The sequence below is a fragment of the Nostoc sp. DSM 114160 genome (assembly GCF_053470305.1).
The window spans coordinates 807501-922843 of sequence record NZ_JBPFGO010000004.1; the positions used below are offsets into that span (position 1 = coordinate 807501).

Consider the following 115343-nt stretch of genomic DNA (forward strand, 5'->3'; position numbering starts at 1 on the left):
CAATTTTCAATCCTGAAGGCAAATAATAAGTTTGATATTTGATGTATGGCTTCTGAAACAAATCTTTCTTCTTTGGCAACTCTGGAATATATACCTTATATAGACGATCGCGGCCAATTACCCGAACAATTTCAGGGTAAAATCGGTGTATATGCGATCTTTGACCAAGAAAAAGTGCTGCAATTTGTAGGATACTCTCGTGATGTTTACCTCAGCCTCAAACAGCATTTAGTTCGTCAGCCACAGCAATGCTATTGGGTCAAAGTTCAAACTATTGAACGCCCTAGTCGCACAATTTTAGAAAATACTGAAAATGCTTGGATTGCTGAAAATGGCAGTGTGCCTTGGGGTAATGGGGATCAAAAGGAAAAATGGACTCATCCCATTGATGTCAAAGTTGCAATGACAGTTGAAGAACAGGCAAAATATGAAAATCCAGCTAATGATGAATTAGCACAAATAAAAGTTCTTAAAAATGTGGCACGCAGAGTAGAAGCAGAAATTTCAACGCAATTGTTAGAAGTGCGCGGTTTGCAAATGCAAATTCGCTTCAATCCTAAATTGAAAGAAGAAGGTTTACTAGATTTGAAATGAAGGTAGTTTTGGGGAAAACTATCTTATGAATATCGCTTGTAATCTCCCATGACAATACAGCTGCTAAACGATCGCTATCAAGTTATCCGCACACTGGGTGCTGGTGGGTTTGGTGAAACCTATCTAGCTGAAGACACCTATATGCCTTCAAAGCGCCATTGTGTGGTTAAACAGCTAAGACCGATTCACAACAATCCCCAAATTTACCAGTTAGTACAAGAGAGGTTTCAACGCGAAGCAGCTATTTTAGAAGAACTCGGTGGCACAAATGACCAAATTCCGGCATTATATGCTTACTTCTCTTCTGGTGGACAATTTTACTTAGTTCAAGAATGGGTTGAAGGGGATACCTTAACCGCAAAAGTCCAGAAGCAGGGGCTATTTAGTGAAGGCGGTGTCCAGGAATTGTTTATGAATTTATTACCTGTCCTGGATTACGTTCACTCTAAGCATATCGTTCACCGCGATATTAAGCCAGATAACATTATTGTGCGTCATCGGGATGCTAAACCAGTGCTGATTGATTTTGGTGCTGTGCGGGAGTCAATGGGAACAGTAGTAAATTCTCAAGGTAATCCTACTAGTTCCATTGTGATTGGTACACCTGGCTATATGCCGAGCGAACAAGCCGCAGGTAGACCAGTTTATTCTAGTGATTTATACAGTTTAGGAATGACGGTAATTTATTTGCTGACTGGTAAACAGGCGCAACAACTAGAAACCGATTCTCAAACGGGTGAAATTGTCTGGCGGCAATATGCCAGTCATGTTAGCCCAATTATGGCAAGAGTAATCGATCGGGCGATCGCTTATCATCCACGCGATCGCTATCCCACAGCTAGAGCAATGCTGGATTCTTTGCAGAGCATAGCAAATCCAATTCCACCGACGCAACCCCTGTTGACTCAACCAACTGTAGTCTCTGCACCGCCACCTCAGACAGTACCTGTCAAACCACAGCCTAGCCCTCAAAGTAGTCATAGTCAGAATAATATTCTCATCGGCAGTTTGATTGCAGGTGGGTTAATTGGTGCATCTGTGATTATTAGTCAAGTGTTATCCAAATCTTCTCAACCTACAGCAGACAAAACGGTATTACCTTCAGAAACACCGTCAAATATTACAAGTCCAGTGATAGAAACTCCCACATTGACACCAACGACCCCATCTGTTCCAACTCAATCATCTTCCTCAACTACATCAATACCACCTGTTGATAGCACGACTATCAACAATTATTTCTGGCTTTCTCAAAGACTTGTAACTGATGCAGATTTGGATGGTAAAAGCGGTTTTGAACTCGATATTATGCGAAATTCGATTTTTGCCAGTCATGGTCGCCGTTTTGAGAATATTGAATTGCAAAATTACTTTAATAAGCAACTTTGGTATCGTCCTATATATTCACCAAAAACATTTCCAGTTAAATTGCTGACAAAATTAGAGCAACAGAATGTAGAATATATCAACAAATATCAGGTTAATACCGGGTTAAGATATTTTAAATAATTAAGTTTTTCATCATCAGAGAGTGAGGACTGAGGAGAATAACCAATACTTTTCTACCAAGGCTGTGCTAACGGCTAAATCTCACTGTGAGTAGTTGGACAAAGTGGATTATAAAAACTGGAGAATTATTCAGTACGAATGCTCTTTAATTTTGTATAAATAGTTGCATTAATTTTCGCTTATCAATCGATTTATCATTACTTATTAGATAATATTTAGGTTAACTGGTGTAGCATATCAGACAAAATGAAGGATATTCAATACCCTAAAATCGAAAGATATTAGGGGCTAATCCTAGCGAAATGTATGTGGGGTCAGAACAAAACTGTGTTTGTGTGCCATAAACTACATCTTTAGATACTAGTCAGTTTCCGAACCAGGCATTTATATTTGATATATAAAATTGCTATTTTTAAGATTAGAAATCCATAAGTTAAAGAAATGCCATTTTTATATTTTCTTTGTTATTTTGTATTTAACGGGACAGTTCTTCATGATTTGGTGGGCTTAAATAACAATTAGTTAAACCATTTCTCTTCCCAAAGATGCATGTAAATTGTTTGCATTATGCTGACTTTGCTTCTTAATCTACAAGCACAGTGCAAATTGACTAAACATATTACATGGTGATATTGTCAATCGGCAAATAGTTCATATTCACAACGATTAACCTTGCCTAAAACTATGCTTAAAACACAGAATAAACGTATTTTTCTGTCTGCTTTTATTAAACCTTTAGAAGAAAAGAATCAAACGGTTAGTAAAAAGCAATTTGTTCAACCAAAATTAGATTTACTGCAACCATTACGTCAATGGCTTGACAAAATTGAGATTCAGAATCAGAAATTAGCTAAATTTATTGCTAAACTAATTCCCGCCCAGTGTCCATTCGAGCGTGATGTCATGCTTTTTGGTCGCAAAATAGGACACATTCCGCCAATGTGCAAACTGAATCCGCTTTATAACGAGCTTGTGTACTTGCGTTTTCGCGCTTTGTGTTATTTAGTAGATCAGTGTGGAGAGGATATTCAATCTTACTGCTGAATATAACGAGAAAAAACCAATATGGAAATTAAAATTGAGCAGCAACTTAAGACTTGAATATCTCAATAAATTAGGTGTATTTAAATGGGAAATTTGGAAAAAAGAAGTTTCCAAATTCCCTTGGACTTATGATTCTCAAGAAACTTGCTGTTTTTTGGAAGGTGACGTAGTTGTTACTCCTGATGGCGGAGAACCAGTGCAAATGGGTAAAGGCGATTTAGTGATTTTTCCTGCTGGTATGTCCTGTACATGGGAAATTACAAGGGACGTAAAAAAGCATTATTACTTCGAGTAGTCAAAAATAAAAATTGAGCGACTTTTTTCTTGATTATCCAGAAAAGCAAAATTTCATAAATCAATTTTGATTTCTATTATGGAAGCTTACCGACGAGTATCGTAGGATAAATGGCAGAATCGGCAAATTGTTTATATCTATCTCTGTCAAAACTCGTTGCGACTCCATTATCTAAATAATATTCGTAGAAATAGATCGTCTAATTCTCTCCAAATTTGGCAGTAAACAAAGATCCCCGATTTTGCAAAAGTTGTCGGGGATTTTGTGCGATCGCCAGCAGATAAAATCTAGAGAGTTCATAATCGTGTTAGTGGGAGTTGAGTTACAGAAGATGCTATTTAGCAGCAAAAAGTTTGATCCCACCGCAATTTTATTGAGGAAAATCATTAAATGTTACTGCATTTAAGTACTTGGCAAGAAGTTGAAGCTTATTTACAGCATTCAAAGGGAATTATTTTCCCTATTGGTTCCACAGAACAACACGGACCAACGGGGTTAATTGGTACAGATGCTATTTGTGCAGAAGCGATCGCTCGTGGTGTGGGTGATGCAACCCAAGCGATTGTTGGCCCTACAATCAACGTGGGGATGGCACTACACCATACTGCTTTTCCTGGCACAATCAGTCTGCGTCCCAGCACTTTAATTCAAGTAGTGCGAGATTATGTAACTTGTTTAGCCAAAGCTGGTTTTAGCAAATTCTACTTTATTAACGGACACGGCGGTAATATTGCTACCCTGAAAGCTGCTTTCTCAGAAACTTATGCTCATTTAGAAGATTTGCAGATTGCCAATGCTCAACAGGTGCAATGTCAAGTGGCAAACTGGTTTATGTGCGGTTCTGTATATAAGCTAGCTAAAGAATTATATGGGGATCGAGAAGGTTCTCATGCAACGCCAAGTGAAGTAGCCCTCACCCAGTACGTTTATCCAGAGGCGATTAAGCAAGCACCCCTTTCACCAGAAGTTGCAAGCGGACATCGGATTTATAGCGCTGCTGACTTTCGAGTACGTTATCCAGATGGACGTATGGGATCAAATCCGGCTTTAGCAACGCCAGAACATGGTAAGCAATTTTATGATTTGGCAGTTAAAGAACTTAGCAATGGATATTTGGAATTTGTGAACGCAGAATAAAACTCATCAAAAGACATTGTAGAGATGCGAGTAAAATCGTGTCTCTGCATCAAATATCTTGAGAAAGGTTATTACAGCAGATTTGATGTTTATGAGGTACAGCAATTGAATCAAATTCAAAGTTTAAAAAGCATCCCTAAAATTGGTGTACCTCACTTATCTCAAAAGTGCTGTAAATATCTGGTGAAATTAAATATGCGTTATCCAGAATCTTTGTAAAGATGTGTTAACGTAGCGGGGCGTTCGCAATAGTGTCTTGTAGAGAAACTCAGTCCAATTTCATGTCTTTATATTCTTGTGGGGAAATTATCTTAGCTGTTAATAATTTGTTCCACTGCAACAGAAACATCTGGGAATGCAAGCGGTTGAATTATTCCCCCAGTCAATGTCAGTTTTGTCACATACTCTCCATCTAAGATTTCTCGATACACCACCAAGTGTAACTTTTTTAGATTGACAACCCAATATTCTAAGATACCTGCTTCTGCATAGATTTTGCTTTTTGTCTCTAAATCTTTTTCTAAACTAGAGTTAGCGTACTCAATCAACCAGAAAATATTTTCTGCATAAGGATGATGCTGTCGATACTCGCGTCCTAAAGGTTGGACAATGGCAATATCTGGTTCTGGTTCCGAGTTGTTGGGTAGAGTAATTGGTTTAGCTTGACGAATTTTAGCGCGTCCAGCTAATAACTTTGCTAGATAGTCACCAGCTTCACCACTACTATAAGCGTGAGGTTCTCCTTCCGGCGACATTTCGACAATTTCTCCTTTGAGTAGTTCAACTTTGCGATCGCTCAAAATGCCAGCATCAATCATGCGGTGATATTCATCAATCGTCCACTTCGCAACTATCACAGTCATAACGATTGATTCCTCCCAATAATTCTTAATATTCTCCCATTTTAAAGGCACTTCAGGTGTAATTCAGAATAAGTCGATTGATTAAAGAGAAAAATATGCCAGAAAGCATGTGATAATACTGATACACAGGCTGAGGTAACAGCTTGGTAACTATAAAATAGTCAAGTATCCAATTATGTTAAGAGAAATTTCGTTAGTGTTGGCGCAGTCCGCCGTAGGCATCGCTACTTTTGTTATTCCCTTGACTAGCTACACCCATAGTCAAGTAACTGCTACCACCACTAATTATCAAATTTCTCAGAATCCTAACAATCAATCAATAGGAATAACTATTGAACGTCTAGGAATAGGTGGCGTAAAACTTTCTATGTCCGAAGCACAAGTCAGAAAAATTTTAGGTAAACCTGTAAAAGTAGAAAATGGCTTTATAGCTGCTATTGGTAAAGTTCGTACTCTAAAATATGCAGGCATCACAGTTGATTTAGATGAAGGTGCTAAACCAGGTAATTTTACCGTTTATCAAATCAAAGCAACTCGTTCTAAATATTCCACCATAGATGGAGTAAAAGTAGGTGACAAACAATCAAAAGTGATTAGAACCTATGGAAAAACTGAAATTTCCCAAAATGGTAAAGTTACTAATTTAAATTATATAGTTGAAAAACCCAGCCCTGGAGGTTTAAATTTTACTGTTGAAAAAGGCAAAATAACAGAAATTTTCTGTTTTTACGTGATGAATTAAGCAATTTTTACAAGAGAATGCTTTGCAATATCCAGGTCAATAGTAACGGCTTCTATTTATTTTATAGAGTTATCTTACCCCTGTATTTGAGCAACGTAGTAGATTGACCAATTTCTAAACTTGGTTCGCTGATGCGTATTTGCACTAATTACCTATAAAAGGCGATCGCTCAAAATGCCAGCGTCAATCATGCGGTAATATTCGTCAATCGTCCACTTAGCAACTATCACAGTCATGACGATTGATTTCTCTTAATAATTATTTATTTTCTCCCATTTTAAATGACGGCAATGTATTGACCTCGATCAACAAGATACTTTGCCAGTACATTCTCTAGGTCGTCGTAAAATCGCACCTCAATACCAGTAGCGTGAGAAATCCACTGAGCGTTATCAAAATATTGTTGTATTGAGAAATCTTGTACAGGATAGTTACAACACCAAGCTGACCATTCAATTGTCCTCCAGGTATAGCCTTCAGCGTTAAGTAAATGTTTGATCGCGTAAGTGCCGTTTCCATTTTTTTCAGCCTGATTACCCACTTTAACAGTAATCCGCTGTATGGTTCCAACAAAAGGCGGATAATCTAACCAATCAAGTAAGCTAATTCTTTTCCTACTTTTTAATTCTTCAAGGAAAGGAGAAAAGTTTTTGGTTTCTGTGAGAATAAATAAATGCTCTACTGCACGAGTTAAGGCAACATAAAAAAGACGACGCTCCTCATCAACTACTTGCTCAATGCTATCACCGAAAACACTGCTAAACATCAAATCAGGGTGTATTAATGGGTAACAACGAGAGACAGCATCAAGTATTATAACTACATCATTCTGAAGACCTTTATACTTGTGAGCGGTTGATATGCTTACAGCCTTTCTTGATTCTTCAGGAAGATATGAGCGTACCAAGTTTAAAAAGTTGTCGAGTCCGCCATCTTTTGATTTACCTTTACCATAATTTACATACCAAGGTAAACTATTCTTTCGGCTGAGTAAAACCACATTTTTACCATCTTTGATAGTCTTGTTTACTAAGCGTAATATAGCAGGTGTTATGTTGTCTCCCGGATGATCTTTTTGCTCATTTAGATTTGGATTAAATTGTCCTATATCAGCAATTTCAACCATTCCACACATAGTTTTATGGGCGCGTGCAGGAGTACCCAATCCATACATTAATGTATTACCAATATCGACAATTGAAGTAGCTGAACGGTAATTAGTAGCTATATTTAATTTTTGCGAAGGTTGGAAAAACTGCGCGAAATTTTGGTAAAAGCGAAGATCAGAACCAGCAAAACCATTAATTGCTTGCCAGTCATCACCAACACAGAAAAACTGTGCTTGAGGATTTTGTTGTCGAATTGCTTCTATCAAATGGTGGAAGAGTTCTGAGAAATCTTGATATTCATCAATGAGTATGTATCGAAGACACTTTAAATCGCCAATACCAGATTTGCGACGAAATACAGTTTGTCCCTGATGCGATCGCTGCGGCAGCTTTCTGCATCAGTCCATCAAAATCATCCTCGCCTGTTGCCTGAAGATGTTGTAAATAGGACTGATAAAACTTTTGTGCAAGCTCCAAAAAACGCTGCTCGACATCACTAGCACACTTATGATTATCAACGAGAGAGGCTAATTCTTTTGAAGTGAGGGAGAGTTTGCGACAACGCTGGATAAATCCTTCTACTACTTTGGTAAAACGGTCTATAGCTCTAAGTCTAATTTTTGTCCAAATCTCGTCTTCAGTCAAGCGATCGCACTTTATACCATAACTTTCAAGGCATCGTTTAAGTAAAGCACAAAAATCTTCTACTCCCTCAAATCTGAGGGTTGTGGGGGATAATTCCACAAAATGCCAGTTAGGACGATTTCGCCAATATTCTCGCTTCTGTTCTGACATGATATCGTAATCTGGATCGCCTTCTAATCCAAAATATTCAATCACTATTCCCTGATTTTCTCCAGTAATAATCGTGAAATCAGGGCGATAATTAATTTCATTCCACCAAAAATTACGCTCGTATTTGTATGTAATGTCGTGTTCCAATAAAAAATTTGCAATTGCTTTCTCACCAAAAGACTTGTAGTGCTTTCCATCAAGCCCTTCTCTTGGCAATGAGCGGCGGTAACGCAACATTTCTTCTGGACTTTTATCATAACCACCCCAAACAATGCGCTCCCAGTCTTCACGAAAGTGCGCCATCATCAAAACGCGAATTTTTTCAGAAACATCTGGCTTGCAGCGATACTCATCAATTACAGTCTGTAAAGCTTTGGCTTTGTTCTGTTGTCCATCTGGTTCATTGAAAAGAATACCTTCTTCTGGATGAACTAAAGCATAAGCTAATGCATGGAAAGTCATTACATGAGGAATAGAGCTTTGTAATTGTAGAGTAAGGCGCTCTCGTATTTCTTCCGCAGCCTTGCGATTGAAAGCTAAAAGTAATATTTCATTGGGTGCAACACCACAATGTTTTTGTAAAAATAAAGCTCGATTTACCAAAGTTGAAGTTTTGCCACTTCCAGCCCGTGCTACTACTTGTATATGGGCTTCCACAGCACCAATTGCTGCTGCTTGCTCAAGATCAGGTGAGGTATTTAAGTTGGTTTTTACCCAAGATTGTACATAGCTTAACTTTTCAGATTGGTACTCTTGAAATGATATGTGTTCAGTACATTGGGCTTGATATAAGTTATCAGCATTGAGAAAATCTTGCTCAAACTGTTTTTTTACTTTTTCAAGTAAAACCTGTTTTTCTGCTTTCCGTTTTTGTGCATCCTTTGCTTCTTGCTCACTTCGGACTAATTCAAAAATTTCTTGACGGGAAATAGGTGGTGATATATTGCTAAATTTCCTAATAAATTGTTCTTTTTTATATCTAAAAATTAATCCATCTCTGTATTCTATCTCAATTGACATTTCTGATGTTTCTAGTTCATGTACTGCGCAAACTTTTCCTTGGGTATAATATTTCACTCCTGCTATGTTTCGTTTTTGATCTTTATATTTAACTTCTTCCTTAAGGCGACTAACTTCTTTTTTATGCAGCAGTCTCCAAAATCTATCGTTATCGCCAATTGCTTTGACAAAGCTTTGAACATTGTCAATCTGTAAATTATTATCCATACTCTGCTTGACTCTTACTCAACTGCTTGCAGCGACTTAAGCATCTATTCTTAGTTTTCCCGCAGACAGAGCATAATTAACAGTGAAGCAGAAATTATAGAAAGGATAAGGTTAGATTTATCTGCTATTTGTGTTTTTGCCATATTGGTAGACAACAAAAAAACGGTAGTTAGTTTTTTCTTCTACCGTTTTTTGAATATTGATTTTTATCTGCTCATTTAAATGAAGAACTGAAACTTACTTTTATCATCACTCTTCTATCAGTTGTCTCAGTTCATCCATATTCGAGGAAAACTTTAGTTCACTATTTTGCTGTTCTACTTGCGCTGCCTGAAAATTGTGATAAATCTCTTCACGCCTTTCTTCTCGTAGATATTGCTGCAATAACAGTTGAATTTCTAACTTTTCTTCACTGGAAAGACTTTTAATTGCTTCAACTACATCACTGAAGGTCATAATTTAAAACACCTTTTAGTGCTTATCAGATCAATCTAACATGGTAACGATAAAGCTAAAATTTTAAATCCTATTCAAATCCTTGGCGTAATAATTCTCATTGCTGTTGATAGAAACTCAATATATCCAAAAACCAACTACAATTCATCAATTGTTACTAAACCGCCCTCGATAAACTGTATGACAAGTTCATACCCGTCAAGTAAAGCAGTTCCTAATAAAGGTCGCTTTCCTGTCGCAAGTACATTAACTACCCTTTCTTCGCCATTCCAAATAATAATAGCTTCATGTACTGGTATATCTACCCAACTGTTATCAGCTAAATTTGCAGGTAGCTCATAACGGAAAGATAAATTCAATAAAGCAACTGCTTCTGGTGGTAAACAAAGGTAATCTGTAAAACCTGTGTCTATAACAAATTCAATCGTAAAATCTGGTAAATTTGGCAGTCGAAATTCTACATTAACAGTTGGGTGTGCATCCTTGACAATCCCAGAAATCATTATGAATCACGCTCTAGAAAACCAGAGAATGAAACAGCAACTTTGTAACCAATACGAATACCATATAGTCGAGCAAATGGGTTCTTATTACGTAAATATCGTGCCGATTCTAAGCCTGTTTTATCAATTGCATATTCACCTGTTTCTATATCGATAATCACCATTTTACCGATATTTTCTTCTCGTTCCACTTGTTGACGAATGCAATTTTCATATAATTCTTTCGCACGTCGTCCAACTTCTTCGCGGCTTAAAAGTATGGCTTGCACGTCCTTGCTCCTTTGTTCATGTTGTATCCTAATTCTACTACCAAGCTATAATACAAGGCGGTTTAGTGAACGATATACTAACGCAGACCGAAAAAAACGGTAGAGCAATAAATACTCTACCGATTTCTAATTTTTTATTTGAGATTTAAATCCCAAACCTTAAATCTTACTCAACACCTTGAGGTAACAATTCCCGACGCTGTTGAGAACTAACTTGTACAACGCCATTTTCATCGACATCAACAAGGGCTGTATCGCCATCTTTGATGCGACCAGACAGAATTTCTTCTGCTAGGCTATCTTCTAACAGGCGCATAATTGCCCGACGTAATGGTCTTGCGCCGTAGCTGGGACTGTAACCTTCTTGGATCAAACGATCCTTGAAGCGATCGCTAACTTCTAAAGTGATACCCTTTTCAGTGAGACGACCAAATACTTCCTTGAGCATAATTTCGGCGATTTGGGTCACTTCTGGCTTGCTCAACTGACGGAAGACGATAATTTCATCGAGTCGGTTGAGGAACTCTGGACGGAAGTATTGCTTCAATTCTTCGTTCACCAAGGAGCGAATCCGGTTGTAAGCTGACTCGGTGACATCTTCAGCAAATTCAAAGCCGATACCGCTGCCACCTTTTTCAATTACCTTAGAACCAATATTGGAAGTTAAAATCAGCAAGGTGTTCTTGAAGTCCACCGTGCGACCTTTAGCATCAGTTAACCGACCGTCTTCCAAAATTTGCAGCAGCATGTTGAATACATCGGGGTGGGCTTTTTCGATTTCGTCGAACAACACCACGGTGTAAGGACGCCGCCGCACGGCTTCGGTCAGCTGACCACCTTCGTTATAACCAACATAACCTGGAGGCGAACCAATCAGCTTGCTGACGGTGTGACGCTCCATGTATTCCGACATATCTAAGCGGATCATCGCTTCTTCCGAACCGAAGAAGTAAGCAGCTAAAGACTTCGCCAACTCGGTTTTACCTACACCAGTAGGCCCAGAGAAGACAAAGCTAGCTATGGGGTCGGTTGGGATTCTTCAAACCGACACGAGCGCGACGAATTGCTCGTGAAACTGCTTTCACAGCTTCGTCTTGACCAATTAAACGCTGATGCAAGGTGTCTTCCATGTGCAGCAGCTTTTCTGATTCAGATTCGGTGAGTTTGTTCACCGGTACCCCAGTCCAAGAAGCGACAATGTGGGCAATGTCTTCTTCTGTAACTACGGGTTCTTCATGTTCAGAGCCAGTTGCATTGGTCTTGCTTTGAGCGATCGCCCGGATTTCGGCTTTGATTTCCATTTCGCGATCGCGCAATTCCCCAGCTTTGTCAAAGTCTTGAGAGCGCACCGCGTCATCTTTTTCTTTTAATATCTGACGCAGTTCTTTGTCTAACTCTTTGGCTGCGGGTGGCAATTGGGAGTTAATCAAGCGCACTCTAGAACCAGCTTCATCAACTAAGTCGATGGCTTTATCTGGAAGGTAGCGATCGCTAATGTAACGATCTGACAATTTCGCCGCCGCCACCAATGCTTCGTCGGAGATTTTCAGTTTATGGTGTTGCTCGTAGCGTTCGCGCAAACCATATAAAATTTCAATTGTTTCATCAACTGTAGGTTCGCCAACCATTACTGGTTGGAAACGTCGCTCTAGCGCTGCATCTCGCTCGATGTGCTTCCGGTATTCATCTAGGGTTGTAGCACCGATGCACTGCAACTCACCTCTAGCCAAAGCTGGCTTGAGGATATTTGCTGCGTCAATCGCACCTTCTGCTGCACCCGCACCAATTAAAGTGTGTACCTCATCAATCACGAGAATGACATTACCCGCCGAGCGGATTTCATCCATGATTTTTTTCAAGCGTTCTTCAAATTCACCCCGGTACTTGGTTCCTGCTACGAGCAAACCAATATCCAAGGTGACGACGCGTTTATCTTCAAGGATGTCAGGGACATCTTTAGTGGCAATGCGTGAAGCTAAACCTTCAGCGATCGCAGTTTTACCAACCCCTGGTTCCCCAATCAGCACTGGGTTATTTTTGGTTCGGCGACCCAATATCTGGATCACTCGCTCAATTTCCTTGGCGCGTCCTACCACCGGATCGAGCTTATTGTCTATTGCCATTTGGGTCAGGTTTGAACCAAATTCATCCAGAGTCGGAGTTTTTGTGCGCCCGGATGAACCGCCTGGTGAAACTTCAGCAGTTTCTCCCAACATCCGAATGACTTGGGTTCTTACCTTAGATAGATCCACACCGAGGTTTTCTAGCACCCTGGCTGCGACGCCTTCCCCTTCGCGGATTAGGCCCAACAGCAGATGCTCGGTGCCAATGTAGTTATGCCCCAGTTGGCGTGCTTCTTCTAGGGAAAGTTCTAAAACTCGCTTCGCCCGTGGCGTAAACGGAATTTCCACGGCAACAAAGCCCGATCCCCGTCCTATAATTTTTTCAACTTCAATTCGGGCATCTTTGAGATTGACGCCCATTGATTTCAGCACCTTAGCAGCCACTCCAGTGCCTTCGCCAATCAGACCCAGGAGGATCTGTTCGGTTCCGACAAAGTTGTGACCTAAACGGCGGGCCTCTTCTTGGGCCAGCATGATTACCTTAATGGCTTTTTCTGTGAAGCGCTCAAACATGGCTTTATCCCATCATCTGCGGTCGTGCCGGTATGCTGATTTTAGCACAGGCAAAGCTTTTGGATGCCTGTATAACAGATTATAGACATCCTGAACCTATGACTTGGGTTGATGGGCTAATTGTTAACTATTGACTACTCTTATTTGGCTAGTGTACTGAGGAGCTTTAGTTCACCAGCCTTTTTGGGATTTATTACAAACAGTTCACTGCTTAGATTAAGGGTTTTTAGACTTAATCCCAAACATTTATATTTAACATATATATTTATTAATATCAAGCAAAAATAATTAATATAATATTTATTTATCTAATTTAACTTTTTTGATAGAAAATTTAAATATAAAGAGGTGCGACAAAGTTACATTTTTTTGCTGAAGCCGATCGCAAGCCCTAATAATTCAAAATTACTCATACCCAACTAAATAGGTAGGTACAAATAAAGCTAACTATATAACAAAATGTAAAACCTTCAAAACCCATGTAATTGCTTGACTTTGCTTTGCTCCGTACCCTTCAAGAACGCTAGGGGCGAACGCAATAATATAGTTATAAATCCTCTCGCGGACTTACTTAAAAAGCAAGTGCCAAGAAGATTTTTCGAGGCGATCGCTGACAATGGAATACCACTGGTCTAAAGTTGCTTGAAATTTCGGGTGTTGTAAATCTGGAAGCCAAAGGATTAAAGCGTCCTCATCGTTATCTTGGTAGTAACGCCGCCGCCGCCCAGCTGTTTTGAAGCCAAATTTTTGATATAAAGATATAGCCCCCAGGTTGGAAGCTCGCACTTCGAGGGTAGCTCGCTCCATTTTGCAATCGCAAGCTGTCTTAATAAGTGAATATAATAAAGCCGCACCCATTCCTTGACGGTGATATTGAGGATGAACCGCCAAAATTGTAATGTGAGCTTCCTCTAAAATTGACCAAAAACAACCCATTCCTAGCAAACTTGTGCTGGAGGAGGGAGAAAATAAACCGAGTAAATCGCTGTTGGGACTATCCAATTCTCGTTTGTAGCCCTCCATTGTCCAAAGTCCACCAAAACAAGCTCGATCGAGTTCCAGAATAGCACTGAGATTTTCTAGTGTCAGTAATTTAATTTCTAAGTCTAATGCGATCACATTTATTGAATAACGTTACAAACCCTTTGTACACTGGGAATCGGGAAACAAACTCAAAGCCCGTAATTTGAACAAGGAAAACTTTTATAGTTATGGTATCGACTCACCCCACTGGGGTTCAACATTCTGGAAGTCAATATTTACCTCAAAGTTGGGACACCAACACAAATCCATCGCCTAATCAAGAACTTTTACCCTTGACTGCCAGAGTTCATCATCATGACCTCTTAGAAATTGGTGGGTGTGATGTCACAACCCTAGTTGAGCAGTTTGGTTCACCTTTATATATTTTAGATGAAGAAACCCTACGTTCGGCTTGTCAGCAATACCGAGATGCTTTCAAGCAATACTATAAGGGCGAATCTCAAGTATTGTATGCTTCAAAAGCTTGGAATTGTTTAGCCGTTTGTGCGATCGCTGCGTCTGTTGGTTTAGGAATCGATGTAGTTTCTGGGGGCGAACTTTACACCGCCCTACAAGCAGGTGTTAGTCCCGAGAAAATTTATCTTCATGGAAATAATAAATCTCGTGAAGAATTAATTTTAGCGATCGAGTCTGGTGTTACCGTTGTGGCGGATAACTGGTATGAGTTTGCATACCCTTGTGGAAATCGCCCAACCCGATCGAGCAATCCGCATTATGCTACGGTTAACTCCCGGTATTGAGTGCCACACTCACGAATATATTCGCACGGGACACTTAGATAGCAAATTCGGCTTCGATCCCAACGATTTAGATGAAGTTTTTACCTTTGTCAGTCAACAACCTGCGCTTAATTGCGTAGGAGTACACGCTCATATTGGTTCCCAAATTTTTGAGCGTCAACCGCATCAAGATTTGGCGGCTGTTATGGTTCAGTGGCTCCGAGATGCCAGTAAGTATGGTTTAAATATTACAGAGTTAAATGTTGGTGGCGGTTTAGGGATTAAATATATAGAATCAGACGATCCCCCCAGCATTGAAGAGTGGGTGAAGGCGATTTGTGAAGTAATTCAAGCAGCTTGTGCAGCCGAAAATCTGCCTTTGCCGAAATTACTTAGCGAGCCGGGGCGATCGCTAATTGCCACGGCTTGCGTCACTGCTTATACTATTGGTTCATCCAAAGTTATCCCAGAAATTCGTACCTATGTAGCGATCGATGGGGGAATGTCTGATAATCCCCGACCGATTACTTACCAATCAGTTTATCGGGCTGTAGTTGCCAATAAAATGTCTTCACCTTTAACCCAAACAGTCACAATTGCTGGTAAACATTGTGAATCAGGAGATATTCTGATTAAAAATGCTCTACTTCCAAAGACTGAACCAGGGGATATTCTCGTAGTTATGGGAACTGGTGCGTACAATTACAGTATGGCATCTAACTACAACCGCTTGCCTCGACCGGCAGCAGTCGTAGTGGCAAATGGCGAAGCAAATTTAATTTTGCAACGTGAAACTTATGAAGATTTAATTCGACAAGATCGCCTACCAGAAAGACTAAAGAAATAGTCATTTGTCCTTGGTCATTAGTCATTAGTCATTGGTCATTTGCAAATGACAAAGGACAAATGACAAAGCGCAAAGTCTGAGCGCCGGCTTCCGGCGAGCAGAACTTTGTAAGAGAGGACAAATGACAAATGACCAACTGTAAATTAGAGGCAAAAGTTTAATCCAGATGTCATGAGAGATTGGTGGAAGCAATGGCTGACAAACCTGGGGTGGTCACAGTCCTTGCTACTTGGGACTCTGGATATTGTGTTAGTGCTGGCGCTGACGTACATGATACTAGTTATTATTAGTGAGCGCCGGACACTATGGATGGTGCGGGGATTCATTATCTTAATGCTAGCCTCAGCACTCAGTGGCAGATTCGGACTACCTCTGCTAAGTTTTGTACTAGAAAAGTTGGTGATTGGTTGTGCTGTGGCGATGGCAGTTGCTCTACAGTCAGAGTTTCGGCGGTTTTTGGAGCAATTGGGGCGTGGCGAATTCCGCCAGCTGTTTCAACCTGACCGTCTGGCAATCCCCAAATCTGATAGCGTAATTGATGAAATTGTTGAGGCTGTTAAAGAATTGTCAAAAAACCGCATTGGAGCTTTACTAATTGTGGAAACCACAGGGCCAATTGATGAGCGAGATTTTTCTGTGCCAGGAGTAAAGCTAAATGCGGAAGTTTCTAAAGAACTAATCCAGACAATTTTTCAGCCGAAAACTTTGTTACACGATGGAGCGACATTGATTCGTGGCTCACGGATCGTGTCATCAGGTATAATTTTACCACTTTCGGGACGCACAGCCTCGCGCCAGCTGGGAACACGCCACCGAGCAGCAATGGGAATTACTGAGCGGGTCGAAAATTGCATTTGTGTTGTTGTCTCTGAAGAAACGGGTTCTATTTCCTTAGCGGAACGGGGAACCCTAAATAGACCGCTGACGATTAGGAAACTGAAAGAGTCATTAGAGGCTGTTTTGTCCCCAACCGTGGATAGGGAAGCAGTTGCTCCTGGTCTGTTGAGTTTTGTTCGTCGGATAGGTGGGAAGACACTAGCACTAGTTTCACGTTTACTCAGATTACCATCGACTGCTTCTCGAGATAAAAAATGACACTACAACAAACTAAACTGCAAGATTTACCTACTGATTTAAAACGAGAATTATTGCCGCAGCACGTTGCGGTGATTATGGATGGTAATGGTCGATGGGCTAAACGTCAGGGTCTACCCCGAATTATGGGTCATAAGCGAGGAGTAGATGCTCTCAAGGATTTACTTCGCTGTTGTCAGGATTGGGGAATTCAAGCGTTGACAGCTTATGCTTTTTCAACAGAGAACTGGAAAAGACCGCAGGAAGAAGTAGATTTTTTGATGACTCTGTTTCAAAGAGTTTTGCGTCAAGAACTGCGGGAAATGGTTGAAGAAAATGTTCAAATTAAGTTTGTAGGGAATTTGCAAGACCTGCCACGATCGCTCCAACAAGAAATTTCCCGTTCAATGGAAGAAACCAAAAACAATCGTGGTATCCGATTTTCAGTAGCAACTAATTATGGCGGACGGCAAGAAATTTTACAAGCTTGTCAGGCGATCGCTAAACTTGTCCAGCAAGGTATGCTACAACCCGATGAAATTAATGAACAGGTGTTTGAAAGCCACTTATACACAGCCGGAATTACTGACCCAGATTTGTTAATTCGCACCAGTGGAGAAATCCGCCTCTCAAATTTTCTTCTCTGGCAAATGGCTTATGGAGAAATTTATATTACCGATGCTCTCTGGCCCGATTTTGACCGTGCCGAATTTCATCGTGCCTTGTGTGCCTACCAACAACGGGAGCGGCGATTTGGGAAAGTCTAAATCTGTTTACGCAATTAGACTAAGTAGGTCGGTGTAAAAATTTGCCGTTGGCATCAGGCAGGAGGAAAAAGGGTTTTAGTCTAGTTTATCTTTCTTCACATAGTTTGGTTTTATTGTGCCAACTTATACCAATTTTTAAAATGGTTGCGGCAGATGGAAAACTGAAACATTTATCCAATGGATGTTTCACAATCCAAAATCTAAAACTTGTACTGAGCGAAGTCGAAGTATCTAAAATCCAAAATGGTATTACTTATACAAACAATACCTAAATTAATAAAAAAGTAATTAAATAAAATCAAATATTTTTCGGTCGTCGCAGTTTCTTAGAATTCATTGGGCCGAGAATTTGATTTAGGCTGCGCAACTGCTCTGCTGTACCCATACCAATTAGCCGATCTCCCGGCATTAAAATCGTATCGCCAGTGGGGCCACCGATTAAAGTGCCATCAATGCGGTGAATTGCCAGAACCAATGCCCCAGATTGCGATCGCAATCTCGCCTTTTGCAAACTTTGACCCACAACAGGACAGAAAGCGGGGTCGAGTAAAAATTCTTCCATATATAACTGGCGGTCTGCACCAGTCAAAATCCCATCTACAAAGTCCAATACTTGGGGCCTGAGAGCCGCAGCAGCCATACGCTTCCCACCAGTAATATAGGGGGATATTACTTCATCTGCACCACCGCGTCGTAACTTCTGCAAAGCTTCTTCTGTACTTGCCCGTGCGATCACCCGAATTCCTGAATTCAGCGTTTTTGCTGATAACACAATGTATAAATTTTCAGCATCAGAGGGAAGGGCTGCAACAATACACATCGCCCGTTCAATACCAACTTTTAGGAGTGTGTCATCTAGGGTAGCGTCACCTTGGTATGCTGTATAACCTTCAGCTTGCGCCCTTTGGATTGATTCCGTCTCCGAATCAATTACTACAAAAGCTACACCTTCTGTCCGAAATTCCTTGGCAATTTGCCGACCAGTCCGGCTAAATCCACAAATGATGTAGTGTTCTGTTAAGGATTCCATTAACCGCCTCTGTTGCTGTAACCGAATTCCTTGTTGAAAGTACCCTTGAATAATCGCTTCTGTAAATCTATTGACAATGTAACCGATATTGACTACACCCAACAAAATCAGGGCAATTGTAAATAATCGTCCTCGACTACCGAGTGGGTGCGTCTCTCCGTATCCCACAGTGGCTAAGGTAATAACTGTCATGTAAGCTGCATCTTCCCATGACCAGCCCTCCACTAACCAGTACCACAAAGTGCCAATCAAGAAAACACCACCAAGAGCGATCGCCCCCGCCATCAACTCTTTTTGGATACGTTGATATTTTTGCTCAAGTGTTGAGAATGACGTAAAAATAGTACTTTTAGCCTACTTTTTCTAGTTTTCTACTAACTTTAAAGTTATCTATACTAATAGTCCAATAACTCAGAACTACTTACCTTTTTTCTTATCTAGTGCTTCTTGGATAGCGCGTCTACAGAATTCTGGAGGGTCTTCTTGTGCTTTCACCTCTTCCTTCATTTCCTTAGTAACCCGGAAACTGAGATTATCGGTTAACTCTCTACTTGGTTGAGAGGATTCAAAATTTTGAGGGTTACCCTTGGGGTTAGGCATTGTTGAGAGATATAAATAAGGCTTGATTTGATGTATACAAGGAAATAAAGGTTAAATCGGTAGGTATCATCCCTGGAAAAGTTGTTACCTACCGATACCACTTTTACAAGAGGTAACTCTATTTTATGTTCACGCGTTCCGAGTTAGAAATCAAAACCATCCCAGAATTACGTGACTTATGCCGTCGATACGGTGTTAAACCTACAGGGAGTGCGGCATACAAAGTCAGCTACCTTACTTCTCTGATGGCATTCCCTCAGCTAGCACTTGGGCAGCTAAGAGAAGGAAGGGGATTAAAATCTCCTGGACTTAGCGTCATTCAATTTTTTGAAGGGGTGATAGATGAAATGAATTCACCCACAGATGAGCAAGCAGCACTCATCAAAATAACCTTGGAAGGTAGGAGAATGGCTTACCCCGATAGGTTTGACCAAGAGAACCTGCTGATGCACAAAGCTAAGATGCACCTTGAAATGGTTGTTGGGCTACTCAGTCAATCGCGATAGAGAAGATCCCCGACTTTTTAAAGAAGTCGGGGATCTGTGGCTTTAACTTGCTCAAGTGTTGAGTACAAAGTTTTTTTCATCACCACCAGGCCTTTGAGGTCATATAAACGTTAGCCTAAGAAGAAGTACGAGTTGTGCTAAATAAAAAGTATTTTTTAGGGATTTCTAGGAAACTAGTAAATAACTATATAATGAAAAACTTTCAGGAGGAGCGGTAGTGAGCCTACAAACTCTCGTTGACCAAGCCACCATCCCCCCATCAGGGTCTGTAGCATCTAGTCCCTTTGATACAGATAGCTTTAATGAAGCTGTCATGTCTACCTACGCTCGGTTTCCCTTAGCCCTAGAACGGGGTGCTGGATGCCGGGTTTGGGATACGCAGGGGCGGGAATATCTGGACTTTGTAGCGGGAATTGCTACTTGTACTTTAGGACATGCCCACCCAGCGATGGTAGAAGCGGTAACACGCCAAATCCAAAAGCTGCACCATGTCTCTAATTTGTATTACATTCCTGAGCAAGGTGAATTGGCAAAATGGCTTGTCGATCGTTCCTGTGCCGATCGCGTATTTTTCTGCAACTCTGGTGCTGAAGCTAACGAAGCCGCAATTAAACTGGCGCGGAAATACGCCCACACAGTATTAGACATTGAAAAACCGATTATTTTAACCGCCAATGCCAGTTTCCACGGGCGGACTTTGGCAACCATTACCGCCACTGCCCAACCGAAGTATCAAAAGTATTTTGATCCTTTGGTTCCTGGGTTCCACTATGTAAATTACAACGATATTAACGCTGTGGAAGTAGCGATTAGCGAGTTGGATGAAGGCGATTATCGGGTAGCAGCAATTCTGATCGAGCCATTGCAGGGAGAAGGGGGTGTACGTCCAGGAGATGTTGCCTATTTCAAAAAGCTCCGGCAAATTTGCGATGAAACTGGCGTTTTGTTGATTTTCGACGAAGTGCAAGTTGGTATGGGGCGTAGCGGCAAATTATGGGCTTACGAACATCTCGGCGTTGAACCGGATATTTTCACCAGTGCTAAAGGCTTAGGTGGAGGTGTCCCCATCGGTGCAATGATGAGCAAGAAATTTTGCGATGTTTTTCAACCAGGAGAACACGCTAGCACCTTTGGCGGAAATCCTTTTGTGTGTGGTGTAGCACTCAGTGTTTGCCAGACATTGGAACGGGAAAATATTTTGCAGAATGTGCAAGACAGGGGCGAACAATTGCGATCTGGATTGAAGGCGATCGCCGCGAAATATCCTCAGCACATTGGCGAAGTTCGGGGTTGGGGCTTAATCAACGGTTTGGAGTTACGAGCCGACATCGAGATAACCGCAGCCGATGTCGTCAATGCTGCTATCAAGGAAGGTGTATTGTTAGTACCAGCCGGGCCAAAAGTAGTCCGGTTTGTGCCACCGTTAATTGTTACAGAGGCAGAAGTCAATGCTGCCTTGCAAGCTGTGGACAAGGCGATCGCAATTCTCGACAAATAGAATATTGTTTGTTTTGTGTAGAGACGTTGCAATGCAACGTCTCTTTTTCATTCCGGGGAAATTTCTCGATAAGCTTGCCGACACTGCTCATAATTGTCTGGCAAAATCTCAGCATTATTAAAACATAATTGCTCGTGAGTAGTAATTAAAGTTTCATAAGGCTGTATGGGAGTCACAGACGATCGCAGCAATTGCAAATATTCTCCATCAGTACGGCTGAGTTTGTGGGGTGCGATCGCACTTTTATCCAACTGCTGCAACATCGCTAAATAAACACAACGGCAAGCCTCACGGTAGTTACCTTGACGGTAAAATTCTTGCGATCGCTCCAACAAAAGGGCTATGGATGACTCATTGGAGCGAGTTTTGACACGAAAATCAGTGAGATTGCCACTTCTATTTAGCCAAGAATATATATAAGGACTGAATTCTCGCCATAATCGCCAACCCACCCACGCTACAAATAATCCCAGTACCAGCCAAAACAAGAATTTCAGCAATTCACCAAGCCAAGGACTAATTGACCATCCAGTAGGCAATTCTGGTAAAGCCCGTTCAAAGCGGTAAAACTGGTATTCCCACCATTCACCCGCTTGTTGTTGGAATTGAGACAAATGCCAACTCCAGCTAGTTTTTTCAAAAGTATCTGTCATAGAGGAGAGTGGGGAGCAGGGGAGCGGAGGAGCAGGGGAGCAGGGGAGCGGGGGAGTGAGGGAGTGAGGGAGTGAGGGAGTGAGGGAGTTAGGAGACAAGGGGACAAGGAGATAAGCAAAACTCCTAACTCTTGTAGAGACGCGATTAATCGCGTCTCTACTTTTAACTCTTAACTCCTAACTCAGCACGGGCTAAACGCCGAGCTATCGCTAACAGCACTCCTAACGCCCAATGACTAATGACTAATGACTCTTGACTCTTTTTTTATCATTAGCCAGCCGATAAGAACAAGTAGCGCACCGAATGCCAGAAATCCTAGATCCCAAGCTAACTCATTTGGGCCTGGTTTAACATGATGGACACCGAGAATTTGGTGGTCAATTAAACCTTCAACCAAGTCGAACAATCCACCACCAATCAGTATCGATCCAATAAAGGTCTGTGATGACCAAGGAACATCATCACGTCTTCCAGCACGCCATAGTAACACAAGTCCAGCCGCGGTGAATACCCAATCTAAGGTATGAAATAATCCATCCCACACCATGTTCAAATCTATATTCGCCCTGTTTGTCAGAGGTCTAATGTTACTCAGCATATGATGCCACTGGAGGATTTGATGTAGTAATATTCCATCAATAAACCCTCCAAGACCCACACCAAGAAAAATTCCAGCAGTGATTAGTGGTGCGCGTCGGTTGAGGATTTCACTTTTCGCCTCCATTGTCAACCTCATAGATAGGCTTTTTTACCAAAATACAACTCTTGTGAGAGAAATATCTTCTATCTTGAGGCAAGTGCGATCGCTTAACTTAAATTAATCAATCTTCAAATTTAATCTGCATACCCGCTTTCACCGGGTCGAAATCTTGGGGAAAATGGGTGTTGCGATCGCAATCTGCTTTTTCCAGGTTCGCTCCTTTAAGAGCGGCTTGGCGGAGATTTGCTGACATCAATAATGCTCCCCTAAGATCGGCATCCTTCAGATTAGCTTGACTAAGATCGGCAAAGCTCAAATCAGTTCCCCTCAAATTAGCGCTACTAAGGTTAGCTTCACTCAAGTCAGCATAACTCAGGTCAGATCCTTTCAAGTTAATGCCTTGCAAATCAGCATTACCCAGTTCTGCTTTACTAAAGTTCCGTTTTCCTGCTGCATAACTCTCCACAAGAGTAGCAGCACTATTTATCGGCTGTTGAAAATTGACTTCAGGCATATAACAGCGTCACAGATTGCTCGTTCTTACTTTCATCTTCCCTTTTTAATTACGAATTACGTAGCTTGCTTCTGGCATGAAGGCGAGTATTCCGAATTACGAATTAGTAATTATACTTCCTAAATGTAATACATTAGTTCCTTCTGTTGTCGGCTCGATCTTCGGTCACAAAGGTCTTGGAGTGTATATTTTTCCAAAACAGAGTTAGCAGCCTGACGTGCTTCTTGCCAAACTTCCTGAATTAGCTCACCTTCTACCGTGTTGGGAGTCGGTTCACAGGGAGATACAACAATATCTGACCCTTCCATGCAGCTAAAAGCATCCAACACTGTAATCTTTCCGGGATCTCGTGCCAGAACATAGCCACCTTTGGCTCCGCGTATACTCTTAATTAAACCTCCACGTCTTAAGGTTGCTAGGAGTTGTTCCAAATAGCGGTTCGGGATGTCTTGCAATGCCGCTATCTCTCGAATTTGTAGGGCTTCACCCTTAGGGTAGCAGGTTGCTAACTCTAACAGGGCTAGAAGTGCGTATTCTGATTTGTTAGAGATTACCACAGGCGTAATATTTTAAGCTCATATTTAAAGATACAAAGTCTTTGAGTTTGTTTCCCTAAGCTACTGCGAAGAAAAACTTTACAATCAACCTATTGTTGACCGGCTTACTCCACTTTAAAGACCTTCTAGCATACAAGCAATTACTTTTGTTTTTAAATTCGATAAATAAAAGTGATTAGACTTCTTGCAAAAATATATTTTTGCACTCTTAGGGTAAAGGGAAAGGATTTTGAGTTTCTTTACCCTTTTCCCCTTCACCTTTACCCCGACTTTTGCAAAAAGTCTATTAATTAGCTATACATGGAAATTTCTTGAAAATGGCAGAATGACTGTAAAGGTAGTTCCCGCATCGATCGCACTTTCAACTGTAATCTCGCCGCCGTGTAAATCTACAGCCTGCTTGACAATGGACATCCCTAATCCCATTCCTGGGATATTGGCTGTATTACTAGCGCGATGGAAGGGTTCAAAGATATGTTCAATGTCAGCGGAGGGAATGCCAATACCAGAGTCTTGAGTCTGAAATATAACTTGCTCGTTGGCAGTGGTTACAGAAAACCTAACTGTACTGCCAATGGGAGAGTATTTTAGACAATTTGAGAGTAAATTACTCAAGATTTGGCGCAGTAGTTTCGCGTCTAAATTAGCAGATGTGCATTGGCATTCACTGCTAAAAACGATCGCATGTTGGGAGCGATCGCTCTGTTGTAATTCTTCTAATAAATCGCGGCAAAATTCCACTAAATTTATCGGTGTTGGATTAAACTCTAACTTGCCTGTTTCATCCTGACTCACCACCAATACATCATTTAATAAGTGGGTTATATGCATAACTGATTTTTGAATGCGACGCAGGTGGGTCTGTTGTCGCTGTTCGCTCCAAAGGTGGCGATAATGTTCTAGTAGTTCCGCAGAAGAGTGGATAGTAGCCAAAGGGGTGCGAAACTCATGGGAAGTGATGGTGAGCAAGCGGGATTTAAGTTCGCTAAACTCCCTTTCTTTGGCAAGCGCTTGTCGCATCGCCTCTTCTGCCCATTGCAGCTTGGCTTGGGTTCGCTTGCTTTCGCTAATGTCGTGCAATAACCAGCGCAGACTAACTAACTCACCAGATTGATTACGGATAGCAACCACCTTAACCGCAGCCATAATAGGTGTTTTGTCACGCGGTCGCAGGGTTACTTCCCACTCTTGCATTTTCCAGTCTGGGAATTGAGCGCGATCGCGCAGATGATTTAGTTTTAAATGAAAAGCAATTATTTCTTTCTCAACTACAAAAATCCCTATGGATGTGCCCAACAACGAACTTTTAGAAATGTTAAGTAGAGCGGTGGCGGCTGAGTTAGCTTCCTGAATTATTCCTTTTGTATCAGTCACAAAATAAGCGTCTGGTACTTCCTCAAATAATTCTTGGTAGCGTTGACTTTCTGCTACCAAAGCCTGTTGAGTTTTAGATAATTCTTCATTCTGCTGCTTTAAATCTTCATTTACTAGTTGCAGTTCTTCCAAAGCCAGGTAAACTTCTTTAAATACTGCGGTAACTAGTTCAATATCTGCTTGTGCTTTTTGCTGTTCGCTCTGGCGTTGCAAGAGGGCGACGCGCTTACGCATGTTCTCTATCTGCAAAGCTAAATCGTCCAAATTCACGCTCTTGCTCCTAATTTCTAAAGTTGGGTTTTGTTTTAGATTCCCTACTTAGACGATATTAGCTTTTGGAGTTTAGTAGTTATCAGTAATTTCAGTATAGTTTTAGGTAGTTTTAGTTCTTCGGGCTGATTATGACTTAATACAGCAGAATTTAGAAGTAAAACCAATTCTCTAAAATGAGACAACACATTCAAACTCTGAAAGCCATGCCATATCTGACTTTCTTAATTACGAATTACAAATTTGTACTGAGCTTGTCCTGAGTTTCGACACTTCGACTGCGCCCTTCGGCTACGCTCAGGACAGGCTCAGTGCATCGCTGCGCGGTAATCGAGCGACTTGTACTGAGCGTAGTCGAAGTAAGTCGAGATTCAACTACCGCGTAGTCGTTGGCGTGGTAACAGAGCGTTGGTCATTGAATTTCGACTACGCTCAATTACCGCGTAGCCGAAATGAGTCGAAGTGCAGCCTCTCCAAGAGTTGGGCGTAGCCGAAGTATTACGAATTGGTATAAAATATACTTTATACCTGGCTTTAAGACGAATCGTTGTATACTTCACCTTTCTTCAAATCTGCTGTAAGTAATCAAGCGGTTCTCATTTGTTCACTGTTTTTGTCTAGAAATGTTACTCAATTGCTCTCGAAGGTCAGCCCATCTAATACCTTCTAGGCTGGGTAAAACAATATGAGCGGCTCCAACTCGCTCAACAGGGCCGAGTCCTATTGCCCACATCCCAGCAGCGAGAGCGGCTTCAACACCTGCTGCGGCATCTTCTACAACCACAGATTGCGCTGGTTCGATTCCTAGTTGCTTGGCTGCGTACAGAAATAGGTCGGGTGCTGGCTTGGGTTCTTGTACGCTGTAACCGTCTGCGATCGCATCTACTTTATCAGCAATGCCCAATCGCTCGATCACAGTCTGGGCATTTTTGCTCGCTGAACCAATACCGATCTTAATACCAGCTTGCCGCAGTTCATCCAACAGAGCGATCGCACCTGGTAACAAATCGTGGGATGTCATGTTTTGGATCAATTCCACATAGTAGCGATTTTTGCGCTCCATCATCTCTTCAATTTGTGCTTCCGAATACGCTCTATTCCCAAGAATCACCATCAGAGAAGCACGACGGGATACACCCCGCAGGGCTTCGTTAGCTTCTCGATTAAACGGTATACCTTCTTCATCAGCTAGCTTCTGCCAAGCGAGATAGTGAAGTTCTGCTGTATCTGTTAGCACACCATCTAAATCGAAGATGAATCCTTGGATGTTGGGGTTGTGGGGAGCAGCACTTCGGCTCCTTTCGACTTCGCTCAAGGCAAGTCGCTCAGTGACCGGGGAGGCAGGGGAAGCAGGGGAAGAAGTCTGGTGTTCAGAAGCTTGTGAGTGGGAATTTGGGGGATCGGGGGAGAGGGAAAGTTGGAGAAATTCTAGTTGACGAGTTATCTCTTGGGCGACTTTTCCCTGATGTAGATCGAAGTCGTGCCATTTCCCGCGCCAGTGCAGTTTAAACTTTAGACGCGTCCAGCCAGGGGGTAGGTGGGGGTTGGCTACAGGACCATTTTCAGTTAATTGGATGCCGCCGAATCCAAAAATTACAGCTTGCCAAATCCCACCTGCACTAGCACCGTGAATTCCATCGTTGGTGTTACCTCGGTTATCTTCAAGATCCACCATTAACGCCCGCATAAATTGTTCGTAAGCTTCAGCTGATTTGCCCAAATCGGAAGCTAAGATGGCTTGAACTGCTGGGCCAAGGGACGAACCATAAGTAATATCAGTGCGGGGTGCGTAGTAGTCCCAGTTTGTCTGCAATGCTTTTTCGTTGTAGGGAAAATCTGCTGATTCTCGCATTAAATATAGGAGCATTAATACGTCTGGCTGTTTAAGTACTTGAGATTTGTTGGTTTTATCAATACCTAAGATCGGTTGCATAGAGCGATCTCGTGGTTCATAATCTGCTAAGTTGATATCTTCCAATTGGAAAAATCCCTCGAACTGCTCGATTAGTCCTGTTGATGGATCATAGAAAAACAACATTTTGGCGATGATATCTTGCCAATGCGATCGCTCTTCTGGGGTCAGCTTTAGTTTCTGTTCTAGTTCGGTGGCTCGTTCGGGAAATTTGTCAGCCAACCAATTATAGACGGCGATCGCTTTCTCTAGATGCCATTGCGCCATCCGGTTTGTAAAGGCGTTGTTGTGGACTAATTCATGGTATTCATCCGCTCCGATTACTCCCCGGATTTCATACCATGAGCGCTCAGGATTGAATTCGACTCGACTACCCCAAAAGATCGCGGCATCTAAGATAATCTCTGCGCCGTACTTTTGCATCCAGTCATCATCACCAGTCGCTTGCCAGTAGTTCCAGACTGCGTAGGGGATATCTGCATTGATATGAATTTCGCGATCGCGACACCAAATCCGCACGTCTTCACCATAAAAATCACTGCCGATAGACCAACGTGGTGTTACTTCATCTCCGGTATCAGCACTTTCCCAAGCAAACATTGCCCCTTTATATCCGTAATGGCCTGCCTTGCGTCTAGCTCCTGGTAAGGTGTGCCAACGGTAACTGAGTAAGTTGCGGGCGATCGCTGGTTGGGTAAACAGAAACAAGGGCTGCATAAAAATTTCCGTATCCCAAAAGACATGACCGCGATAGCCAAACCCCGAAAGGGTTTTAGCAGGAATGCTCACCCTATCATCATGACGTGGGGCAGCAATCAGCAGTTGAAACAGATTGTAGCGAACAGCAAAAGTAGCTGTGCTATCTCCCTCAATCATGATGTCACTTTGCTGCCAAACCTCATCCCATGCCTGTTCATGAGCTTTTAGTAATGTTGCGTAATCTGGAAGGTGTGTGAGTTTTTCTCGAGCTGCTGGAACTGGTGTTTCAATCTCCCGCGAAGTAAAAACTGTCACGAGTTTTTCCACAGTTACGGTCTGCTGCGTTTTAGCCAAGAAGGTTGTACTCAAGGTAGGATAACCAGGTGCAGTATTGACTTGCAAAGATGCTTCAGTGCCTAAGATTGTCAACTTAGTTGCCATACCGAGTTCAATTCGAGAGTTGCGCGTGCGGCGTTGCAACCAAATTCCTTGGTTAATCTTGCCCTGGTCTAATTCTTCCCAATGATTGAACCCCTGATTTTCTGGATAGCCATTGATGCTAGCTTGAACTTCGATTAACCCATCAAAATCTATTGGTGTTAAATAGCAGCGTAGCGCTAAAACGTGAGGATCTGCAAGACTAGCAAAGCGTTCAAAACTGATGTCTATAGTGTGCCCACTGGGAGAGCGCCAACGCACGGCACGGATCAGTAGTCCATGACGCAGATCGAGTTGCCGATCATAGCGCAATATCTCACCTTGATCGAGACGGAAGCGATCGCCATTTACAATCACTATCAAGGGTAGCCAGTCAGGGCAATTTACCAGTTCGGTGTATACCACAGGCACATCATCATAGACACCGTGAATAAAAGTAGCTGGCAATGCATGAGGATAACCTTCCTCAAAACTGCCTCTTGTTCCCAGGTATCCATTGCCGATTGTAAAGACGGTTTCTTTAGAGTGCAATTGCTCAGGGTCAAACTGGGTTTCGATTAATATCCAGTCTGTGTAGATAAAATGGCGAGAACAACCTTTTGTTTGCATAAGTTGGCGAGTGGGGAATCGGGATTTTGAGTCTTTGAGCTAGATGAATGAGTCTTTGAACTCCGTTAATTAGTATTTGAGGTGGATGAACGGAGTTCTGAGGTGGATGAATCCAGTTCCAAGGTGGATGAACGGAGTTCCGAGGTGGATGAATCCAGTTCCAAGGTGGATGAACGGAGTTCTGAGGTGGATGAATCCAGTTCCAAGGTGGATGAACGGAGTTCTGAGGTGGATGAACGGAGTTCCGAGGTGGATGAATCCAGTTCCGAGGTGGATGAAATCCATTTCTAACTCCCCCCTGCTCCCCTGCTCCCCTGCTCCCCTGCTCCCCTACTCCCCCACTCCCCACTCCCTCATCCCCCCTTATGCTTTTCCAAAATCTTTTCGACTCTAGGTTTATAAATGAGATGAAATAAGGTTTCCATGTAGCGATCTCTAGCTTCGTTATTTTCGGGAGCAACAAAGTTCCAAAAACTAAATATCTTAGCAAGCAGTAGCAATCGATTACTATGTAAATGCCAATTATATTTGTGATGAATTCGCTGACTCATCCATTCTGAAACTTCGTGCCAGTATTCAGGATGAGTATCGCATTGTTCAAGGAAGTCTAAAATTTTCGTTGCTGTTCCCTCTAAGTCTGTAGGATTAAGATTAAATTGGTTTTCTTTGTTCTCGATAATTTCTAAAGAACCGCCAAATTGGGTAGCAAAAGTTGGCAAGCCAGAAATCATCGCTTCCAAAATACTCCGACCGAAGGATTCAAAACGGGCAAAATGGACATAAATTCCTTGAGAATCGGCAACTACTCGGTAGGCTTCGCCGATGTCCCGGCTAGGAACACGCATCCCCACCCAGCGAATCTTGCCATCGAGATGATATTGGTCGATAATGTCGTGGAGTTTTTGAATTTCTTCTGCTTCTTCTGGGTTGCTAGCTTCATGTAAATGCAGTTTAGTAGTTAATAAAATCAGGTTACAACGCTCTTGCAACGCCTGACTTTTACCAAAACATTCAGCTAGACCAGTGAAATTTTTGATTGAATTGATGGTATCAAGGGCAAAAATTGGTCGATTATTGGGGCGTTCTAAATAACCAAGAATTTGTGGATCTTCGCGGGTAAAGAGTAAATCGTGGACTTGTGTGCCAAGTTTAGAATCTCGGTTTTCTTTTTGGCTGTAGGGAAAGAAAATATTTTCATTTACTCCCGGCGGCACGAAGTTAAATTTAGGACTAAACAAATCAATGCCATCAACTACATGATACAACTGCGGCATCGTAAACCACTTGTATGACTCGTATTGACCGATGGTATCAGGCGTACCGACAATTTCTTGATAGGACGATGTGATGATAAAGTCAGCTGCATTCATACTAATCAAATCGGCGGTAAATTGTGCCGAAAAATGATATTTATCTTCTAAATCTTGCCAATATAAATTGCTAAATAGATATTTAGGTTTTTCCAAAGAATGGGCAATGTTACATTGGGTGACTTTCATGCGGCGAGATAGCAGAAAGGCTACTAAATTACCATCGCTGTAATTGCCAACAACTAAATTAGGTTTGCCTTGGAATTGAGCTAGTAATTCTCTTTCTGCATCTATTGCAAATTGTTCTAAATAAGGCCAAATCTCAAATTTAGAAATCCAATTATTCGTAATCTCTGGATTGAATTCACCAAAAGGAACGCGCAATATCCAAGCATTTTCAGTATCTTGGACTTTTTCTAAGGGCAGGTTACAAAATGTGCCTTCACAGTTGGGGATTAATCGAGTCAGAATAATCACATGGGGTTTAATACCTAGCTGATCGAGTCCAGCGAGTTTGATTTGTTCGCGCAGTTCGTTTTCTAGGCTGCGAGCTTGTTCGAGGACGTAGATAACTTGACCGAGTGTTTCATCTCTTCCCAAAACATCCTCCTGTCCAACCCAGCCGTGGACAGAAACAAGGACGACGCGAAAGATGGCGGGGACGCGGGCCACAAAAGCTTCTAAAATGGCAGGTTCGGGAGAGTAAATGAGTCGGTCGAGGAGTTCTAAAGTTTCAGAGACTCGCGCCGCAGTATTACCCCAACCCGGCTCAAAGCCGAGTTCTTGGAGATCAAAGCGGAATTTTTCATAAGGTTCATCAGGCGATCGCTCGCTCAGGAATTTGAGGGCTAGCTTAATTTGTTTGGCTAACTGAATACCGGAAGGAATGCGATCGCTTAACAATAGGCGAATACCATCGCATTGCAGCCTATGTAATGCTTTAAATAACATTTCTACCCAATATTCAGAGTCAGTCAACAATTGATTGCACAGGTAACGGTTGAGGAAGGCTAAACCTTGACCAATATTTCTCGCATCATCAATTCTTGGAGAACTCTCATAAAAGGGGTGGAGGTCGATTTCGAGGATATGGGGTTGGTAGCGGTTGACTAGACGATCTCTCACATCTAACAGCGCTTGAGGCGTCATCTGCTCGAACCTGCTATCGGCTGTCAGTTGCCAAACTTCTTGATTAGCAATCCTCGGTCGAATCACGAACCAAGTTCTTTCCTCTTCGAGAATGATTTCGTGGGTATATTGTATTAGTTTGCCAACAGAAGAAGAGTGGTAAAAATAGGCTGGCTTTTGCGATTGATGACAGTAATCAGCAAAGAAAAGCAAAATCTCATTTCTTAGGAAGTAATGCTTACCTGAAACACTCAATGCATAAATCAACTGATGCAGAGCAGTTTTTTCATCACCGTTGGAGAGAGCTTGAACTAGTTCATACATGATGACGAATTCCAGAAATTTAGCTAGGTGATAACCTCATTTTTCTTTCCAGTTTTCGGTTTGCTGAGGTATATTCCCCAAACGATCGTAAATTACTATAAAAATCTTTGCGTCTAGCTCTGGGATGAAAGGCTGTGAGAACTTCAAATCTATGGGATGAGGAAGTAGAGAAAGGCAAGGTATAAAACACTATTTTCAATTAAGTACTAAAGCCAAATTGGAGCGATCGCTAGTAAGCTTGAAATATAATTATTTTGACTTTTAGCTTTTGACCCTTCGACTGCACTCAGGGTCAACTTTTGACTTCCACCTTGCGGTACTAGTCTTATATCAAGCCTATATTAATAACTTTTTGTAGGGCTTTTTCAAAGCCTATACCCTGTTTAAGAGCGATATACAAAAATACTATTGCAGCTGAACGAATTGAATTATCACAATGTATCAAAGTCGGTTTAGGTAGTTCAGTGATGAGTTCAGATATCTGGAGCATACATTGATGATTAATATCTTCAGATTTAGTTGGGAAATTAACATAATACAATCCCAAAAGCTCAGTTTTTTCTTGTTCAGTAGCCAGCAAACCTGTTTCGTCAGCCATACGTAGATTCACTACAGACTTATAACCATCATCAGCTATTTGTTGTAGCTGATCTGGTGTAATTTGCCCTGCGATCGCTAACTCATGATTAATTTCCCTAATAATGTTCATCAGCCGGATTAACTCCATTTTGCCGACATTGCCCTAGCTTTAACCCTAGCAAAGCAATTTGAGGAACTTGTGAGGAAATCATCAAAATCTAAAGAATTGGTGCATTGGGCATGGTGAAGAGACAAGGTAGACAAGGAAGAGGCGGCAGATAAGGGAGAGACTTTCAAAGATCGAGCAGGTCATGAATCAGTTGTGATAAACGTTTGATTTCGTTCTCAATAGTTTGAAAAAAGCGATCGCGCCATTTCATTACGGCTAGAAAGCCCAAAATTAAAGCATACGCGACTTTTGACTTTTGCCTTTTGACTTTTGCCTTTTAACTTTTGCCTTGTGCTACTAGCACACTTAGGCGTAAATTAGCTACCCATTTGAAATGTCTAAAACCCTTACACAATGGGAATTACGAATTACGAATTACGAATTACGAATTACGCGAAGCGGTACTAGCCTCTGAATAAATTGTGTAAGGTTTTTAATAATTCTCTACCTGTATAGGGTTTTAATAAAACTGCTTGTACATTATCATCAGCAGATTGAGCAAAGATTTCCATTGAGTTGAGTCCGCTACAGGCAATAATTTGAACTTGCGTATTCATTCTTCGCAAGGTGCGAATGGCGATGATTCCATCCATTTTTGGCATTATTAGATCCATCAATACGGCATTGATTTGATGCTCGTATTGGGCGTAAAGCGCGATCGCCTCAATGCCATTACTGGCAGTTAGTATCTTATAGTTATGCTTTTCCAAGATGATTGTGACAATCTCCCGAATTTGGGGTTCATCATCCACAACCAAAATCAATTCTCCCTCTCCTGGAAGCAAATCCAGGTCTTCTATGTTGAACGCTTGGGTTGCTTCCACTGCTGGTAAAAACAGGTCAAATTTGCTGCCTATATCAACATTGCTAGACACTTTGATAAAACCGTCGTGGTTTCTGATGATTCCCAGCACTGTTGAAAGTCCAAGTCCGGTACCTGCATTGACTTGTTTTGTAGTAAAAAATGGCTCAAAAATTCTATCTATTATGTCTGGCGGTATCCCAATTCCGTTATCGGCAACGGTAATCACAATATAATGCCCAACCTTGGCATCAAGATTCATTCGCGTATAAGCTTCATCAATAAACTTATTTTCTACAGAAATATTGATATTACCGCCATCTGGTAGAGCATCGCGGGCATTTACTACCAGATTGATCAATACTTGATGCAGTTGTGTGATGTCTCCATTTACAGCCCAAATTTCTTCTGGGATAAACGTGGAAAGTTCAATAGATTTGGGAAATGTCTGTTTGGCAATTTGGACAATTTCTGAAATCAGATGCTGGATTTGGATAATTCTTCGCTCTCCTTTATTTCCTCGCGCAAAGGACAAGATTTGCTTTACTAAAGCTGCTCCGCGTTTGGCGTTGGTTTCTACAAGTGCCAAAAGTTGCCCAGAACGCTCCTCATCTTGTAAAAATCTTCCCTGTAGCAATTGAGCCGCTGCCAAAATTGGTGTCAATATATTGTTCAAGTCGTGGGCAATTCCACCTGCAAGAGTGCCAAGGCTTTCCAATCGCTGGGTGCGAAAAAACTGCTCTTGGAGTTGTTTCTTTTCGGTGATGTCAGTGTCAACAGTCAGGATGGATTTGGGTTTTCCCGCAGAATCGCGCATCAATGTCCAGCGGCTTTCCACAAGAATTTTCTGACCAGATTTTGTAACTTTATTTAACTCACCTTGCCAAGAGCCACTCTCAATTACTCTTTTCAGGGGTACTTCCAATTGCTGCTGAGTTCCTGCTGTGTGAAAAATCTCCTGGAGGTTTTTTCCGATCGCCTCTGTAGAAAGCCAACCGTACATCCGCTCTGCACCTTGATTCCAGAATAAGATTTGAGACTGGAAATCTCGAACTAATATGGCATCGGTGGCAATATCAAGTAAAGCGGCTTGTTCAGAGATTTTTTGTTCTGCCAACTTGCGCTCAGTGACATCCCTATTTGTGCCGACGATCCGGATCGGCTGACCGATTTCGTTATAGTAAACCTGACCTTTGCAGTTTAACCAGTGTAAGCTGCCGTCGGGCCAGACAATTCGATACTCTATAGATCCCTTTCCTTGCTCAATCATCCGCGCTATACTCGCAGCCACAGATTCGCGGTCTTCTGGATAGATTAAATTGAGATAATCTTCATAGGTTGGACACAAGCTGTTGCTCGGTAGACCATAAAGTGGCCCCATATTGGCAGACCAAATACCAGTATTAGCGATCAAGTTCCGCTCCCAGATGCCAATTTGGGCTGCTTCGGTAGCTAAACTCAATCGCGCTTCACTTTCTTGCAGTGACTCTTCGACCAGTTTGCGTTTGGTGATATCTTCGGCGATGCCACCATAGTATAGAACTTTTCCTTGGTCATCATAGACAGTAAAACTCCGATCCCAAATCCAGCGCATCGATCCATCAGGTCGGAAAATTCGATATTCTATTGAAGCGGATTCACCACTAAGCTGTTGCTTTGCTGCTTTAGTGGTTAGACCGCGATCGTCTGGATGAACGGAGTCTATCCAAGACTCAGGCCGCTCCAATAAACTTTGGCAAGAGCGACCCCAAATTTTTTCATAGGCAGGACTAACATACAAGGTTCGGAATGAATCTGTGCTGGCAATCCAGATAACTGCGTGGGTGTTTTCGGCAAATTTGCGAAATTTTTCTTCACTTTGACGCAGTGCTGCTTCGGCAAGTTGGCGTTCGTGTAGCGTAGCTTGCTGTTCGGTAATATCTCTGCCTACCTCTTGGATTTCAACAACCTCTCCTTTGTCGTTACGAATTGCGATCGCATTCCATTGAAACCAGCGGATACCGTTGACTGTCAATGCACGTTGCTCGCGATTCATCAAGGGATACAATGAAGATCCTAAAGCTGCCACATCTTCCATCGCTTCAGGCAAGTCATCTGGATGAATAAATTGGAAAATTGACTGACCGCGAAACTCATCTTGTTTCCAACCGAAAATTTGACAAGCAGCTGCATTGGCAAAGGTAATCTGCCCTTGTAAATCAATGCGGATAATTATGTCAGTTTGGCTTTCCACGAGTTGGCGATAGAGGTTTTCGCTCTGGCGTAATGCAACTTCTGCGCGTTGGCGATCCCTTCGGGCAGCTTCGCTAACGGTAATTTCTTGTTGCAACAGAACATTGGACATCACAAGTTCTGCTGTTCGTTCCGCCACTCGTTGTTCTAACTCCTCGTAAGCTTGGCGCAGTGATTCCTCTGCCTGGTGGCGTTCGCTAATATCGCAGAGTAACCAGCGCCAGCCAACTTGCTTACCCTTTGAATCGTACATGGCAGCGGCTTTAATACTAGCCGGAAAAGCTGTACCTCCCCGTGGTTTTAAGTAAGCTTCCCACTTCTGTTCCTGCTGTTTATTAATTAGTCGAGTGTTAAAAGTGTGACGGTCTTGGTAAGGAATAAATAAAATTAATGGTTTGTTTAGCAAATATTTTTGGCGTACAGCGAGCAAGATTGTTGCTGCTCGGTTAGCCTCTTGGATAATACCTACTGTATCAGTTACCAAATAAGCATCTGGAGCGAACTCAAACAAATCCCGGTAACGTTGACGCTCCAATTCTACTAGTTCGCGGGCAACGCCCAACTCTTCATTTTGTTCGCGCAGTTCTTCTTCCACAACCTGGAGTTCTTCGAGGGCTTGCTGAAGCTCCTGATTAACTTGCATAATTTCAGCCGATTGTGCCTCAACCCATAGCTTTAAGTTATTTTGAGTCTGGCAGCACACTTGCTGTATCTCTGTATACTGATTAACCTGGCTAAATTCATCTCTGGGTTTTTGTAAATATTGCTGCAAGCCTTCAACGACCCCTACCATTTTTACCAAGTCAAAGGCTTGTAGCAAGCTAGTCTCGTTAATGACTCCTACCAATTGTCCGCGATCGTCTAAAACGGGCAAATAGCCAGTTTGATGCTCACGCAATAACGATAAAGCGATGAAAATATCTTGAGAATCTGATTGTCTAAGGGTAATTACTGGCTGCGTCATCACTTCAGCCATTGTCACCCCAGATAAATCTATTCTCGAAGCTATAAGTCTAACTACATCTCTTTCAGTAAAAATACCTAATAAATTTCCTCCGTCCATAACCAAGACACAACCAGATTTTGGTTGATTTCCAAAAGTTAAGTTCAGCGAAGAATTTAAGTTGCTAGATGCATAATTAATACATCCTTGTTGACTCATCAATAAAATAGCTTCGATTACAAAACTATCAGGATTAATCGTTAATGGAGAATAATTTATAACATGATTTAAACTAGGTAAGTTAATCAGTCGATCGTTAAATTGCATAGTTAATTTATCAATACTAATAAACTTTTTGACATTCAGGACAAATTAGCAGAAGTCAGCAACAGGCAAAACGAGTCAGCTATTGAACATCAGAAATTATTGTGGCGGAATAACTATCAAGCAACTAGCAAGCGGCTAAAATGTAATTATAAATTAACTATAAAGCAACTATAAATTAATTGTATTGATAAATACAGGATTGAACTATTATAATGACTAATACATACAATACAAGTTAGTAACTAAACTAGAAAGTAAATAAAATTTTACAGCCGTCAAATTCATTCTATTGTCAAATTTATAAATAGATGATTTGCGAACTCAAGATATTACCTTAAGTGATAGTTTTGATAGTCTTATTACTGTGAAATATTTGAAATTAATTGATGAGTGCAAATATTAAACCCTTGGTCTCAAACATTGACAGAGGCTCAGAATTTCGGCTTTCTTAATAAACTCCAGCAAGACTTCAATAAACAATACAAAAAATAGACCTCTTGCATAAGTCGAATAGACCCCCCTTAATCCCAGGGCTGTTTCATTCCATTTCAAACAGGATTTGTCAAGATGATTAGCGAGAAAAATTGTAAGTGAGGGTGACGACCAGATGAACTTTTAAGCACTTAAACAACAGTAAAATTGTTCATTTTCTCGGCACGCTGGTAACAAAATAATCAATTTTTAATCGCTAGAACCCTTGATTTTTATAGCCATTTAGGGAACATCGGGGAGGGTTGGGGAGGGGTGATTCAAAGATTTTTGCAAGAGACTCCACGAGCTGCGCTCACAAGGAACAATGAAAATGTCTTTTCCTCCAGCATAGCTGCCTTCTTCAATCTATTCATAAGTAGGTGGCACGCTAGCAGTAACATCGCTCTGAAGCCCCACATTTATAGTTATAAGAATTTATACGAAGATAATTTGAGGAACTTGTGAAAAAACCGCTAAATTAGCCGGAAAGTCTTACTTAAGAATTGTGTATAAGTTTTGCAAAACCATTAAGTATTTTGACTATCCTCACAACTTCCTCATATTTAATGACTATAGTCAAAATATAGACAGTTTCTTTTTAATATCTACGGGCTTCTCAAATAGCTGCCCTGAATCGCAATAACACTTTTATGAACAGGATTTGAGAAAAATATGAATTACTGTCCTTGCTGCTCAAGTTTACTTTTAGAACATATACGCGGTGCAGAGACTTACTGGTTTTGTCGTCACTGCTGGCAGGAAATGCCTATTTATAATAGGAATAATAGGAACGAATCCAGTTCATTCGCTGATGTTGTCATGGGAAAACTACCTAGAAAGCCTCAGAAAGAAAAACGTAGTAGTACTATTGTTTACGCAAGCCAATGGCAATCGATTACCGAATGGATTGGGCTAGAAGAGTTATCTACCTAATCCAATTTACTGAAACGGATTAGTATAATTGTTTTTCTTGATTTCAGTAATTAATTGCTCAAGAATGTGAGACTATAGCCTATTTATTAGGTATTAATTGACACATTTAGATAAAGAAAACAGAAAAATTTCTCAAACCCACAGCCAAAGAGGTGAGGTTGCTTCTGAGGTTAGGCTATGTCTGACTGGAGGTAGCAACCCCTAATTAACCATTCCTATGCAGAGTAGGCAAACAAGACGACAATGGTAATATCATTTTGGATTTTAGACTTCGGCTCCTTTCGGCTTCTCTACGACACGCTACGCGTTAGCGGAGCTTTCCATGAGAGCGATACGTTCAAGGCAAGAAGTCGCTCAGTCGAATGATTTTAGGCTTTGAACCTTGTTTATTTTTCTTCACACAGCTTGATTTTATTGTACCAACTTATTTAACAGAGAATTATTACGCTAGCAATGGTTCTCTTATCTTTTCAAACCAAAGCTATCCATCAAGATTTATTGCTTACTTTAATAATCTCTTGCTTATAGCCCCCGATTAATTCGAGAGCTTTTAATGTTGAAAACTGAATTTGTAATTTTGATTTTATGGAATGCAGCTAATAGGGTTTAGCCTTATGCAGCCTCAATCATCTTCCCAAGATTCGTGATTCAGTAAATCGATAATTCTATCTCTGAGTAGAAATTCATTTTTTTCTAACTCCAGTTCAAAATTAATCCAGTCACGATGAGGAATATATTTACAGAGGGTGTAAATTGGCTGTTGACGGTTAACAAGTCTCTTTTTAACAAGTTGAAGCGCTTCTTCTTTGATAACTTGGATGTCATATTTTACCGTAGTATTCATAAGTCGTTCCTTTATTTTCAATCAAGGAATTAAGACTCAAAACAATAGTTGCTTTGACTCTCCCTTAAACTTATCAAATAAAATTGACGAGAATTGTGAAGAATCAAGACATTAATAGTTGCTGAAAGTTAAATACAGGAGATTTCAACTTCTCGTGCGATCGCGAACAGAGTGTTAGAGGCAGAGGCTACGCTAACATGAGATACACAAAGACCCAACCACTTTCCCATTTATAAGGCTTGTCACTACGTTAGTCGTCCCGGCTGACTTGTTCGCTCTTAACCTTCTTGCTATGAAAGCAAGTGGAGTGAGGGTTGCTCATGGAGTCTCTTGCAAAAGTCTCTAACACCTCATCCCCAACCCCTCCCCAAAGCATAGGGGAGCGTTTGCTTTACTCAAATGCAGGGTGGGGTTCTTTATTTTTGATTTATGCAAGAAGTCTAATCTAGATGTTCTCTGGGCGACTTGTCAGAAGGTAGGCTAGGGTAAAGAACATTCTCTAGAAAACTTCTATTATGCTTCTGAATCTTGATAAAGTTCGTCAATATTTTCCGGCTCTAGCTGGTGAATGGACTTTTTTTGATAATGCTGGTGGGTCACAAACCTTGAAAAAAGTAGTAGATAGAATTAGCGAATTTCTCCTAAGTTCTGATGTCCAGTTGGGAGCTTCTTATGGAATCTCTCAACTGGCTGGAGAACGATTGGCTTTAGCAACTAGGGAAATGGCTACTTTCATTAATGCCAATTCTTATAAAGAAGTAGTCATGGGGCCATCGACTACAATGATGTTGAAAGTTCTTTCAATTTGTCTCGGTAAAACCTTCACCTCTGGTGATGAAGTTATTGTTACTAATTGTGACCATGAGGCTAATATTGGTGCTTGGGTCGCTCTTGAAAAACAAGGAATAAAGGTTAAAGTGTGGCAAGTTCGCCCAGATACTTTAGAACTTCATTTAGCAGATTTAGAACCATTGATCAGTCAGCGCACAAAACTGGTAGCCTTGACTCATGCTTCTAATGTTCTGGGAACCATCAACCCAATCAAAGAAATTGCTGCATTTGTACACGATCGCAACGCTATGATTTGTGTAGATGGTGTAGCTTATGCACCTCACAGATTAGTTGATGTCCAAGATTTAGATGTTGATTTTTATACTTTGAGTTTTTATAAAGTCTATGGGCCGCACCATGCCTTACTTTATGGCAAAGAAGAACATTTATTAAGATTGCCTGGTCTTAACCATTATTTTATTGACCAGACAGATATACCTTATAAATTTCAATTAGGGAATGTCAATTTTGAATTAAGTTATGGAATGTTAGGTTTATGTGATTATTTAAGTGAATTAGCACAACTGCACTATGGGAATGAAACTGCACCTGATTTGAGAAATCAAATGGTGCAAGCGTTTGATTTAATTAGCATACATGAAGAACATATTAGCGATCGCCTCCTAAATTACCTCAACAGTAAGCCGAATGTGCGAGTGATTGGTCAATCAAAGGCTGACCGTAAATTCCGTGTACCAACTATATCTTTTGTCGTCGATGGAATAAATAGCTCAACCATTCCGGCAAAAGTTGACCAACATTATATTGGGATTCGCTATGGGGACTTTTATGCCAAACGGCTGATTGAATACCTGGGGTTAGCATCCCAAGGTGGAATAGTCCGGGTGAGTATGGTGCATTACAACACCCTTGAGGAAGTTAACAACTTGATTGAGGCTTTTGAGCAGATATTTTAAGATTGGGCATTGGGTATGGGGCATTGGGGATTGGGGATTGAAAAGAGACAGGGTAGACAAGGAAGAGGGGGAAGAACAGGAAAAGATTTATTCAATAATTCCTCCTTGTCCCCCTTGTCCCCCTTGTCCCCCTTGCTCCCCTTGTCCCCCTTGTCCCCCTTGTCCCCCTTGTCCCCCTTGTCCCCCCTTGCTCCCCTTGTCCCCATTACCTATTACTAAGGTGCAAAACTTGCACTTCTTCTTGTGGGGAAATTAATGTTTTACCCACTGGGAGAACAGCTAAGGCATTGGTTTGAGCTAAATTAATTAAATTGCCGGAACTGTGACTACCAGCAGCTTTGTGAAATTCATAAACTCCATCAATTAAATGCAATTTACCCCAAAGGTAAGTTTCACGTTTACCATTCGATCGCAATTCATCATGCGATCGCACTTTCAAAAATGCTGGTTCCCAACCTTCAGTAATTCCCGAAAGTTTCTTGATTGCTGGTAGCACAAATCGCCAAAATGTCACCAGTACAGCAGCAGGGTTTCCTGGTAAACCAAAATAAAGCGGGGAGTTTGTAGAGACGCGATTAATCGCGTCTGTTGGATTAATCGCGTCTCCACTAGGGAAAGTGGCGACAGTCAAGGGTTTTCCTGGACTGATTTCCACAGCCTGAATGTGGATTTTTGCTTTTAGTGACTCTAGAATTTTGTCAATATAGTCATAATCTCCCACAGAGACGCCACCAGAAGAGAGAACTATATCAGCGATCGCAATGGCGTGAGCAATAACTTTCTCCAAAGCAACTGGATCGTCTTTCACAATGCCTAAAATTAACGGTTCTGCACCACTTTGTCTCACCAAAGCTGCCAGTGCATACTGATTAGAATCCACAATTTGCCCTGATTGCAGCGGTTTATCAGCTGTCACCAACTCATCACCAGTGGAAAAAATTGCCACCCGCGGACGGCGGTAAACAGTTAATTGCGGACACTGTGCTGCTGCCAATACGGCAATTTCTGAGGCATTTAACTTAATTCCTGCTGGTAGTAGTTGTGTTCCAGCTTGATAAAAAGATGCTTTGTGTCTAACAAATTCTTGCGGTTTTGATGCAGCTAGAATAAATACGCGGTTTTCCTCGCGGCGTGTTTTTTCTTGCATAACTACAGTATCCGCACCTGCTGGGATTACCGCACCTGTAAAAATTCGTGCGGCTTGCCCTGGTTGAATCGTAGACTTGGGTTGATAGCCAGCCGGAATCTCTTCAACAATTTCTAAAACGGTTGGTTGTTCGGTGCTGGAGTGTTGTACATCTTCGTAGCGAACTGCGTAGCCATCCATTGCCGAATTATCCCAATGGGGAAAATCTAGCGGACTGGTAACAGGCGTTGCCAAAATGCGACTATCTGCTGTCAATAAATCTACAACTTCTGTATCCCGTTGACGATCCAACGGCTGCACCAAATTTAAAATAATTGCTTGTGCATCGCTGACTGATAACATAGCGATCGCCTCCGACTTTTTTCTTTTATTCTTGGGTAGCTTTGTCTAGATTTCTATAAGCGGTAAATCCCAAACTACACACTGTTAGTAAACCGATAATTATGCTTCCTTCGGGGACTTTGGATACCTGAACTGAATTGTTACTTAAATCTAGTATTTGCTCTGTGCGTGCTGCATCTCTATTGATCAAATGAAATTCTTTAGCTAGAACCTGATTGCTAAAACCTTCATCTATTAGTGCGAGATTATTATTAAGCCATGTGTCGCCAGGAAGCTCATTATCCTTGCCAACATCAAAGGGGCCAAAGATTTCCTCGGTAGTGCTATCAAAGTTGAATCTCAAAAAGCCGTAGTTAGATATCCCATTAAGCACTGGAGTGAAACTATTTATCAGATTACTCAAGGGATCAAAGAAGGAAATTGAGAGAGATTGCAAGTTCTTCGTAGCTCCCAAGCCTGTTTCCGAAATGACGCTGGGAGCAGTTCTTGTATCGTAGTTAAATGAACCTTTCGCTGAATAACCTGTATCTCCTTTCCAGTTAAATTTGAACTCAGCAGCATGAGCCAGGTTGTTGGTGGTTATAGCGATCGCTAATGCTAAAGTAGTAGTCGTCACCAGACTAATAGCTGTTTTAGTAAACAGATGTGTCATAGATACAACTTCCAAATTAATTAAAATGAAGTTTATACAACAATACAATATAGATGTATAACCCTACTGTATGTTGTATCCATGAGCTGTAGCGGCTACTCTATGAGATGCCAACAAAATAGCCATAAAGTATTAAAAATTACCTAAGTACTTAATTCTATTTTTGAGTCGTGCAGTTGGTAGTTGTACAAATTTTTGTTGGCTGATTTTTGTTCCTTTACAGCGCAGCAACTAGCCAAGTCATCATCTTAAGATTAAAAACAGGAGCGATCGCTATTTCCCAACCCCTAAATAAAATACTTATTTTGTATGACTATCGAACGACTTCCCCAAAAACACTATCCCAAAGCTGAGATTGGGCGGCGAGGTATGGCATTGGGACTTGATTTCCTTGGTGTCTGGTTAGTCAGTTCCCTGTTGGGAGGCAGCGATATCGGTATTCAATTTATTGAAATCTTAGTTTTTGTAATACTTTGGCTGTTTTTGCGGGTAGTGGTGGTATACAACAATCAAGGGCAAAGTTTAGGGCGTTGGGCTTTCGATTTAAAGGTACTGGAAGTCGAAGATGGGGAAGTAGTGGGCAGAATTCCCGATTTGCTCTCACTAGTGAAGCGAGAGGCGATTATCGGCTTGGGTGCTTTATTAGTGTCAATTGCCCTGAGTAATATTAGAGCCAATCCCACTGCTATACTGCTAGTAATTCCCCTAGCAATTGATTGTGGGACTGCCTTCTCTGATACCCAGATGCGGCAGGCTTTACACGATCGCTATTGTGGAACTTTTATCGTTTCGTCGCGTCGTGGCTACTCGCTCGATATAAAAATTAAAAGATTAGTTGAAAATATACGGCGGAATGTGAGAAGATAGTCATTTGTGTTAATTCTCTTCAGGCTTCACTTTTTGTAAGATTATGGCTAAGAGTAAAGGTGCCCGCATTATCATCACACTAGAGTGTACCGAGTGCCGGACAAATTCAGATAAGCGTTCTGCTGGTGTTAACCGTTATACCAGTACTAAGAATCGTCGCAACACCACTAACAGGCTAGAACTGAAAAAGTTCTGCACCCACTGCAACAAACATACCGTTCACAAGGAAATTAAGTAGAGATGAGTTATTTCCGTCGTCGTCTTTCTCCAATCAAGCCAGGAGAACCAATCGATTATAAAGATGTTGATTTATTGCGTAAGTTTGTCACCGAGCGGGGAAAGATACTGCCACGTCGGATTACCGGGCTGACATCTCAGCAACAGCGAGAGTTGACATTAGCAATTAAACGTTCGCGGATTGTGGCTTTGTTGCCATTTATCAATGCCGAAGGCTAAAACAATTTTGGATTTGGAATTTTGGATTTTGGATTATTTAAAGAGAATGTCCAAAATCTGAAATCTGAATCAGAGAGTGTAAAATAGATTGCTGCATGAAAAACCCTTGGACTTAGGATTTAATAGCTGTCGGTTATAAAATCGAAAATCCAAGTTGCGCTTCCAGCGCACCAAAGGTGAGACTAAAATCTAAAATTATTAGAGTGCGAGAGTTGTGGAGAAGGGGACGCTAGTTGAATTTAGGGTTCAAGGCGATCGCCGTCTGGGCATCGTAGAACGTCCAGACGGTAAAACCCGCTGGTTTGTGGTAGACGAACGCGGTCAATCCCACAGCCTCGCGCCTAGACAAATAACCTATACAGTTACCAAACAGACTTACAAGGCTTCTGAAATTGCCAGCTTTTTGGAGCAGATCGAGCCTTATTTAGACCCATCTAGTTTAGAAGTGGCTTGGGAATTACTGGTTGAAGATGGCGAAACAGTTACCCCAGACCAAATGGCGAATCTGCTATTTTCAGAATCAGCCGCACCTGCTTGTTACGCCGCCTATTGCTTGTTATCAGACGACAAACTTTATTTCAAGCAAAAAGGAGACGCTTACGAGCCAAGAACTGCTGCTCAAGTGGCAGAACGCAAGCACCAACTGGAAGTAGAGGCACTAAAAGCTAAAGGACAGCAGGAATTTTTAACTCGTGTAGAGCAGGCGCTTAAAGGTGAAGCAGTAGAGTGGCAGCGCCACGATCGCCAGCGCTTAGAAGGACTAGAAAAATACGCGGCGCTAATAGCTGACACGGTGCGGACGGGGGTTAACTATGACTCCTTAGCTCGCGCTTATCCGCCCAGCGCTCCAGTATTAGAAACTATGACCATGCTGGGACGACCCACAACACCCCAAGGAGCCTTTCAACTATTGGTAGATTTGGGTTGCTGGAGTCCTAATGAAAACTTGTTCCTGCGGCGTTCTTCAATTCCGATCCAATTTCCTCATAAGGTATTAGAAGTGGCGCAACAGCGTTTGGATTTCCCGCCGATTGACTCAGATACAAACCGCCTTGATCTGACTCACCTGAAGGTTTACACCATTGATGATGAAACTACCACAGAGATCGACGATGGTCTAAGTTGGGAAGTACTACCCGATGGACGGGAACGCTTGTGGGTGCATATTGCCGATCCTACTAGATGGTTAGTACCGGAAGATGAATTAGATTTGGAAGCTAGAAAGCGCGGTAGTACAGTCTATTTACCGACGGGAATGATTCCCATGTTTCCAGAAGTATTGGCAACTGGGCCAATGAGTCTGATCCAGGGAAAGGTTTGTTGCGCCCTCAGTTTCGGGATTATTTTAGGGACAAGTGGAGTAGTAGAAGATTACAGCATTCATACCAGCTTGATTAAGCCGACTTATCGCCTCACCTACGAAGATGTAGATGAAATGCTGCAATTGCGGGTGCAAGCAGAACCGGAAATTGCTGCGATCGCCACTTGGGCACAAAAACGCAAAGCTTGGCGTTACGCTCAAGGGGCAATTAGCATCACCATGCCCGAAGCAGCAATCAAAGTCAAAGGTGAGGAGATCCACATTGATATTTTGGACGATTCTCCATCGCGGCAACTGGTAGCAGAAATGATGATTGTTGCCGGAGAAGTTGCGGCTCGTTATGGTAAAACTCATAACATACCTTTGCCTTTTCGCGGTCAACCGCAACCAGAATTACCTCCAGATGAGGAATTGCTGCTACTTCCGGCCGGATTCGTTCGCGCTTGCGCCATGCGTCGTTGTATGCCCAAGAGTGAAATGAGCATTACGCCTTTGCGCCATGCTGGTTTGGGTTTGGATACTTACACTCAAGCAACCTCTCCCATCCGCCGCTACAGTGACTTACTTACCCACTTTCAAATTAAAGCCCATTTGCGGGGTGAAGTTCTGCCATTTTCCGCAGATCAACTTAAAGAAGTAATGATGACTGTCACCAGCATCACCCAAGAAGTGACGATGGTGGAACGACAAACTAATAGATATTATGCTCTAGAGTATTTACGCCGTCATCCAGAGGAAACTTGGGATGTGACAGTGTTGATGTGGCTGCGAGAAGACAGCAACTTAGCCCTAATTTTGTTAGAAGATTTGGGCTTGCAATTGCCAATGGCTTTCAAACGTTCTGTGAAGTTGGGCGAACAAATAGTAGTGAAAGTTAGCCACGCCGATCCACAAAAAGATATGATCCAGTTCCAAGAAATAATTTATCAAGAAGCTCAGACAGCAGCGAATTAACTAATTTGTCATTTGTCATTTGTCACTTGTACTGAGCGAAGCCGTTGGCGCAGCCTCTCGTAGAGAAGTATTTGTCATTAGTAATAATCGCCTAGTATTATCAATTACGAATTATTTTATACCAAGCGTGAAAAATGATTGCGACAGATGGAAAACTGAAACACTTATCCAATGGATGTTTCACAATCCAAAATCGTTCGACTGAGCGACTTGCCTTGAGTTTCGACACTTCGACTGCGCCCTTCGGCTACGCTCAGGACAGGCTCAGTGCATCGCTGCGCGGTAATCGAGCGACTTGTACTGAGCGTAGTCGAAGTAAGTCGAGATTCAACTACCGCGTAGTCGAAGTAAGGGACTTCCAAAGAATAAATTGTCCCAAAAATTAATCTTTTGGCAGTTACTCAATAATGATAATCATTATTAAGGGGAAGAGAGCGGCAGCCGTCGGCTGCCGCTCTCTTCCCCCCTTTGTAAGCATGAAAAAATCTACACTCGCACGAGCAAGCCGCAAAGTGAAGTTATGTTTATTTAAGACTATAAAGCTGTAAATTACTATTTATAACTTACGTTTTGGCAAAATTAATATCAATAAACCAATTACCCAGATTGGGAAAAAATTCGTTTTGAGAATGAGTCAAACGCTCAATTTGTTTCTCAATTTCCGACATAGCTTTTTTTGTGAGTTTCACTCCGGTGGCGTAAGTTTGAGTAACTAACTTAACAATTGGATGTTTACCCTTCCATGTCATACTAGCAGCCAAGTTTAAAGCCGTTTCTATTTCATCTAAGATGCTGCCGTTCCAATGATTTTCTAATACTGCCCATGTTCTTTCTATGGGATTATATTTGCTATGGTAAGGCGGATAGTAAGCTAAACGTATATTCAATGAGTATTTCTGGGCAAACTCTACTATACGTTTCATAAACTGGGTGCGTCGAGAACTATTCTCTGGCCCATTATCTTGATTGAGCAGTAATGTTTCAACGTGAGAAAAACGATGTTTCTCACTCATCCAAAAATCCTCTAAAATATCAACTATAAAATCGCTTGTAACTTTCGATTCCGTAAAATATAAAAAAAGTTCATCAAGCTCTGGAAGGAATATCCCATAAGGAGTTACGGTTGTTTTAGGATGATAATCATGGTCATCAGCTTCGACCTTAGCCCGGCTTTTACCTCCTCGGTCAAATGAGCCAATTTTGACGCGAGCTTTTCCATCCAGCGACAGACGCAAGACACTTCCGTCAGAAGATGCATTTTGATTTACTATATCTAGTTGCTCAAAGATTGCGTCGGTTTGGGGAATTTTTTTTGAGGTTGAACTTTAGCTACTCGTCTCAAGTTATAGCCTAAGAGGTTCAGTTTCAGACGAATCGTTTCTGACGTAGGTAAATCTTCATTCCTATAATCATACTTTTCTATTAATTGCTTTCTCACTTCGGTAGCACAGAGACGAGTATATAGTCTTTGACTTTTAAAAGTTGGGTCTGTCTGGCTTTGGGAATCTACTAAATTTTTGATATCTTCTAGGAGATTTGGTAAATGTAATTCTGCTTTATAGCGACCTTTTGCGCTCATATTGTCAATACAGGTAACACCACTAGTTAATTCTTTCATCCCTTTACGGATAGTACCTCGATTCCATCCTAATTCCGATTCTGCAAGTCTCTGTCCACCTACACCCAAACCTTGGACTGTTGACGCTATAAACTTACGTTTTGCAGCACCTTTTAATTGAGATGCTGTTTGTTTTAATAGTTGTTTCAGTGAAGAAGTTAATACTATAGACACCTCTGCTGCACCCAAAAATTCATCATTACTGAATTTACTACAAAAAGGAGGGGAGAAAGCGGCAGCCGATGGCTGCCGCTTTCTCCCCCCCCCCTAAAATGATTATCATTATCTTAAATGGGATGTTTTATTTTTTGGAAGTCCCTAAGTCGAGATTCAACTACCGCGAAGTCGAAAGGAGCCGAAGTCTAAAATCTAAAATCCAAAATGGTATTAGCCTTGCTCCAATTGCTTTCGGTTACTATATAGAGTAAATGGAATGAGGTAATAATTGTGAATGTATCTTTGACCCCAGAATTGGAGCAGTTGGTTAAGGATAAAGTTAATAGTGGTCGATATCACTCAGTGAGTGAGGTGATGGGCGAAGCATTGAGATTGCTAGATGAACGCGATCGCGTTCAAGAACAACGTTTAGCAGAATTGAAAGCTAAAATCCAAGAAGGTATTGAAGCCTCAGAGCGTGGTGAAGTAGTTGATGGTGAAGAGGGTCTTTGCAGAAATTGAAGAAGATATCCGACGTGCTGAAGCTCAAATACAACAAGCAGAGGCCGCTAAATAATAATGAGTCGGTACGTTTTAACAATTCCAGCCAAGCAAGACCTCAAAGAGATTAATCGCTATATTATCCGCTACAATCCTGATGCGGCTCGAAGACTCAACGAAAAAATTAAACAGCAGTGCAAACTGTTGGCCGATTTTCCTAATATGGGGCAAAGTTCCGATACTTTTGCCCGCGGTTTACGGAGTTTTCCAGTAGAAGATTACTTAATATTTTATCGCCCTATTGATGGCGGTGTGGAAGTTGTACGTATTGTCAGTGGTTATCGAGATTTAGAGACAGTTTTCTTAAGTGAGGATATTCCTTAATATTGCATTTGATGTAAGCGATCGCTATCTCTAGCCAATATGTCAGAAAATAATCATAAAGTAATTATTTTTGATACCACCATGCGTGATGGAGAATTGACGCCTGGTGTAAAGATGGATTTGCAACAAAAAATTATCATTTCGCAATTGCTCGAAGAAATGGGAGTCGATATTATTGAAGTTGGTTATCCAGCAAGTTCTCAAAAAGATTTTGATGAAGTCTTTAATATTTCTCAAATAATTAAAAATTCTACTATTTGTGGGCTAGCAGTTCCAATTCAAATGAAATAATCACTCTTGCTGAAGCAATTAAACCAGCAATCAGAGGTAGAATTCACACTTATACTCCGGTAAATCTGAAAAATCAATCTAAATTAACCAAAGAAGAAGTATTAGCAACAATCAAAGAGAGTGTTTCTTTAGCACGCAATTACTGTGATGATGTAGAATGGAGCGCTTTTGATGCTCCTAGAAGTGAGCCAGATTTTTTGTGTAAATCTATTGAAACTGCAATCAAGAGTGGTGCTACTACTATTAGCATTCCTGATAGCTTAGGTTTGGCATCGCCAGAAGAGTTTTCGCAACTTCTGCAAATGATTTTTAATCGAGTACCCAATATTAACGAAGTTGTCGTTTCAGTACACTGTCATGATGATTTGGGTATGGCAGTAGATAATTCACTGATTGCTTTAAGTTGTGGTGTGAGGCAAATTGAATGTGCAATTAATGGTTTGGGTGCGAGGAAAGGTAACGCAGATTTCAGTCAAGTTGTGATAGAGATTTTAAAAGAGGGGAATTATCAACTTGATATTGACACTTCGCTAATGAGTAAAGCGACAGAGTTGATTTTTCAAATAACTGGGATTGCAAAAGCAAAATAGTTTTTATAGTAGCGTGGCAAGCTTAAAATAGTGCATTAACTAGGTCTAACATTCTCCATTCTAGGAGAATTAGCATTACCTTGCCAATGAGTGGAATTGGTGTTTTTGCCATTCAGGAAGTGTCAATTTATGACTATCATACTTTGAATAGCATACTGGTTTTAATAACGGCTAATAAGTAATTTTTTCACTTTTACCTATTAACCGTTACTACATTTAACTAACTGCGGCTTCAGTTTTTTCCTCTGCTTTTTCCTGTACTGGTACATAGGGTTTTTCTACACCCTGCGCCAGATATTCTGCTAGCTGGCTTTCAATTTGATCGCGGACAATTTGGCGATATTCAAGAAAATGTTCGTTGTGAGCGCAAGCTGCGAGGTAATGCTCAAAAACTCCGGGGTTACGTTTGAGAATGCTGAACAAATGATGCCAGAATTTCCAGCGGGTTTCCCGTTTGATTCCTTGCCGCCAAATTACAATTAACAAGGCTTTTACAATTACCCACTCTGGCATTTTGGCTGGGGCTTTCCAACTCGGCAAACCCATCATCAAGAAGCAGCGATAGGTGCGATCTAAGTATTGTATCGGGTCGTACAAAGCACAAAATGCCTCAATATATTCTCTGGCAAGTTCTTCTAGAGGACGGGTGGGTAGGAAGTTCATCAATGTTGTTTGATTGATGTTTCCATCTTGATTTTCCCGTAATCTTCCTTCCTTTTTCAGGCGATGCCAAAGCGCAGTGTTAGGTAACGCTTGTAACATGGCAAAGGTAGTTGAGGGAATTGCTGCTTGTTCGGCAAAGCGAACAATGCGATCGCCTGCGCCTGCTTTTTCGCCATCAAACCCGATAATAAACCCAGCCATTGGGCGCAATCCCGCTTTAATAATGGTTTGCACCGCCTCAGTTAGAGAACTGCGAGTATTTTGAAACTTCTTAGTCATTTGCAAACTATCTTCATCCGGCGTTTCGATTCCCAAAAACACCGCCGAGAAACCACACTCAACCATCAACTCCAACATTTCTTGGTCTTGTGCCAAGTCAACTGAAGCTTCCGTGTCAAATCGGAAGGGATACTTATGTTCTGCCATCCAGACTTTTAACTCTTTCAGCAACAATTTCACATTTCGCTTGTTGCCAATAAAGTTGTCATCCACCATGAATACACCCCGCCGCCAACCCAATTCATAGAGGTAATCTAACTCTGCTAACAATTGCGCTGGGGTTTTGGTACGCGGTTTGCGCCCATAGAGAACAATAATGTCGCAAAATTCGCATTGGAAAGGACATCCACGCGAAAACTGCACCGACATCATGTCATAAGCGTTCAACTCTAACAAATCAAAGCGGGGTATTGGTGTGCTGGTGACATCAGGTTTTTCTGTGGCGCGGAAAGTGCCAGATGTTTCACCGCGTTTAATTGCCTCAATAAACATGGGGAGAGTGATTTCCCCTTCATCCAAAATCAGAAAATCTGCGCCAACATTTTCAACTTCGTGAGGTACAGAAGTGGGGTAAGGGCCGCCAACCGCAACTAACTTGCCACGTTTTTTTGCTTCCTGAATTTGCTCAAGTAAATCTTGTTTCTGGACAATCATCGCAGAGAAAATTACTACATCTGCCCATGCCCATTCTGCTTCTGTTGCGGGGCGGATATTGCGATCGACCAGCTTGAATTCCCATTCTTGGGGCAAAATCGCGGCTACTGTTACTAAACCTAGAGGTGGTAGTAAAACCTTGCGATCGACTAACTCTAGGATTTTTTCATAAGACCAAAAGGTTTTGGGAAATATTGGATACACTAACAAGATTCGCATGTAGTATCAATCCTCACACTTTGATTGTTATCCCACTCTAACGAAAATAAAGAGTTATTGACTTTTTATTAAAGTTGTTTTATTTTTCCATTCATATTTTTAACTCAAATGGGCGACTAGTACAGCACGGCGTAAATCCAACTACCATCTCAATTAACCAGACAAGTTGCTCTGAGCAACTGGTTAAAGGTAGGTAAACTTTCGCCACAGTTTACTAGGATTTCCTTAAAAAGACTCCCACATATATAAGAATTATTGTCATTTAGCTGTATCGTGAAAAGAGAAGCAAATTAGAAAACAAGTGTAGGCTTCCGAATAAATCAATCAGATGATCGCACAATGGCTCTCAAAAGCTTTTGCACAAAGTTTCAGGATTCTCCTTGCCGTTACATTTGTCAGTACTACATTTCCTGTGGTTGCATCCGAAGATAAGTTTAGTTCTAGTAATCAACATAACCTCCTTCAAACTGAGATTACACAGCAGGATCTCAAAATCATCGATCTATTAGTAGCTATTGCTGAACGCAACTCAGCCCAAGTGCTGGAAACAAAAGCTGCAATGGGATTGAATGCTTTTAGAGATGTCTTAGCTATCGAATTATCTCCGGCTCTAAGTACAATCTCAACATCACCGGATTCCCCATCTGAGCGCTCAAACAGTTTTTCCTTAACCGTCACAATTGACCCGATTAAATTCATTAGTACTTTTGGGCAGCTTCCTGTTTTGGAAGCTCGTTGGAAGGAGGCTAGACAGCAAAAAAGATTAGCTATCGTGCAATATTATGTTGCCTATCTCCAAGCCCGTCAAGCAGCTTTAATTGCCACTTATCAAATCCAAAAAATTACTGGAGGTTCCGACATTGCCAATCTTTATTCCCAAACAAGTTTTCCTAAGAATGTGAATCATCTTGCTAATCCTGATTACGTTGCAGCTGCAACGTCTTTGTTAGAAGCAAACACACGCGAACGATTGACATTAGAAGAATTGGCAGCTTGTGTCGGCTTATCTTCGCAAGAAATGACCGCTATCATTAGCAAATAATAGATATTTTTTCATACACGTTTAACACCGCTAATTTTCAAAACATCACTCATGGTTGCACAGTAATTTGGTAAGCCGAAACTATCAGGATTGATGAATTTTTCGTATGTAAAATGCCGATAGTTCATGCAAAACCGATCCCAAGCAGCCATGCGAATGCGGAATAGAACAATAATCAAATTAGCCAAAGCTATAGATATAGGAATACGAAAGTAAATCTTTTTGCCCAGATAAGCACAAACTTGTTTCACTGCTTGATTAGCAGTTAATGGTGCTTGACCTAAAACCAGCCGACGTGGTTGATTATCTTTAGCAGGACGATCGATCAAATATCGCACGACAGTGGCAATATCTCGTCCGTGGATAAAGTGAAAACTGCCATCTGCTTCTAAAAAGCGAATCAAATTGATATATTTCGTCACTTCTGTAATACCAGATGTGACAGCAGAATAGGGTTTATTCGCATCACCGCCCAATACTACAGTCGGAAATACTGTGGTAATTTTGGGTGCGATCGCTAATTTTTCTTTTTTCTCTAAGCACTCATATTTAGAACGGATATAATCTGTCCCAATTTCCCCGGCTTCTTTTAATGGTTGATTGTAGCGATCCAAAACGCTAGCTGTCGAAAAATAAATTACCTGTTGGCAACGTTCTGGATCTAGCAGTTCGAGTAACTCTATAGTCTTGACGACATTAATATCAAATGTTTGCTCGCCGCCCCAAGCTGTGGCTGTGAGTACGGCTGTATCAATTGTGGATAGCAAATCGGCAAATTGGCGAATATTTTGCATATCACCTTGCAAAACGTTGATGCCTGAACGAGCATTAGTATCAACTTGCAGTTTGCTTGGGTTCCTAACTAATAGATACAGTTCGTGATTTGTTTCTTTAATTAAGGCTTCTGTTAAATAATGACCTACACAACCACTTGCACCAGTCACTAAAATCCGCTTCTGGCTCATAGAGAATTTATAAAACGTTAGGAGTTAAAACTAAAGAATTAAGAATAAAGTTAAAAGTTCCGAATCGCAACTGAATAACTCTGAAAATTTTAGATTTTGAATTTTGGATTTTAGATTGCAGGAAAAATCTAAAATCTAAAATCTAAAATCTAAAATTGTATGACTTCTAACTCTTAACTCCTGCAAGATTCAATTCCTTCGCAGTTTCAAAGAAGAAAGCGACATTTTCTTCGGGAGTTTCTGGTAAGACACCGTGACCGAGATTGAGAATGTGACCCCAATTGCCAGCTTTGCGAACCGTATCAAGAATGCGATCGCGGATAAACTGTTTAGAGCCGAATAACACGCCTGGGTCAAGATTTCCTTGCACTTTCATTTGTTTACCCAATCTGGCTCGTGCATCTGCCATATCCACGGCCCAGTCTACAGTGACAATATCAGCCCCAGATTGTCCCATTCTTTCTAACACACCTGCACTACCGCTAACTAACAAAATCAAAGGTGTATCGGGGTGGGTTTGCTTAACTTGCTGGAAAACTCGCTGCTGATAGGGGAGAGCAAAGGTGTCATAATCTTGAGGACTCAATTGACCCGCCCAAGAATCGAACATTTGCACAACTTGAGCGCCACAGTCAATTTGGTAGCGGGCATAGATGGCGATCGCATCTGCTAATTTAGCTAATAATTGATGCAATATCGCCGGATCTGAAAATGCCATATTTTTGATGATGGAGTAGGTTTTAGAACCTTTTCCTTCGACTGCATAAGCTGCTAACGTCCACGGCGCACCCACAAAGCCTAACACCGTTGATTTGTCGCCTACTTCCGAACGCAACGCTTGCAATATTGTTTTGATAAATGGTAGAGCTGCTTCTGGTTCTAAAGGATGCAAATTATCAATTTGTTCTTGAGTGCGCAGAGGTGAGTGAATGATTGGCCCTTTACCTTCGGCGATGTCCATGTCAATCCCCAAACCAGGTAGTGGGGTGACAATATCAGAAAATAAAATTACTCCGTCTGGTTGGAAAGCTCTCCAGGGTTGCAAAGAAACTTCAATTGCTACTTCTGGAATTTCGGAGCGATCGCGAAACGAAGGATACTTTTCTCTTAAGTCTCGATATGCTTTCATATATCGTCCCGCTTGTCGCATCATCCATACAGGGGGACGATCTACTACTTCACCACGAGCAGCCCGTAAGAGATGAGGAGTCGTTGAATAAACACCCATTTATCACTTCATCCTAAGTCACAACTTTTATGCCACTGTTTAGCTTATCATTCTGGGATTACGCTTTATTAGCAAGTTATCAGCAAAAGCCCTAGTCCCTTGACACCAAAGGAAAATCGGGTCGGAAATGCGATAAAACAAGAATTAATAAAGAAAGTGGAATATAAAAGAATTTCGTCACTCTTTTGTGTTGTCTCCACTATCTACTTTTTTAATTCCCTATGGAAACTGACTCTAACAGTCCCGATCGTGTTGCATCTGCTAATAATGAGCCTAATCCAGGAAAGTATTTGATTCCGCGATCGCAGCGACAGAGGTTCTTTATTCAGTTTACCTTAATGACCCTCATCGGATGGGTTGTCGGTGGCGTTGCCAGTATCGCTTTAGAGAAAATTATTCTCCAAAGTCTTTCATCTAACCTTGCTAATCAACCACAAACATGGAGCATTTTGGTTAGAAGCCTTAGTAACGTTGTATTTGCCGTGATTTTCGCTGCCGATCAAGCTCTTGTCCTTTACCGATATTTACCGGGTTGGCAGTGGTTATTTGCTACTAGTGTCGGTTGGCTGATTGCCAACGGCGTTTCTACAGCCTGGATTAACTACATTTCAACCATTGCCTCATCAGCTTCTGAAGATACTTTGATTTTTGGATTTTTGTCTGCGATCGCATATATAATTTCTGGAATTTGGCTAGGGATTTGCCAATGGCTGGTGTTGAGGCGATATACAGCAGGTATTTGGTGGTGGAATTTTGTACCCTCAATCTCTTTTTTCTGGATTACTATTTTGGTTTGGTTGCTTTTTATTATGCAAAATTTGATTCCAGAAACCTACCGTACTCCCATACTATATTGGAGTGGACAAGGATTGACAGCAGCGATTTTAGGAGCTATACCAGCAATTGGTTTGTGTACGTTAAAAAGAAATTTACATTCCAAAACTGGAGTTTCTTCCTGACTTTTATCGATATATTTCATAACCTTAATATTTATGACTCGCCCGCGCATTCTCCAACCCGGCCAAAGTTATACATTTAGTAAGTATTTTGAATTACCATATACCCCAGCAGATATCTTGGCGGAACTGGGATGTAGTTACGAACGCGCATCGCTACAACTACCACAATATTCAGGCGTAATTGACTATTTAGAATTTTTACAGCGTTACTTACGGCGCAATATCATGCGCGTAAATCCTATCAGTGAAGCTGCAAAACGTGAAGTTTTAATTGCTCCTATTTTGTTGGAAATTTGCGATCAAACGCAAACTCAACTAAACATTGAGTACCCCATTAATGTTAGCGAACAACTCAAAGGAAGTTTTGATTACTATATTTCATCTTTCAATTCCCTGTTAGTGGTTGAAGCCAAGCAATCCGATTTAAGCCGGGGATTTACTCAACTTGCAATTGAATTGATAGCACTCGACCAATGGACAGATTCGCAAACACCAACTTTGTATGGTGCTGTAACAAATGGAGAAGATTGGCGATTTGGAATATTTTATCGGCAAGATAAACGGGTCATGCAAGATATCAAACTTTATCGCGTTCCTGAAGGTTTGGAAGAATTAGTACGAGTGCTTGTAGGAATTCTTACCAATGCTGGTAGTTAATTATATACTCAAGCAACTGCACCTCAAAGGATACTACAAGTTACCCAGTCCCATTTAATTGTTATCCCAAATACTTTCTAAACGCTCTTGTGCTATTTTGAGAGCTTTGTCGGGAGATTCACCCAGCAATGTAGCTTCGATAGCTCGACCAAGACTGTCAGAAAGACGGCTATATCCGGCAATAATCGGTCTAGCACCAGCTAGAGGAATTTGTTCTATAAACACTTTTAACCAAGATTTTTGGTTGAGGAATTGCTGATAAGCTTCACTTTGTGCAGCTTGAAGATTAACTGGTAAAAAACCGGTACCGATACTCCATTCTTTTTGGAATTCTTCACTCAAAACATATTCTAAAAACTTGAGTGCAGCTTGCTCTCTGGCTGGTGTAGTCTTCATCACATAAAGATTTCCGCCACCTGTCACCGTAGCTTGACCAACATTTGTAGGTATGGGAAATGCGTCGTAATCAACGTTAGATTTCGTGATATAAGTCCAAGGGCCCGTAATTTGCATAGCAACCCGACCCGCTATAAAGGCATCCTCTTCATAACCCCGTTCTGGAGAAGAAAGCATTGCTGAACCATCTTTCAACAGCTGCTGCCAGAATTGTAAAGCTTTCAGCGCTCCAGCATTCGTTAAATTCGGTCGGTTATTTGTCAGTACTTCTCCGCCAGCGCTCAATAAAAAAGGAAACCAGCTAAAAACAGTCCATTCTCCCTTCCCTAAAGGCAGTAGAATTCCGTACTGTTCTGGTCGGTTGTCGCCATTGCGGTCTATGGTTAATTTTTTGGCAACTTCTCTCAATTCTTCCCAAGTCTTGGGCGTTTGTGTAATTCCCGCAGCTTCAAAAAGCTTAGGTCTGTAAAAAATACCGATGTTACTTGTATATAATGGAGCCGACCAAAGATGACCATCTAATTGCAATTCTTCAAGTAAGTTAGGGGTGATCTCTGACTTTAGAGGCAATTTTTTCAACCAATATTCTAAAGGTATAATTGCCCTTAAATCTGCTAACTGACCTGTAATTTGCGGATAGAATGCCAAGATATCTGGAGGCACATTACCCACAACAGCTGTTAATATTTTTGGCAAGTGGGGTTGAGCTAAAAAGACAGATTCTACCTGCACATCAGTATGAGTCTGATTAAATTTGTCTACCAGTTTTTCAAACACATCCCGATTAGCAGGGGGATTGATTGCTTGCCATAGGGTTAAATGAATTACTCCATCATCCTTCTGTACTAGTCCCTGACAACCAGATAAAAATATTAGGAACGAACTTAGAACAATCCCTAGAAGTAATATCCGCCAACCAGAAGCGATGAATCGGCGAGAATAATGGCTTATTTGGGATAGAAAAAGGATAATCTTCATACCAGATAGTTAATCAGATTAAGAAATATTCTCCAGAACACTTTTGGTAATACTAGTTTCTGCTCTTGTGTAAATATAAGTTTGGGGTTCGGTTACTTTTTCAGTTCTAAATATTTTTGCCGCCCGATACCAAAAGTCTGTATCCTCTCCGTATGCAATATTATTAAATCCTTTCACCTCAAAAAATACCTGTCTCTTTCCAAAAAATGTTGGCCCTAAAACACATTCTCGGAGATTAATTTTTTGACCTGGTTGAAAATAATCTGCAACCCAAACTTCTTCTTCTGTGGCAAATCCACCTTCAATCAAATCAATTTCTGGATTAGCTCTCATATATTCAATTCGCGCATCCAGATGATTTACTTTGTACGCATCATCGCTATCTAAGAATGTTATATATTTGCCGAAAGATGCCTGTATTCCTAAATTTTTAGCATACCACAGCTTCCTATTTTGGTGTTTCAAATATCGGATATTTTGAAATTTTTGAATATAATAATTTACAATTTCAAAAGTATTATCTTGGCTGCCATCATCCACTATAATCAGTTCCCAATCTTGAAAATTTTGAGCAATCACACTATCAATGCAATTGTTTAAATATTTTGCCCGATTATAGGTACAGAGGATAATTGACACTTCATGATTGAAATCAAAAACTACAGTTTCCATTTTTAAATCATCATCGTAATTGTTCGCACAATAATCCCACTAATAAAAGAGGGATTTTTAATTATTGAGGGGTAAAGTATTAAGCTGTGTTGAACAGAACCAAGTTATTAACAGGCTGAAAAATTACTCCTTAGCTGTGTAAGTTTATAAATTCGTGCATGATATCATTATAATGAGAAATTATCCGGCTATAATCAAAGTTTTCTCGAACATATTCTAAAATTTGTGCACGATAATATTGGTTTTTCTCAATCATCTCGCTAATTGTATCGGTAACAATTTTGTGAGCTTCTGCTGTGGTGTCAGTTAAAATATTATCTGGCAAAATTTTAATGAATTCTTGGTGATGCAAATTAGCGCTAGCAGATTCGGAAACAACTATACATAAACCTGCTGCCATTGCTTCTAATACTACGAGTGGTGCAACTTCTCCTTCACTAATTAAAACTAAACAGCTATAATCTGTGAGCCGAGAATAAACCTGTTCTAAACTCCATACACCTAAATATTTTGTGGTTGTTCCTTGAATAAAATCAGGATCGTCTAGAGGACCAACAAAATCTATTGCAATCTTTCCATCTATAATTTTTGCCAGTAATTTCTGCTGTTTTCTTGGCTGAATCCAACCTAAACAAATAGCTTTATTATTCCCTTTAGGTTGAAAATTTACTTTCTGAGTATCAATACCATTTACTTGCACTGCGATGTATCCAGAATACCCTGCGTTCAAGAAAAAATCTTTTGTTAAATGAGAAAGAGCAATTATTCCAGGTGCATTAAAATAATGTTGATATGCTTCTCTAAATTCCTCATTCCATTTATCTGTTTTAAACAAATAACCATCATGGCAGGTAAAACAATACTTCTGTTTAAGGTTTCGATTAAACTCGCTGACAAAGCTGTAGGCGTGTAAATGCACAAAATCATAATTATTATTATTAATATATTCTATAACTTCGTTAACATCTTTCTTGTTTAAGATATCGGCTTGATGTCCAATTGTTTCTAAAAAATTTTTGTATTCAGTTATCACAGTTAAAACAGAATGTGATAGAGGGGGTTCAGGGATATAACCCCAAGCTACGAGGGCAATTTTCATAAAAAAGCTTTAGTTTTATAATCAGGAGAATGACTTGGTTATTATAAGCTATTTTCGATTGTATTTATAATGCGATCGCATTTATTTTAAGCTTGGCTGAAAATGACAATTTAGCGTTCCTGAAAGATTTTATTTTCCAATCTTTGCTCGGTTGCAAGAGGCAAGTGTTGCTCTACTTATCTGGTAAGTAAGCAGTCTGGAAGGTTAGGTTTGTGATTTTTGAATCGATGCTCTGCTCTAATTGCCGCAGTCCCACACTAGAGGCGATTACCTTTATTTGGATATTCGAGTTGGTCTTAGTATTAACTATTGAACCATAGTATGTTACTGTTAATGCTAATTTCCGTAATTTATAGGAGTTACGCAAAAATTGCTAAAAAGCTTAATTTATCGAACCGCCAAGAGCGCCGAGAATTCGTAGAGTGTGCGTAAGTCCTAATTTAATTGGTAAAGCTAACAAAATTAGTACATAATTAATCTTGGGAGAAAAATTAATAATGGCAAATACTAATGAAGTTGTTCAAAATATCTCTTTGTCTAGTTGGGACTATATTTCACCTGAATTTGAAATAGTTTATCCGGATTCAGCTTTCCCCAATATGGTTATTGGAGACATTAATAACTGTTATTGGTCTTATTTACGTCGAGATATTCCCCATAAATGGTATGTGGATATAGATGAGCCATTTATAGGGTTCCTCAATAGAGATGAAGCACATATTTTATATAATACGGCACTCAGATTTTCCGGAAAAAAAGCTTTAGAAATTGGTTGTTTGCGCGGCTGGTCTGCCTGTCATCTGGCATTGGGTGGAGTGGAATTAGATGTAATCGATCCTTTTCTAGTCAGAGAAGATGTTTATGAAAGTGTAAGTAATTCCCTACGATTTGCTAATGTTCTTGACTCAGTTAATTTAGTAGCTGGTTATAGCCCACAAAGGGTAGAAGAGTTAGCTAAAGAATTACAACACAAGTGGTCATTAATTTTCATTGATGGCGATCATGAAGCACCTGCTCCGCTTAATGATACGATTGTTTGTGAACCATTGGCAGAGGACGATGCTTTAATTTTGTTCCATGATTTAACTTCCCCTGATGTAGCACAAGGTTTAGACTACTTAAAGCAAAAAGGTTGGAATACAATCATTTACCAAACTATGCAAATTATGGGCGCTGCTTGGCGAGGAAATGTTGAACCAGTAAAACATCAGCCAGATCCGAAAATTAATTGGAATTTACCAAAGCATTTAGAACATTATTCTGTGAGTGGATTATGACTGTTTAACCACAAGCGGATCTGATTTTAACTTCATGGGGATGCGCGATCGCTAATATTCCCGCATCTCCATCTAAAGTTACCTCTACACCCACTGGTAAGGCTGCATTGGGATTATCGTGGCCAAAAGGCAAATCGGAGACAATGGGAATCCCTAAATCGCCCAGGCGATCGCGCAATACTTCTTCTACGCTAAAACTAGATATAGTTGGCGGCGCTTCACAGCGAGTAAAACCGCCCAATGCAATACCGCAGACTTGAGACAAAGCACCACTCAAACGCCACTGCGTCAGCATCCTATCGATGCGATAAGGTGCTTCGGTAACATCCTCGAAGGCCAGAATTACATCATCAAGATGTGGCAAGATTGGTGTACCCAAAAGGTGAGTAGCCACCGTCAGATTACCTGGCAATAAAGTACCATGAACCACACCACCACCCCAACCGCAACCTTTGAGAGGGGTAAAAGAACTACCTTCTACCCAATCGAATAATCGCTTAACTGACCAATCTGACTCATCTGCCAAAGTTGTCATTACCGGGCCGTGAACGCCGGAAATTCCTGCTGTATAAAGGCTCCATAATAAAGCTGTGATATCAGAAAAGCCTATGAGCCACTTGGGAGGCTCTGAATTTGCCCAATTCCAATTTTCTAAGATGCGGGTGCTGCCAAAACCACCTCTGGCACAGAGAATACCACGACAATCAGGATCTTGCCATGCTGCTGCTAGCTGTTGACGGCGGGTTTCATCTTTTCCAGCTAGATAACCCCATTTGTCATCTATCTGTGGGCTGATTTCTAGTTGATAGCCACGCGATCGCCAAATTTCTAGACTCTGTTTAAATTCTTCAAATTCTCGCAAAGCACCACTAGGGGCAATTACTCGTAATAAGTCTCCAGGTTTTAGGAGCGGTGGTAAGATTTTGGCTGGCATTAAAAAAGTTATGAGTGAAAAGTATAATAGACTTCTTGCAGAAGTAGGGTGTATGTTAAGGGTTAAAGGGTAAACGTATGGAATTTTCCCAAACCCAGTAACCTTTACCATAGACCCCAATATCTTGCCAAAGTTACTTTTGCAAGATGTCTAATATTAACAATGCTGCAACTGTGTTAACAACACAACAACTTCATCAATTGCCTGCCGTATAACTGTTGCAGATTGATCCGACTGATTGACGATAATACTAAAAACTAGCGGCTCATATTTCGGCGCATTCAGATATCCAGATAGAGAAACTACACCCGTTAACGTACCTGTTTTTGCTTGCACAATGCCCTCAGCAGGTGTATCTTGAAAGCGGCCTTTCAGAGTTCCACTTTTAGCCGCGACGGGTAAAGATGCGCGATATATAGATGCTGTTGGGGTTTTTGCCATTCCCCGCAGAGTTTGGACAAAAGCTTCTGGTGTCACTAAGTCACGACGTGATAAACCTGAACCATCGACCAAAATGTAATTAGCTGGATCGACCCCCAATTTAGTTAAACTTGCTTTGACAACTTCTAAACCGACATCAGCAGTAGTCTGATTTTTAAGTCTAGTCTTTTTCACAGCTAATGCTCTCAGCAATGCTTCAGCATAAAGATTATTACTATTTAAATTAGTTTCTGCTAATAATTCAGCTAAAGGTGGCGACTCTACAAATGCTATTTCCTGTTGATTCACACCACCATTTACTACTAATGTCTGTCCCAAAGTAATTTTTTCTGTTGCTAAGGCAGTACGAAAACGTCGTAAGAAGTAATAATTAGGGTCAACTACAGGCAAATCTATTAAAGATTCTTCAGAATTAGTTGCCAGTTGTCCTTGAATTCGTAATACTGTTCCTGATAATTCGCGGGTGACATTGACGTAGCTCGGTTGATTTTGAGGGACGGTTATTGACTGATTAATTATCCGCCACTGTTTGGCTTCGCCAGGATCGATCCACAGCACTTGCAAAGATTTACCTACAGCCTGTGGTGCAAGTTTAAAGCTAAAAATATTTTTATTCAGAATAAAGCTGCTAACTGGTACGCCATCACTTGATTGCACATCTTCCCATTGCCAGGTGGGGTTAACAATATCACCTTGAATATAACTATCATCAGCATTCAACTGCTGAATTTGAGTAATACCTTTCTGTTTTAACTGCTGTGCCAATTTTTGCAGTTCAGTATCGCTTAAACTAGGATCTCCCCTGCCGACAACACGTAAAATACCATTGCCATTCTGATAAATAGAGGTGCGAATCCGAAAATTAGCACCCAATTCCTGCAACGCGGCTGCTGTTGTCAGCAATTTCAGGTTAGACGCAGGAGTAAAATATTTTTGAGCATCTCGACTGTAAAGAGTTGGCCCCGTTGACAGAGGTTGTATCAAAATTCCCCAGCGTCCCCGACTAAATAAGGGACGATTGATTACAGCATCTATAGCTGTTCCCAGTTGGCTAGAGCAAATTGATTTTGTGGTAGTTCTTGGTGCAACTGGGGTTTGTGCTTTCGCAACCCTAGAACTAAATCCTATCTGACTAGTCAAAAATATTAATAAAACACCCAGTGGTTGATTGAAAGTCTTAAGTCTCACCAATTTTCCTTATCCCAAAGACAGATATTTTTACTTTGCGAACAATTTCTTTCCGGAGAGAGAAGAATTGGCTCAGTAAAGTTACTTAATTAGTATAGGGAAGATGTTCACATGTTTCATACATAGGCGATTGCATAAACATAATTTATGGGACTACAAAATCGAAACCTAAGTCAACCTGCATATACAGAAATACGAAATCGAGGCAATGGTGTGAGTACATTTTTATCTGGTGTAGCTGTATTACTCTCTACTTTGGCTTTGGGATGTAGCGGCTATGTAGCTTATGAAGTTTTTATGTTACGGCAAACACTAAATACTACTAGTACAGCCAGTAACACCATTCCCACTCAAGTCCCAAGTCCTACAGCTACAATTTCTCCACAAGCAACTGTCTCACCATCCCCAGCTAGTGCTACAACATCAGCAATTAGTCCTGGCCAATTTGTGCAGCCTGCTTTTGGCAAAAAGGCAGAAGTTGAGTTACTTTCAGCAAAACGAATTAAAGACCCGGAAACAGGAAACCGTGATGTGGTAAATCTGCAAATGCGGATTCGTCGCCTTGCCACAGACGGAGTTGTTGGTAGCGATATTATCTCGGTAGCTAGTACAACAGCCCGCAATCCTGAGACTAGCGTAACCTACAAAGGAGTTGCTCTTAATCGCTCAACAGGAAGCGTTTCTTTATTCCAAGTACGTCCACAAGCCTCCGCAGATGCTTATATCTGGCTAAGAGTTCCCGATGGGATCAATAATTTGGACATTTTTGTGCCAGATACAGCCGCATTTAAAAATGTACCAATTTCATCTTAGCTAGCTAACTAATATCAAATAACTCCCCATCAAGGGGAGTCATTAGTTGTTGATTATACAAAATAATGCTTTCGTTCTCTAAACAGTAGCCTTGCAACCATAAGCAGCAGTCTGAAAGATAACCAAATTTCCAAAACCCTTTTTAATTACTTTCTCTTTCGCTTCATTAGTGTTGCTTCTAACTGTGATTGAAGTTCTTTATTAACCATTGGTAAGAACTTATTCCAAAATAATTTTAAATATTCTAAATAAATAATAATTTAAACGTCACAATATTAGCGAATAGGTAACAAGGGATTCTAATTAGTATCAATTTTCCAGCATAGAAAAGAACCGAATGCACTAATATCAGCAGTTTTGCAGCATAACTGTAATTTTCAGCAGTAATCAGGGAAATATAAGTTTGATTAACTTTGCAATTATCGCAATGCTGATTCGGGGTGTTATCAGAAATGTTAACTCAAGGTTAAGGATTTAAACTATGTTGGCAATACATAGCATGACAAATGCTAATAATTTGAACTTGCAATTAGAGTCCACTTTGCAAGAATTACCACTTTGGTCTGTTTACGTCGAAGCAGATAGTCCAGCAAATGATTTGAATACACTCTTTAAGCAAGAGCCTTTACTACCAGGAATTATCCTGGTGAAAAATCATGACTATCTGGGGATGATTTCTCGGCAAAAATTTTTTGAACACATGAGTCGTCCTTATAGTTTCCCACTATTTTCTAAACGACCTGCAAGAAATCTGATTAACTTTCTTCAGCCAGATGTGTGTGTAATTTCAGAGGATACGCTCATTGTAGAAGCAAATAAGGTAGCATTGCAGCGAGAACCTCAATTTGTATATGAGCCGATTTTAATCGAAACTCAGTTAGGTAGTTATAAGCTACTCGATTTCCATCATTTACTTTTAGCTTATTCCCAAATTCATATTTTAACATTAGCTCAACTAGAGCAAGCACAAGAACAATCTAGAATCACCAAAGTAGGTTTTCGTACCCTAAAGAATAACTATGCGCGATTAATTCAAAATGAAAAAATGGCTGCTTTGGGACAACTCGTTGCTGGCATTGCACACGAAATCAATAACCCTGTAAACTTTATCGCTGGCAACCTTGTTTATGCGATTAACTACACTCAAGATTTACTACAATTAATTAGCCTATACCAACACCATTATCCTGCACCAGTAGCAGAAATTCAAGCTGCGATCGCAGAAATGGAACTAGAATTTTTAACTGCTGATTTCCTCAAGCTTCTTGATTCTATGAAATTTGGTACTGAACGTATTCAAGAAATAGTTCTTTCATTACGCAATTTCTCTCGCCTTGATGAATCTGATAAAAAGATAGTTGATATTCATGAAGGTATTGATAGCACTCTAATAATATTACAAAGCCGTCTCATAAATCAAGAAACAGGTCAGATAATTACTATTGATAAAGAATATGGAAATCTCCCTTTAGTAGAATGCTATGCTGGGTTAATAAATCAAGTATTTATGAATATTCTATCAAATGCAATTGATGCGATCTTCGCGAGTTTTGAGTCAGCTTATTCAAATCTCAAATCACCTGTAATTCGTATTCGTACTGAAGTTACAGACAATCGGCAAGTAGTTATTCGCATTGCCGATAATGGTAGTGGAATTCCCAAAGATATACAAAAGCGATTATTTGACCCTTTCTTCACTACTAAACCCGTCGGTAAAGGCACTGGATTGGGGCTATCTATCAGCTATCAAATTGTTGTAGAAAAACATTGTGGTCAACTGCAATGTATATCTAGCGTAAAAGAAGGAACCGAGTTTATTATTACAATTCCTGTCCAACTTAATTCATGACAAGTTAGTGAAAAAATCTCTATTTTGGGTAAATACTAATCGCTCTAGGCTTTTTTGCGAGTACTTCGACGCGTAGGAGCTGGGATAGCTGGTTCATAAGCCTTGAGTCCCCCATCGCCCGTAAAAATTTCTACTTGAAATGTGCTACTGGTTTTGGCGTAATATTCAGCCACAGTCTTAATTGTCGCATCTCCAATAGAAATTTTTCTCGATGCCAGAGTAGGCCATTCAGTAGCTAACTGTTTCAATTGTTCTGAATTCCAAAGTTCACCCACTTGAGTTTCAAAAACTCCCCAAGGTATAACTCCATCTGCTACTTTCACTAAAATATTACCAAAAGCTTGAGCAATTTCATATCGCTTAGAGTTAGCTTGTGCAATATGATTACCAGTTTCTATAATTGTCGCTATTGGTAGTATAAACTTTGCACCTTGTTTTTCTTCTTCCTGAAAACGGGCTTCAACTCTTTTTTTATCCCATTTATTGTTATCAGAACCGCAAGTCTCTTTCCCAGGTACACCTAAATAAACGCAAAGTATAGATGTATCAATAATCAAAACCTTTCTCATATTTAAATTTATTTATTATCAGAAAGGCTCTTTTCAATTGCACCTTTAGTTGCTAGTTTGCCTAAAGTCCCTGATGCTAACAAAAGAGGAAGATTTTCAATATCTTCTAAAAGAGTAAGTTTGCTTTCTCCAGTTTCTTTATCGCGGTGTGCGACAACTACAAAAGGAACTATTTCTGGGCCTAAAGCATCAAGTAAAGCTGGGTTATGAGTAGTAAGTAAAATATCAATTTTTCTTTTGCTACCAATTTCTCGCAGTATTCTTACCAATAATTCTGCACGCGAAGGATGCAGCCCATTATCTATTTCTTCAATTACTAGCTGACTGCCTTCTGGTCGAGTAAGTAATGCTGTGAGGATTGCTAAAAAGCGCAAAGTTCCATCTGACATAGTTCTAGCATCAATCTCTGTAATATGGCCAGGTTTCCATTCTTCTTGACAGTAAAGCATAGCATCAGTGCCGAATCTCCCAACTTTTTCTGCCCATACTTTTTGAATATCGCCTTCTGGGAAATCTTTGATGTAGGCCGATAAAGTTGATTCTAATTCATTTTTTCGTTCATCGGGTAATGCTGCTAGGACACCTGCAATATTAGAAGCATCGCTTTCTAGTGTATCAGACAGTAGTGAATATGATCTCATTGTAGAAGGAATGGGATTTAAAACAAAAGTTTTTTCTAATGCTTTAATAACTAAATAGGTGATATTTCTAATCATTTTAGAAATATCATCAATTCTCTTTAAATTGTATTTTTCAGTAATCTTAATTATCCCTAAACCTGAAGCCATACCACTTCCCTCTAATGTATTTAATGCACTTCTAATGGGAAGGGAACTATCTGATTCTCTAATTGAAAATTTACTTAACAAATCTGAATTTTTCGATTTTACATCTAGTATTTGTATGAATTCTCCTACGATTATTACAATAGGTTGTGTTTGTATTTTGATTTCATATAGATAATCAGTATGTTCATCATCACCTTGAACTAGAAATTTTAATGTAAACTCAGTTTCTGGTTTAAGTGCAGCCCATTCTACACCACCTCGAATCGAGGGAAGTATTTTATCACCTGCTAAAGCTGCTTCAATATTCTCACCTTGTGTTACTCTTTGCAAAAATTCAAAAGCTTCAACCACATTAGACTTTCCACTTGCATTTGTACCAATTAGAACAGTCAAGGGATCAAGTGGAAGCTCTGCATAACGGAAACTTTTCCAATTTTCCAAGATGAGTTGCTTAAGCACGATCAACTCCAAAACTCTACCTACTTAAATTTAGCTCTTAACTGTAGCGATCGCACAATTTTTTTATCCTTCCAAATCTTACCCAAAAAACAGCAAAGCCAGCAGACAAAGTAAAAAATTGCGTAATTACTTTATCTAACTGGCTACATCTCACTATGATTTTGGCGATTTATTTTTCTGGCGGTAAATCTACACTGTAAAGAGTCTTTCCAGCCAAGTTACGCAATGTTATCGTCATTACCTTTGTATTTCCATCAATTTTAACTCCTCCAAAGAATTGCAAACCTTCAGTTGGCGGTCGATTTGCTTTTGTACCTGGAGGAAGACTTTGAAATACTAATTGTGGCCCAAAGGTATTTTCCAATTCGTTTGGCCCAAATGTACCAGAGTTAAGCGGCCCAGCAACGAACTCCCAAAAAGGCTTAAAGTCGGTAAACTGTGCTTTAGCGGGGTCATAATAGTGAGCTGCTGCATAATGTACATCAGCAGTTAACCAAACAACATTCTGGATATTCTTGTTTTTGATAAATCGTAGTAAATCGGCAAGTTCTAATTCTCTTCCTAAAGCTGGGCCATTCCCATTAGCCCAAGCTTCAAAATCCGTACTACCGTCTTTAACTATCAACCCCAAAGGCATATCACTAGCAATCACTTTCCATGTTGCTTTTGATGACAGCAATTGCCTTTTCAACCATTGCAATTGTTTTCTGCTCAAAAAGTCTGTTTCTTTACTTGGTACTGGCTGATTATTCGGGGAATTTGGCCCCCGGTAGGTGCGCTCATCCAGCATGAAAATGTCTAATAATGGCCCATAGTTGAAAGAGCGATAAATTTTCGCTTTATCTGGATTATTGCTTTCATATCTAATAGGCAGATATTCTAAAAATGCTTGTCTTGCCCTTTCGGCTAGTAAGTTAACATCCTTAACTGTATAACGGTCATCGTTGAGGATAATTTGCCCAGGATACCAATTGTTTCTGGTTTCGTGGTCGTCCCACTGTGCCAATATGGGAACTTCAGCATTGAAACGCTTGATATTTTTATCCAGCAAATTGTAGATATAGTTACCACGAAATTCTGTAAGAGTTTCTGCTACTTTTGATTTTTCTGGTGTGGTAATGTTTTTCCAAATAGTGCCGTCGTCTAAAGTTACTTCTGATTGAATCGGGCCATCAGCATAAATATTATCGCCCGAATGGATGAAAAAATCGGGATGAAGTTGGCGCATAGTTTCGTAAATTTTCATCCCACCAAAATCAGGATTAATTCCCCATCCTTGACCGGCGGTGTCGCCACCCCAAACAAAGAATATATCTCGTCCAGATTTGGGGGGAGTGCGGAAAGTACCATAAAAAGGAGCGCTGCAAGTCCGTTGATAATCTAAATCTTGAAAAATCACCCGATAAAATAATTTTTGGTCTGGTGGTAGATTCTTCAAATAAAGTCGGGCTGTAAAGTCGCTATTTTTTAAAGCATTAGGCCCCAGAACTCGCCGGACATTTTTAAAAGAATCGCTGGTAGAATATTCTACAATCATTTTGGCAGGGCGATCGCTCCGACTCCAAATCACGATGCTATCGTTAGATATATCTCCGCTTGCTACGCCATAAGGTATGCCAGGGCGCATTTTATCAGAGGTGATAATTGCAGGTGCTTCGCCAAAAACTGGTGATTTAGCGACAAAATTTGTGGAAATAATTCCACCAGCCGTGATAGCTGAATGTAGCAAAAACTGACGCCGATTTAGCTTCAATGGGTGATGATATTCCATACTAAATAACAGCAACCTTAAACTAAAGTATTACAGGATAAGTGTTTATCACACCTTGTTATGCCAACAAGTAAAGATTGAGTTATCTAAGGGTTAATAAAATATATTTAGTTTGATGTAATCAGAATGGTAGTCTTAATTATGAACTGGTGTGAGCAAATTTATCCATGACCGAACAGAAAAGGATACAGAGTAACTAAATTTATTTAAAAGTTGGTTAATTTTTAATTTTTAATTTTTAATTCGGAGCGAAGCGACGTGACTGCTGCTGTCTTTTTAAAAAACGTCTACAAGTTTTACAACAATGTACCTGTAGTCAATGACCTGTCATTCCAAATTGAAGCGGGGGAGATATTTGCTCTACTTGGCCCGAACGGTGCGGGTAAATCCACCACAATTCGGATGCTGACTACACTTACGAAACCGTCCCAAGGACGCATAGAAGTAGGTGGATATGATGTGATGCGCCAAGCAACGTTGGCAAAACAGAGTATTGGTGTAGTCTTGCAACAAGTCAGTGTGGATAACGATTTAACCGTCTGGGAAAATATGGAACTGCACGGGAGACTACATCACATTAGTAACCCGCAGCGACAAAAATTGATTAATCAATGGCTAGAGTATGTTGAGCTAGCAGAAAAACGTGATGATTTGGTAAAAACCCTGTCTGGGGGTATGAAACGACGGTTGCAGATTGCGAGAGCTTTATTGCATCAACCGCAAATTTTGTTTTTAGATGAACCAACAGTAGGACTAGACCCCCAAACCAGGCGACGCCTCTGGGAAATTATTCGGGATTTAAATAAACAAGGGATGACGATGCTACTGACGACCCATTATATGGATGAGGTCGAATTTTTGTGCGATGCCTTTGGCTCTACCAAGCCAGGACGCATCGGTATTATGGATAGCGGTAAGCTGATTTCTTTGGGAACTTTACAACAGCTGCGTTCTGCTCACGGTGAAGGTTTAGTGATGAAACAATTAGGTGTATCTAATGTGGGAAGTGATAGCGCTCGTAATTGGGAATATCTGTTTTTCCCATCATTGGAAGCAGCAAATATCTACTTGAATGAACAGCCCGATAAAACTGGAATGATGGTGCGTCCCTCTAATCTGGAAGATATTTTTGTGGAATTAACGGGACGCCAGTTAGATTAACCTCATCCTCCTAACTGCCGTAGCATGGCTTCTACCCTTTCTACGCCATCTGAGTCATTGCGCCGCTTGTACAAGTCACGGGCTTTCTGAAGCAAGCTGTTTGCTTGTTTGGCTTGTCGTCGCTGTTTATACATAGAACCCATCAACTCATAAGTCTGGGCGTTGTTTTTATCCAAGTCGATTGCTTGTTGGTATGCCCAGGTAGCAGCATTATAGTCTCCCATACGGGATTGGGTTACAGCCAATCCTAAATAGGCATTGACGTTGTTACGGTTCAGCTGTATGGCACGACGATAACCTTCCTTTGCCCCACGCGTGTCGCCCAAATTGGCTTTAATGTAACCCACAGCGTAGTAAAAATCACTATTGTTTGGGTTGATACCGATTGCTTTACGATAAGCTGCTAATGCTGCCTGGTAATTTCCCTGTTGAGCGTATAAATACCCAATACCTGAATGGATTTTAGCATTCTTGGGATCTAAACTAGCTGCTTGCTGATAAACAGCGATCGCACCACCATAATCCCCAGCATTCACTAACCTCCGTCCTTCCTCCAGTAATTGCTTTAACTCTGGGTTTTTGGCTTGCGCCACTAATACCTGAGCCTGAGCTACTGAAGGTATGGTGAAAGTAAAACATCCTAGTAACACCACACTAAACACGAATGATGTTGGCTTGTACACAGTAAATTTCCTGAAATTTTAGAGGACTTTTTTCTTGTACATTAAAACAAAAATATGGACTTTTGAAAACTGTATTTCTTCGTATTGATTCAGATGTTAATAGTTCATTTTCTTTTCTTTTACATTTAGCACTACATAACAGAGTTTTTACTGAAGGATGAAGTGTCAGCGATCCCAGGCAGATGAAGATACCTACATATAAACCAGTACTATAGCAAAAATACACATTTTTTAATCAGTAGTTATACGTGTTACCTAGAAAAACTCAACAGAAATCTGACTTAATCCTAGATTCTGATACAGCAAGCTTATAGGTTTTTAAATTTATTCCTATTTTTATTTCATTTCAGAGTTTGCTGACTCTGTATCCAAAGTTATGACATTTTTAATCCTTGATATTAGCCTTTGAGAAGTTATCATCCAGGCATTTACATCCTTTTTTGGTCATTCAAAGATAAGATAAATTTAAACTGTCAAATGTTGCATTAATCTGTTTAGGACAAGACTAACCCCAAAGTGCAATCTAAAATTGGATGAGAGGATGTTTGTCAAACCTGTATTCTGTAATAATAGTGACAATTATTCAAGTGTTTATCAAAATACTGTAATAATAAATATTAAGATATATCCCATATAGGAGGTTAATTTATGATTATAACTACCACTGATGTCATTCAAGGAGCCGTGATTGAATCATATTTAGGCATTGTGACAGCAGAAGTCGTCTACGGCAGCAATTTCTTACGAGATTTTTTGGCTGGGATTCGAGATATTATCGGTGGACGCACTGGTAGCTATGAGCGTCTATTTGAGCAGGGTCAACGCAAGGCACTAGAAGAATTAGAACAACGCGCACAACGTTTAGGAGCAAATGCTGTAATTGGGATTGAAATTGATACTGGCACAATAAATGTTGACCAGTCAGGAGTGCTTTTGCTGATTACTGCCACAGGCACTGCTGTGAGGATGCGTTAGTTTTTGATGATTTTTACTTTTGACATTCATTACACAGCTTTAGTTAGATTAAGGCTAATGGCATACATCTTTAAAGCTGGTTTATGATAGCTAGCTAATAGTTATATCTTAAGTTAAGAGTTTTTAGATGGAAATTTTAGAAAAAATACATAAATAAACACTAAATTATATTAAAAATTGTTAAACAAAGTTTGTTTTTTTCTGGCTAAAGATAGACGTATTAAATCTTTCTATCGATAGAGATTAAAACAGAACATTTAGTTATTTAATTTGAAGCATAAAGATGAATATACCCGAGCAGAAACGTTGCTGAAATAGCACTGGAGAAAATAAGCGATGTCATACGTAAATCGGACAGGAAATGACGTTATATCTACCGATCCTGTGGTAGCAGGTCGAGTAGCTGAATATCACGACCGTGTTCGCTGGGGGCCAATTATTGCTGGTTTGTTGGTTTCTTTGGCTACACAATTAATTTTGAGTGCGATAATTGGTGCGTTTGCGGCAGGTGCAGTTGAAAGTTCAGGTGCGCCTAGAACAATTGCTCCTAACGCTGCAGGTAATGCGGGGCTTTGGTCAACTGTCGCTCTACTAATTTCCCTGTTTACTGGTGGTTGGGTTACAACCCGTGCTTGTGGGCCGATGAACCGCAATACAGCTCTTCTGAACGGCGCAATTCTTTGGGCAACGACTTTGGCAGTTAGCTCATGGCTTTTAGCAAGTGGAGTATCTGGTGCTTTTGGTGTTGCTGCTTCTAACGCTGGGGAAGTCATAAACCAGGTACAACAGCAAGGTGGTGTTAATGTACCACAAGCAAATATAAGTGCCCAACAAGCTCGTGATGCAGCAGCTAATTTACGTTCGGGATTGTGGTGGTTTGTGTTTGGTTCTTTGTTGGGTTTAATAGCCTCAATGATTGGAGCTGTAACTGGCGCTCGTAGTCCTCGGACTAACACTTACAATACTTAAATAATTGTTTGAAAAATCAAATGTTATTTATTTTTCAATAAAAGCACCTTTTGCAAGGTGTTTTTTGTTTATTATTTCAGGTTGGCGTTTCTAGTACAACACGTGTCAACATATCTTCTTATCTGTGAATATCGCGCTTCTAAAAAACATTGCTGTTATTTAAAAGCGCGATATTTTTATGGTTATTTTTTTCTAAGTAAATGCAACGCCAAATTTTACTACCGCAGATTACCATTTCAGATATGAACCTTCAATGCCCTGCTCGCGACGAATTTTGCCATCTTTTTCAAACCAGGCAATTACTTGCTGTGCTGTCAAATCTTCAATAGCAACACCGTACTCTTGGGCAATATGTTTCAAAAGCTTCAGTGATGAAATTGTCAATCTTGTTAAAAACTTTTCTGGGGAAGACAACAACGCCGCATCTACTTTTGCTGACTCTTCCAGGGTTAAAAATTGTGTTGATGGTTGCTGTGGTGATACATCCATAAATGAAAAAATGAAATGCTATCTCAAAGTTAGTTGGGTATTAGTTATTAAAAAAATGACAAATGACAAATGACAAAGGACTAATGACTAATGACGAATTTGTACTAAATAGCCACAACGATGTTGACCATCAATAATCCAGTGGGTGCGTTCTACGATACAATCTGGTAATACGGCAGCAAACATTTCTAATTCGTGGCCGCAAATACTAGGAAAAGATTCGGCAACGTTAGAAATTGCACAGTTATGCTCCATTAAGATAAAGCGATCGCACTCAAAGGAGTCACTCACATCAACAGGATGATACTCCGCCATGAAGCCTTCCGCTTTTCTCAACTCGACTAAGTTGGCTACCCGTTCTCGCAGCGAACCATTACCGACGCGATCGCGGTATTCTTTGGCTTTGCGCTGCCACTGTTTCTCTAAAATCGATTTAAATTGATCGTGTCCTACCGTTTCGGCTAAGGTGTCTAGCAGCGAAACCGCAAAATTTCCGCTTGCATCACCAAAGCGATCGCTCATTGTTCGGTGCAAGCGATCGCGTCCCTGACGACTCAGCTGATAAAGGTGCTGCGGACGCCCCATCCCCGCCGCCTGCACTGATGTTGAATACAAAACTAGCTCCTCCGTCTCCAAATCTTTGAGATGGCGACGAATTGCTTGAGGGGTAACGTCTAAAACTTCAGCTAGCTCCAAAGCCGTTGCTTTTTCGTGTTTGTGCAGATATTCTAGGATATCTTGCTTGGTTGAGGACTGGTGGGTAGTCGCCATCTTCTGGTGCGAAACGTTCAGCGAACGTCCCAAAAATTTATTTGAAAATTTGACCGTGCCGATTTTGGATTTTGGATTTTGGACTTCGACTTCGCCCTTCGGCTACGCTCAGGACAAGCTCAGTCGAACGATTTTGGATTAAAAAAGTTTTCTGGTATGTGCCCCACTACGCGATCGTCAATCTAAAATCCTTGAGCCAAGCACCCTTGTGACCTCTTTCAATCCCAAATTGCAAATCTAAAATCCAAAATTGTTTGACTTTGACAACATTGTTGTTGTTAATTTAGCGTAAAATGAAGATAGATTAAACAACATAGCTGTTGTTTTACTCTCCACCACTATTCTAGCAGCCGTGTAACCATTCCGTAACGGGAGATGGGAATCGGTTAGCCGCAGCCCGTCTCCCATCCTAAAAGAGTTCCGAACACGAGAGATTATTACTGATGAGTGCCACTGTCAAAACCTTAGTCAACCAACCTTACAAGTACGGCTTTGTCACCGATATTGAAGCCGACACAATTGAGCGTGGACTAAACGAGGACGTTATCCGCTTGATCTCCTCTAAGAAGAACGAGCCGCAGTTCATGCTGGACTTTCGCCTCAGAGCTTATCGCCAGTGGCAAAAAATGACGGAACCAACTTGGCCCAATGTCAAGTATCCGCCAATTAATTATCAGGATATTATTTATTACTCAGCGCCAAAACGCAAGAAAGAAAAGCTCAACAGCTTGGATGAAGTCGATCCAACCCTTTTAGAAACCTTTGAAAAGTTAGGCATTTCCCTATCTGAACAGAAACGACTGGCAAATGTCGCTGTCGATGCAATTTTCGATAGCGTTTCTGTCGCTACTACATTTAAAGAAAAGCTAGCGGAAGATGGGGTTATTTTCTGCTCAATTTCTGAAGCGTTGCAAGAACACCCAGAATTGATCCAAAAATACTTGGGTAGCGTTGTTCCTGTAGCTGACAACTACTTTGCCGCTTTGAATGCCGCCGTTTTTAGCGATGGTTCTTTTGTCTATATTCCTAAAGGCGTAAAATGTCCGATGGAACTGTCTACCTACTTCCGCATCAACTCTGGTGATACGGGACAATTTGAGCGGACTTTGATTGTCGCCGAAGAAGGTAGTTATGTTTCTTATCTTGAAGGTTGCACCGCACCAATGTATGACAGCAACCAGTTACACGCCGCCGTTGTGGAACTTGTCGCTCTGGATAACGCGGAAATTAAATATTCCACCGTGCAAAATTGGTACGCTGGAGATGCCAATGGTAAAGGCGGTATTTACAACTTTGTCACCAAGCGCGGTTTGTGTCAGGGCGTTAATTCCAAGATTTCCTGGACTCAAGTAGAAACAGGTTCGGCAATTACTTGGAAATATCCTAGCTGTGTGTTGGTGGGTGATAACTCTGTGGGTGAGTTTTACTCGGTGGCGCTGACAAATAATATGCAGCAAGCTGATACGGGTACAAAGATGATTCACGTAGGTAAAAATACCCGTAGTACAATTATTTCTAAAGGAATCTCCGCAGGTAATTCTAGTAATAGCTATCGGGGTTTAGTGAAAGTTAATCCGACGGCTAAAAACGCGAGAAATTATTCCCAGTGCGACTCGATGCTGATTGGGGATAATGCTCATGCTAATACTTTCCCTTATATCCAGGTGCAAAATAATACTGGGAAGGTGGAGCATGAAGCTTCTACTTCTAAGATTGGGGAAGATCAGTTATTTTACTTTGCTCAACGGGGTATTTCAGCAGAAGATGCCATTTCGATGATGGTTAGCGGCTTCTGTAAGGATGTTTTCAATCAGCTACCGATGGAGTTTGCTGTAGAAGCTGATAAGTTGTTGAGTTTGAAGTTGGAAGGCAGTGTTGGATAAATGGAAGCAAGGATAAACACAGAACGCCGATGTATCTGTGTTTATCTTTTGGAAGAATGACGAACTGCGAAGAGAGAAGGGAGAGAAGATGATTATTGAAAATAGCGAAGTTGTGCTGTCGGTACGGAATCTGACGGCTAATGTTGATGGAACACCGATTCTAAAAGGTGTGAATCTGGAGGTGCGATCGGGTGAAATTCATGCGATCATGGGGCCGAATGGTTCTGGTAAAAGTACTTTTTCTAAGGTGTTGGCTGGACATCCGGCGTATGAGGTGACTGGCGGTGAGGTGATTTTTCAGGGGCAAAATTTGTTGGAGTTGGAGCCGGAGGAACGCGCCAGAAGTGGTGTATTTTTGGCGTTTCAGTATCCCTTAGAAATTCCGGGTGTGAGCAATTTGGATTTCTTGCGGGTGGCATACAATTCTCGTCGCAAGGCGCAAGGTTTAGAGGAAATAGACGCTTTTGATTTTGACGATTTGATTGAAGAAAAGCTGGATGTGGTGAAGATGAATTCCAGTTTTCTCAGTCGGAGTTTGAATGAAGGGTTTTCTGGTGGTGAGAAGAAGCGGAATGAAATTCTGCAAATGGCGTTGCTGGAACCAAAGTTAGGAATTTTGGATGAGACTGATTCGGGTTTGGATATTGACGCGCTCCGAATTGTGGCGAATGGAGTAAATCAACTGGCAAGTCCAGAAAATTCGACAATTTTGATTACTCACTACCAACGGTTACTCGATTATATTGTGCCTGATTTTGTGCATGTGATGGCACAGGGGCGAATTATTACCAGTGGCGGTAAAGAACTGGCGCTGGAATTAGAGTCTCGCGGTTATGACTGGGTGCTGGCAGAATTTGCAGCTGAGGTGGGTGTGTAATGAGTATTCAAGTATCTCCTAGTCCAATACCTAATTCAAATGCAGTCAGTTTGACATCGATGTTAGATAGAGATGATTATCTGACTGGGTTGTTAAATCAAGTAACGGCAACGAAAACAGAAGGTTGGTTGCAGGAATTACGCCAAAGTGCTGCAAATTGGGTACGTCACTCGACTATTCCCACCACCCGCGAGGAAGAATGGCGATTTACTGATTTGTCGTCTCTACGAAAGGTGCAATTTAATCTAGAGGCGGTAAATTTTGCGTCTCTAGAATTTGATATTTTGCCAGAGGCAGCTAATAGTCGTTTGGTATTTGTTAATGGCGTTTTTGCGCCGGAGTTATCAGCAGTTTCAGATTTACCATCTGGGATTGTGGTGAGTAATTTGGCTGATTTGTCTGCGGTTGAGCAGCAAGCTGTACAGCAGTATTTAGCTCAAGCTGAGGGAGCGCAGGAAGTTTTTACTGCTCTCAATACGGCTGGGATAACTGATGCAGCTGTGGTGTGGGTGAAGAAGAATGTGGTAGTTGAAACGCCAATTCATCTGGTGTTTATTTCCGTTGTGGGTGAGACGGCGACGATTTCGCAGCCGCGTTGTTTGGTGGTGGCGGAAAGTGGTTCGCAGGTGACGTTAGTTGAGGAGTATACGAACCGCAGAGGCGCAGAGAGTCCCCAAAGGAAGGAGTTTACTTAACTAACGCGGTTACGGAAATTTGGGTTGGTGACAATGCCCAAGTGAGCCACACTAGGGTTGAGCAAGAAGGTGCAGAGGCTTTTCATATTGGGAAAACTGCTGTAAACCAAGCTCGTGATAGTCGATATACAAGTCATGCCATAACTTTAGGTGCAAAGTTGTCGCGGCATAATTTGGAAATTTTGCAAACTGGTGAGCAGACACAGACTACTCTTAATGGGTTGACGATTATTTCTGGTAGGCAGTTGGCTGATACTCACAGTGCGATCGCACTTAACTATCCTCACGGTACAAGCGATCAATTGCATAAATGTATTGTAGGCGATCGCGCTCATGCAGTATTCAATGGTAAAGTTTTTGTACCCAAACCCGCGCAGTTAACAAATGCAGCCCAGTTGAATCGCAATTTACTATTATCATCTAAAGCCAGAGTTGATACCAAACCCCAATTGGAAATTACTGCGGATAATGTAAAGTGCGCTCACGGCGCTACCGTTAGCCAATTGGAAGATGATGAAATATTCTATCTCCAAAGTCGGGGAATTGATGAAAACGATGCTCGGAAGTTGTTAATTAACGCCTTCGCTGCTGAAGTTATCAACCAAATACCGATTCCCTCTCTGCAAGAAATCCTTTTAAACACAGTGAATAATCTCAAGTCCCTGACTAATGAGTAATAACGTAATCTACCAATGACTTTTACTCCTACCAAAACCCTTGCTGATAAAGTTCGCGCTGACTTCCCGATATTGCATCAGGAAGTCAACGGGAAACCCTTGGTTTATCTCGATAATGCGGCGACATCGCAAAAGCCTTTGTTCGTATTAAATACCCTGCGGGATTATTACGAGCAGTATAATGCTAACGTGCATCGAGGTGCCCATTCTCTGAGTGCTAAAGCTACTGATGCTTATGAAGGTGCTAGAGATAAAGTTGCCAAATTCATCAATGCTGCATCGCGTCAGGAAATCGTCTACACGCGCAACGCAAGTGAGGCGATTAACCTAGTAGCTTATAGCTGGGGAATGAATAATTTGCAGCCTGGGGATGAAATTATTCTGTCGGTGATGGAACACCACAGTAATATTGTGCCTTGGCAATTAGTGGCGCAAAAAACGGGTGCAGTACTGAAATTTGTAGAATTAACACCAGAAGAAACTTTTAATTTGGAACAGTTTCAAAAACTGATTTCTGACAAAACCAAGTTGGTGTCGGTGGTGCATATTTCTAATGCTTTGGGTTGCATTAATCCAGTGGAAGAAATTGGTGCGATCGCTCACCAATACGGTGCTAAATTCTTAGTTGATGCTTGCCAAAGTGTTCCCCACTTTCCTGTCGATGTACAGAAAATAGATTGTGATTGGTTGGTAGCATCTGGTCATAAAATGTGCGCGCCAACTGGGATAGGATTTCTGTATGGCAAGTTAGAATTATTAGAATCAATGCCACCATTTTTTGGTGGTGGTGAGATGATTGCAGAGGTGTATTTAGACCATTCTACTTATGCAGAATTACCGCATAAATTTGAAGCTGGTACACCTGCAATTGGGGAAGCGATCGCACTTGGTGCTGCGATCGATTATCTTAGCAATATCGGCATGGATAAAATCCACGCCTACGAAGCAGAATTAACCGCTTATTTGTTCCAACAATTAGAGCAAATTCCCCAAATTAGAATTTACGGCCCCAAGCCAAATGCAAAAGGTGAAGGTAGAGCCGCTCTTGCGTCGTTCACAGCCGGAGAAGTCCACGCCAACGACTTATCTACATTATTAGATCAAGAAGGCGTTGCTATCCGTTCTGGACACCACTGTACTCAACCATTACACCGTTACTTAGGTCTTGCTGCAACCGCACGAGCAAGTCTATCTTTCTACAACACCCGCGAAGAAATTGATATTTTCATCAAAGCACTGAAAGAAACTCTCGATTTTTTTGCAGGTTTACTTGCTTAAAGTTACAAAATATTCAGACAGTAATTGTGCCAAATATCAGCAACATATCTTGCTAATAATTGGCACAATTTAATTATCTGGATTCTTTACAGGAGCAACTAAAGTGTCATACAGTGACTTTACTTTAGATAGAGGTAGAAAAACCTTTGGCTTAACTATTTCTGATAAGATTGATATATTTCCATTTATACATGAAGTAGACTGTCCACCATTACTTGCAGAACTATTGCGGGAAAATGTACCTTTAGCTCTTACTAGTAATCCCGAAAAATCCCGTTCAGAAATGATTATAGCCCCTATCTTAATAGCTGTAAGGAAATATTTAAATAATCAAATAAGTTTATTTTCTGGTATTGATTTTACTATTAATTCAGCACAAGGTTTAAATGGAAATTGCGATTTTATTATTAGCCGTTCACCAGAGTTACTAATTCTGAATACACCAGTTGTCACAATTGTAGAAGCTAAAAAAAATATCAATGCAGGATTAGGTCAGTGTGTAGCAGAGATGTTAGCAGCTAAATTGTTTAATGAACGTGAGTATAATAACATTCAGGCAATTTATGAACTGTCACCACTGGAACTAACTGGAAGTTTTTGAAGCTCATTGGGCAAGTGATTGAAATTGACTTGAGCGAGTATTATATTAATGACATAGGTAAAATTTTCGGAATTTTATCTAATATCCTGACAGAAGAAGTATTGTAATATGCTTGTCAAGTCAACGCCTGCGGAACAAAGAACAGTCTTACACAACGTTAGCTGGGAAACCTTTGAAGCCTTGCTGAGAGATACAGGTGAAGATAGAGGTTCTAGGTTTGCTTACGACTGTGGCACTTTAGAAATCATGACTCCACTTTTTGAACACGAAAATCCTAAAATTCAGTTTGACCGATTGATATTCGCTTTAGCAGTGGAATTAAAAACTAAAATTAGAAGTGCTGGTTCTACAACATTGAAACGTAAACCAATAACAAAAGGAATAGAACCCGATACTTGCTATTATATTCAAAATGAGCCACTAATTAGAGGTAAACAAAAATTAGATTTAACAACAGATCCAGCACCAGATTTAGCAGTTGAAATTGATATTACTAGCAGTTCTATTAATAAGCTTAATATTTATGCGGCTTTAGGTGTAGGAGAATTATGGAGATATGACGGTGAATTTTTAAAATTTTATCAACTAGTAGCAAGCGAATATATTGAAATTAAGTCGAGTATCGCTTTCCCTTTAATTTCTGTTATTGAAATGAATAGATTTATCCAGCAAAGTAAAACTATGGATGAAATTGATTTGGTGCAATCGTTCCGTGGTTGGGTGCAGGGCAAGATAGGGTAAAGTGTACTTAATTGATAAATATAATTACTGGCTTATTTTTTGAATTTATGCTTGTCAAGTCAACGGTTGGTGAACAAAGAACAGTGCTACATAACATTAGCTGGGAAACCTTTGAAGCCTTGTTGAGAGATACAGGTGAAGATCGAGGTTCTCGGTTTGCTTATGATTGCGGTGTTTTAGAAATCATGACTCCACTTTTTGAACACGAAAACCCCAAAAGTAATTTTGGTAATTTTATTATTGCTTTAGCTGAAGAATTAGGAATTGAAATTAGAAGCGCTAGTTCTACAACATTGAAGCGGAAAATATCAAAGCGGGGAATAGAACCAGATACTTGCTACTATATCCAAAATGAACTAGCTATTAGGAGTAAGCAAACTTTAGATTTAGAAAACGATCCGCCGCCTGACTTAGCAATTGAGATTGACATTACTAGCAGTTCAGTTAACAAATTAGGGATTTATTCAGCGTTGGGTGTAACTGAACTTTGGAGATATGATGGGCAAAATTTAAAGTTTTATCAGTTGATAGAAGAGCAATATGTCGAGTGTAAGTTTAGTATTGCCTTTCCTATAGTATCGGTGAGTGAGATAAGCAGATTTATTGAGCAGAGTAAAAGTATGGGTAAAATTGCTTTGCTCAAATCATTTCGCGCTTGGGTCAGGAAGAAGATAAACTAATTTTAATTACTTAGTTGATTATCTGATATTTTGGTAAGTGTTCATTCTGGGCTGTTTTACAATATTTATGCTGTAAAGCAAATTATTTGTAGTAGTAGCTAATCTCATTTTCAAGTTTGAGCCTTTTTATTTAATATTCACTCCTAGTGTAAACAAAATAGCTTTATGGCTACCAACTGGATTTTTGATAAAAATCTCAAACCACTGATTGAAATTTTGGCTATGTTTTGTGACTGCAAAATAGATCAAGATGATTTAGATACAATCTACTCTGGAGTCCAAAAAACAGATTATGAGAAAGATGTTTGGTTCGAGTATGAATATACTGGCAGCCTAAAGTTTAAAGTTGCACAGGATGTAGGTTCATCTGTAATTTTTGTGGATGTGTTGGCTGATGAGGGGTTGGAGGCAAAGGTAGCTGTAGCAATAGAAATTTTACAGATATACCGTTTAACATAGATAACAAACATGGATAACATCTATAATCTAAAATAAGATTATATTGAGCAACTACATTAATAACAACCATGCACCCCATATTAAAAGTCGATATTTCCGAACTAAGTGTATCTGAACGTATACAGCTTGCCGAAGACTTATGGGACAGCATTCTTACTACACCCGATGAAATTCCTCTCAACGATGAGCAAAAACAAGAATTAGATAGACGCTTGGAGATGCATAGCCAAAACCCAAACCGAGGTTCAACCTGGCAATCAGTGAAGCAAAGACTAGGTTTACCTGAATGAGCTATCAGTTAATAATTAGTCCAGAAGCAGAACTGGATATTCAAGATGCTTTTGAATGGTATGAACAACGTGAATCTGGAGTAGGTTCGGAGTTTGTACGCGCAGTTGATAGCTGTTTAGCATTAATCGGACGTAACCCTTCAGCTTATCCAGTGGTGTATCGACAAGCGCGACGATTACTAATACGTAGGTTTCCCTATGGTGTTATTTATATTGTAGAAGAAAATGTTATCACTGTAATTGCTTGTTACCACGTCAAACGTAATCCTAAACAATGGCAGAGCAGGAATATTTGAACGCTTTTATGATCTCGCCTACAATCACCTGAACTATCTATAATTTCTGCTCTCAAATAAGCCATTAATAACAGTGTAATCAAAGCGATCGCATCCTACGAAATCAGCTCAAAGAATCTGGATCGATCCCCAACTTCCGCAATTCTTGTGCCAGTCTTCGAGTACATTGTTCAGCAGTGATTCCTGGTTTGTCATACCAATACAACCAATCCCGCCTAATTCCCTAATAGGTTTCCCGTTCATAACCAATTGCTAAACCTATCTCTGATAACCAAACGAAATTTCCTGGTTGCAATACATATTCACCATTTACAAAGCGATAACCTTCTAAAGGTAGTTTTCTTCAGCGTTGGGGATTGTAAACAACATAATATAAAACCTCTATATTCTCTTATTCTCTCGATTTTCACAATTCATTTAGGATTGCTATAGTTAGAAAAACTTTTAGTTTAACAGAGTAAAAGATAATATCGGCAAGAATTTTAATTGCTGAGTTGGAATGTGCAATAAGACATCAGGGGCCTTTTTTTAAAATTGTTGTAACTGTGGCTATGGCATTCACGGCATCCATACCATAACTCATAAAGAAATCTACTGTACCCCCATCAACAATTGAGTACCACTGAGAACCTATAGACCAGTCGTTTCGATAGTTACATCTAAACTGTAGTCTTTGTAAATACCAGTGGCGTAGGCGCAGCCCGCACAACTCTTGGAGACGCTCTTGCTAGCTTGCTTCCATCAAGTGGTACGGCAAGCTACTTCGGCTGCGCTCAGTACAAGTCAGTGACCATCTTAGACATCGTTTGGTAAAATCCACCATGTTCTGCTTGTGCTATCTAGTTTGTACTAAAGGTAACTTTATTCAACCGATTGTTAGTTGACAGTTGGTTGCTGTTAGTACAAACAGTGATAACACTGCTATTAATTCAGCTAGAAGCGTATTGAATAAAACTATGGCGAGTAAGGCGATGAATTGTTGTTGATGAGGACGATAACAGATTCCTAAAACAGTATGATGCTCTCTCCTATCTGCCGTTATAGCTGAATCTAAATGTACATTCTAGAATCAACTTTTGATTCACTAGGGAATATGGCTGAATTTCTAAAGCACGTTGAAAAGCTCGGATAGCTTGACTATACTCTCCTATTGCTGCATAGCATAAGCCCATACCATGAAGCGCCCCAAAATGTATTGGATTTATCTGTACAACCATCTGACAATCAGCCAGAGATTTTTGATAATCGCCAATACTGTAATAGAGGAAAGCTCGACGATTCCAAGCTTCGGCAAAATCTGGCTGGTCTTTAATTAATGCCGTCAGCGCTGTTTCAGCTTCAGCAATTTCACCTGCATCCAGTAACTTTTGACTGCGGTCAATTATTTCCAGCCCATAGATTCCCTTTTGCTGAAACCAGATCCGCCAGATTTTTCTGGTTGCCTTGTCGCGCACTGTGGCATCCGGGTTTTTCAACTCTTCAAGTAAGGAATTGATAAATAAAGAATCCATGAATTTGAGATCAGTGAATATACCTTTGTATTAACTTTCTCACAAAATACATCAATTAAATCATTTTTCAACTCATCTTTAAATTAACTTTGATTAATCGTCAATTATGAAATTTATGTGTGATTTATTGTCTTCAACAATATGACTAATACCATACTAGATATTTCAAGTCATAAAAATAAAAACTGACTAAGGTAGCTAGCAGTTCCCTTTGGCGACATCAATATACTAGAACTGTAATATGCAGTTAGACAAAGGTTGTTTGCAGTTAGATGGCAAGATTATGAAACCAGGCGGTAATTTGGTTATTACCAAAGCCGCAGTTGAGCCAGTTTGGTATTTACCAGGAATTACTAAGCGCTATGACATTACACGATCGCGGCTGCTTTTCCCGTAAAGAATGTGATGGGCTTCTAAGAATTAATGCCGAATATGTTGTATTGGCTTTTCACAAATTATCTTAGTGGCTAATATACTTTTTACTAGAACCTAAATTTATCTGCTTACTAGCTGCACCAGAAGGTATAGAGAGTCTTGTAATGTACATTACATTCCCATGTAATATTATATGCCTTTGTCATTGATGACCATTTGCATAAACATAGCTAATTAAGTGGTGGGTTATGAGATACAGGCACGGTGGGCTACACCTAAGCTTATGTAACACAAAATAAGCTGATTACCCCGATCGAATGACGAGCAAATCCAGTTATTAACCTAATACTGCACAAATCGTAAGTTAACAAATTTTACTTCATTAAATATGGCAATATTCTTAAATAAATACATACTAAATACATCACATTGATACAGTAACTTTATATAAAATAGTGATTAGTTTTCTTAGCTATTCCATAATCATCTATTATAATGTTGGATAATTTAATTAATTTCCCAATTAGAACGATAAATATTACAGAGTAGGTACTAATGGTACAACCGACTATCGCACAATTAGAAACAGAAATATCAAAGCAAATCATAAAATTATATAATGATAGATTAGGAAAATCTCCTAGCCAAATCATTTGTCATTTTTTTGATACTGAAATCGTAATTTCTATAGAAAACTCTGTTACTCAAGCTGAACAAACTTTACTCAAAGGAGGTTATGATACTTTAGCTGAACAAGTACGATTATATTTAGAAAAAATAATTAAACCAGATTTAAAAAATTTGATTGAGGAAATTATTGGTCAACCTGTCCTTTACCTGATGACAAACACAAATTTAACAACAGGTCGTAGTGGGATTGTTGTAATTCTCAAAGAATTAGCTGAACTTCGTAATCCCGAACCTATTTCCAAGATAAATATTAGGAATTTAGCTGACTGATGTGGCGACTGATTACCACTTCTAATTGATTAAAATCATAGGGTTTAGTAATGCAATCATCAAATGCTGTGAGCATTGTGAAGCGCTCGTCTTGTACTGTTGTTATCGGTGTGACTGCAATGATTGGAATGATAGCAGTTTTTGAGTCATCTTTGAGATCGTCAATGACTCGGTTCGCACTCAAATTAGATAGCTTCATATCTAGCAGAATTAAATCTGGTTGATGAGTTTGTGCCAACATCACAGCCCTCACTCCTTGTTTGGTACAAATACATGAAAAATTTAATATTCCTAGATGAGAATTAAGTAGCTCTAAATCATGTAAACTCTGTTCTACAACCAAAATTAAAGGCTGTTTATTCATAAGCAGTTAGTTCTGTCTAAAAAAAGCTATTCATCAAAACTCCACCCATCAGGAAAACCTGAAAGTCTTTGTTTATAGCAAGTGTTTAATTGAATGTACAAACGACCAACTAAAGCATAAAAATCAATAACTTAATATATAGTTCATTCGGTTGTCCATCAGCGTTAATTAGGAAATAACCTCGTAAAGCAGTCATAACATCAAGCACATATTAGCATAGTTGATGTATGTAATTGCCAGGATTGACCATAAGAGCTGATTCGTAAAGAAAATCTGAAGGGTACTTAACTCATTGCTAGGTCTAAGTTTCAGCGAATAAGTGCTGTATTGACTTAAATTACTGAAACCCTGATTAGACAAGTGTTTTACTTGAGTTGACAAATTAGCTCTAAAGATCGGTATTTTAACCTTGTTTTGTCACTTTTGGAAAACAATAATCGAAGCAAGATTTTGAAACTTTGATTGAGTCAACCTTTGAGCCTCTATTTTTTAATAGTAACTATTTGTAGCCAAAACCGGAAAATTCAAGCTCTGAAAGTCTTTCAGCGATTGGGTTCTCCCAAAGTGACAAAACAGGGTTATGGTACGTAAGGGATACTTAAGGTACTTAAAGTTGCAGATTTGCCAGCCTTAGCCAAAAGTGCCAAAATTGTGTAGGCATCGACTTTGTTACATTACCATAAATTAATTAAGTATATTTAACCATCAAGTAACTGACGTGCATAAGCGATCGCCTCTGTTGGAGTTGAAACTTTCCCCTCAGCTTGTGCTACGCCAATTTCAGTGAGCAGTTGACCGATAATTGGCGAAGCTGGAATATCTAATGTTGTAATCAACTCCTTCCCGCTGACTAGGGGAGTGGGATGAGCGATCGCATCATCAGGGTTGAGGTAGCGATCAATCAAAGGTGCTAAAATTTGGTAGCCCATTGCTTTAGTTTCCACTGCTGTGTGTAGTGGTTTGTCACTAGATACTGCCTCTAGCAAATTATTAATTGCTACAGCTAGCACTGCGGTAGTCGGGAACACAATATCTGCGTTATGAAACAAAAAGTATTGTTCTCGCAACGACATATTAACTACTTGAAATTGCGGTAACAGTTTCAAAGCAGTAGTTACACCTCGGATTTCGGCACGACTATAAGTTAGTTCCTGTAGCTCTATTTCTGCTAATACTGGATCTGGGTTGACGAGACAAGCAAGTTTGGCAATACCTAGCCAAGTAGTTTTAATACTATCGCGAACATATTCTTGCAGTTGTACGCCTAGTTGTTGCCAATTTTCTGTGAGTAAGGCGGCAGCTGTGTCAACTGCTGCTAGTTTGAGCAAGCTTTCACGGGTGGCATTTTTGAAGAAAGGGGCAAGTAAACCATCTTCCCAAGCCATCGTAATCCAAGGAGTACCTTGAGAATTTGCCAGTAGATAGCCAATTTCTACCCTAACTCTTTCGGCTGCAACTTTGCTAAGATGTGATGCCAAAGAACGAATTGCGGCTTGGGTAGCTGGCTCAATAGTAAAACCTAGTTGAGCGGCTTGGCGATAACCCCGCATTAACCGCAAAGGGTCATCTTTTAGGTTCGCAGGTGATACCATTCGCAAAATGCTCTGTTGTAAATCTATATAACCTTGCAGAGGATCGATAATTTCTTGCGTATGAGGATTATAAGCGATCGCATTTACTGTAAAATCCCGTCTGTGCAAATCAACTTCTAAACTATTTCCTTCCTGTTGGGCAAAGTCAGCTGTAGCGTGGGGAAAAACCACACGCGCAATTTGTCGTTCGGCATCGAGTAACACAAAACCAGCTTTGTAATGATGAGCGATCGCTCTGGCTACCTTTACCGCCTGAGATGGTATAACAAAATCTAGATCCAGATATTCACGAGTTCTGCCCAGGATCGCATCTCGGACAGCACCACCTACCATGTAAGCGGGTTGTGGCAAGAATTCCAAGCTAAAAGGCCAATTTTCGGGAGCGAGGGTAGAAGGAACAGATTCGTGCATTGTAATAAAAATCAACCCAGCAACTCATGAATAACAGTTGGGCTTAAGTTAGATTAACAATAAAGGCCCCTGGAGTTGGTTCTATTATGTGTATTTGCGTGAACTGCCACTATGTAGACAGCTGTGTTACCTATCATGCCGTAGAAGGGCAGCACCAACAGCCTCACTTGACTGAAACACCAAATTTTGAGCCGAATGAACCTTCTATCAATGTCAACATTCGGACTAAAGATGATGTGATTGAAATGGAATGGGATGTTGTTGGTTGTCTGAGCTTTAAACGAGAAACAGGTAAGTGGTCGAAATTGCGTCCTGGTGAATTAGTGCCGACTTGATAGAAAATGATTGGTGTATCTTACAGCTATTTTCAGGTAAACAGACTACGCGTTAGGGGCACAGCATTGCTGTGCCTTTAATACAGATGTGGTTCAAATACATGATTTCTGCTGTAATGAGATTTTGTCCATTAGCGATCGCGAATTCATGATACAGAAACGAGATGCCAGGAAAGCGTAGGCGTAGCCCGCCGCAGGCATCGTAGAAGATAAAGAAGCTAGCCAAGAGAAACCAGCATGACCAACGCACAGCGACTAGACCATGTAGAAGATGACCTCGAAACTGTTAAGCGATTGCTAATATCTACTGCTAGCTACGCAGAATCAGCAAACAGGCGGCTTGATGAGTTGACCATAAAACAAGACCGTACCCAATCTCACCTTGATGAGTTAACCATAAAACAAGACCGTACTCAATCTCACCTTGATGAATTGACCATAAAACAAGACCGTACCCAATCTCACCTTGATGAGTTGACCATAAAACAAGACCGTACCCAATCTCACCTTGATGAGTTGACCATAAAACAAGACCGTACTCAATCTCACCTCGATCAACTAGAGGTACGTATTGATCGGGTAGGGGGAAAGGTTGACCAACTTTCTGATAAAATTGATAGCTTTATCACTCACACGCAACGCCTATTTACAAGGGCAGGCAGTGAAATAGAGGAAACAAAGGCACGAACTGAGCGATTAGAAGCACTCATGCTAAAGCTTGACCGAAGCTTTGAAGAACAAAAATCTCAGTTTCAGGAGTTTCAACTCACCACGGGTGCTACCTTGGAGCGAATTGACCGAGTTTTGGACTATCTACTGAGACAGCAAGGCGGTAATCTAAATCCCCCATCCTAGCCGCGATCGCTTTTAGAAAGTCAACAGCATTGGCTCTCACAAACTTTGTAACAAGACTGTTTGGCTGATTATTACTCAGTAGTTTTTCAATTAAGAACCGCTATGTTATATGCTTAAATAAATCACGTTAACTCTATAAAAATAGATATTTTAAGTAACTTTGACAACGGAACTAGAAGACCTTGCAATAAATAAATACGCTTTAGCACTACACACCACCACTCCCGAATTGGGTTTGGCAATTAGTAATTTTGCAGGTGAAACTCGCTCTCAAATTTGGAATCTGGGGCGCGATTTATCTAGCTTAGTGCATCAATATTTAATTGAATTTATCAAACCGCAAACTTGGGCGGATTTGTCCTTTATCGCAGTTGCCAAAGGCCCCGGCGGCTTTACGGGAACTCGCATTGGCGTTGTCACCGCTCGGACTTTAGGGCAACAGTTAGATATTCCTGTATTTGCGATTTCAACTTTGGCTGCGGTAGCTTGGTCAGAAGTAGGTAAAAGTCAAAATATAAAAACTTTTGCTGTGGAAATGCCAGCACAACGAGGTCAAATTTTTGCTGCTATTTATCAATTTCAGCCAGATACTTCTAAACTAAACGTGTGTTTGTCAGATAGAGTGTTGACACCAGAAGCTTGGCAGGAAACTTTAGCGAAGTGGAACACTAATTATCAGCTGATTCAAGCCCAATCTGGGTTAGCAGCGACGGTGACAAGTATTTTGGAACTAGCTAATCTCGATTGGCAAGAAGGCAAGTGTCCTCATTGGTCCGAGGCTTTGCCATATTATGGGCAACATCCTGTAGAACTTTAACTGATATTATCGCAGTGCATAAGTCCAAAATCAAAACAGCCACAGCCAAACCGGGAGAGTAACCAGTAATACTATAGCCCCAGCAGCTAATGCTGTAACTGCCAGATCGCGATCGAGATTGAATGTCTCAGCAATTACCAGTGTGGCAAAAGCTGGAGGCATAGCCATTTGTAGCACGATTATCTTTGCGATCGGCCCAGTTAATCCAAATAGGGGTAAGATGCTACCCAATATCAAAGGAACTAGCAGCATTTTGATTCCTAAGCTCATCCCTACTTGTGGTAGGCTACGCCAAGATTTGAGCAACGCTAGGCGCATTCCAATTAATACCAGGGATAAAGCTACACTACTCCAAGCAAATTTTTCTAACCAGAATTCTGCAACTGTGGGAATTGTCACCTGCCGAAACAGCAAGCCAAATCCGAAACCCCACAGCGCAGGATTAATTAAAATCGCCCTAGTAATCTGCCAATGATTCTGGACACTGCCACCAAAACTAGCTGCTAGCAACACACCCAGAGCATAAGTTCCTGGGAATGAACCTAACAAATCGTAAAATAACGCCCAAGCAAAGTATTCCTTGCCTACCATTGCCAAGGTAATGGGAAAACCAAGATAACCAGTATTACCCAACATTGCGGCTAATATCAAGCTAGCCTGAGTTGATGGTTGGGAAACAGTCTTTCTAAAATAGGCTTGTCCTTTAATGGCTAACCAAGCAAAAAATGCTCCTAGTAAAATAGCTAGGTAAGCGATCGCAGGTGCAATCCAAATTTGCCCCGACAAGCTAGATTGACGCAAAAACGATACTATGCTTATGGGTACTCCCACCCAAAAAAGAAACAGTCCTAAACGTGTAGGAACTGTTACAGGTAGTTTGCGTCCCAGGATAAAACCTACTAGGACTAATCCTCCCAGCTTGACGTATAGTTCTAAAAGGTTTGTCAAGGTTGCGCCTAAGAACCACAGATGTAAAATGCTACCTGTTACGTCTACTTTTGTCCAGTGCAAAATCTGTTATGGCTATTCCACAAAAACAGGAGTTTACCCTTGAATAAGGCAGGGTTTTCTGGAAAACCGCAAAACTCATCGAATGACTTTGGTGATGATATTCCAGTGGCTGTACGCGATACCCCTGTTGCAGCACCGAAAATTTGGTTGCAACCCCGAATTATTTTGATTGGGGGAGTAACAGGATTTGTCTTGCTATCTTTAATTAGCGGTTTGTGGTTTTTCGTGACTGCACCCAAAAAAACCGCTGATTCTCAACCTTTACCAGCTACTTCTGCTCCGGCGACGACCCCAGCATCTAATAATTCCAGCGATACTGTGTTAGGGCATTTTCCATACCCAGAAGCCCCTGAGTCAGAACTAGTAACCATCTCCGCAAATAGGGGCATTAGAATGCGAAAAACTGCTGCCCAAAAATTTGAGGAGATGGTAGCAGCAGCCCGGAGTTCAGGTGTAATTTTAGTGCCGATTTCTGGCTTTCGCTCAGTCAAAGACCAAGAGCAGTTGTTTTTTGCTGTCGGCGCCCAGCGAAATCAAACGCCAGCAGAACGAGCCGCCCTCAGCGCTCCTCCTGGTCATAGCGAACATCACACGGGTTATGCAGTGGATGTTGGAGACGGATCGGTACCAGCAACTAATCTTCAAACAAACTTTGACAATACCAAGGCTTATCGGTGGCTACAAGCAAATGCACCGCGTTTTGGCTTTGAAATGTCATTTCCCAAAGATAATGCTCAAGGTGTAAGTTATGAGCCTTGGCACTGGCGTTTTGTAGGCGATCGCAATAGTTTAGAAATGTTTTACAAAGCCAGAAACTTGAAACCCGCTAAGATATCACAATAGAAGCCAAAATAATTCGTAATACTCGCCAAAGGCGAGAAGCAAGCTACGTAATTCGTAATTCGTAATTATTACCTCTGCTTCTCATAATGGAGGCTGAAGTACTACTTCCTTAAGGGCTGGATAGTAGTATTCAGCGATTTTTTTAGCGATCGCATCTGGGCGGGAAATTTTATCGAGATTGCAAAGTAACATTACAGTAATTTTGTCATCAATAAAGCGGGTAATGTTACTTGCGAATCCTAGTATCGAACCATTATGACCAACTACTCGGCGATCGCCATAATTAAATACCCACCAACCTAAACCTGCAACATATCTCAATTTTTCCCAATCATCACCCTGATTGGGAAAGTGAGGAGTCCACATCAAATTCAGGGTTGATTGCTTTAGTAGAGTTTCACCACAAAGCGCCTGTTCCCACTTCACCATATCTTCCACACTGGAATGTTGACCTCCAGCAGAATAGGTAACTGAGGGACTGTAATAAGGTTTGTTAACAAGCTTGCTGTTTAGTAACCGATAACCAGCAGCCCGGTGCGGCACTATGTCACTGGGATTATTCATCACGGTTGCATTCATTCCCAAAGGAGCAAAAATACGCTCTTGTAACAAATCTCCATAAGATTGTCCAGTTACTTTTTCTAGGAGCAAACCCAGTAGATAGTAGCCTGTGTTGTCGTAGGCGCTAAACTCACCCGGTTGGAACTTGAGGGGTAAGTGAGTAACTAGAGCCAAAATTTCAGACTTAGATAAATCAAGATGAGTAATTTCCCAATAGTTTGGAGCATCGGTATAGCTAGGAATTCCAGACTGATGAGACAGAATATGCCCGATTGTGACATTTTGCCACGTTATGGGTAGACAATCGAGATATTCTGCGTAGTTTACCGCCGCAGGCATCGCATCATCTAGCGAAATTACCCCTTGTTCCACCAGCATCATTACGGCTGTAGCGGTGAAAGTTTTACCGACAGACGCAATTTCATAAACTGTGTGTTCAGTAGCTGGAACAGAGTGTTCAGTATTCGCCAGTCCATAGCCCTTAACTAAAACAGGTTCACCTTCCTGCACCACTGCAACAGAAAGCCCCGGAATTTGATTTTGAGTCATTACAGCTCGAATATAGTCGTCAATCATAATTGACCTGATTTTTGTTTGGCGATCTGGAGATGAGGAGTAGGGGAGCAGGGGAGCGAGGGAGCAGGGGAGCAGGGGAGCAGGGGAGCAGGGGGGAAGTTGCAGTAAGTCTTTCCCCTCTTCCCCTCTTCCCCATGCCCTACGTTTAATTTCGTCTGCTATTTCCTGGATTTTCAGGCTGAGGTTTCTGATACTTACCTGGATACTTGCGCTGAAAGTATTCCTCCATAATTTGTAAAATCATGGGCGCAGCAATGCTACCACCACCACCACCGGAATGTTCGGCAAATGCCACGATCGCAACTTCTGGCTGTTCAGCAGGTGCATACGCTCCAAACCAAGCGTGATTTTGCTTAACACGGCCTTTCCACGCTTCAGCAGTGCCACTCTTACCAGCCACTGCGGGAACTGTTGGCTGCTTCAAAGCTTTACCCGTACCTTCAGCTACTACTTTCCGTAGTCCCTGACGGAGAACACTTATAGTTGTCGGCTTCATATTTAAAGATGCTCGCCAGCTTTTTGCTTCTTCATTGTCTTTAAGCAAATGTGGCTGGACTCGATAGCCACCATTAGCGGGCACGGCAAACATGATGGCGACTTGTAAAGGTGTCGTTTGTAAAGCACCTTGACCAATTGACATATTAATGCTGTCGCCTACAGTCCAAGGTATCTTCCAAGTTTTCTGCTTCCATGCCTCGTCTGGCACTAAACCCTTTGCTTCTTCGTTGGCAAACTCAAAACCAGTTTTTTTACCAAATCCATACTTGCGAGTCCACTCAATTAAAGTTGGGCCGCCGACTCCGCGCCCAATTTGATAAAAGAAAGTATCACTACTCCACTGTAATGCTCCGACAAAACCCAATGGCCCGAACCCGGCGTGATTCCATTCGCCAAATCGGGTGCCGCCAAAACTCAAAGAACCGTAAGTTTGCAGGACTGTGCTAGGAGAAAATTTACCTGATTCTAGACCGGCTGTGGTGGTAACAATTTTGAAGGTGCTAGCGGGTGGAAAGGCGCTGAGGGCGCGATTCACCAAGGGATGATCGGCACCTTGGACAAATTCCCAATCTTTTTGGGTGAGTTTCTGCTTCGAGAAAATATTTGGGTCAAAGGTGGGATGAGATACCATTGCTAAAACAGCACCGTTCTTTGGATCGAGAGCCACGATCGCACCGTCGCGATCGCCTAGAGCTTTTTCTGCTGTCTTTTGCATATTTAAATCTATGGTCAAGTGCAAATCGTTACCAGCTTTCGCCTGTTTCTCTCCCAAAACCCGAAGCGGGCGACCTGCACCATCCACTTCTACCTGCTGACCGCCCCATTCGCCCCGCAGAGTTTTCTCATAAGCTTTTTCAACTCCCATTTGACCAATTACATCACCTAATCTGTAGCCTTCTTGCTTCTTTTCTTTTAACTGATCGCCGGTCAGTTCTCGCGTATAACCTAATACATGGGCTAATTCCTTGGCGTGGGGGTAGTAACGAACGGCTTCTGTATGAATTTCTACGTCTTTAAGTTCAGTTTGATACTCTTTCAATGCTGTGATTTGCGCTTCATTCAAGTCACGAGCAATTCGGATCAGTGAAGAAGAGTTAGCACCTGCCTCTTCTAGTTTCTTTTCCATCTCCTCTTGGGGAACGTCGAGAATTTGAGATAGACGCGCTCCCACTAATGACCACGCTGGTTTGGTATGTGCCATCGGCCACAAATATACAGAGCGAGGATAGCGAGTACTGGCTAAAAGTTTGCCGTTGCGGTCAAAGATATTGCCTCGTTCTGGTTGTTTGGGGATCATCCGAATTCGATTTGACTCGGCTCGTTTTCGGTGGCTTGCTCCTTCAGTAATTTGCAAATATGCCAAGCGAATGCTGATTCCTGTCAGCATCAATAGAGTAAATATAATTAAAAATATCGGCTGGAAACTTTGGCCAACAGTACGTGTATTTTTTTGTCCGCCAAGTGGAGATGGTTTAAGGTAAGTCATAAGGAAAAGAGGATTGCAAAATTAAGATTATCTGTAAATAACTCTGCTAAATTTTTAACAGGTATTTAAGGGCAAACTAATTGGCAGTAATTAATTGTTTTCAATTGATACCATAAGCTCATCTCATCTATTGCATCGTCCAAAGGCTTTTTGAATTTTAAACTTTGCACACTACTGGTCTGTCCCATTAATTTTGATGAGTTTGTAGTAAGCACTTCAGTGCTTAAATATCCAGGACTAAAGTCCTTACTACGAACTTTTTCACCCATCAAAACTAATGGGATAGACTAGAAACTCTTACGCTGTATACCTGTTTGACGTTTGAATGCGTGACTTTTGACTTTTGCCTTGCGGTACTAATCTCCAGTGCTATGTCCTGAACTTTGAGTTTTAGCTTCTGATGGGTCAGGCTGAGGTTTTTGATACTTACCTGGATATTTGTGCTGAAAATAAGCTTCTAGTACTTGTAAAACCATCGGCCCGCAAATAGTACCGCCATGTTCGCCAGTATTTTCCCCAAAGGCCACAACCACAATTTCTGGCTTATTACTGGGCGCATAAGCACCAAACCATGTATGATTTGGGCGACCAACACCAGCTTCAGCTGTGCCACTCTTCCCGGACGCTGGGGCAATTGTCGGCACGTCTAAGCGCTTACCAGTGCCTTCACTCACTACCCTTCGCAGTCCATCGCGGAGAACTTTGATAGTTGTTGGCTTCATATTTAAGGATTCTCGCCAACTTTTTGCTTCTTCGTTATCTTTAAGCAAATGCGGTTGAACTCGATATCCACCGTTAGCAGGGACAGAAAACATAATCGCCGATTGCAGTGGTGTCACTTGCAAAGCACCTTGACCAATTGACATATTAATGGTATCGCCAACAGTCCAAGGCGTTTTCAAAACTTTCTGCTTCCATATTTCATCTGGAACCAAGCCTACTGATTCTTCATCACGAAATTCAATACCAGTTCTTTGACCAAACCCGTATTTGCGACTCCATTTGATTAGAGTTGGGCCGCCAACTTTTCTGCCAACTTGATAGAAGAAAGTATCACTACTCATAGCGATCGCTCTGGGAAATCCCAATGGCCCAAATCCGGCGTGATTCCACTCACCAAATGTCACCCCACCCACGGTAAGAGAACCAAAGGTTTGTAGTATTGTATCAGGAGAAAATTCACCTGATTCGAGTCCAGCTGTTGTAGTAACAATTTTGAAAGTACTGGCGGGTGGAAAGGCACTCAGGGCACGATTAACCAAAGGATGATCCTTACCTTGCAAGCTTTCCCAATCTTTTTGAGAAAGTTTTTGTTTGGAAAAGATATTCGGGTCAAAGGTGGGATAAGATACCAGCGCGAAAACAGCACCAGTATTCGGATCGAGTGCTGCGATCGCACCTCGGTGATTTCCCAAAGCTTTTTCGGCTGCCTTTTGCACATCCAAATCTATGGTCAGGTGCAAATCATTACCAGCTTTTGCCTGTTTCTCTCCGATAACTCGGATTGGTCTACCCGCACCATCCACTTCTACCTGCTGACCGCCCCATTCGCCCCGTAGAGCTTTCTCATAAGCCTTTTCCACACCCATCTGACCGATGACATCTCCCAGTCGATAGCCTAACTCCTTCTTGCCTTTTAACTGCTCGGCGGTCAACTCCCGTGTATAACCTAGTACGTGCGCTAATTCTTTGCCGTGGGGATAATAACGTACAGAATCTGTATTAATTTCCACTTCTGGGAGTTCATTTTTATACTCCTTTAATGCCGTAATTTCTGCTTCATTTAAATCGCGAGCAACCCGGATGAGTGAAGAAGAATTAGCACCAGCTTGTTCTAATTTCTTTTCCATCTCTTCTTGGGGAATGTTAAGAATTTGCGCTAGACGCGGGCCGACTACAGACCAGGAAGGCTTAGTATGTGCCATCGGCCACAAATATACAGAGCTAGGATAGCGAGTGCTAGCTAAAAGTTTGCCATTCCGGTCAAAAATATTGCCCCGTTCTGGTTGCTTGGGAATCATCCGAATTCGGTTTGCTTCAGCTCGTTCCCGGAGTTTTGGCCCATCAACTATTTGCAAGTAAGCCAAACGAGCCTCAATTCCACTGGTCATTAATAGGGTAAATACGATTAAAAATATTGATTGGACACCACGTCCAACTGTACGTGTATCTTTTTTGCTACCAAGTGATGGGAATGAAGACATAAGTATTAATTCAAAATTCAAAACTTGTACTGAGCGTCTTGCCCTGAGCGAAGTCGTTGGCACAGCCTCTCGTAGAGAAGGGAGCCGAAGTATTCAAAATTCAAAATGAATAAATGCAATTCCAGCCAGCCTTTTAGCAATTGCTAAGATGCAATTTTAAGACTTGTTAACTTAATTACAGATTATCTAAATAATAAGTTTTGTATATAATACTACCATATTCTTGTTTTTATTACTGAGTATGAAATAATCGGACGAGTATATTCTTGAACAATTGTTTTTGGCGGATACAATAAACCAAAGTGTCAAATATAGTCTGCCCAAAAGACTAGAGCAATTGACAAAATCACTTAAGATCGCGGCATTCTACTGAGGATTATGGCTCAAATCGTCATGCAAAATCAGAGGGGGATAACAAGTTTTCAGCCACTTGATGTTGAACTGCGTAACGTCTTCAAGTTTTTTAACCAAGAACCAGCAGTAAATGGGATTGACTTGGATGTTAGACAAGGAGAATTTTTTAGTATTTTAGGCCCCTCCGGTTGTGGTAAAACAACAACACTGCGCTTAATTGCTGGGTTTGAAATTGCTGACGCTGGTAAGGTGTTTATTCAGGGTCAGTCCATGACTAATGTGCCCCCTTACCGCCGACCCGTCAATACTGTATTTCAAAGTTACGCTTTATTTAACCACCTGAATGTCTGGAATAACATCGCCTTTGGACTGCGGCTAAAAAAAATACCCAAATCGAAAATTGAAGCTAGAGTCCAAGAAGCTTTAAAACTGGTGAAAATGGAAAGTTTGCGATCGCGCTTTCCCAATCAACTTTCTGGTGGTCAACAGCAGCGAGTAGCTTTAGCAAGGGCCCTAGTCAACCGTCCCACCGTGGTACTACTAGATGAACCTTTAGGGGCGTTAGATTTCAAACTACGTAAAGAAATGCAGGTTGAGTTATCAAATTTACACAAAGACTTGGGGTTAACCTTTGTGATGGTGACACACGACCAAGAAGAAGCATTGTCTTTGAGCGATCGCATTGCCGTAATGAATCAAGGCAAAATTGAACAAGTTGGCACTCCCAGCCAAATTTACGAACGTCCCTGTACATCCTTTGTTGCTGATTTTATTGGTGATACTAATTTATTCAGTGGTGAAATTGTCGCGGTAGACTCCTCTAGTATTAAAATTTCTACAAAAATGGGACTCTCAATTGTTATTAGCCGCGCTGAGGATACACCAACTGAATTATCACAAGCTGTAGTAGTGAGTGTGCGTCCAGAAAAAATACAGCTTTCGCTTTATCCACCTAATTTGCCAGTTAACTGCTTTGAAGGACGGCTGGTTAACGTTATGTATTTGGGCACACACGTTAATTATGTTATGGAATTAACAAATGGCATTAGCATTAATGTGTTGCAACCTAATACTTTGGGCACTTTACCAGACCGCGACACACTTATTTATGCTTGGTGGGCAGAAACTGATTGTTTAGCTATTAGTCAATAGTCAAACAATTTTGGATTTTAGATTTTAGATTTTAGATTGACCCCAGCAATCAAATCAAAGGCTTGTCAATTAGTTTGAGACTTAGTTGTGAGCGCTCAGTCGAAGGATTTTAGATTTATTCTATGTAGATTGCTACTAGGGGGGCGAGTATAAATTCGGGGGCAACTCTTTGACATACTCGCGTTCAGACCTTTTTTAATTTTGAATCTTTAATCAAAAATCCAAAATTTAAAATCTAAAATTCGGTGAGGAGGACAACCGCCCCATAAGGAATATAACCTTACAATTACAAAAAAACTTTAATGCTGAATTGGAATTGTAATTACAAACTCTGTTCCTGCTGCTGGTGATGAATGACATTCCAGTTTGCCACCATGTGTTTCTGTAATGATTTGATAACTGATAAACATTCCCATACCTGTTCCCTTACCTACAGGCTTGTTGGTGAAAAACGGATTAAAAACTTGTTGTTGAATCTGTTCTGACATACCTATTCCATTATCAGCGATCGCAATTTTTACCCAACTGGAATCTATCACTGATGTACGAATGGCAATCGTGGGAGTTAACAACCCAGATGTGAAATTGTCTATTCTTAATTGTGCATTCTCAATTGTCCATTCTTCTAAAGCATCAATGGCATTCGCCAATATATTCATAAACACCTGATTGAGTTGTCGGCCATAGCATTCCACTAAAGGTAATGTGCCGTAGTCTTTGATGACTTGAATGGCTGGAAGCTTTGTTGTTTCTTGGAAGCGATGTTGCAATACCATTAGAGTACTGTCAATGCTTTCGTGAATGTCTACTGCTTTAAACTCGGCTTCATCTATGCGTGAGAAGGTTCGTAACGACAGCACAATCTGACGGATGCGCTGAGTGCCAACTTTCATCGAACTCAATATTCTTGGTACATCTTTTTGGATGTACTCTAGGTCAATTTCCTCACACAAAGCCTGAAATTCCAACTTATTACCAGATTGCTGCTGATGGTGAATTATTCGCAACAGGTCTTGAGTATATTCCTCAATATAAGTGAGATTACCGTGAATAAAATTAACGGGGTTGTTGATTTCGTGAGCAACTCCAGCCACAAGTTGACCCAGACTAGACATTTTTTCTGCTTGAATCATTTGTGCTTGAGTTTGTCTGAGTTCTTGAAGAGTTTGGGCTAAATTTTCTGTTTGTTGTCGCAATTGGTCTTCCATCTGTTTGCGCTCACTGATATCCCTGGCGACACAAACAACGGTGTTTTCGGTCATGCTGGCAATATTCGCCTCAAACCAAACCTCTTGCTCGCCTATAGGCAAGCTATATTCTACCTTCACAGTTTTTTTAGTTAAGAGTGCTTGTTGAATAGAGTTGAGAAAATAGTTGGCACAAGCAGAGGGTAAAACCTCATATATTTTTCTGCCCAGCAGTTCCGCAGGAGGTTGATAGAGTAAGGGCGCACCACTAGGAGCGATTTTTAAGTATCTTCCTTCGGCATCCAAGACAAGAATCACATCCTGCATAGCGTTGAATAAGGCGAGTAATTCTGCTTGCGAGGTTTTGATTAATTCTTCAGCTTGTTTGCGACTGCTGATATCGCTAATAGCGCCATGAAGACCAATAATTTCATCGTCTGAGTCGAAAATTGGCGAAGCCACTGATCTCATCCAGCACCAATTTCCATCCTTTTTTTGGTGGCGAAATTCTATTGCGATTCGCTGCCCCTTGGTTTCCACCATTTCTTGAATTTTTCTCTGAGCTAGAGGGAAATCATCAGGATGAAGCAGGGGGGCAAAGGGTTGACCAAGTAGGTCTGAAGGTTCCCATCCTAAAACATTTTTATATTGTGGTGAGACATAAGTAAAAAGACCTTCCACTGACATGGAAAAAATCAGATCGCTGATATTTTCCACGAGTTGGCGATACTTAGCCTCGCTCTCAGCCAGAGCAGTTGCCGCCGCTTGGTGATGCCGTCCGCGAATTTTATTTGCTGATTCTACAAAGGTAGAATTATCTGCCAATTTCGACTGTAATTCTATCAGTTGTAAATCCTGTGGGACTTCATCAGTAACTAATTCCCAAATTTGATGTTGTTCGGCTAACAGCGTAGTTGAATAAAGGTCTTGCAATGCTTCTAGCTGTTGCAGCAATTGGGCATTTTGCTGACGTAAAAGCAATATCTCTTCATTGATTTTTTCAGTACACATATTCAACTCCGATTTAGTTTACTTAGTGCTATTAACAGATAGCTAGTAGTCTGCCAACCCAACAATGCTTAGTTTGTAGTGAGCGCTAAAGCGCTCAAATTAAGGACTAAAGTCCTAACTACGAACTTATTCACCCATCAAACTTCGCTTGGCAGACTACTAGGGGGGATCGAATTCTATGCAGCTTCAGAAAGAATTGCTCTTAGCTAAAGTTGGTCTACTCAGCACTATTTAGTACCGCACTGGAATTGCAATTACAAACTCTGTACCTTTTCCTGGGGAGGAGTTGCAGTGTATCGAACCCCCGTGTTTTTCCACAACAATTTGACGGGCGATCGCCAACCCCAAACCCGTACCTTTGTCAACAGATTTCGTCGTAAATAAATGGTCAAATATTTTTTGTTTGACTTCTTCATTCATCCCTTTAGCATTATCAGCAATAGTTATTTCTACCTGATGAGATTTCAATGAAGTTTTAATGATAATCTTGTGAGGATTTTCTTGAAGTTCTGCAAAATTTCGCCCAGCATTTGACTCATCTAAGGCATCAATGGCATTAGCGAGGATATTCATAAATACCTGGTTTAATTGTCCGGGAAAACATTCAAACTGAGGGAAATTACCGTATTCAGTTATTACTTGAATTGCTGGGCGTTGTTCGTTAGCTTTGAGGCGATGTTTGAGAATCAAAATCGTACTGTCAATACCTTCGTGGATGTTAAATGGCACTTTGTAATCTTTATCTGCGCGGGAAAAGGTACGAAGACTATGACTGATGGATTTGATGCGATCGCCACCATCTTTCATCGCTCTGATTAACTTGGGTAAATCGTTCCGTAAATATTCCAGATCAATTGTCTCTAATTCTTCTTCAATTTCAGTTCCAGGTTGGGGGAATTTATCGTTGTAGAGGTCAATCAACCCAAATAGGTCATTGATGGAATCTTGGACAGCATCAACGTTGCCAATAATGCAGCCGACAGGATTGTTGATTTCGTGGGCAACTCCGGCAACTAAGTTACCCAGCGCCGACATTTTTTCACTTTGGACAATTTGCAGTTGGGCGTGCTGCAAATCGTTCAAGGCATTTTCTAATGCAAGGGATCTCTGCTGTAAGGCAAGTTCTGCTAGTTTGCGTTCGCGAAGTGCAGCTTGCTGTTCGCTAATATCCAAAAACAATCCATCCCAAACCATAGACCCCCATCGGCAAATCTTTGGATTTGAGATTCCCCATGAATCCACTTGATAATTCCTGATGGGGTGATGATTCGCCCTAACCAGTGCCAGGAAGATTCGCTTTGAATGGCCTCAGTTTGGGACTGTAGAAAACTTGCGATGTCATCTGGATGCACCATATTGTTTAAAAACTGCCAATTGGACATAGCTTGCTCTGGGGTAATTTCCAGCAAGCTGTAACAATTTGCACTAATGTAGCTCAACGATATAACCCCATCGGCACTCATGGTATATTGAAAAACTACCCCAGGCACATTGTTTACCAAGTTATGGAAACGAGAGTTACTCGCACTCAATGAGTTCAGTGATTCCTCTAGTTGTTGAGCATATTGCTGCGATCGCTCATAAAGTTGGGCATTTTCCAAAGAAATTGCGGCTTGAGCGCAAATTAAATTGAGCAGTTCGACGCGTTCGCCCTTGGCGTTGGCGGAGCCATCGCTCGTGAACGCCCCCGTTGTTAAATTATTTTCTAGATATAAAATGCCCATCAACTTGCCTTGATGCAAAATTAGGTTGCACAAGATACTTTTCGGCTGCTGACGGATAATATAGGGGTCATTGGCTAAGGTGGTATCTGCGGTTGCATCCAATAAGACAACAGTCTGTTGACTGTGCTTGACTTTGTAAATGAGCTTGTGGGGAATGTCTTGACTTTCTTCAACCCGAAGGTTCTGCAATACCACTGGGTTTGTTCCCTGAATAATTGAGCCTTGAATTAGCAGGCGATTGTCTCGCAGCAGCATTAACACACATTTATCAGCCCCAGCATTTTCGATGATGGTGGAAAGTAACGATGAAAGTAGTTTTTCGAGTTCGATTTCACCAGAGATAGTCTGAGAGGCTTTGAGAATTGCTTTTAAATCTAGAGTATCTGAGACACTGCTGCTAGAACTGGAAGAACTGGTAGATGTCACAGTTCCCAAAGTGAAGATAGTTTCGTTAGTAGAAAGAACCGAACGGCTTTGCTTTAATATTGGCGCAAGTAATAAGGGATAGCATTTTTCTAAGGCGGCGACTTTGGCTTTTGCTCCCCAACGGGCATAACAATAATATGCTTGTTGCATATAACCTGCGGCGATTTTCTCTTTCCCCCAACCAAGGTAAAATTTGGCGGCTAATTCGTTAGCGAGGGCTTCTTCTTGGATATAGTGATTTTCTTTTGCACCTGCGATCGCGCGATCGTAATGTTCAATTGCTTCGGCTTTATTACCTAAAACCCGATACTTTTCGGCTTCAACTAAATACCATTTATGCTGATGATTCATGGGAGCATTCTGCGCCCACTGTTGCAAAATAGTTTGATGGGTTTTTGCCAAAGCGAGAAGTTCTGCTTGCTCCTGCTCTGGCTGTGTGGTGAAGAGTGCCAAATGCGTCAGAGCTGTATAGAAATGGAAAATGGGAATCAGCATCAAGCCTGATATTGCCATTAAATGCTGTTTGACTTGAGCGCTATGTTCTAGGGCAGCCGTGTAATTACCAAAACAGTAGGCAAGGAGAAGTTTGTAGAAGTAAGCAAGAGCGATCGCACAAAGATCGTTGTCCTGATGGTGCTTAGGAATCATCACCCTTTCATCGTAGGCATCACCAATTAAGCAATCCGACAGAATACGAGTTTCCCTCAAGTTTTGTATCGCCTGCTGTTTCATATCCAAATAAGTCTTGGCAGAATATTGCTTCACATCTGCCATAACGCCGCTGTAAGCTGCAATCTCAGGTTCCCAAGTGTCTAGTTCTACCCCACCAAAAAGGTTGGCATTAAAGTAAATGCCGATGTTATAGCCAGCGTTGAAAAAATCGCCAGTTTCTATACCAGTCGCATAGCCATCTTTACCCGTCAGCATCGTTGCCCTCAGAGCTTCCTGACGATGTTGGATAAAAGATCCAAATAGAAGTAGAACCTTGCTCTTGAATTCCCGCACATTAAATCGGTCAATCAAATTCAGTGCCAATCGCCCAAAGCTATAGCCTGTTTCCACTTCTCCCAAAAAACCACACAGTACCAGACCATGAATCACATACCCCACTGTTGATGCAGGCGAATTCCCAAAGGAGAGCGATAAACTCACCATCGTCGCGCTCAGTATGGGCACTAATTCTGGCATTCCCTGGATAATGGGTGCAAATAACATTCCTAACATTTGCATGGCTGCCTGAGTCTGAGGATCGCTCATTATCGGGAGATCGACTAATTCCTCAATCCTGCTACTGCTTAGTTGAGCCGCAAGAGTCTGTAGCACTTGGCTAATTTTGGCTTCGTCAGGTGCAGTCGGGAGTTCTACCCCCAATTGCCCCAAGGCATCTCTACCTACTACAATAGCTTTTAACATCTGGCTCTGGGCTGCCAGTGCCATTATTTGAATTTCGTAAATTTTAACTTTGTCTAAAATTGTTTGAGCTTCTTCTAACACCAGTGCAGCCATCTGTTCCATACTGTCAAGATCGGCATTCAAATAAGCGGCTTCCGTAGCAGCAACATGGAGATTCAGAGCCAATTGATACTGACTTTGCCAGCAGTTAGCTGTCAGTAACTCAATCCCTTTTTGCAGATAAACTCTTGCCGCAGTGTATGCTGTAGAATTTCTGGCTTTCTGTCCCGCTTTTAAGTTAAGTTGAGCTAAGGCTTCTCGTTCTTGCGGTTGAGTAATTAACTCACTTCCTAAATTCAAATGCCCGACCAGATCGAACAGTTTTTCCTCTTGCTCTAACTCGGAGAAATTTTGTTGAAGTAATTGTCCAATTTTTAGATGAGTTGCCGTTTTCTGTTCGTCGGGAATCAGGGAATAAGCAGCTTGTTGTACTCGATCGTGTAAAAATCTATACTTGGCTATTTGTTTAGTAGTATTTTCATTTGACACTACCAATCTTTCATTTTCTTCTCCCTGATAAAACTTATAAACATCGCCAATCGGCAAAATCAAGCCTGATTGTAATGCTTTCCATAAATCCGCCGACGTTTCAATTTCTGATTTTTCTGAAACAATTGCCAAAGTTGCTAAATCAAACTGATTGCCAATACAAGCTGCTAACTGCAATATCTGTTGAGTTGATGGCGGTAGTTTTCGCAATTGAAAACCCATAAAGACTACAACATCATCTGTAACTGCTTGCTGGTTCACTTGTGCAATGTCACATTGCCATCCCCCGGCTCGATCGGGGGGAGTTGGGGGGGTGAATTGAATCAGTCGATCTTGATGTAATGCTTTGAGAAACTGGGTAGCGAAAAACGGATTTCCTTGAGTTTTTTGAGAGATTAATTGAGAAAGAGGTAATGCCAAAGTTTCTGGACATTTCAGCGTGTCAGCAACTAATTGATTTACTTTGACTTGACTCAATGGCGCTAAAGTAATCGTATTAATCGTTGCTTGTTTTTTTTGAATCTCACTCAAGGTTAAGATTAATGGATGTGCTGGAGTAACTTCGTTATCGCGGTACGCACCAATTAACAAAAGATAACTTGTATCAGCCATTAAAAGCTCCATTAACTTCAGCGATGCCAAATCTGCCCATTGCAAATCATCTAAGAACATCACTAAGGGCTGTTCAGCACTGGTAAAGACTTGAGTAAATTTTTGAAATAATAAATTAAATCTATTTTCTGCCGCCGTTCCTGATAATTCTATAGCTGGTGGTTGTTCGCCAATAATTCTTGATAATTCGGGTATGACTTCAATAATTACCTGACCATTTTCTCCAACAGCATCTAATATTTTGTTTTTCCATTGCTGGATTTGTGCCTCACTTTCGGTTAATAATTGCCCCATTAAATCTTGGAAGGCTTGGACAAATGCACTGAAGGGAATATTCCTTTGAAATTGGTCATATTTCCCTTTGATAAAATAACCGCGTTGCCGCACAATGGGTTTATGAACTTCGTTGACAACTGCTGTTTTACCAATGCCGGAAAAACCTGCTACCAATATCATTTCTGTTGCACCAAGGCTGACTCTCTCAAAGGCTTGCAGTAGGGTTGATACTTCGGCTTCTCGTCCATAAATTTTATCAGGAATGATGAAGCGATCGCACACATCCCGTTGGGCAATAGGGAAGTTTTCTATTGTGCCCGTTTCCTTCAATTGAATCAAGCAGTTTTCTAAGTCATATTTTAGCCCTAATGCACTCTGATAGCGGTCTTCAGAATTTTTTGCCATCAACTTACTGACAATTGCAGAGAGCACAGATGGAATTGCTGAATTAATTTCATGTACTAAGGTTGCTGTTTTCGCAAGATGACAATGTACCAACTCCATCGCATCTTCTGATTGAAATGGTAATTTTCCAGTGAGTAATTGGTAAAAAGTCACACCGACTGAATAAAAATCAGTGCGGTAGTCAATCTGGCGATTCATCCGTCCAGTTTGTTCTGGTGAAATATAAGCCAGCGTTCCTTCTAGCACATTTGGATTGAGGAGGGTTTGAGTTTCTCTTGGTAGCAGAGAGGCAATACTAAAATCAATTAATTTGACTTGTTTGGTTTCGGGGTTAATTAGAATATTGGCGGGTTTGATATCTTTATGGATAATGCGATCGCGATAGAGTATATCTAAGGTGTTGCACAGTGCGATCGCAATCTGCAAAAATTCCTCCAAAAATGCGATATATCGCGTCTCTACAGAGGTGAAATAATCTTTTAAAGAAATCCCCCCAAAGTCTTCCATCACCAGCGCATAGCCATTTTGATAGGGTTCCAGGCTATATGTTTGGATAATCAGAGGTGAGTTAAGATTTTTGGCTATGGTGGATTGATTGCGAAACGACAAGAGTTCGCTGAAACTCGGATAAGGATTTTTCAATAATTTGATGACTACAGGTAATGAGTCAGTCTTTTTATACCCTCGATAAACTATGGTTCTCGAACCATTGTAGAGTTCTTCGCTAACCTGATATCCGGGAATATTGACTCTCATGTTAACCATACTGCTATATCTTTAAGACTCCAGATATAGTGTTCCCAGATATAAAGCGAACCCGTCGCTCCACAACTTGAAATTTTCAAGATTTAGAGTCAAAGAAAATCGGCGCTAATCCCATCCCTTCTCTAGGAGACGCGGCGCGAACAAAAAGTGTCCGAGATTCATACCGGAATTTCAATCATAAATTCTGTACCCTGACCCAGAACCGAGTTAAAACTTAATTTTCCACCGTGGGTTTCTTCAACAATTTGACGGGCGATCGCTAATCCTAAACCCGTTCCTTTTCCCACAGATTTTGTTGTAAACAAATGATCGAATATCTTTTGCTTGACTGCTTCATTCATGCCATTAGCATTATCAGCAATCGTTATTGTAACCCGATCGTCTTGCAATGAGGTTTTAATTGTAATCTTGTTAGGATTTTTTTGGATTTCTGCAAAATTCCGCCCAGTATTCGACTCATCTAAGGCATCAATGGCATTAGCTAGGATATTCATAAATACCTGATTTAATTGTCCAGGAAAACATTCAACTTCAGGCAACCTGTCATAATCGGTTATTACTTCAATTGCTGGACGTTGCTCATTGGCTTTGAGGCGATGTTTGAGAATTAAAATTGTACTTTCAATTCCTTCATGAATTTTAAATGGCACTTTGTAATCTCGATCGGTACGGGAGAAAGTTCTTAAACTAGTGCTGATGTTTTTCAGGCGATCGCACGCCATCACCATTGAATCTATTGCCTTGGGTAAATCTTCTAAACTATAATCTAAGTCAATTTCTTCTGCATGGTCAATAATTTCAGCACCCGGATTAGGTAAACTTTCTTGATAAAGTTTCAAGTGTTGCACAACATCAGCAATAGTGGGTTTAGTTTGTTTGAGACTTGCAGCTATAAAGCCCAAAGGATTATTCATTTCATGGGCTACACCAGCAACTAAATTACCCAATGCTGACATTTTTTCACTTTGAATAATTTGTAATTGCGCTTGCTGTAAATCTTCTAAGGCTGTTTCGAGTGCTTGAGATTTTTCTGTAACTGCTGATTCAGCTTGTTTGCGATCGCTAATATTAATCGTTGTCCCAACTATACGATAAACTTTGCCCGTCTCATCTTTTAAAGGGCTGAGTGTGGTTAACCACCAAATTTTCTGGTCATTAAATGTTAAACATTCTTCATAGGTGATGCGTTTTCCGGTTTGAAAACAATGCAAATATTTTTGCTCGACTGCTACACCTTCGTCAGGAACCATTATTTCTTGCGGAGTTTTACCTAGCACTTGAGAAGCAGGTATACCAACCGCTAATTCGCAAGATTTACTCCATCCTGTGTACTCATACCTGCCATCATCCCGGATCTCAGTCACAAAAATAAGACAGCCAACACCTTCGTAAATACTATTGAGGAACTTTTCTCGTTCCTGGAGATGATTATATAACTGGGCATTTTCCAAAGAAATTGCAGCTTGAGTGCAGAGGAAATTTACAATAGAAAGGCGATCGCTAGTAAATACCCCTTGCGTTAGTTGATTTTCTAGGTAAAGAATCCCTACTAAACGCCCTTGATTAAGAATCGGAGTACATAATACACTCTGGGGTTGTGTTCGCTGCATATATTCCCCAATCAACCCAATAATATCTGTTTTGCAATTGTCTATAACAACTGTTTGTTGAGTATTTTTGACGTAATTGATAATTTTTGCGGGAATCTCTTGACAATTAACGAGTGATTGTGGTTCTAGAATGGTTTGTATTTGGTTATGATTAATAAAAGTAATTGCCCTAACTTGCCAACGATCGCCAGATACTTTCTTCAATAAGGGTTCCCCCCGCCCGGCAGTATCCTCATCTTGGGGAAGAATTAGTACAACTTTCTTGGCACCAGAGTTTTCTAGGATAATCTGGGTCAAGTTGGCAATGAGTTGATCTAATTCCAGAGAACCGGAGATAGCTTGAGCGGCTTTAAGAACAGAGGTAAAATCTAATGTCTGGGAAATACCAGTACTGCCAGTGGTAGAAGTGCGAGTAGATGAGGAAGTGCCACGAAAGCTAATAGTTTCTAAGGTATTGAAGTTGATTCGTTGCTGTTGCAGAATCGATTGGAGTAGTTGGGGATAGCGTTTTTCTAAGTCTTCTATTTTGGCTTTTGCACCCCAACGAGCGTAACAGTAGTATGCTTCTTGCATATATGCTTGGGCAACTCTTTCTTTACCCCAGTCGAGATAAAATTTGGCTACTAGTTCATTGCTAAGTGCTTCTTCGTTAACGTATTCGTTTTCTTTGGCGAGGGAGATGGCGCGATCGTAATGTTCAAGTGCTTCTGCTTTATTGCCCAACACTCGTTGTTTTTCAGCCTCAACTAAATGCCATTTATGTAGATGATTCATGGGAGCATTTTGCGCCCATTGGTGCAAAGTGGTTTGATGGGTTTCTACCAAAGCGAGAAATTCGGCTTGCTTTGGCTCTGGCTGTGCCAGCAAGAGCGCTAAATGCGTCAGGGCTGCATAGAAATGAAAAATGGGAATAAAAATCATGCCTGATACTGCCATCAAATACTGTTTGGCTTGGGCGTTATGGTTTAGGGCCGCCGTGTAGTTACCAAAAATGTAGGCAAGCATCAGTTTGTAAGTATAAGCAATAGCGATCGCCGAGAGATCCTTGTCTTGATGGTGCTTAGGAAGCATCGCCGTTTCATTGTAGGCAGTGCCAATTAAGCAATCCGACAGAATACGGGCTTCCCTCAAGTTCTCCACAGTCTGCTGCACCATATCCAAATAACTCAGGGCAGAATGTTGTTTTACCTGCACTAAGACAGCCCTGTAACCTGCTATTTCGGGTTCCCAAATGTCCAGTTCTACCCCAGCAAAAAGTTTGGCAATGAAGTAATTGAGCGAGTTGTAGCCAGCGTTGAGAAAATCACCAGTTTCCATACCAGTTGCATAGCCATCTTTCATCGTCAGCATCGTTGCCCTGAGAGATTCCTGATGATGTTGAATCCAGGCCGCAAACAGAAGTAGAATCTTACACTTGAATTCCCCGACATTAAATCGGTCAAGCAAATTCATTGCTAATCGCCCAAAGCTATAGCCTGTTTTCACTTCTGACAAAAAGGCACACAACACCATACCGTGAATCATATACCCCACCGTTGATGCAGGTGCATTCCCAAACTCAAGTGATAAACTCACCATCGTTGCGCTCAGTATGGGCAGTAATCCGGGCATTGCCTGTAGAATCGGTGAAAATAATATTCCTAAGAGTTGCATGGCTGCCTGAGTCTGGCAATCGCTCATGACAGGTAGATCGACTAATTCTTCAATTTCTCTGCCGCTTTGAAGGCTGGCTACAGTCTGTAGTACTTTGCTAATTTTGGCTTCGTCAGGTGCAGTGGGGAGTTCAACCCCCAATTGAAAGAGTACATCTCTGCCAACTGCGATCGCTTCTAATATTCTGGTCTGGGCTGTCTGGGCAGCAATTTGAATTTCGTAAATTTTAACTTTGTCTAAAATCGTCTGGGCTGATTTCAACACCTGTACTGCGATCTGTTCCATGCCATCAAAGTCAGCATTCAAGTAGGCGGCTTCGGTGGCGGCAACATAGAGACTCAGGGTCAATTCATATCGATCTTGCCAGCTATTCGCTGTAAGTAGCTCAATTCCAGTTTGTAAATAGACTCTAGCAGCAGCATAAGCGGTGGAATTTTTCGCTTTATCTCCTGCTGCTAAGTTAAGCCGAGCCAAGGCTTCTCGTTCGTTTGATTGGACAATCAACTCTTGCCCTAAATTCAAATGCCCAACAATATCAAACAGTTTTTCTTCTTGTTCTATTTGAGAAGAATTTTGTATAAGTAATTGACCAATTTTGAGGTGAGTTGCTTGTTTTTGGTTATCAGGAATTAGAGAATAGGCAGCTTGTTGTACTCTGTCATGTAAAAATCTATAATAAGCTGTCTTTTGTCCTACCCTGCGGGAAGCCGCTAGCGCGTCTATGTCCTTTGTCATTCGTTCGCTCTTTTCTAATGACCACTGACCAATGACCAATGACGAATCATGATAAAACTTATAAACATCACTAATCGGTAAAATCAACCCTTCTTGTAAAGCTTTCCATAAACTTGCAGCCGTTTCAATTTCTGATTCTTGCGAAACAATTGCCAAATTTTCTAAATCAAATTGATTGCCAATACAAGCAGCTAACTGCAACACCTTTTGAGTTGAATCAGGCAGTTTTTGTAATTGACATATCATGAAATTAACAACATCATCTGTAACTGCTTGCTGATTTATTTGGGTGATATCACATTGCCAATATCCTGATTCAAAGTTAAATTTAATTAATCCATCTTGGTGTAATGCCTTGAGAAACTGTATGGTAAAAAACGGATTACCTTGAGTTTTCTGAAATACTAATTGAGAAACAGGTAATGCCAAATCTTTTGTACATTTAAGTGTATCAGCAACTAATTGATTCACTTGCAATTGACTCAGAGGCGCTAAAGTAATTGTATTAATTGTGGCTGCTGTTTTTTGGATATCATTCAAAGTCAACATTAATGGATGTGCTGGGTTCACTTCATTATCACGATAAGCACCAATTAAAAAAAGATGTTTGGTATCAGCCATTAATAACTGTATTAACATCAATGATGCTGAATCTGCCCATTGCAAATCATCTAAAAACATCACTAATGGATGTTCAACACTAGTAAAAACTTGGGTAAATTTTTGAAATAATAAATTAAACCGATTTTGAGCAGCAGTTCCGGATAATTCTGTAACAGGTGGTTGCTGACCAATAATTCTTTCTAATTCGGGGATGACTTCAATAATCACCTGTCCGTTATCACCTACAGCCGCTAAGATATTGGTTTTAAATTGCTGGATTTGAGCATCGCTTTCGGTTAATAATTGCCCCATTAAATCGCGGAAGGCTTGCACAAAAGCACTAAAGGGAATATTTCGTTGAAATTGGTCATATTTCCCTTTGATAAAATAACCGCGTTTTTTGACGATTGGTTTATGGACTTCGTTAACTACAACGGTTTTCCCAATACCCGAAAAACCAGCCACCAGCATCATTTCTGTCGCACCTGTACTAACGCGCTCAAATGCTTGCAGGAGAGTTTCTACTTCTGTTTCTCGTCCATACAGTTTATCAGGGATAATAAAGCGATCGCACACATCTCGTTGAGCAATTGGGAAATGCTTAATTTCACCAGTTTCTTGGAGTTGAGATAAACAAGTTTCTAAATCAAATTTCAGTCCTAATGCACTCTGATAGCGGTCTTCAGCATTTTTTGCCATCAATTTCATGACAATATCACAGAGAACTTGGGGAATCTCTTCTCTATTCCCTGTCCCCTGTTCTCTATCCCCTGAAAGTGGTGGAAGTTTTGCTAGATGACAATGTACCAATTCCATCGGATCGTTTGAATGGAACGGTAACTCACCCGTAAGTAGCTCGTAAAAAGTGACACCTAAAGAATAGAAATCAGTCCGGTAGTCAATCCCCCGATTCATTCTTCCTGTTTGTTCGGGAGAAATATAACCAAGTGTCCCTTCCAAGACATTGGGATTCATCAGTGTTTGAGTTTCCCGTGGTAATAGCGATGCAATACTAAAGTCAATTAATTTAACTTGTTTGGTTTCTGGATTAATTAAAACATTGGCGGGTTTGATATCTTTATGAATAATCCGGTCGCGATACAATATATCTAAGATGTTGCACAGGGCGATCGCTATTTCTAAAAACTCCATTAAAGATTCTAAGCTTTTCCCCACTACTTCGGCTTCTCTTCGAGACGCTACGCGAACGCTCAGTACAAGTCCCCAATCCTTGAGAGAAATCCCCCCAAAGTCTTCCATTACCAACGCATAACCATTTTGATAGGGTTCTAGGCTATAGGTTTGGACTATTAGCGGTGAGTTGAGATTTTTCGCTATGGTGTACTGATTACGAAACGACAAGAGTTCGCCAAAACTCGGATAAGGATTTTTCAGCAGTTTGATCGCTACAGGTAATGAGTCAGTCTCTCTATATCCTCGATAAACGATGGTTCTAGAACCATTGTAGAGTTCTTCGCTAACCTGATATCCGGGAATATTGACTCTCGTACTAACCATACTGCTAAATCTTTAAGACTCCAGATATAGTGTTCCCAGATATCAAGCGAACCCGTCGCTTCACGACTTGAAATTTTAAAGATTTAGCGACGCAAACAAAAAGTGTCCGAAATTCATACCGGAATTTCAATCATAAATTCTGTACCCTGACCCAGAATCGAGTTAAAACTTAATTTTCCACCGTGGGTTTCTTCAACGATTTGACGAGCGATCGCCAACCCTAAACCCGTCCCTTTACCAACAGCTTTCGTCGTAAATAAATGGTCAAATATTTTTTGTTTAACTGATTCGCTCATTCCCTTGCCATTATCAGTAATGGAAACTTTAATTAGATTATTTTCGACTGAGGTTGTAATTGTAATGCAGTTAGGATTGGCTTTAATTTCTTCAAAGCTGAGTCCATGATTAGATTCATCCAATGCATCAATAGCATTAGCAAAAATATTCATAAATACCTGATTTAATTGACCGGGAAAACATTCTACTTGAGGTAAATTACCGTAGTTGGTAACAACTTGAATCGCCGGACGTTGGTCATTGGCCTTGAGACGATGTTTGAGAATGAGAATAGTGCTATCAATGCCTTCGTGGATATTAAAAGGTACTTTGTAGTCTTGATCGGCACGAGAGAAAGTTCTCAAACTGGTGCTGATGTTCTTTAGCCTGTCACACGCCATAGACATAGAATCAATCATCTTGGGCAAGTCTTCTAAGCTATAATCTAAGTCGATTTCTTCGGCGTGGTCTTCGATTTCATCGCTTTTGTTGGGTAAACTTTCTTGATATAGTCTGAGATGTTCAACAATATCAGCGATAGTAGGTTTAGCTTGTTGAAGACTAGCAGCAATAAAACCAAGGGGATTATTCATTTCGTGAGCTACACCAGCAACTAAGTTGCCTAGTGCAGACATTTTCTCAGTTTGCACCATTTGTAATTGTGCTTGTTGCAGGTTTTGTAAAGCAGTTTCTAGCTCTTGTGCTTTTTGTTGAAGTTGGGCTTCGGCAACTTTGCGTTCGCGTAGCGCAGTTTGCTGTTCTGTAATATCATCTACTAGGGAAGCAACTCCGATTGACTCGTTATCTGCATTTACAAGCGGATTGTTATACCAAGTACAAATGATAATTTTACCATCTTTTGTTACATTTTCATTGATACTGTAATTGCCGCCCTGCTGGGATATAATTTCGACGCTGACTCGCTCCATTTCTGCTTGAATTATTTCAGGAATGATGAATTTGAAGTCACGACCCAAAGCCTCTTGTTTGCTGTAGCCAAAGATTCTTTCTGCGGCTGGGTTCCAGTCAGTAACGTGAAAATTGGTATCCCACTCGATAACTGCCAATGGAGTTTGCTGAACCAATAGCTGGAGTCGTTGCTGGGATGCTTGCAAGCCAGACTGGGCGGCGCTCAACTTATCAAGCGATCGCTCTAGCTGTTGGGCATATTGCTGCGATCGCTCATAAAGT

Annotated in this window: 92 protein-coding genes and 7 pseudogenes (1 of these 99 only partly in view); 47 read left to right on the forward strand and 52 right to left on the reverse strand. The window is 40.9% G+C overall.

Annotation, left to right across the window (positions count from 1 at the left end):
- Nucleotides 1-45 precede the first annotated feature (45 nt).
- From NSTCB13_RS35395 to NSTCB13_RS35415, 5 genes and pseudogenes are all read left to right on the forward strand, one after another.
- The gene (locus NSTCB13_RS35395) at nucleotides 46-594 is read left to right on the forward strand and encodes a GIY-YIG nuclease family protein (RefSeq protein ID WP_445626319.1); all 549 of its coding nucleotides are present in this window, start codon (nucleotides 46-48) and stop codon (nucleotides 592-594) included.
- A 48-nt stretch (nucleotides 595-642) separates the two neighbouring features.
- Entirely contained in the window at nucleotides 643-2103 is a 1461-nt protein-coding gene (locus NSTCB13_RS35400) for a protein kinase domain-containing protein (protein ID WP_448275661.1), read from the forward strand.
- Between the two features lie 684 nt (nucleotides 2104-2787).
- The gene (locus NSTCB13_RS35405; RefSeq protein ID WP_448275662.1) at nucleotides 2788-3147 is read left to right on the forward strand and encodes a Mo-dependent nitrogenase C-terminal domain-containing protein; all 360 of its coding nucleotides are present in this window, start codon (nucleotides 2788-2790) and stop codon (nucleotides 3145-3147) included.
- A 21-nt stretch (nucleotides 3148-3168) separates the two neighbouring features.
- Nucleotides 3169-3442 (forward strand): annotated as a pseudogene (locus tag NSTCB13_RS35410) (cupin domain-containing protein).
- A 390-nt stretch (nucleotides 3443-3832) separates the two neighbouring features.
- Entirely contained in the window at nucleotides 3833-4579 is a 747-nt protein-coding gene (locus NSTCB13_RS35415; RefSeq protein WP_445626322.1) for a creatininase family protein, read from the forward strand.
- 311 nt (nucleotides 4580-4890) lie between these two features.
- Here the strand turns inward: NSTCB13_RS35415 and NSTCB13_RS35420 are convergent, their stop codons facing one another.
- A complete protein-coding gene (locus tag NSTCB13_RS35420; protein ID WP_448275665.1) occupies nucleotides 4891-5442 on the reverse strand; it encodes a Uma2 family endonuclease in 552 nt (183 codons plus the stop codon).
- Nucleotides 5443-5617: 175 nt separating this feature from the next.
- Here NSTCB13_RS35420 and NSTCB13_RS35425 point away from each other — a divergent pair, with 175 nt between their 5' ends.
- A complete protein-coding gene (locus tag NSTCB13_RS35425; RefSeq protein WP_448275666.1) occupies nucleotides 5618-6184 on the forward strand; it encodes a hypothetical protein in 567 nt (188 codons plus the stop codon).
- 277 nt (nucleotides 6185-6461) lie between these two features.
- On the opposite strand, the gene NSTCB13_RS35430 is transcribed toward NSTCB13_RS35425, so the two are convergent.
- From NSTCB13_RS35430 to rimI, 7 genes and pseudogenes are all read right to left on the reverse strand, one after another.
- Nucleotides 6462-7559 (reverse strand): 3'-5' exonuclease, encoded by a 1098-nt coding sequence (locus tag NSTCB13_RS35430; protein WP_448275668.1) that lies wholly within the window; start codon nucleotides 7557-7559, stop codon nucleotides 6462-6464.
- A 34-nt stretch (nucleotides 7560-7593) separates the two neighbouring features.
- Nucleotides 7594-9315, reverse strand: a complete 1722-nt coding sequence (locus NSTCB13_RS35435; protein WP_448275670.1) for a UvrD-helicase domain-containing protein — start codon at nucleotides 9313-9315, stop codon at nucleotides 7594-7596.
- Between the two features lie 249 nt (nucleotides 9316-9564).
- Complete coding sequence (locus NSTCB13_RS35440) at nucleotides 9565-9771, reverse strand: hypothetical protein (protein ID WP_448275672.1); 207 nt, start codon at nucleotides 9769-9771, stop codon at nucleotides 9565-9567.
- A 137-nt stretch (nucleotides 9772-9908) separates the two neighbouring features.
- Complete coding sequence (locus NSTCB13_RS35445) at nucleotides 9909-10274, reverse strand: clan AA aspartic protease (protein WP_448275674.1); 366 nt, start codon at nucleotides 10272-10274, stop codon at nucleotides 9909-9911.
- Nucleotides 10274-10543 (reverse strand): hypothetical protein, encoded by a 270-nt coding sequence (locus NSTCB13_RS35450; RefSeq protein ID WP_448275676.1) that lies wholly within the window; start codon nucleotides 10541-10543, stop codon nucleotides 10274-10276. Before NSTCB13_RS35450 ends, NSTCB13_RS35445 begins: the two co-directional genes overlap by 1 nt.
- A 166-nt stretch (nucleotides 10544-10709) precedes the next feature.
- Nucleotides 10710-13179 (reverse strand): annotated as a pseudogene (locus NSTCB13_RS35455) (ATP-dependent Clp protease ATP-binding subunit).
- 567 nt (nucleotides 13180-13746) lie between these two features.
- A complete protein-coding gene (gene rimI / locus NSTCB13_RS35460) occupies nucleotides 13747-14298 on the reverse strand; it encodes a ribosomal protein S18-alanine N-acetyltransferase (RefSeq protein WP_448275678.1) in 552 nt (183 codons plus the stop codon).
- Between the two features lie 92 nt (nucleotides 14299-14390).
- On the opposite strand from rimI, the pseudogene lysA reads away from it, so the two are divergent.
- The 3 genes and pseudogenes from lysA (at nucleotide 14391) to NSTCB13_RS35475 (ending at nucleotide 17630) form a co-directional block, all read left to right on the forward strand.
- A pseudogene (lysA, locus tag NSTCB13_RS35465) lies at nucleotides 14391-15789 on the forward strand (diaminopimelate decarboxylase).
- A gap of 171 nt (nucleotides 15790-15960) precedes the next feature.
- Nucleotides 15961-16884 (forward strand): diadenylate cyclase CdaA, encoded by a 924-nt coding sequence (cdaA, locus tag NSTCB13_RS35470; protein ID WP_322695362.1) that lies wholly within the window; start codon nucleotides 15961-15963, stop codon nucleotides 16882-16884.
- Complete coding sequence (locus NSTCB13_RS35475) at nucleotides 16881-17630, forward strand: isoprenyl transferase (RefSeq protein WP_445626329.1); 750 nt, start codon at nucleotides 16881-16883, stop codon at nucleotides 17628-17630. The genes cdaA and NSTCB13_RS35475 overlap by 4 nt, the downstream gene beginning before the upstream one ends.
- A 298-nt stretch (nucleotides 17631-17928) precedes the next feature.
- On the opposite strand, the gene NSTCB13_RS35480 is transcribed toward NSTCB13_RS35475, so the two are convergent.
- Both NSTCB13_RS35480 and NSTCB13_RS35485 read right to left on the reverse strand, forming a co-directional pair.
- Entirely contained in the window at nucleotides 17929-18945 is a 1017-nt protein-coding gene (locus tag NSTCB13_RS35480) for a potassium channel family protein (RefSeq protein WP_322695360.1), read from the reverse strand.
- Nucleotides 18946-19077: 132 nt separating this feature from the next.
- Nucleotides 19078-19260: a hypothetical protein gene (locus NSTCB13_RS35485; protein WP_229458098.1), complete on the reverse strand. Its 183-nt coding sequence runs from the start codon at nucleotides 19258-19260 to the stop codon at nucleotides 19078-19080.
- Nucleotides 19261-19385: 125 nt separating this feature from the next.
- Between NSTCB13_RS35485 and NSTCB13_RS35490 the strand changes: the two genes are divergently transcribed.
- Both NSTCB13_RS35490 and NSTCB13_RS35495 read left to right on the forward strand, forming a co-directional pair.
- Nucleotides 19386-19766 (forward strand): hypothetical protein, encoded by a 381-nt coding sequence (locus tag NSTCB13_RS35490; RefSeq protein ID WP_448275680.1) that lies wholly within the window; start codon nucleotides 19386-19388, stop codon nucleotides 19764-19766.
- 217 nt (nucleotides 19767-19983) lie between these two features.
- Nucleotides 19984-21264 carry an acetylornithine/succinylornithine family transaminase gene (locus NSTCB13_RS35495; RefSeq protein WP_448275682.1) on the forward strand — a complete coding sequence of 427 codons (1281 nt, stop codon included), beginning with the start codon at nucleotides 19984-19986 and terminating at the stop codon, nucleotides 21262-21264.
- Between the two features lie 47 nt (nucleotides 21265-21311).
- Here the strand turns inward: NSTCB13_RS35495 and NSTCB13_RS35500 are convergent, their stop codons facing one another.
- The 10 genes from NSTCB13_RS35500 to NSTCB13_RS35545 form a co-directional block, all read right to left on the reverse strand.
- Nucleotides 21312-21917 (reverse strand): DUF4129 domain-containing protein, encoded by a 606-nt coding sequence (locus NSTCB13_RS35500; protein ID WP_448275684.1) that lies wholly within the window; start codon nucleotides 21915-21917, stop codon nucleotides 21312-21314.
- 236 nt (nucleotides 21918-22153) lie between these two features.
- Complete coding sequence (locus tag NSTCB13_RS35505; protein WP_445626334.1) at nucleotides 22154-22642, reverse strand: DUF2243 domain-containing protein; 489 nt, start codon at nucleotides 22640-22642, stop codon at nucleotides 22154-22156.
- Nucleotides 22643-22739: 97 nt separating this feature from the next.
- Nucleotides 22740-23132, reverse strand: a complete 393-nt coding sequence (locus NSTCB13_RS35510) for a pentapeptide repeat-containing protein (protein ID WP_289795697.1) — start codon at nucleotides 23130-23132, stop codon at nucleotides 22740-22742.
- Between the two features lie 119 nt (nucleotides 23133-23251).
- Nucleotides 23252-23689, reverse strand: coding sequence for an RrF2 family transcriptional regulator (locus NSTCB13_RS35515; RefSeq protein ID WP_445626335.1), 438 nt, complete (start codon nucleotides 23687-23689; stop codon nucleotides 23252-23254).
- 294 nt (nucleotides 23690-23983) lie between these two features.
- Entirely contained in the window at nucleotides 23984-25333 is a 1350-nt protein-coding gene (locus NSTCB13_RS35520) for a PAS domain-containing sensor histidine kinase (protein WP_448275686.1), read from the reverse strand.
- A 604-nt stretch (nucleotides 25334-25937) separates the two neighbouring features.
- A complete protein-coding gene (gene pgmB, locus NSTCB13_RS35525) occupies nucleotides 25938-28991 on the reverse strand; it encodes a beta-phosphoglucomutase (RefSeq protein WP_448275688.1) in 3054 nt (1017 codons plus the stop codon).
- Nucleotides 28924-29340 carry a hypothetical protein gene (locus tag NSTCB13_RS35530; RefSeq protein ID WP_448275689.1) on the reverse strand — a complete coding sequence of 139 codons (417 nt, stop codon included), beginning with the start codon at nucleotides 29338-29340 and terminating at the stop codon, nucleotides 28924-28926. Before NSTCB13_RS35530 ends, pgmB begins: the two co-directional genes overlap by 68 nt.
- 4 nt (nucleotides 29341-29344) lie before the next feature.
- A complete protein-coding gene (locus NSTCB13_RS35535; protein WP_448275691.1) occupies nucleotides 29345-31753 on the reverse strand; it encodes a sucrose synthase in 2409 nt (802 codons plus the stop codon).
- A 325-nt stretch (nucleotides 31754-32078) separates the two neighbouring features.
- The gene (locus tag NSTCB13_RS35540; RefSeq protein WP_445626339.1) at nucleotides 32079-32462 is read right to left on the reverse strand and encodes a beta-lactamase hydrolase domain-containing protein; all 384 of its coding nucleotides are present in this window, start codon (nucleotides 32460-32462) and stop codon (nucleotides 32079-32081) included.
- A 443-nt stretch (nucleotides 32463-32905) separates the two neighbouring features.
- A complete protein-coding gene (locus tag NSTCB13_RS35545) occupies nucleotides 32906-36805 on the reverse strand; it encodes a PAS domain S-box protein (RefSeq protein ID WP_448275692.1) in 3900 nt (1299 codons plus the stop codon).
- 1143 nt (nucleotides 36806-37948) lie between these two features.
- Between NSTCB13_RS35545 and NSTCB13_RS35550 the strand changes: the two genes are divergently transcribed.
- Nucleotides 37949-38209 (forward strand): hypothetical protein, encoded by a 261-nt coding sequence (locus NSTCB13_RS35550; protein ID WP_448275694.1) that lies wholly within the window; start codon nucleotides 37949-37951, stop codon nucleotides 38207-38209.
- A gap of 622 nt (nucleotides 38210-38831) precedes the next feature.
- Here NSTCB13_RS35550 and NSTCB13_RS35555 read toward each other — a convergent pair.
- Nucleotides 38832-39053 carry a DUF4327 family protein gene (locus NSTCB13_RS35555; protein WP_445626341.1) on the reverse strand — a complete coding sequence of 74 codons (222 nt, stop codon included), beginning with the start codon at nucleotides 39051-39053 and terminating at the stop codon, nucleotides 38832-38834.
- A 515-nt stretch (nucleotides 39054-39568) separates the two neighbouring features.
- Here NSTCB13_RS35555 and NSTCB13_RS35560 point away from each other — a divergent pair.
- Entirely contained in the window at nucleotides 39569-40801 is a 1233-nt protein-coding gene (locus NSTCB13_RS35560; RefSeq protein ID WP_448275695.1) for a cysteine desulfurase-like protein, read from the forward strand.
- A gap of 205 nt (nucleotides 40802-41006) precedes the next feature.
- Here the strand turns inward: NSTCB13_RS35560 and NSTCB13_RS35565 are convergent, their stop codons facing one another.
- Nucleotides 41007-42290, reverse strand: coding sequence for a molybdopterin molybdotransferase MoeA (locus NSTCB13_RS35565; protein ID WP_448275697.1), 1284 nt, complete (start codon nucleotides 42288-42290; stop codon nucleotides 41007-41009).
- Nucleotides 42291-42315: 25 nt separating this feature from the next.
- Nucleotides 42316-42942: a hypothetical protein gene (locus tag NSTCB13_RS35570; protein ID WP_448275699.1), complete on the reverse strand. Its 627-nt coding sequence runs from the start codon at nucleotides 42940-42942 to the stop codon at nucleotides 42316-42318.
- Nucleotides 42943-43251: 309 nt separating this feature from the next.
- On the opposite strand from NSTCB13_RS35570, the gene NSTCB13_RS35575 reads away from it, so the two are divergent.
- The 4 genes from NSTCB13_RS35575 to NSTCB13_RS35590 all read left to right on the forward strand — a co-directional run bounded on the left by NSTCB13_RS35575 (nucleotide 43252) and on the right by NSTCB13_RS35590 (nucleotide 46540).
- Nucleotides 43252-43809, forward strand: coding sequence for an RDD family protein (locus tag NSTCB13_RS35575; RefSeq protein ID WP_445626346.1), 558 nt, complete (start codon nucleotides 43252-43254; stop codon nucleotides 43807-43809).
- A 43-nt stretch (nucleotides 43810-43852) separates the two neighbouring features.
- The gene (rpmG, locus tag NSTCB13_RS35580) at nucleotides 43853-44047 is read left to right on the forward strand and encodes a 50S ribosomal protein L33 (protein WP_094351774.1); all 195 of its coding nucleotides are present in this window, start codon (nucleotides 43853-43855) and stop codon (nucleotides 44045-44047) included.
- A 2-nt stretch (nucleotides 44048-44049) separates the two neighbouring features.
- Complete coding sequence (rpsR, locus tag NSTCB13_RS35585; protein ID WP_012411240.1) at nucleotides 44050-44265, forward strand: 30S ribosomal protein S18; 216 nt, start codon at nucleotides 44050-44052, stop codon at nucleotides 44263-44265.
- Nucleotides 44266-44479: 214 nt separating this feature from the next.
- On the forward strand, nucleotides 44480-46540 hold the full coding sequence (locus NSTCB13_RS35590; protein WP_448275701.1) for a ribonuclease catalytic domain-containing protein: 2061 nt from the start codon (nucleotides 44480-44482) through the stop codon (nucleotides 46538-46540).
- A gap of 563 nt (nucleotides 46541-47103) precedes the next feature.
- Here NSTCB13_RS35590 and NSTCB13_RS35595 read toward each other — a convergent pair.
- Nucleotides 47104-48326, reverse strand: a protein-coding gene (locus tag NSTCB13_RS35595) for an ISAzo13 family transposase (RefSeq protein WP_448270155.1) whose coding sequence is annotated in 2 segments (ribosomal slippage) — nucleotides 47104-47846 and nucleotides 47846-48326 — 1224 coding nt in all. Because the reading frame shifts where the segments join, the coding sequence is not laid out codon by codon here.
- Between the two features lie 279 nt (nucleotides 48327-48605).
- Between NSTCB13_RS35595 and NSTCB13_RS35600 the strand changes: the two genes are divergently transcribed.
- Genes NSTCB13_RS35600 through NSTCB13_RS35615 form a run of 4 tightly spaced genes read left to right on the forward strand, consistent with a single transcriptional unit; the run spans nucleotide 48606 to nucleotide 50080 of the window.
- Entirely contained in the window at nucleotides 48606-48836 is a 231-nt protein-coding gene (locus NSTCB13_RS35600; protein ID WP_448275703.1) for a type II toxin-antitoxin system ParD family antitoxin, read from the forward strand.
- A 57-nt stretch (nucleotides 48837-48893) separates the two neighbouring features.
- On the forward strand, nucleotides 48894-49199 hold the full coding sequence (locus tag NSTCB13_RS35605; RefSeq protein WP_448266679.1) for a type II toxin-antitoxin system RelE/ParE family toxin: 306 nt from the start codon (nucleotides 48894-48896) through the stop codon (nucleotides 49197-49199).
- A gap of 39 nt (nucleotides 49200-49238) precedes the next feature.
- Entirely contained in the window at nucleotides 49239-49490 is a 252-nt protein-coding gene (locus NSTCB13_RS35610) for a hypothetical protein (protein WP_448275704.1), read from the forward strand.
- Nucleotides 49457-50080: a 2-isopropylmalate synthase gene (locus NSTCB13_RS35615; protein WP_448275706.1), complete on the forward strand. Its 624-nt coding sequence runs from the start codon at nucleotides 49457-49459 to the stop codon at nucleotides 50078-50080. The genes NSTCB13_RS35610 and NSTCB13_RS35615 overlap by 34 nt, the downstream gene beginning before the upstream one ends.
- Nucleotides 50081-50296: 216 nt before the next feature.
- On the opposite strand, the gene NSTCB13_RS35620 is transcribed toward NSTCB13_RS35615, so the two are convergent.
- Nucleotides 50297-51895 (reverse strand): B12-binding domain-containing radical SAM protein, encoded by a 1599-nt coding sequence (locus tag NSTCB13_RS35620; protein ID WP_448275707.1) that lies wholly within the window; start codon nucleotides 51893-51895, stop codon nucleotides 50297-50299.
- Nucleotides 51896-52223: 328 nt separating this feature from the next.
- Between NSTCB13_RS35620 and NSTCB13_RS35625 the strand changes: the two genes are divergently transcribed.
- Nucleotides 52224-52937 (forward strand): hypothetical protein, encoded by a 714-nt coding sequence (locus NSTCB13_RS35625; RefSeq protein ID WP_448275709.1) that lies wholly within the window; start codon nucleotides 52224-52226, stop codon nucleotides 52935-52937.
- A gap of 11 nt (nucleotides 52938-52948) precedes the next feature.
- Here the strand turns inward: NSTCB13_RS35625 and NSTCB13_RS35630 are convergent, their stop codons facing one another.
- The gene (locus tag NSTCB13_RS35630) at nucleotides 52949-53902 is read right to left on the reverse strand and encodes an NAD-dependent epimerase/dehydratase family protein (protein WP_448275711.1); all 954 of its coding nucleotides are present in this window, start codon (nucleotides 53900-53902) and stop codon (nucleotides 52949-52951) included.
- 166 nt (nucleotides 53903-54068) lie between these two features.
- On the reverse strand, nucleotides 54069-55130 hold the full coding sequence (gene hemE / locus NSTCB13_RS35635; protein ID WP_445626352.1) for a uroporphyrinogen decarboxylase: 1062 nt from the start codon (nucleotides 55128-55130) through the stop codon (nucleotides 54069-54071).
- A gap of 221 nt (nucleotides 55131-55351) precedes the next feature.
- On the opposite strand from hemE, the gene NSTCB13_RS35640 reads away from it, so the two are divergent.
- Both NSTCB13_RS35640 and NSTCB13_RS35645 read left to right on the forward strand, forming a co-directional pair.
- Nucleotides 55352-56089 (forward strand): hypothetical protein, encoded by a 738-nt coding sequence (locus NSTCB13_RS35640; RefSeq protein ID WP_448266673.1) that lies wholly within the window; start codon nucleotides 55352-55354, stop codon nucleotides 56087-56089.
- Nucleotides 56090-56122: 33 nt separating this feature from the next.
- Entirely contained in the window at nucleotides 56123-56746 is a 624-nt protein-coding gene (locus NSTCB13_RS35645; protein ID WP_448275713.1) for a hypothetical protein, read from the forward strand.
- Nucleotides 56747-56800: 54 nt separating this feature from the next.
- Here NSTCB13_RS35645 and NSTCB13_RS35650 read toward each other — a convergent pair whose 3' ends face one another.
- The 3 genes from NSTCB13_RS35650 to NSTCB13_RS35660 form a co-directional block, all read right to left on the reverse strand.
- Complete coding sequence (locus NSTCB13_RS35650; RefSeq protein ID WP_448275715.1) at nucleotides 56801-58120, reverse strand: ABC transporter substrate-binding protein; 1320 nt, start codon at nucleotides 58118-58120, stop codon at nucleotides 56801-56803.
- 18 nt (nucleotides 58121-58138) lie between these two features.
- Nucleotides 58139-58792 (reverse strand): glycosyltransferase family 2 protein, encoded by a 654-nt coding sequence (locus NSTCB13_RS35655; RefSeq protein WP_448275717.1) that lies wholly within the window; start codon nucleotides 58790-58792, stop codon nucleotides 58139-58141.
- Nucleotides 58793-58922: 130 nt separating this feature from the next.
- The gene (locus NSTCB13_RS35660) at nucleotides 58923-59891 is read right to left on the reverse strand and encodes a glycosyltransferase (RefSeq protein WP_448275719.1); all 969 of its coding nucleotides are present in this window, start codon (nucleotides 59889-59891) and stop codon (nucleotides 58923-58925) included.
- Between the two features lie 497 nt (nucleotides 59892-60388).
- Here NSTCB13_RS35660 and NSTCB13_RS35665 point away from each other — a divergent pair, with 497 nt between their 5' ends.
- Entirely contained in the window at nucleotides 60389-61168 is a 780-nt protein-coding gene (locus NSTCB13_RS35665; RefSeq protein WP_445626358.1) for a class I SAM-dependent methyltransferase, read from the forward strand.
- A gap of 4 nt (nucleotides 61169-61172) precedes the next feature.
- Here NSTCB13_RS35665 and NSTCB13_RS35670 read toward each other — a convergent pair whose 3' ends face one another.
- Nucleotides 61173-62102, reverse strand: coding sequence for a S66 peptidase family protein (locus NSTCB13_RS35670; RefSeq protein WP_448275721.1), 930 nt, complete (start codon nucleotides 62100-62102; stop codon nucleotides 61173-61175).
- A 156-nt stretch (nucleotides 62103-62258) separates the two neighbouring features.
- Nucleotides 62259-63731 carry a D-alanyl-D-alanine carboxypeptidase/D-alanyl-D-alanine endopeptidase gene (dacB, locus tag NSTCB13_RS35675; protein ID WP_448275722.1) on the reverse strand — a complete coding sequence of 491 codons (1473 nt, stop codon included), beginning with the start codon at nucleotides 63729-63731 and terminating at the stop codon, nucleotides 62259-62261.
- Nucleotides 63732-63944: 213 nt separating this feature from the next.
- Between dacB and NSTCB13_RS35680 the strand changes: the two genes are divergently transcribed.
- Both NSTCB13_RS35680 and NSTCB13_RS35685 read left to right on the forward strand, forming a co-directional pair.
- Nucleotides 63945-64544: a hypothetical protein gene (locus NSTCB13_RS35680; RefSeq protein WP_448275890.1), complete on the forward strand. Its 600-nt coding sequence runs from the start codon at nucleotides 63945-63947 to the stop codon at nucleotides 64542-64544.
- 481 nt (nucleotides 64545-65025) lie between these two features.
- A complete protein-coding gene (locus tag NSTCB13_RS35685; RefSeq protein WP_448275724.1) occupies nucleotides 65026-66393 on the forward strand; it encodes a sensor histidine kinase in 1368 nt (455 codons plus the stop codon).
- A 44-nt stretch (nucleotides 66394-66437) separates the two neighbouring features.
- On the opposite strand, the gene NSTCB13_RS35690 is transcribed toward NSTCB13_RS35685, so the two are convergent.
- The 3 genes from NSTCB13_RS35690 to NSTCB13_RS35700 form a co-directional block, all read right to left on the reverse strand.
- Nucleotides 66438-66962 (reverse strand): hypothetical protein, encoded by a 525-nt coding sequence (locus NSTCB13_RS35690; protein ID WP_448266660.1) that lies wholly within the window; start codon nucleotides 66960-66962, stop codon nucleotides 66438-66440.
- Between the two features lie 8 nt (nucleotides 66963-66970).
- On the reverse strand, nucleotides 66971-68209 hold the full coding sequence (locus NSTCB13_RS35695; protein WP_448266659.1) for an AAA family ATPase: 1239 nt from the start codon (nucleotides 68207-68209) through the stop codon (nucleotides 66971-66973).
- Nucleotides 68210-68378: 169 nt separating this feature from the next.
- Nucleotides 68379-69980: an alkaline phosphatase D family protein gene (locus NSTCB13_RS35700; protein ID WP_448275726.1), complete on the reverse strand. Its 1602-nt coding sequence runs from the start codon at nucleotides 69978-69980 to the stop codon at nucleotides 68379-68381.
- Between the two features lie 258 nt (nucleotides 69981-70238).
- Between NSTCB13_RS35700 and NSTCB13_RS35705 the strand changes: the two genes are divergently transcribed.
- Nucleotides 70239-71141: an ABC transporter ATP-binding protein gene (locus NSTCB13_RS35705; protein WP_448266656.1), complete on the forward strand. Its 903-nt coding sequence runs from the start codon at nucleotides 70239-70241 to the stop codon at nucleotides 71139-71141.
- Nucleotides 71142-71143: 2 nt separating this feature from the next.
- On the opposite strand, the gene NSTCB13_RS35710 is transcribed toward NSTCB13_RS35705, so the two are convergent.
- Complete coding sequence (locus NSTCB13_RS35710; protein WP_448275727.1) at nucleotides 71144-71824, reverse strand: tetratricopeptide repeat protein; 681 nt, start codon at nucleotides 71822-71824, stop codon at nucleotides 71144-71146.
- Nucleotides 71825-72472: 648 nt separating this feature from the next.
- Between NSTCB13_RS35710 and NSTCB13_RS35715 the strand changes: the two genes are divergently transcribed.
- Both NSTCB13_RS35715 and NSTCB13_RS35720 read left to right on the forward strand, forming a co-directional pair.
- Nucleotides 72473-72799 (forward strand): YbjQ family protein, encoded by a 327-nt coding sequence (locus NSTCB13_RS35715; protein WP_190938994.1) that lies wholly within the window; start codon nucleotides 72473-72475, stop codon nucleotides 72797-72799.
- Nucleotides 72800-73135: 336 nt separating this feature from the next.
- Nucleotides 73136-73768: a hypothetical protein gene (locus NSTCB13_RS35720; RefSeq protein WP_448275729.1), complete on the forward strand. Its 633-nt coding sequence runs from the start codon at nucleotides 73136-73138 to the stop codon at nucleotides 73766-73768.
- A gap of 228 nt (nucleotides 73769-73996) precedes the next feature.
- Here NSTCB13_RS35720 and NSTCB13_RS35725 read toward each other — a convergent pair whose 3' ends face one another.
- Together NSTCB13_RS35725 and sufR are read right to left on the reverse strand one after the other, a co-directional pair.
- Nucleotides 73997-74257 carry a hypothetical protein gene (locus NSTCB13_RS35725; RefSeq protein ID WP_322672636.1) on the reverse strand — a complete coding sequence of 87 codons (261 nt, stop codon included), beginning with the start codon at nucleotides 74255-74257 and terminating at the stop codon, nucleotides 73997-73999.
- Nucleotides 74258-74344: 87 nt separating this feature from the next.
- Nucleotides 74345-75028 carry an iron-sulfur cluster biosynthesis transcriptional regulator SufR gene (gene sufR / locus NSTCB13_RS35730; RefSeq protein ID WP_445626368.1) on the reverse strand — a complete coding sequence of 228 codons (684 nt, stop codon included), beginning with the start codon at nucleotides 75026-75028 and terminating at the stop codon, nucleotides 74345-74347.
- A gap of 443 nt (nucleotides 75029-75471) precedes the next feature.
- On the opposite strand from sufR, the gene sufB reads away from it, so the two are divergent.
- The 10 genes and pseudogenes from sufB to NSTCB13_RS35780 all read left to right on the forward strand — a co-directional run bounded on the left by sufB (nucleotide 75472) and on the right by NSTCB13_RS35780 (nucleotide 83505).
- Nucleotides 75472-76911 (forward strand): Fe-S cluster assembly protein SufB, encoded by a 1440-nt coding sequence (sufB, locus tag NSTCB13_RS35735; RefSeq protein WP_445626369.1) that lies wholly within the window; start codon nucleotides 75472-75474, stop codon nucleotides 76909-76911.
- A gap of 88 nt (nucleotides 76912-76999) precedes the next feature.
- Nucleotides 77000-77788, forward strand: a complete 789-nt coding sequence (gene sufC / locus NSTCB13_RS35740) for a Fe-S cluster assembly ATPase SufC (protein WP_448275730.1) — start codon at nucleotides 77000-77002, stop codon at nucleotides 77786-77788.
- Nucleotides 77788-79160: pseudogene (gene sufD, locus NSTCB13_RS35745) on the forward strand (Fe-S cluster assembly protein SufD). The gene sufC and the pseudogene sufD overlap by 1 nt, the downstream one beginning before the upstream one ends.
- Nucleotides 79161-79175: 15 nt before the next feature.
- Nucleotides 79176-80438 carry a cysteine desulfurase gene (locus tag NSTCB13_RS35750; protein ID WP_448275732.1) on the forward strand — a complete coding sequence of 421 codons (1263 nt, stop codon included), beginning with the start codon at nucleotides 79176-79178 and terminating at the stop codon, nucleotides 80436-80438.
- 103 nt (nucleotides 80439-80541) lie between these two features.
- Nucleotides 80542-81146: pseudogene (locus tag NSTCB13_RS35755) on the forward strand (hypothetical protein).
- Nucleotide 81147: 1 nt separating this feature from the next.
- Complete coding sequence (locus NSTCB13_RS35760; RefSeq protein ID WP_448275734.1) at nucleotides 81148-81780, forward strand: Uma2 family endonuclease; 633 nt, start codon at nucleotides 81148-81150, stop codon at nucleotides 81778-81780.
- A 47-nt stretch (nucleotides 81781-81827) separates the two neighbouring features.
- A complete protein-coding gene (locus tag NSTCB13_RS35765) occupies nucleotides 81828-82460 on the forward strand; it encodes a Uma2 family endonuclease (RefSeq protein WP_448275735.1) in 633 nt (210 codons plus the stop codon).
- 165 nt (nucleotides 82461-82625) lie between these two features.
- Complete coding sequence (locus NSTCB13_RS35770) at nucleotides 82626-82919, forward strand: hypothetical protein (protein ID WP_448275737.1); 294 nt, start codon at nucleotides 82626-82628, stop codon at nucleotides 82917-82919.
- A 68-nt stretch (nucleotides 82920-82987) separates the two neighbouring features.
- Nucleotides 82988-83209 carry an addiction module protein gene (locus NSTCB13_RS35775; protein ID WP_445626373.1) on the forward strand — a complete coding sequence of 74 codons (222 nt, stop codon included), beginning with the start codon at nucleotides 82988-82990 and terminating at the stop codon, nucleotides 83207-83209.
- Nucleotides 83206-83505 (forward strand): type II toxin-antitoxin system RelE/ParE family toxin, encoded by a 300-nt coding sequence (locus tag NSTCB13_RS35780; RefSeq protein ID WP_448266649.1) that lies wholly within the window; start codon nucleotides 83206-83208, stop codon nucleotides 83503-83505. Before NSTCB13_RS35775 ends, NSTCB13_RS35780 begins: the two co-directional genes overlap by 4 nt.
- 1028 nt (nucleotides 83506-84533) lie before the next feature.
- Here the strand turns inward: NSTCB13_RS35780 and NSTCB13_RS35785 are convergent.
- Nucleotides 84534-85016, reverse strand: a complete 483-nt coding sequence (locus NSTCB13_RS35785; RefSeq protein WP_445626375.1) for a tetratricopeptide repeat protein — start codon at nucleotides 85014-85016, stop codon at nucleotides 84534-84536.
- Between the two features lie 253 nt (nucleotides 85017-85269).
- Here NSTCB13_RS35785 and NSTCB13_RS35790 point away from each other — a divergent pair.
- Together NSTCB13_RS35790 and NSTCB13_RS35795 are read left to right on the forward strand one after the other, a co-directional pair.
- A pseudogene (locus NSTCB13_RS35790) lies at nucleotides 85270-85401 on the forward strand (GTP cyclohydrolase II); the annotation flags it as partial.
- A 545-nt stretch (nucleotides 85402-85946) separates the two neighbouring features.
- Nucleotides 85947-86351, forward strand: a complete 405-nt coding sequence (locus tag NSTCB13_RS35795) for a DUF2294 domain-containing protein (RefSeq protein ID WP_448275739.1) — start codon at nucleotides 85947-85949, stop codon at nucleotides 86349-86351.
- Here the strand turns inward: NSTCB13_RS35795 and NSTCB13_RS35800 are convergent.
- Together NSTCB13_RS35800 and NSTCB13_RS35805 are read right to left on the reverse strand one after the other, a co-directional pair.
- Entirely contained in the window at nucleotides 86332-86715 is a 384-nt protein-coding gene (locus tag NSTCB13_RS35800; protein ID WP_448275740.1) for a response regulator, read from the reverse strand. The genes NSTCB13_RS35795 and NSTCB13_RS35800 overlap by 20 nt on opposite strands.
- Before the next feature lie 698 nt (nucleotides 86716-87413).
- Nucleotides 87414-88718 carry a CCA tRNA nucleotidyltransferase gene (locus NSTCB13_RS35805; protein ID WP_448275742.1) on the reverse strand — a complete coding sequence of 435 codons (1305 nt, stop codon included), beginning with the start codon at nucleotides 88716-88718 and terminating at the stop codon, nucleotides 87414-87416.
- An 86-nt stretch (nucleotides 88719-88804) separates the two neighbouring features.
- Here NSTCB13_RS35805 and NSTCB13_RS35810 point away from each other — a divergent pair, with 86 nt between their 5' ends.
- The gene (locus tag NSTCB13_RS35810; RefSeq protein ID WP_448275743.1) at nucleotides 88805-89053 is read left to right on the forward strand and encodes a Ycf34 family protein; all 249 of its coding nucleotides are present in this window, start codon (nucleotides 88805-88807) and stop codon (nucleotides 89051-89053) included.
- Nucleotides 89054-89105: 52 nt separating this feature from the next.
- On the opposite strand, the gene NSTCB13_RS35815 is transcribed toward NSTCB13_RS35810, so the two are convergent.
- Nucleotides 89106-89303: a hypothetical protein gene (locus NSTCB13_RS35815; RefSeq protein ID WP_448266643.1), complete on the reverse strand. Its 198-nt coding sequence runs from the start codon at nucleotides 89301-89303 to the stop codon at nucleotides 89106-89108.
- On the opposite strand from NSTCB13_RS35815, the gene NSTCB13_RS35820 reads away from it, so the two are divergent.
- Together NSTCB13_RS35820 and tsaB are read left to right on the forward strand one after the other, a co-directional pair.
- Complete coding sequence (locus NSTCB13_RS35820; RefSeq protein ID WP_448275745.1) at nucleotides 89291-89908, forward strand: 6-aminohexanoate hydrolase; 618 nt, start codon at nucleotides 89291-89293, stop codon at nucleotides 89906-89908. The genes NSTCB13_RS35815 and NSTCB13_RS35820 overlap by 13 nt on opposite strands.
- A gap of 160 nt (nucleotides 89909-90068) precedes the next feature.
- Entirely contained in the window at nucleotides 90069-90725 is a 657-nt protein-coding gene (gene tsaB, locus NSTCB13_RS35825; protein ID WP_445626381.1) for a tRNA (adenosine(37)-N6)-threonylcarbamoyltransferase complex dimerization subunit type 1 TsaB, read from the forward strand.
- A gap of 30 nt (nucleotides 90726-90755) precedes the next feature.
- Here tsaB and NSTCB13_RS35830 read toward each other — a convergent pair whose 3' ends face one another.
- On the reverse strand, nucleotides 90756-91673 hold the full coding sequence (locus NSTCB13_RS35830) for an AEC family transporter (protein WP_448270173.1): 918 nt from the start codon (nucleotides 91671-91673) through the stop codon (nucleotides 90756-90758).
- Nucleotides 91674-91775: 102 nt separating this feature from the next.
- Between NSTCB13_RS35830 and NSTCB13_RS35835 the strand changes: the two genes are divergently transcribed.
- Nucleotides 91776-92579, forward strand: a complete 804-nt coding sequence (locus NSTCB13_RS35835; RefSeq protein WP_448266641.1) for a M15 family metallopeptidase — start codon at nucleotides 91776-91778, stop codon at nucleotides 92577-92579.
- 81 nt (nucleotides 92580-92660) lie between these two features.
- Here NSTCB13_RS35835 and NSTCB13_RS35840 read toward each other — a convergent pair whose 3' ends face one another.
- The 4 genes from NSTCB13_RS35840 to mrdA (NSTCB13_RS35855) all read right to left on the reverse strand — a co-directional run bounded on the left by NSTCB13_RS35840 (nucleotide 92661) and on the right by mrdA (NSTCB13_RS35855) (nucleotide 97904).
- Nucleotides 92661-93716 carry a serine hydrolase domain-containing protein gene (locus NSTCB13_RS35840; protein ID WP_448275747.1) on the reverse strand — a complete coding sequence of 352 codons (1056 nt, stop codon included), beginning with the start codon at nucleotides 93714-93716 and terminating at the stop codon, nucleotides 92661-92663.
- A 145-nt stretch (nucleotides 93717-93861) separates the two neighbouring features.
- Nucleotides 93862-95700, reverse strand: coding sequence for a penicillin-binding protein 2 (gene mrdA, locus NSTCB13_RS35845; RefSeq protein ID WP_445626386.1), 1839 nt, complete (start codon nucleotides 95698-95700; stop codon nucleotides 93862-93864).
- Between the two features lie 65 nt (nucleotides 95701-95765).
- Complete coding sequence (locus tag NSTCB13_RS35850; protein WP_448275749.1) at nucleotides 95766-95969, reverse strand: hypothetical protein; 204 nt, start codon at nucleotides 95967-95969, stop codon at nucleotides 95766-95768.
- An 87-nt stretch (nucleotides 95970-96056) separates the two neighbouring features.
- Nucleotides 96057-97904 carry a penicillin-binding protein 2 gene (gene mrdA, locus NSTCB13_RS35855; protein ID WP_445626387.1) on the reverse strand — a complete coding sequence of 616 codons (1848 nt, stop codon included), beginning with the start codon at nucleotides 97902-97904 and terminating at the stop codon, nucleotides 96057-96059.
- A 378-nt stretch (nucleotides 97905-98282) separates the two neighbouring features.
- Here mrdA (NSTCB13_RS35855) and NSTCB13_RS35860 point away from each other — a divergent pair, with 378 nt between their 5' ends.
- Nucleotides 98283-99410, forward strand: coding sequence for an ABC transporter ATP-binding protein (locus NSTCB13_RS35860; protein ID WP_448266638.1), 1128 nt, complete (start codon nucleotides 98283-98285; stop codon nucleotides 99408-99410).
- A gap of 299 nt (nucleotides 99411-99709) precedes the next feature.
- On the opposite strand, the gene NSTCB13_RS35865 is transcribed toward NSTCB13_RS35860, so the two are convergent.
- The 5 genes and pseudogenes from NSTCB13_RS35865 to NSTCB13_RS35885 all read right to left on the reverse strand — a co-directional run.
- The gene (locus tag NSTCB13_RS35865) at nucleotides 99710-101608 is read right to left on the reverse strand and encodes a PAS domain-containing sensor histidine kinase (RefSeq protein ID WP_448275751.1); all 1899 of its coding nucleotides are present in this window, start codon (nucleotides 101606-101608) and stop codon (nucleotides 99710-99712) included.
- 231 nt (nucleotides 101609-101839) lie between these two features.
- Nucleotides 101840-102754: pseudogene (locus NSTCB13_RS35870) on the reverse strand (sensor histidine kinase); the annotation flags it as partial.
- Nucleotides 102736-107757: an AAA family ATPase gene (locus NSTCB13_RS35875; protein WP_448275753.1), complete on the reverse strand. Its 5022-nt coding sequence runs from the start codon at nucleotides 107755-107757 to the stop codon at nucleotides 102736-102738. The gene NSTCB13_RS35875 and the pseudogene NSTCB13_RS35870, both read right to left, overlap by 19 nt.
- A gap of 158 nt (nucleotides 107758-107915) precedes the next feature.
- Complete coding sequence (locus NSTCB13_RS35880) at nucleotides 107916-113876, reverse strand: AAA family ATPase (RefSeq protein ID WP_448275754.1); 5961 nt, start codon at nucleotides 113874-113876, stop codon at nucleotides 107916-107918.
- 113 nt (nucleotides 113877-113989) lie between these two features.
- Nucleotides 113990-115343 carry the 3' end of a trifunctional serine/threonine-protein kinase/ATP-binding protein/sensor histidine kinase gene (locus NSTCB13_RS35885; RefSeq protein WP_448275756.1) on the reverse strand. 4517 nt of this gene lie beyond the right edge of the window, so only the last 1354 of its 5871 coding nucleotides appear in the window; the start codon falls outside the window, past its right edge; the stop codon is at nucleotides 113990-113992.

Bases quoted from the DNA above. Each gene is read 5' to 3' on its own strand.
- NSTCB13_RS35395 (WP_445626319.1), top strand. From the start codon at position 46: ATGGCTTCTGAAACAAATCTTTCTTCTTTGGCAACTCTGGAATATATA.
- NSTCB13_RS35400 (WP_448275661.1), top strand. From the start codon at position 643: ATGACAATACAGCTGCTAAACGATCGCTATCAAGTTATCCGCACACTG.
- NSTCB13_RS35405 (WP_448275662.1), top strand. From the start codon at position 2,788: ATGCTTAAAACACAGAATAAACGTATTTTTCTGTCTGCTTTTATTAAA.
- NSTCB13_RS35415 (WP_445626322.1), top strand. From the start codon at position 3,833: ATGTTACTGCATTTAAGTACTTGGCAAGAAGTTGAAGCTTATTTACAG.
- NSTCB13_RS35420 (WP_448275665.1), bottom strand. From the start codon at position 5,442: ATGACTGTGATAGTTGCGAAGTGGACGATTGATGAATATCACCGCATG.
- NSTCB13_RS35425 (WP_448275666.1), top strand. From the start codon at position 5,618: ATGTTAAGAGAAATTTCGTTAGTGTTGGCGCAGTCCGCCGTAGGCATC.
- NSTCB13_RS35435 (WP_448275670.1), bottom strand. From the start codon at position 9,315: ATGGATAATAATTTACAGATTGACAATGTTCAAAGCTTTGTCAAAGCA.
- NSTCB13_RS35440 (WP_448275672.1), bottom strand. From the start codon at position 9,771: ATGACCTTCAGTGATGTAGTTGAAGCAATTAAAAGTCTTTCCAGTGAA.
- NSTCB13_RS35445 (WP_448275674.1), bottom strand. From the start codon at position 10,274: ATGATTTCTGGGATTGTCAAGGATGCACACCCAACTGTTAATGTAGAA.
- cdaA (WP_322695362.1), top strand. From the start codon at position 15,961: ATGAGAGATTGGTGGAAGCAATGGCTGACAAACCTGGGGTGGTCACAG.
- NSTCB13_RS35475 (WP_445626329.1), top strand. From the start codon at position 16,881: ATGACACTACAACAAACTAAACTGCAAGATTTACCTACTGATTTAAAA.
- NSTCB13_RS35480 (WP_322695360.1), bottom strand. From the start codon at position 18,945: ATGGCGGGGGCGATCGCTCTTGGTGGTGTTTTCTTGATTGGCACTTTG.
- NSTCB13_RS35485 (WP_229458098.1), bottom strand. From the start codon at position 19,260: ATGCCTAACCCCAAGGGTAACCCTCAAAATTTTGAATCCTCTCAACCA.
- NSTCB13_RS35490 (WP_448275680.1), top strand. From the start codon at position 19,386: ATGTTCACGCGTTCCGAGTTAGAAATCAAAACCATCCCAGAATTACGT.
- NSTCB13_RS35500 (WP_448275684.1), bottom strand. From the start codon at position 21,917: ATGACAGATACTTTTGAAAAAACTAGCTGGAGTTGGCATTTGTCTCAA.
- NSTCB13_RS35505 (WP_445626334.1), bottom strand. From the start codon at position 22,642: ATGGAGGCGAAAAGTGAAATCCTCAACCGACGCGCACCACTAATCACT.
- NSTCB13_RS35510 (WP_289795697.1), bottom strand. From the start codon at position 23,132: ATGCCTGAAGTCAATTTTCAACAGCCGATAAATAGTGCTGCTACTCTT.
- pgmB (WP_448275688.1), bottom strand. From the start codon at position 28,991: ATGCAAACAAAAGGTTGTTCTCGCCATTTTATCTACACAGACTGGATA.
- NSTCB13_RS35535 (WP_448275691.1), bottom strand. From the start codon at position 31,753: ATGTATGAACTAGTTCAAGCTCTCTCCAACGGTGATGAAAAAACTGCT.
- NSTCB13_RS35540 (WP_445626339.1), bottom strand. From the start codon at position 32,462: ATGAACATTATTAGGGAAATTAATCATGAGTTAGCGATCGCAGGGCAA.
- NSTCB13_RS35545 (WP_448275692.1), bottom strand. From the start codon at position 36,805: ATGCAATTTAACGATCGACTGATTAACTTACCTAGTTTAAATCATGTT.
- NSTCB13_RS35550 (WP_448275694.1), top strand. From the start codon at position 37,949: ATGAATTACTGTCCTTGCTGCTCAAGTTTACTTTTAGAACATATACGC.
- NSTCB13_RS35555 (WP_445626341.1), bottom strand. From the start codon at position 39,053: ATGAATACTACGGTAAAATATGACATCCAAGTTATCAAAGAAGAAGCG.
- NSTCB13_RS35560 (WP_448275695.1), top strand. From the start codon at position 39,569: ATGCTTCTGAATCTTGATAAAGTTCGTCAATATTTTCCGGCTCTAGCT.
- NSTCB13_RS35565 (WP_448275697.1), bottom strand. From the start codon at position 42,290: ATGTTATCAGTCAGCGATGCACAAGCAATTATTTTAAATTTGGTGCAG.
- NSTCB13_RS35570 (WP_448275699.1), bottom strand. From the start codon at position 42,942: ATGACACATCTGTTTACTAAAACAGCTATTAGTCTGGTGACGACTACT.
- NSTCB13_RS35575 (WP_445626346.1), top strand. From the start codon at position 43,252: ATGACTATCGAACGACTTCCCCAAAAACACTATCCCAAAGCTGAGATT.
- rpmG (WP_094351774.1), top strand. From the start codon at position 43,853: ATGGCTAAGAGTAAAGGTGCCCGCATTATCATCACACTAGAGTGTACC.
- rpsR (WP_012411240.1), top strand. From the start codon at position 44,050: ATGAGTTATTTCCGTCGTCGTCTTTCTCCAATCAAGCCAGGAGAACCA.
- NSTCB13_RS35605 (WP_448266679.1), top strand. From the start codon at position 48,894: ATGAGTCGGTACGTTTTAACAATTCCAGCCAAGCAAGACCTCAAAGAG.
- NSTCB13_RS35610 (WP_448275704.1), top strand. From the start codon at position 49,239: ATGTCAGAAAATAATCATAAAGTAATTATTTTTGATACCACCATGCGT.
- NSTCB13_RS35620 (WP_448275707.1), bottom strand. From the start codon at position 51,895: ATGCGAATCTTGTTAGTGTATCCAATATTTCCCAAAACCTTTTGGTCT.
- NSTCB13_RS35625 (WP_448275709.1), top strand. From the start codon at position 52,224: ATGATCGCACAATGGCTCTCAAAAGCTTTTGCACAAAGTTTCAGGATT.
- NSTCB13_RS35630 (WP_448275711.1), bottom strand. From the start codon at position 53,902: ATGAGCCAGAAGCGGATTTTAGTGACTGGTGCAAGTGGTTGTGTAGGT.
- hemE (WP_445626352.1), bottom strand. From the start codon at position 55,130: ATGGGTGTTTATTCAACGACTCCTCATCTCTTACGGGCTGCTCGTGGT.
- NSTCB13_RS35640 (WP_448266673.1), top strand. From the start codon at position 55,352: ATGGAAACTGACTCTAACAGTCCCGATCGTGTTGCATCTGCTAATAAT.
- NSTCB13_RS35645 (WP_448275713.1), top strand. From the start codon at position 56,123: ATGACTCGCCCGCGCATTCTCCAACCCGGCCAAAGTTATACATTTAGT.
- NSTCB13_RS35650 (WP_448275715.1), bottom strand. From the start codon at position 58,120: ATGAAGATTATCCTTTTTCTATCCCAAATAAGCCATTATTCTCGCCGA.
- NSTCB13_RS35655 (WP_448275717.1), bottom strand. From the start codon at position 58,792: ATGGAAACTGTAGTTTTTGATTTCAATCATGAAGTGTCAATTATCCTC.
- NSTCB13_RS35660 (WP_448275719.1), bottom strand. From the start codon at position 59,891: ATGAAAATTGCCCTCGTAGCTTGGGGTTATATCCCTGAACCCCCTCTA.
- NSTCB13_RS35665 (WP_445626358.1), top strand. From the start codon at position 60,389: ATGGCAAATACTAATGAAGTTGTTCAAAATATCTCTTTGTCTAGTTGG.
- NSTCB13_RS35670 (WP_448275721.1), bottom strand. From the start codon at position 62,102: ATGCCAGCCAAAATCTTACCACCGCTCCTAAAACCTGGAGACTTATTA.
- NSTCB13_RS35685 (WP_448275724.1), top strand. From the start codon at position 65,026: ATGTTGGCAATACATAGCATGACAAATGCTAATAATTTGAACTTGCAA.
- NSTCB13_RS35690 (WP_448266660.1), bottom strand. From the start codon at position 66,962: ATGAGAAAGGTTTTGATTATTGATACATCTATACTTTGCGTTTATTTA.
- NSTCB13_RS35700 (WP_448275726.1), bottom strand. From the start codon at position 69,980: ATGGAATATCATCACCCATTGAAGCTAAATCGGCGTCAGTTTTTGCTA.
- NSTCB13_RS35715 (WP_190938994.1), top strand. From the start codon at position 72,473: ATGATTATAACTACCACTGATGTCATTCAAGGAGCCGTGATTGAATCA.
- NSTCB13_RS35720 (WP_448275729.1), top strand. From the start codon at position 73,136: ATGTCATACGTAAATCGGACAGGAAATGACGTTATATCTACCGATCCT.
- NSTCB13_RS35725 (WP_322672636.1), bottom strand. From the start codon at position 74,257: ATGGATGTATCACCACAGCAACCATCAACACAATTTTTAACCCTGGAA.
- sufR (WP_445626368.1), bottom strand. From the start codon at position 75,028: ATGGCGACTACCCACCAGTCCTCAACCAAGCAAGATATCCTAGAATAT.
- sufB (WP_445626369.1), top strand. From the start codon at position 75,472: ATGAGTGCCACTGTCAAAACCTTAGTCAACCAACCTTACAAGTACGGC.
- sufC (WP_448275730.1), top strand. From the start codon at position 77,000: ATGATTATTGAAAATAGCGAAGTTGTGCTGTCGGTACGGAATCTGACG.
- NSTCB13_RS35750 (WP_448275732.1), top strand. From the start codon at position 79,176: ATGACTTTTACTCCTACCAAAACCCTTGCTGATAAAGTTCGCGCTGAC.
- NSTCB13_RS35760 (WP_448275734.1), top strand. From the start codon at position 81,148: ATGCTTGTCAAGTCAACGCCTGCGGAACAAAGAACAGTCTTACACAAC.
- NSTCB13_RS35765 (WP_448275735.1), top strand. From the start codon at position 81,828: ATGCTTGTCAAGTCAACGGTTGGTGAACAAAGAACAGTGCTACATAAC.
- NSTCB13_RS35770 (WP_448275737.1), top strand. From the start codon at position 82,626: ATGGCTACCAACTGGATTTTTGATAAAAATCTCAAACCACTGATTGAA.
- NSTCB13_RS35775 (WP_445626373.1), top strand. From the start codon at position 82,988: ATGCACCCCATATTAAAAGTCGATATTTCCGAACTAAGTGTATCTGAA.
- NSTCB13_RS35780 (WP_448266649.1), top strand. From the start codon at position 83,206: ATGAGCTATCAGTTAATAATTAGTCCAGAAGCAGAACTGGATATTCAA.
- NSTCB13_RS35785 (WP_445626375.1), bottom strand. From the start codon at position 85,016: ATGGATTCTTTATTTATCAATTCCTTACTTGAAGAGTTGAAAAACCCG.
- NSTCB13_RS35795 (WP_448275739.1), top strand. From the start codon at position 85,947: ATGGTACAACCGACTATCGCACAATTAGAAACAGAAATATCAAAGCAA.
- NSTCB13_RS35800 (WP_448275740.1), bottom strand. From the start codon at position 86,715: ATGAATAAACAGCCTTTAATTTTGGTTGTAGAACAGAGTTTACATGAT.
- NSTCB13_RS35805 (WP_448275742.1), bottom strand. From the start codon at position 88,718: ATGCACGAATCTGTTCCTTCTACCCTCGCTCCCGAAAATTGGCCTTTT.
- NSTCB13_RS35810 (WP_448275743.1), top strand. From the start codon at position 88,805: ATGTGTATTTGCGTGAACTGCCACTATGTAGACAGCTGTGTTACCTAT.
- NSTCB13_RS35820 (WP_448275745.1), top strand. From the start codon at position 89,291: ATGACCAACGCACAGCGACTAGACCATGTAGAAGATGACCTCGAAACT.
- NSTCB13_RS35840 (WP_448275747.1), bottom strand. From the start codon at position 93,716: ATGATTGACGACTATATTCGAGCTGTAATGACTCAAAATCAAATTCCG.
- mrdA (WP_445626386.1), bottom strand. From the start codon at position 95,700: ATGACTTACCTTAAACCATCTCCACTTGGCGGACAAAAAAATACACGT.
- NSTCB13_RS35850 (WP_448275749.1), bottom strand. From the start codon at position 95,969: ATGGGTGAAAAAGTTCGTAGTAAGGACTTTAGTCCTGGATATTTAAGC.
- mrdA (WP_445626387.1), bottom strand. From the start codon at position 97,904: ATGTCTTCATTCCCATCACTTGGTAGCAAAAAAGATACACGTACAGTT.
- NSTCB13_RS35860 (WP_448266638.1), top strand. From the start codon at position 98,283: ATGGCTCAAATCGTCATGCAAAATCAGAGGGGGATAACAAGTTTTCAG.
- NSTCB13_RS35865 (WP_448275751.1), bottom strand. From the start codon at position 101,608: ATGTGTACTGAAAAAATCAATGAAGAGATATTGCTTTTACGTCAGCAA.
- NSTCB13_RS35875 (WP_448275753.1), bottom strand. From the start codon at position 107,757: ATGGTTAACATGAGAGTCAATATTCCCGGATATCAGGTTAGCGAAGAA.
- NSTCB13_RS35880 (WP_448275754.1), bottom strand. From the start codon at position 113,876: ATGGTTAGTACGAGAGTCAATATTCCCGGATATCAGGTTAGCGAAGAA.